Here is a 111,340-nt window from a genome sequence, read left to right as displayed (position 1 = left end):
TCGTCGTCACAGATCAGCAGCGCGTACCTCATCGTCAGAGTTTGACACGGCCGCGCGTCCGCGTCGAACGCCTGTGCCGGCCGGCGCGGGACCCTGGGCGTCGGCAAGGAGATCAAGAACTGAAGATTCTTTGACGGCGATGTCGAATATCGCGGTAACGCGTTCGTCGGTGGGCAAAACCCATTCCGGCTGAACGGAGTAAAGCTCATGTGGCCAGCGATTTCCAACCCCGTCGATCACCCGAACCGCGTCTACCTCGAGCGCGTGGCGCGCCTGGAGCTTCCAGGACGCCCGCCTCGTCCCGCTCGCCTGCTCGAACCCACTTCTGGGGTGCTGCGCACGGCGGCAACCAGCCTGCTGATCCTGGCCCGCCGGTCGTTCGCCTGACCAATCGCCTCGCCTAGCCCAGAATCGAAGGGGCTCCATCATGAGCACGCATGCTGATTTGACGACAGACAGACCTGATGGCTCACGCCCGAGTCGAGCTCCGCGCACGGCGGTGCTCTGGTTTGCCCGCCACTACGTGGAGATGGTGGCGGTCATGCTCGTGGGGATGGTCGCTCTGGGTCGGTTGGAGTCGCTGCTAGCTTCGGCCATAGGTCGCCCGCATGCCCTGGTCGGCACAACGGTTTCGGCGCTGTTGATGGCCGCCAACATGACGGTGGTGGTGGCCGCCTGGATGCGGCTGCGGGGGTACCGCCTCCGGCTGATCGGCGAAATGGTCGCCGGTATGAACGTGGGTTTCCTGGCAATGGTGCCCCTATGGATCGGTACGACCAGCCACCACACGGCAATGATGGCCGGGCACGAGCTGATGTTCCTCGGAATGCTCGTCGCCATGCTCGCCCGCCGGCAGCACTACTCAGATCACCGACAGTGACCTCCTCCATCGGAGGAAGGTCGTCACATGTGGACTCGCGGCCGTCGCGGGCATAGCCGCCAGAACATTAACCGGAACAGCAAGAGGAGACAGTCATGACCGATGAAACAAACTCGGGTGGGCCGATGCCCGGCCCCGGCAACGCACAGAGCCTGCCCACAGCCGTGGACCGGGCAACCTTCCAGGCCGAACTGGACAGGCAGCGGGTTCGGGAGAAGGCGCATACCCGCGAAGGTGACGCGATCGCCGCGGCACGGCGGCGGCTGCCCATGGTCGAGGTCGACGCCAAGCTCGAGTTGATCGGACCCGACGGGCCGCTGACCCTGCTCGACGCGTTCGACGGGCGTCGACAGCTCATCGCCTACTACTTCATGTGGTGGCCCGGACGGCCCGCGCCTGAGCAGTGCGAAGGCTGCACGTTGTTCCTCAGCCAGGTCGGCGAGTTGGCCTACCTGCACTCCCGTGACATCACCTACGCCGTCTTCAGTCAGGGACGCAACACCGCGTTCGGACCGGCCGATCCCCAGGTGTCGTACGACGAGAGCGTCCGCTATCGCGACTTCATGGGCTGGGATATGCCGTGGTACTCAGCACAGCCCTCACTCGACGCGCTCCTCGTCGGTCGCGAGCTCGGCCTGTTCCACCTCGTGTGCCACCTACGGGACGGCGACCGCGTGTTCGAGACCTACTGGACGAGCCGGCGCGGCGTCGAGGCAATGGACTACAGCTACGCGCTCTTGGACGCCACCGTCTACGGATGCCAGGAATCATGGGAGGACTCGCCTCCTGGCTGGCCACAGCAGTGCTCCATGCGGACCGACGGCGGCTCACCCGCGTGGCCACCAGTGTCGGAGTCGGGCGGACGCCCTATCGCGCAGTGGGACCGCCTGGAGGCCGGACGCTCCGACGACCTCAACACCTGAGAGTCGTGCCCTTACGGGACCGAGCGCTAGCCAGACCGGCCGAACACCCCATTGATCGACCCCACTCTCGCCTCCGCGATCGAGGCCGCCGCGACCGGTCTTTCCGGCGTCTCGGCAACGATCTTCCGCGACACACCTCCGCGAGCTGAGGTGTCGAGGTCGCGGCGGCGGCTGATGCCCAGCCGGACGAACCAGCGGCCCACCGTCGCGGCCGAGAGCCGGTGCCCGATCGCAGCCAGCTCGGTCGCGGCGGGCGGACCACTTGCGCTTGCGGTGCCAGGACTCGATCAGGTCCACCACCTCCGTCGGCGTCTGCGACGGCGAGGCCTGCGGCGCCGACGACCGGTCGAGCAGGCCGACCTGGCCACATCGCCGGTACCGGCTCACCCACTTCGACAGGCACTGCCGCGACACACCAGCCTCAGCCGCCACATGGGCGATCGGACGGGGCTCACAGCGCTGAACAAGACGCAGCCGGCCAGCAGGAGTCAACGGGGCATTACGGTGGGGATACGCGGGTCTCCTTCGGAACACAGGACGTGTGGTCAGCACTTCACATCCTGCCGACGGAGACCCCCGTCTCACGCCCTCACACCCCCCGCCTCACCAACCTCATGAACCGCAACGCCTAGGACCGAGGTGGAGGTCCAGTCCATTGGGCGTACGGTTCCGCGCCGTCTCAAAGAGGGATCCCCGGGTTCGAACACGAAAGTGGCCTCCGGTTAAGACCGGAGAGGTGGCAGGCTATGCCGTTTGACGTTGCTGTAGAACTCCGCGGCGGCGACCCATCACCGTCCGGCGCCACCCGATTACGAGTCGCTTGGCGCGGCGTCTACCGCCTACGGTGGCCGGCATGAGAGTCGCCACTGTTACGCCCGCTGCGATTACGACCGACGAGCGGCGCCAACTGGACGACGCCGGCTACCTGCGCGTACGTAACGTGCTCAGTGCTCAGCAGGTGCGGTCAGTTCTCGCGGCCGCCCCCGATGCCAAACCAACGGGTCTAGACGACGAACGTCTGGACTGCCTCTGGCATCACCCGAGGGTCCTCGCGTACGTCAGGCATGTTCTGGGTGGCGACTTCCATCTCCAGGGGTTCGACCGGCGAATCTCCAAAGTGGCGGGCCGCCCCGGCCGAACCAGCGCGGCGAAGCTCCACACCGACTGTCCACCCTCGCCGCGGAACGATCTGTTCTACGAGTGCGTCGCCATCTTCCCCCTGGACCCATTCAAGGCCAACAACGGCGCAACCCGCGTCATCCCTGGTTCGCACCGGTGGACTGACCTCGAGTCTTCACAGGTGCCTGAGGATGAGAAGCAGCCCGACGGACAGCGCCTGCTCGGCAAACCCGAGGATGCCTTCATCCTCAACGGCCACGCCCTTCACGCCGCCGGTGAAAACACCAGCGGCGGCCCACGAAGGGCGATTTTCGCCTTCTACGTTCGCGACGACGCACCACGCCACAACGTCCTCCCATGGCCAGTCTCCGCCGAACTCCTGGCCCGCCTCCCACAAGAAGCGCAAGACATCCTTCGACCTTCGGGCTCCTGACTGCATGCAGGCCAAGCGCTCGGATTGATCTCCGCTCCGGCGTCTCAGTTCACCAGCCTCCCGCGTACGGCTGGTGATCAGCAAACGGACACGCGTCCGAGGCTGATCGTTAGGTCAGCTGGTCAGAGTGGCCGGCTTCGATGCGTGACCACTGGGCGATGGGGCGTCCGTTCGTACGCCAGGTATCGGGATTCTCGGCGCTGTACCAGGGTTGGGGCCAGCCGCCGGGGGACTCTTCCCACGCCTCCTGGCGCCCGTAGACGGTCATGTCCTGCAGCCCGAGGGTGGGGGCCATGATCTCGACACCGCGACCACCGGTGTAGTACGTCTCGAACACCCGCTCCCCGTCGCGGACATAGCAGACGAGATGGTGTGTCTGCCAGTCGCGACCCTCCAGGAGTCGTGGCGCGGTCTTCTCGGCCGAGTACCACGGCATGTCCAAGCCCAGGAAGTCCCGGTACCGGACGCTTTCGGCGTACGGGCCCTTGCAGAGGACGGCGTAGGTGATGTCGCGGGAGTGGAGGTAGGACAGCTCGCGGACCTGGCAGTTGAAGAACGTGCACCCCTCGCACTGCTCCGTGGCGGGCTGGTCGGGCCACCAGGCGTGGAAGTAAGCGATCAGCTGCTTGCGACCCTCGAAGACGTCGAGGATCGGGATCGGTCCGTGAGCACCGATCACCTCGATGGTGGCGTCGATCTCCACCATTGGCAGCCGTCGCCGCGCCGCCGCGATCGCGTCCCCTTCGCGGGTGTGCGCCTTCTCCCGTGCGAACAGTGCCTCCCGCGCCTCCTGCCAGGTCTTCCTGTCCACCACAGGTGGGAGGCCCGTGCTGGTTGGTTGGTCGTTCATGATCGCCTCCATGCATCCGTTGCGGTTTATCCACCGACGAACGGGGCTATACGGGATTCGACATCTGGTGGCTCACATTTTCATGTGCGATGGTGGCCCAGACCGAGCGTGCTCCCATTACCCACGAGAACGTCAGGGGACCCTGCTCTTGGTGTCGGCCGGCCGTGGCCGCCCGTCAGCCGCCGCCTGGTGGGTCATTTGGCTGGCCGCCAGTGATGGCCCGCTGCTCCTGGTCGAGGATCTCCCGAACTCCTGGAGGTCGTCGTAGTTGCTGAGGACGACGCCGACCCAACTCCTCCAGCGGCCAACGGCGCGGCGTCGAGCGTGCCGAGGAGCGTGCGCCGACGCCACGGCGAGGCGGAACCGGTGTCATTCATGCGGGCTGGTTCATCATGGTGGCCATGCCTACCAGCGTCCGCATATCGCGGGCGTATCGAAAATCGCAGACGCCCACCGCGACAGTCTTCGGTCCGCAGTGGAGGCCCGAAGTTTTTGGGGAACGGCGCCCGAACACCGCGATGACGCATCAGAGGGGCAGCGTTTCGACCGGGGGCCGTGTCCGTATGGGGATCGACTCCGGCAGGCCGGTTTTCTTACTGGAGGCGCAGGCGGGTGGCCTTGGCGTTGAGGTAGTGCTGTTCGGGGATGCTGGTGGTGAAGCGGGCGGCGGTGCTGTAGGCGGTGCGGGCTTCGGCGGTGCGGCCGGCGAGGTCGAGAAGGTGGGCGCGGGCGGCGTGGAGGCGGTGGTTGGTGCGGAGCCTCTTGTCCGCCAGCAGCGGGTCGAGCATGCGGAGACCCGCGTCTGGGCCGTCGACCATGGCGACCGCGACGGTGTGGTTGAGGGTGACAGTCGGGCCGGGCGCGATGTTGGTGAGCATCCGGTACAGCGTCTCGATCTGGGACCAGTCGGTGTCCTCGGCACGCTCGGCGTCTGCGTGCACGGCGGCGATGGCGGCCTGCAGCTGGTACGGGCCGACCGGTCCGACCGGTAGGGCTGCCTCAATCAGGGCGATGCCCTCGCCGATGGCGGCCTCGTCCCAGCGGGTGCGGTCCTGCTCGGCCAGCGGCACCAGGCTGCCGTCGGCATCGATGCGGGCGGCGCGGCGGGCGTCGGTGAGCAGCATGAGGGCGAGCAGGCCGGTGATCTCGCTGTTGTTCGGCAGCAGTCGGTGCAGCCGGCGGCTGAGGCGGATCGCCTCGCCAGTCAGCGACACGTCGTACAGCCCGGTGCCGGTGCTGGTGGTGTGGCCTTCGGTGAAGATCAGATACAGCACATGCGCGACCGCCGCCACCCGCTCGGGCAGCTCGGGTGTCGGTGGTGTGGTGAACCGTGCGCCGGCCTGCCGGAGTTTGGCTTTGGCGCGACTGATCCGCTGGGCCATCGTGGCTTCGGGTACCAGGAACGCCCGCGCGATCTGGGCGGTGCTCAGGCCGGCGACGGCGCGCAGGGTCAGTGCTACCTGGGCCGGGCGCGGTAGCGCCGGGTGGCAGCAGAGCAGCAGCAGGGTGAGCGAGTCGTCGGCCGGGCCAGCGGTGTCTGCCGGCGGTGCGGTGAGCCGGTCGGTGGGCGTGCGTAGCGCGTCCCAGTGTTCGCGGCGGACCCGCGCGGTGTCGGCGCGGTGAGCGTCGATCAGCCGGCGGGAGGCGACGGTGATCAGCCACGCCTTCGGATCATCCGGCACGCCGGTGGCCGGCCACTGCACGGCCGCCGCCAGCAGCGCCTCCTGTACCGCGTCCTCGGCCTCGCCGAAGTCGCCGTGTCGGCGTACGAGCGCGGCAAGGACCTGTGGCGCGGCGGCGCGCCACAGGTCGGCCAGGTCCGGCTCGGTCACTGGTCCTCGGCGCCGGGCCACATCGCCGGCCGCAGTTCGATGGTCCCGCCGGGTTGGGCGAACTGGGCGGCGATCTCCTCGGCCCGCTGGCGGGTACGACAGTCGATGAGAAAGAACCCGGCCAACTGCTCCTTGACCTCCGCGTACGGCCCATCGGTAGCCAGGTGGCCCTCGGGCGTCCAGGCGTACACGGTGGACGAGGACGGGTCGGCCAACGCCTCGGCGCTCACCAACTCGCCAGAGGCTGACATCTCCGACAACAGCGCCTCAAACTCCCGGTCGGTCCGCTCGTGCCACTCGGTCGGCATCGCCTTCCCCTCCGGCGTGTAGTGCGAGGTCGGGTGACCCCACGGGTCCGGATTGCTGTGGATCAGGATCACGTACTTCACGGTCGTCCTCCTCGGTACTCGGCCCGGCGCGCTGCCGGTCCATCACCACAAAGGTCGGAGCCGCACGCCGGGCTTCGACAAGTCGAAGCCCGGGCCGTGGCTCCGACGTCTCCGATGTCAGCGCTCAACACCACCAAGGAGACACCATGCCAACCCCCAGCGAGACCCGGACCCTCATCTCATACCTGGACGCCCAGCGCGAGCACGTGCTCGGCATCCTGGAAGGCCTCGACGACCAGGCGCTGCGGCGGCCGGTGCTGCCGTCCGCCTGGACCTGCCTCGGCCTGGTACACCACCTCGCCCACGACGTCGAGCGCGGCTGGTTCCGCGCCGTCATCGCCGGCGAGACCGACGTGATCGAAACCCTCCACAGCGACATCGAGAACGCATGGCAGGTCACCGCCGACACGCCCGCCAAGGACGTACTGGACAACTACCGGGAAGAGGCCGAGCGTGCCAACACGATCCTCGCCGTCACCTCGCTGGACGCCGCGCCGGCCTGGTGGCCGCAGGGCCAGTTCGGTGACTGGCGCCTGGACACCGTACGTGAGGTCGTCCAGCACGTGATGGTCGAGACCGCCTGCCACGCCGGCCACCTGGACGCGGTGCGCGAACTGATCGACGGCCGCCGCTGGCTGGTGCTCACCTAAACTCAGCGGGTGAGCGCTGCCTCGCGCCCCCACCACTGCGGATCGGACGGGCCGGCTCGCAATCGCCAGACCCTGAAAGTCCCGAGATATGCCGGGCCGGTCCGCTTGACCACCACAGTCGCTGACCTGCTCGAACGGCGTTGCACTGCCTCGACTCGCCAAAGACCGTCGTTGGGGTATCCGCCGACGGTACCCATCCTGCTGACAGTCACCTGACTATCCAGTGCGGCGCCCGGAAGCATCGAAAGCACCTGCGCGGGCGGCGGCACCTGCCTAAGCGGGCCGAATCGAGGCAGCTGTTGGGGCTCACTGGCGACGTTCTTCACGTTCGACACTCTGCGCATGTCCCAAGTGATGAGCAAGGAACTCAGGACCGATCCTCAGTGGTCCTGCCTGTCCGGAAGGGGATCCACTACCGGACACCTCAGGTGACAGCGTTCCGGCCTTGGGGTCTCCCGATGCTGCGCACCGGCCGCTATGAGACCGAAACGGGCTATTTGGCGAAGCGGTCGGTGGCGGCGATGACGGCCTCGTCGTTCCCGGTGCCGTGGGTGCCGTTCTCGACGATCACGAGTTCGGAGCCGGGCCAGGCGTGGTGCAACACCCATGGAGCACCGGCGAGCGCGCCGAGGTCGAGTCGCCCGTGCACGATGACGCCGGGGATGTCCTTCAACACGTGCCCCTGGCGGGCCAGCTGGTCGTCGGGCAACCAACACCGGTTGCTGAAGTAGTGGGTGACCAGGCGGGCGAAGGCGAGCTGGAACCGCGGCTCCCACGGCTCGTGCTCGACGTCACGGTTGGGCGGGATGGTGGCGAAGGCGTCCTCCCAGGCGCACCAGTCTTCGGCTGCCTTGCGGTGAACGGCGGGGTCAGGGTTCATGAGCAGGCGGTGGTATGCGGCGGAGATGTCCTCGCCCGGATCGGGGACGCCGGCGAGGAAACGCTCATACGCCTCGGGAAACAGGGCGCCGAAGCCGCGGATCATCAACTCGATCTCGCAGTGTCTCCCGGTGGCGACAGCGGTCACGATCATCTCGGAGACGCGTTCGGGGTGGCGCATGGCGTAGGTCAGGGAAAGCACCGAGCCCCAGGAAACGCCGAACAGCAGCCACTTGTCGATGCCCAGGTGCTCGCGCAGCTGCTCCATATCGCGGATCAGGTGGTCGGTGGTGTTGGTGGACAGGTCGATCCCGGGCTCGCTGGCGTGCGGAGTACTCCGACCGCAGTTGCGTTGGTCGAACGAGACCACCCGGTAGGCGGCGGGGTCGAACTGGATCGGGCTTCCACCCCCCGAGCCGGGGCCGCCGTGCACGTACAGCGCGGGCTTGCCGTCCGGGTTGCCGCACACCTCCCAGTACACGCGGTGCCCGTCGCCGACGTCGAGCATGCCCTGGTCGTAGGGCTCGAGCTGGGGGTACATCCGTCCTCCTGTCAGAAATGACAGCACTTATATATGTGCTGTAGCGCGTGATTGCGCTTCGGCGAAGCTGTGGACGAGCCCGTCGGTGATCCGATCAAGGAAAGTGTTCGCGCCGGCGACCACAGCGAGGGCCGTGGGCCACCGCTGCATCCCGAAGGTCACGGTCTTCCGGGCTCCTGACGGCAGAGCGTCACGGGGTGGAGTGTCAGAGAGTGGAGCGTCAGAGGGTGGAGCGTCAGACTCCGGGGTCGTGGCCCTCGACTCAAGCCTCCTGCGGTGAGGTCGGCTTGGCGTACTACTTGGCGTAGGTCACGTCGAGCATGCCGGACGGGTAGCCCTTGGCGCCGCGCAGTGTCAACGACCGGCGCTCGGGGAGGTCGGCGAACATCGAACTGCCCTGGCCGACCGCTACAGGGCTGATCTTGAGCCAGTACTCGTCGACAAGGTCGGCGGCGATCATCGATCGGATGGTCTGCACGCCCCCGAACATGACCAGGCCCCCGCCCTCGGACGCCTTCAACCGCCTCACCCGCTCTGCGCCATCGCCAGCGGCCAAGGTCGTGTTATTCCAGATGCTCACGTCGGCGCCGCTGTCGGTGGACAGCACAACCTTTGGCGTCGCATTGATCCAGGCGGCCATGTCGCTGTCGACCTTGGTCCAGTAGGCCTCCATGTCCAGGAACGTCTGCCGGCCAAAGACGATGGTGTCGGCAACCTCCCGGAATCTCGCCGCCAGAGCGTTCTCCTGCTCCGAATCGGGGACGATGAAGTCGAGAGAGGCCAGGTCATTGCCCAGTCCGGCCATGAAACCGTCGACGGTGACGTTGCACGAGACGATCAGTGATCTCACGTTCTGCCCTCATAGCCTCAGGCACGGCTGGAAGTTTCCCTCCGCGCGATGTCGTACAACGTACGCTTCCGTACATCGTACGGAAGCGTACTGCGTACAGGACTAGGATGCAACTATGGCGATCGATCATGGAGCTGATCCGGCTCGGGTACTGCCATTGCTGTGGCGCACGTCGAACCGGACGAGTTACGGGCATCGATTGTCGGTCGAGCGAATAGTCGACCAAGCCGTCGAGATCGCCGACGCACACGGCCTCGAGCGTCTGACCATGCGGACGGTCGCCCAAGGCCTTTCGGTCGGCACCATGTCGCTCTACACTCACGTGCCCGGGAAGCCCGAGTTGTACGCGCTCATGGTGGACCACGTGATCGGCGAGGATCTGCACCCGGTAGCCGCCAACACCAACTGGCGGAACGCGTTGGCCGACATCGCCCGCAACGATCGAGATCGGTACCTACGGCATCCATGGCTCCTGGACTTGATCGCGTTCCGCCCCGCATGTGGGCCAAACGTGACTGCAAAGTACGAGCGCGATCTGAGCGCCTTGGTGGACACCGGTTTGACCGTAGCCGAGATCAACGCCACCGTGATGACTCTCAGTGTGTTCGTCCAAGGTGCGGCCAGAAGCCAGGTATCACTTCGCACTGCCCACGCAGCCGGCTTCAGCGACGCCGACTGGTGGCAGGCACACAAACCGTACTGGTCTCAATTGCTCGACCCGGAGCACTACCCGACAATCCGCCGCGTCTTCGATGACGCCGGGCGCTCGGATCCCGACGCTGAGCATGAGTTCTCATTCGAGTTCGGGCTAACCCGATTACTCGACGGCATCGAAATGCATCTCCAGCTGAGGTCTCAATAGACGACTCAGCTCCTCGAACCTGCTTTGGGCTGGAGCTCGACCGGGCCGCTTCAGCTCTTTGACGTCCGTCGATGCGACTGTTGTCATGTCCTCGGCTTTCGTTAAGGCGCGGAGCAAGGGGCGCTGCCCAATCCACTCGGCGAGCAAGCGCGACCATCGGCTGACCCCACCTTTTCCCCGTTCGATGTCGGTGGACTCGCCCGGCCCGCAACTCGGAGGCCAGGAGCTGTGCGCGCTGCGCCCGGATGATCGTCTCAGCACGCTGTTTGGCAATCTCGGACGCAGCAGAAGTACGGGTCGATCACGTTCTCCCTCTCACGATCCTCATCGCACCCTTCGCCATACCCACGAACAGGGTGAGGCGAGAACGACACATCGTGGCTGGGGAAGAAGCAGCCACGACTGGAAACCACGATGACGCCGGCGGATTAGGGTGTCTCGGCGGTCGAGAGTGAGCATCGACGGGGCGCTGCGCCACGACATCGAGGAAGGCCATGGAACCAACTGAGGTCCGGCGGGCCGTGGACGCGGCCAGGGCGACTGCCTCCGCGCTCGGGCTTCACGTCAACGATGTGGTCGTCCTTCACAATTCGGACCGCATCGCCGTACGCCTGACTCCCTGCGATGTCCTTGCTCGGGTCGCACGATCATCGTGGGAAGCGAGCCTGGAGTTCGAAGCAGAGGTTGCTCGCCGTCTGGCCGAAACTGGCAGCCCTGTCGGCGAACTCGACCCGCGCGTGGAGCCCGCCGTCTACCTTCGTGACGGCTTCGCTGTCACTCTGTGGACCTTTTACGAGCCTGTCACTGCTGACCGCCGAAGCGGTGCGGTGCAGGCGCAGCCCAGCGCAGGCGCCGCGGTCAAGTCACGGCGGACTGTCCCCGTCACGGCAGGAATGTGGCGAGCGTTTCGGGGTCTCGGACGACCGCGGTGGTGGAGTCGTCGGCGGTGAGGATGGGGCGTTGGATGAGGATGGGCTGGGAGACCATCGCTTCGATCCACGCCTCGCGGTGAGCGGCGTCGCGGGGAAGGTCACGGAGAGGTTGGGCAGCGGGCTCGTTGTGCCGAACGAGATCCCAGGGCTCGAGTTTCATCCGCGACAGGACATCGTTCAACTCGTCCGCCGTGGGCGGATCGTCGAGGTAGCGGCGAACCGTGTAGACGACCCCGGCCTCGTCGAGGGCCTTGGTGGCGGCACGGCACTTCGAACATGCCGGGTTGATCCAGATCTCCACAGCTGAGGTCCTCCGGGGTCAGCAAGGTGAGCAAGGTGTCGGGTCGGCTTCGAGAAGCATCAGTACCAGCAACCCGCCGTGAATCGCCAGCCCGGCGCCTCACGACACCAGATGGCGGCGCACGCCGGCCCCACGGCGTCGATGTGCGGGGCGTGACCCGCAGCAGGGCCTCCAGTGAGCCGATTCAGGACGTCTGACGGGCCTACTTCGACGTCGGCGTGGACATTCCTGGTCGACCTCCTGACACTGTGTCCTGGCGTGCATGCCGCGGCGCTCGCGTGCACAGGGACACCAAGCCTGGAGGTACCTATGCAGAAACGACTTCGGTTCAGGTGTGGGGTATCCCTCCTAGCCGCAGCGGCACTGACAGCGATTCTGGCTCCCACTGCCGCATCGGCGACCGGTCCAGATCCGCGGTCGACGGACCCCATGCCGGGGACGTGCATCGGGTCCCCGACGGGAAGGAACGTCGTGGTCGAGGACGCGACAGCCAACGTCGAGCTCACCGAGGCGTGGCGGGAGTTCGGCAACAGCGGTGGGGGCTGGGAGAACGAAGGCGGCTGGGCCGCGGCTGACGGCACCTATTCGACCCTCCTGCCCGGGAAGCAGGTCGTCTGGCTGTTCAACGACACCTGGCTGGGCCCGGTCAACGACGATGAGAGCCTCGGCGACTCGCCTGGACTCGTCAACAACTCCGCCGTCCTGGGCGGTCGTGACGGTCTGCCCGACCTCACCATCACCGGCGGAACCCGGGATGATCCGACCTCCCTTGCCGGCCCGCTGTGGCAGTGGAACGGTGATGGCATCGTCGACGACGGCAAACTGCAGGTCTTCGAGTACGAACAAGGCCCCACCGACGATCCGCCACCGTTCAACTTCGCATGGATCGGTACCACACTGGTCACGTTCGACAAGGACTTCGACATCGATGCCGTGACAACGGTGCCGATGGATGGTGACGTCGCCTGGGGCGTCGACGTGGTCCGCTGTGGACAGTTCCTCTACATCTACGGTGTCGAATCCGTCTGGCTCGACAAGCACATGCACGTCGCCCGCACCCGCGTCGGCCATCTTGCCGACATCGACTCGTGGACGTACTTCACCGGCGAGACGTGGACCAGCGATCCCGGTGCCTCGGCGCGCGTTGCCCGGGAGATGGGTGCGTCGTACAGCGTGACGCCGGTGGAAGGCAAGTGGGTGCTGACCACCTCCGACTCGCTGCTCGGGGACACCATCTACGTCTCAGTCGCAGACTCACCGACAGGACCGTTCGACGGTCGCCAGGCGGTCTATGTCGCGCCGGAGGCGCATTCGGGTGAAGGCTTGTACGCGCCGTACAACATCGCCGCGCACCCAGCCATCAGCAAGCCGGGCACGCTGACGATCTCGTACAACGTGAACGCGTCCGGTGGGCTCGACGTGATCAAGACGAATGCCAACTTCAACCGCCCACGGTTTGTCGACATCCACCTCACCACGCAGTAGGCGCACCGGGCCATCCGCCGCGGCTCACCATTCGACGGGTGTCGCGCGGAGTCCGTCGACAAATCGGAGTGCGGAGCAGCGGGTCCTGAACCACACTGCCAACGATGAGTACCTATGTGCGACTGCGGTCGTGGTTCACCCACGACCCAGCCCAGCCTGGTCGCCTCTCACAGGTTGCCGACGAACTCCGCGAACTCGTGGGCAGGTCCGCCGCTGCTGGTGACACACCGGTTCTCCACGGTCGCCGCCGCCGACCTCGTTGTTGTCATCGACCACGGCCGCGTCTCGGAGATCGGCACGCATGCAGAGCTCATGGCCGCCGGTGGCCACTACGCCGAGCTGTACCAACTCCCGGCACATGGCTACCAATAGGCCAGCCGAGGTCGCGCATCACCACCGGGAACCCGACGAGTCACGCTGCGTCGGCCAGTCACGGCGATTGAGGGAATGATCGGATGAAGATTCTCGGGGCGGGACTGAGCAAGACCGGTACGACCTCCCTCGCTCGCGCGTTGGGCATCCTCGGATACGAAACTCTTCACTGCGACCAGCAACGGCTGAACGACATCATCTACGGCGTGGACAACGATCCGAACTTCCGACTGTACGACGACGTGGACGCTGTCACCGACCTGCCAACCGCCTACTTCTATCGTGAGCTGGTAGATGCCTATCCGGACCTGCTCGTGATCCTCACGGTACGACCTGAAGATGCGTGGTGGCGAAGCGTAGGACACCATTTCAACCGCGCGCACCCGGTCACTGATCCGGTGAGAGACAAGTTTCGGTGGCGGCTGCGCAACCTCGCGTACGGATCGCCGGTGGCACACGAGTTCCTGTTCAGGAAGCGCTTCCGCGAGCACAATGAAGCGGTGATCGCCACGGTAGATCCCGAGCGGCTGTTGGTCATGGACATCACCACCGGCGACGGGTGGGAGAAGCTGTGCGGATTCCTGCGCGAGCCGATTCCGGGCATCGAGTTTCCGCACGAGAACAAGACGATGGGCACACCCAGCAGTTAGGGATATTGAGGCTCTTACGTCTCCAGCTGGGACGGAAATGGTAGTCGCGTTGTCCTGGAGGACGGGTTTTCCACTCATGCGCCGTCGTCCACTTCCAACTGCTGGGTATTTCGTGACCGAGGAGATCCTCGAAGCCGCGGATGTCGGGGAGCAGCCGCTCGGCAAGCCGGTCGCGGAGTTCGCGCGGGATCGCGGAGTCGTCGGCACGCGCACGTCGGGTGGTGAGGAACCGAGCCAGCCCGGTGCGTTGATCAGGTCGCCACCGCGGAACGAGCTTGACCTGACGTCGCGGCAGCCACTGGAGATCGTGCAGGCGCGGGACGGGCTTGTCTATCGAACGGTGGTCGTGATGCCGCTTGTCGAGGTCGACCGCGGCGGGATCGACGACGAGGTGGGCGAACACCGCGCTCAGCACCTCACGCGCGGTCTGTCGCGAAGCACCTCGCTCGCGACCACGAGGACCTGACTCCGATCGAAGTGATCGAGAAACGCCGCGAGTTGGAAGCCGTACAAACTTGGCCCGATATAACGCTCATCCAGCAGAGCTTCCTTCGTCAAGGTAGTGAGGAAGACTCGAGGTGCCCGCCTTCATCGCCCCGATCACCACAAAACCCGGCAGGCTCATCGCGCCTCACGATCAGGTGGCTGACGAGTGGTGGCCTGCATGGCGACCTGCTTACCAGTGGAGAATCGCTCTCGCCAACGATTTGACCTGGCGCTCACGGTCAACGCAACCAGTCAGGCATCCGACGGGCGGCTCGCTGCCGTCGACTTACGCCATTGCCTCCCGATGGTGCGCTCGCACGTGAGTTGACCTGGAGCGCGCTCGAAGTCATAGCGTTGGCTCGACTCAGGTTGACTCCAGAAACGAGGCGTTGTCCCTATGGAATATCGTCTGCTCGGCCGATCCGGACTGAAAGTGAGCGAGCTGTGCCTTGGCGCCATGTACTTCGGCGGCCCCAGTGATGAGGAGACCAGCTTCGAGATTTTGGACGAGTTCGCCGATCAGGGCGGAAATTTCATCGATACCGCCAAGGGCTACACCGAAGGTCGGTCGGAGGAGGTGCTCGGGCGCTGGCTCGCCCGGCGCGACCGGGACGACTTCGTCATCGCCACCAAACTGCTGGGGAGATGGACAGGCGGTCCGGCCAACACCGGCCTCAGCCGCAAGAACATCCTCTCCTCCGTGGACGCCAGTCTGTCGAGGCTGGGCACCGACTACATCGACCTCTACTACACCCACGCCTGGGACGAGACCACACCCATCGCTGAGACACTGTCGGCGCTGAGCGACCTGGTAACGGCAGGCAAGATTCGCTACATCGGAGCCAGCAATCTCGCCGGATGGCAGTTGCAGAAGGCGCTGGACCTCAGCGAACGCAACGGCTGGGCCCGCTACGTCGCACTGCAGCCGCTCTACAACCTGCTGGACCGAGAGATCGAGTGGGACTCCCTGCAGGTGTGCCTTGCCGAGGGCCTCGGCGTACTGCCCTGGAGTCCCTTGCGGGCCGGGTGGCTGTCGGGCAAGTTCAAGCGCGACGCGCCGCGTCCGCAGTCCAGCCGCGTGCAGGACAGCTCGGACATACCGTTCGACATGTCCTGGGAGCAGTACAACAACGAACGCACCTGGACCATTCTCGACGCGGTCGAGAAGGTCGCAGCCGAGACGGGACGATCGGTGCCACAGGTTGCCATTCGTTGGCTGATGCAGCAGCCGGGCGTCACCGCCCCCATCATCGGCCCACGAACGATCGAACAGGTCTGCTCCAGTCTGGGCGCCAGCGGATGGAGCCTGAGTGACGAGCACCAGGACCTGCTCGCGCAGGTCAGTACGCAACCCAAGCCGTACCCGTTCAACCTGTTGGACTACTTTGCGGCCGGGCGCGGCTGAGCGAAAGCACCGACTGTGCGCCTTGGGGCCTACGCTGGTCGCAGAAGTTCGAGGTCCTCACCCCAGCTGTCCAGGACGTCGCCGGGTGCCGACGGGGCCGAGCTCGAGCCGTTCCGTCAGCTGTGGTATCCCTCGATTTCGACGAGCCGGCTGTAAGTGTGGTCGTTGGTGTCGTGGATGACGATGCGCAACGTGTCAGTTTCGACCGTGGTGAATTGGCTTTCGTCCACGCCCGTCACGTTCCCGCGTACCTGGGCGATGGTCTGCCAGGTCTCATCGGCCTGGATTTCGATGTCGTAGTCGCGTACTCCCCAGGCCGAGGCGGGGTAGACGGCGGAGTTGAGGGTGTGGACGACGACGCGGTTCAGGGTGATCGGATGGGTCCAGGTCGCCGTTATCGTGTCGGGCCACTGGCCGGGTGTGTCGTCGTTCCATCCGTTCGCTCCGCCGCCGCCCCAGTCGTCGGGGTCGGTCCGGCCGTCGTTGAGGAACGCCGGGGAGGACGGACTGTGCGTACTCGACGCCGTCATCTCGGCGATGCGTACCCAGTTGTCACTTGGCTCGAGCCTCACCAGCGACATCAAGTCGCCGACGTCGAGGCGCAGCTCCACCTCGCGAAGGTCGGTCGTCGCACGGGTCACGGTCACCTGGAGTTCGGCATCTCCCTCCGCGGGCACCGTGACCGATGCAGCCGTGGCGGCGGTGTACCCGTCCGGCACTGACACTCCTGGTTCGAGCGTCAGGTCGGTGTCGGTGTAGTTGCGGATCCGGAACGTCACGGTTGTTGGCTCGCCGGGCAGCAGCACCGGGCGCTCGGGGAGGACCTCGACCACGGCGTAGGCGGGCAGGTCGGTCTCGTGTTTGCCCAATGTGAGGACGTAGGCATCCCGTGGGTCCGCCCAGTCGAAGGTGATGGTCACTTCGTCGCCCTCGGGGGTGAGGTCGATGTCCTTGACGGCTTCGGGTTCGCTGAGTACGGCCTTGTGGGGGATGCGTTCGAGCCGTATCGGGATGTTGCCGCCGCGAAGGAGGTAGGTATGAGCGTGTCGAAGGCCGTCGATTGTGACCGAGAGGGGCGAGGCGAGTTCGCCGCTGGCGGCGCCGATCCGGTTGCCCACAAGGACCCGCACCCGCCGGTTCTCCGGGTCCGCACCTGCTACGGCGTCGACATCGGCGGTGGGGCGTGTGGTCACGAGCGTTCCGGTGATGGAGGCGTACCGTTGGTACGCCCACCAGCGCGCGTCGGTCACCAGCTCGCCGTCGACGTCGACGAGCAGGCCGTCGAGGAGCGGGAACATGCAGCATGGCCCGTAGATCGCGAGCGCGGTGTAGTCGATCCCGGACCGCTGGAGCCGGGCGATGTACCACGCGTTGAAGCCGGGATTGAGCTGGCCGCCTGGGAGGTATTCGTTCAGCTCGAGGCGGACGCCTGCGAGGCCCCGCTCGGCGAGGAGCTGACGGGCGAGCCCTGCCTGGTCGACGGGGTCGCGGTTCGGGATCAGGTCGTGCCAGGCCAGGATGTCGGGTACGGTGTCGCTCGCGACGGCCATGTCGAGCCAGTCGTCCATGTGGCCGCCGTCGCCGGAGGTCGTCATCCGGGTGAAGGTCGGCCCGACGATGCGGGCTCGCGGATCCAACGCGCGGATCAGGCGCACGCCTCGTTGCCACGTCTGGACGTACTGCTCCCACGGGCGGGGCCAGTAGTGGTCGCCGAAGTCGGGCTCGTTCCAGATCTCGTACTGGATCCGGTCCGGGTCCAGCCGCGCGGCGTGTGCGTCGCTCACGACCTGGGTGAGGAATCGTTCCCAGCTCGTCCAGTCGCCGTCGTCGCCGGGGTACGGATCGGTCGGCTGGAGCGTGACGCCCTCGGCGCCCCACAGGTCGCTCAGCACGATGCAGTACTCGGCTTCGATCGGCGGTGGCGCCACCCGGCGGTAACGGTCGACGACGTTTTGCCACCGCACCGCGTATCCGTCGTATCCGCCCTTCGACCACGCCCCGCCCGGCAGGGTGGACCCGCCGCCACGGAAGAGTTTCGCCTTCAACGGAAGCAGCAACGGGTCCGGTGGTTGCGTACCGTCCTCGCCGAGACCGTGCAGGAAACCGGTTGCGGAGTAGGTCGGCTTCCCCGCTGGTTGGGACAGATCCACGCGCAGCTTCTCGCTTGCCGGTTCGGCCAGCACCTGGCTGGCGGCCGGCCACCAGGGAGCGAGCACGCCGCCGGCGGCCACCCCGCCGGCTACCTTCAGGAACGTCGCACGATCCAGCCGTGCCGGCCGCCGCTCGTTGTCCATGACACCGCTCTCCCTCGTCGTTCGGTCTCGGCCCCGTCGGTCCGTTCAGCTGCTGAACGCCTCGATCTCGACGAGGCGGCTGTACGCGTGGTCGTTGCTGTCGTGGACGACGATCCGCAGGGCGTCGGTGTCGGTCGGGTCGAAGCTGCTCTCCACGACACCCGTGATGTTGCCGCGTACCTCGGCCACGGTGTGCCATTCGCCACCAGCCGCGCGGATCTCGACGTCGTTGTCGCGGACGCCGTACGCAGCAGCCGGGAACGCCTCCGCGTCCAGCGTGTGCACGACGACCCGACCGAGCGGCACCGGGTGCGGCCAGGTGGCGGTGACCGAGTCGGGGAAGACACCGGCCGTACCGTCGTTCCATCCGCCAGCGCCACCGCCACCCCACTGCTCGGAGTCGGTGTTCCCGTCGTTGAGGTTGGCGACGGACGATGGCGCGTGGGTGCTGGACGCGGACAGCTGTGCGGCGACGAGCCAGTTGTCGACCGGTTGGAGGCCGATCGTGCGGGAGTCGCCGTCGATGGTGACCGTCAGTTCGCCGGCGCCGCCAGTCGCGGGATCCCGGGTGACCGTGAGCGTCACCTCGACATCCCCCCCGCCTGGTACATCGACGTGCGGGGTTTCCAGCTCGGCCGTATAACCGTCGGCGACGCTGAGGACCGGCTCGATCGATTGATCGGCGTCGGTGAAGTTGTAGAGCCAGAACCGCACCGGTGTCGGCTCACCGGGCAGCAGCCGCAGGCTGGGTTCGGACACCGCGCCCACGACGACCGGCGGCGGCGCGGCGGTGGCATCGACGATCGCGAACGCGTTCAGATGCCAGTGCTCCCCGGGCAGGCTGGCGAGCTCGAGGTCCACGTCGCGACCGGCGGCGTCACCGTCAAGGGGGAAGTGCACCCAGCCGAACACCCCGCCGGGCAGGGGATCGCTGCGGCCCAGCTCGACACCGCCCGAGGAGATGACGGTGGGCGCGGATCCCACGACGTCCCCGACGAGGAGGTACGCCTCATGCGTTCCGGCGGGCACCCGCACCCGCAGGGTGGCCGGGCGGGTGGCGTTGCAGAAGTCGCGTCGGAGCGGGTCGAGTCCGCTGCCCCGGTCGCGGAACTCCGGCGGCGGACTCACCCAGCCGTAGCCGCGGTCGGCGTCCCAGGCGTCGTTCGGGGTGAGGCGGGCGTACGACGTGAAAAGTGGACTGCTCGGCCCGCCGGCGTCGAGTGCGAGGTGGCAGAGCTGCGCGGCGGGCGCCACGGAGAAGGCGACGCCGGTCGCACCGATGACCGGCAGGTCGCCGGCGGCGACGTCGAGGTCAAGCGTCGCGTCGAGTCCCGCCGCGGGTGGGACCACGGTGGGGACGAGGGTCGCGAACTCTCGCGACGGGAGTGCGGCGGCCGCCGTCCGGGCGGTCCAGCGGTCAGGTCCACCGGGTGCGCCGGAGATGTCGACGCGGGCGGTGACGTCCAGACTGTCGGGTGTGGCGTTTCCCGCCCGCATCGGCACCCGGGTCGGCCAGCCGCCCAACAGGAGTTCGGATTCCGGCGGCACCGTGATCTGGACCCACGCCTGGTCCGTCGCGAGCCGCCGGCTCAGCTCGAAGAAGTAGCCGACGATGCTGTCCCGCCACGCGGTGGCGTGCTCGACATGCTGGTCGAACCGCGCGAGGACCTCGGCGTGCCGGCGTTCGTCGATGCGGTCCGCGAGTGCACTCCAGGCTTTGCGGTAGTCCTCGACGGTGGCGAGGCCGGCGAAGTGGGTCTGGTAGATGTGGTCGAGGACCGTACGCCCGGAGTGCAGCCGATGGTCGTACGCCACGTGGTGCATGAAGAGCAGCAGCTCGTCGGGGCAGTCCGCGAGCGACTCGTACGCCTGCCGCCACGGCTGGTGGTAGAGCGCGGTGAAGCCGGTGCCGGTCGCCGCCGTGCGGTCGAATCCGGTGCCGTCGGCGTCGGAGCGGTGCGCCGCCTGCGAAGCCACGGGGTCGGGGGCGTAGTGCCCGCCGGAGGCCGCGACCATGTTGCCGACGCCGAGCAGTGAGGTGTAGTTCTCGAACGTCTGCCACGAGCCGAGCAGCATCTGGCGTACCGGCTCGACCACCGCGGGGTCGGTGCCGAAGGTGAGCTCGGTCCACTCGCGGGCGATCTCGGCCGGTTGGGTCGATGGATCCCACATCAACCGGCCGTATCCGTGGGCGTTGGCGGCGGCGAGATGGTGACCGGACCAGGTTCGCTCGTCGCCCCAGTTGAGCACGCCGGCCGCACCACAGTGGGTGTAGCCGAACGCCGTGCCGTCCACCACGCGTGCCACGGTCGTGCCCTTCCCGAGGGCTCGGGTGTCGAAGTCGAGAACCTGGGACCACCAGGTGGGCAGGTAGCACAGGTCGGTCGCGTGGCCCGTGTGCTCCTGGGTGATCTGCAGCTCGAGCATCATGTTCGTCTGTGGCATCGCTCCGAAGAGTGGATGCACGGGCTCCCGGATATGGAAGTCCACCGGGCCGTACTTCGCCTGCAGGACGACGTTCTCGGCGCACTCACCGTCCAGTGGCGTGAACGTCTCGTACGCATCGGTGGAGACATCACCGTCGCTCGCGTCGTAGACGAACGCGCGCCACATGACGATTCCGCCGTACGGATGGACCGCCTGGGCGAGGGCGTTGGCGCCGTCGGCATGCGTACGTCCGTAGTCGGTCGGACCCGGCTGGCCCTCGGAGTTGGCCTTGACGAGGAAGCCACCAAAGTCCGGGATGGCGGCGTAGATCTCGTCGGCCTTGTCCCGCCACCAGGTCTGCACGGCCGGGTCGAGGGGATCGGCCGTGGGCAGCTCGCCGAGGGCCAACGGCGCTGCGAAGTTGGCCGACAGGTGGAAGCGGACACCCCACGGACGTAGGGCGTCCGCGAGGCCGGCCAGGCGGACGATCATGTCCGAGGTCAGGAACGCCGGATTGGCGTTGACGTTGTTGACCACGGTGCCGTTGATGCCGAGAGAGGCGAGCGCGCGGGCGTAGTCGGTGTAGCGGGGGTCGGGCGCCGGCAGCGCATTCCAGTCGAAGAGGGAACGCCCGGCATAGCCCCGCTCGACAGTACGGTTGAGGTTGTCCCAGTGGTTGACCAGCCGCAACGGCATGCGAGGGTGCTCGTCGACGTCGAGGCCCCGCAGGGACTGATGGCGTTGCAGCCTGCGCAACAAGGCGAAAGTGCCATGGAGTACTCCTGCGCCACCGGTGCCGGCCACGACCAGATGGCGACGACCGCCAGCCAGCCGCCACCGGATCAGAAATCCCTCCGGACCGACGCGTTCGATCTCGCCGCGACTCACCAGCGAACGAACGAGGGGCGAACCGTCCCAGGTACCAACGACCAGCGAGGACGGTCGCGTCGGCACCTCGACGAAGGGCACGTCGCGTCCGAGCAGGCCGGGTAACGCCTTGCCCAGTTCAGTGCGTACGGAGCCGATCCGAGCCGAGTCCTCCTCGACGACGACCTCCGGCAGCAGGTGACGGTACTCGGCGAGCCGTCCGGCATCGCCGACCAGTCGGTAAGGCAACCAGAGGTCATACCCGTCCTCCGGCTCTGGTCTCGCGACACCGCGGAAGGTGGTGGCCCCGGCGGCCGGTTGCTGCCCTCCCGACAGGCCAGCGGACACGCTCGCGGCGAGCGCACCGGCCTGGAGAAACCTACGTCGATTCAGCCTGGCGTCCACGTTCCCTCCCACGATCAACCATCGATCCCACCGAGACAGGAGCACGCGCACGTGGACAGGTCAAGCCTTGTTCACCGCTCTGGCGCTCGGCTCACCGCACCACCGCTGAGTCTGGCTAGCCGCAACGTTTGATGATGCGCTTCCCCTCCGATCGTGGGGGAGCAGGTTGTGTCCGTGAAGTGCGCGAGGAAACTGGCATCGTCGTCCAACCACAGCGGGCGGAGCTCACCTTCGCCGTCCGACTCGGCGCCCTTGACCAGGGAGGGGTCGGGGGATCGTGGAGCAGAAGCCGTCCCCGATACGACCGGCCCGCCGGGCTGCTTCGGGTCCGAACGCCGATAGGTAGATCGATGGCGGCTGGTCCGGGCAGGTGTAGAGGCGAGCGTTCTCGACCGCATAGTGGGGACCTCGGTGATCGATGACCTGGCCGGTGAAGAGCTTGCGCATGACCTCTACCGCCTCTTCGAGCATGTCGAGTCGGACGCTGGCCGCTGGCCAGTGGTCACCGAGTACGTGCTCGTTGAGGGCTTCGCCACTGCCGACGCCGAGAGTGAACCCGCCGTTGAGCATCACGTGGCAGGTTGCGGCGGCATGCGCGACGGGCGCTGGGTGGATCCGGACTGTCGGACAGGTGACGGCTGTTGTGATCGGCAGGCTGGACGTTTGCGACAGTGCGCCGATGACGGACCAGACGAACGGGCTCTCGCCCTGCTCGTCGTTCTAGGGATGGAAGTGGTCGGAGATCCACAAGGCGTCGAAGCCGGCCTCCTCGGCCATCCGTGCCTGTGCCAGAAGGTCTGCCGGTCCGAAGTCCTCACAGGAGAGGAAGTAGCCGATGCGCATGGGCCGTCTCCTTCGGTTGTCGTTCCTCTCGTTCGAGGTTCCAGACGTGCCGTTCGGAGAGATTCATCCCGCTCTGCGGATGGCTTTGATCAGGTCCCACTTTCCCATCTTCGACCGGCCGGGGATGTCCTTGGACTTGGCGACCTCGTAGAGGTCCTGGCGGGTGCGGTCCTCCAGTTTGTGTCCGGGTTCGCCGCCGCGCTGTCGTGACTTGGCCGCCTGCCGGCCGAGTTCGCGGCGGGTTTGCTGAGGAAGTCGGCTGATCGTCTTCTTCGAACGTGCCGCCTGTTGGGCTTTCTGCACGTTTCTCTTCGCTGCCTGGGTCTGTTTGCGTGTCATGTGGAGCCGATTCCCGTGCGGCACTGGGGAAAACGTTCGAGCAGCGGCACGTCTCAAAGGCGTGACCTGACTCGCGTTGCCACCTTCACGGCATCGCATTCCGAGCCTATGCGTGTCCGTCCTCGTCACGGGAATAGGAACGACGTCCCGGTTCATTGTCGGCCGGCTCGTACACCGTGAAGGTCAGCGAACCCAGGAGGCCTGATGGATCATGCGCGTGTCCCGGTGTTGGAGGCCCTCGAGGAGTTCCGGCGCCGCAAGGATGTCGTCTATGGCCCGCCGGGACACAAGCAGGGCAGGGGCGCGGACCCGCGCGTGGTGGAGGTCCTGGGCGAGGGAGTGTTCAGCTCCGACGTCTTGATGCTCAATGGTCTGGATGACCGGCGACAGTCTCAGGGCGTACTCAAGCAGGCGGAAGAACTCATGGCAGACGCCGTGGGTGCAGACCATGCGTTCTTCTCGACGTGTGGAAGTTCATTGTCGGTCAAGACGGCGATGCTGGCGGTAGCTGGACCCGGCGAGAAGCTGCTGATCTCTCGCAATGCCCACAAGTCCGTCATCGCGGGCGTGGTGGTCAACGGCACCGCCCCGGTCTGGGTCCATGCACGCTTCGACCAGCGGCGCCATCTGGCGCATCCGCCGGAGCCGGAAGACGTCCGGCAAGCGCTGGAAGACCATCCGGACGCGAAGGGAATGGTGCTGATCACCCCGACAGACTGGGGAACCTGCGCGGACATTCGTGGTGTCGCGGAGGTGTGCCACGCACGTGGGGTCGCCCTCATCGTGGACGAGGCGTGGGGCGCGCATCTGCCGTTCCATCCTGAGCTGCCGACCTGGGGGATGGACGCTGATGCGGACCTCGTGGTGACCAGCGTGCACAAGATGGGTGCGGCGATCGAACAGAGTTCAGTGTTCCATCTTCAGGGAGACAGGGTAGATCCAGCGGTTCTCAAACAACGTGAGGATCTCCTCGGCACCACCAGTCCATCCTCACTGGTGTACGCATCGCTGGATGGTTGGCGCCGACACATGGTGGAGGAGGGTAGAGGACTGCTGGACGCCGCGCTGCAACGCGCAGAACGGGTTCGGGCCGCTGTTGGCGACGTTGCGGGCCTGGAGCTGCTCGGTGCGCGGACGGTCACCGACGGCGACGCGTATGAGCTTGACCCGTTGTCGATCACCATCGATGTTCGTGGCCTGGGCATCAGCGGTTACCAGGCGGGCGACTTCATGCGCAGTGCGTACCACGTCGACGTGGGTTCGGCGGACACGTGTCGCATCAATGTACGACTGACTCACAGCGACGACGATCACACCGAACGGATGCTTGTCCGCGCACTTGAAGGGCTCCCCGCAGATCGGGACCGGATCGAGGACCAGCCACAGGTGAGTCTTCCCCCGGAGGGCGCCTTGGAGCTGGAAACCGTCATGCTGCCGAGGGATGCCTTCTTCGGACCGACGGAGCAGGTGCCTGCCGCCGCCGCGGTCGGACGGATTTCGGCGGAGATTGTGAGCCCCTACCCACCTGGAGTTCCTGTCCTCGCCCCGGGTGAACGGATCACCGCCGACGTCGTGGACTACCTCCGCAGCGGCCCTCCAGCCGGCATGTTCATCCCCGATGCGGCAGACCCTGAACTCACGACCCTCCGCGTCGTCGCGAGCTGAGCGTTCTGACAGCATCCGAGCTCCGGGCGTCAACGAGCGACGCCGGTCCACACGGCTTTCCTGCCAGTGTTCCAGCGCCGCTTGTGCAGGCGTACTGACGAACTCGGCGACGTGTCACTGTGCCCTCCGCCGGGCGGGTCCGGGCGAAGCGGCGGAGGGCACGAGGCGGTTGGGTGACCTGTTGTCCGGCCTTGCGCGCTCCTAGCGCAATGCAGGACAACAGGATTCGGAGGTGGCCTCGCGTCCGCGCATGTCAGATCCGTCGGGGTACGCCCGCGAGGTCACCTCAGGCATCCTCAACCTGACCGGCGTGTGCCCGCGAAGGAACCCCGCAAACGTTGTGCTCTGGTCTGATTGGCAGAGACCGACGCAGAACATAGGAAGGACGCCTTTTCGGACGCTGGCGCCTTGGCCGGAAGGCAACGGTGCTGAGAATCCGGCCCCTTGAAAGGTTGGTGGGCCCTGCGGAGACCACCGGGCGCCGTGTTCTGGGCTCTCGATACCTCGCGAGCCCGTCGCTAGATCTACGAGTGTGGTTGTCGGTGCGGGCACCCACGGGCGTGGACCGGGAGACTCGGCGCTTAAGAGGTCGGGGGCTGAGCATCCAGTCTGGCCTTCGTGGCCAGCCATTCTTGCCTGATGCGGACAGCACTGGCGGGACGGCGGAGTCTGGGCTGGCGTAGCTGGCGCCGCCCGGGTCATCCTGGCTGGCTGTGATGGGCTCGGAGGAAGGCTGTGGAGCGCGAGGTGACGGACGGCATACGGTCTGGGCAGATCGATCTGCCGCACACCGATCTCGCCCCAAGGCTTGCCCGGGAGCTGGTCAGCGAGCTTGCCTCGGAGCTTCCGCAACTCGCCGAGGACGCCCAGGTGGCGGCCTCGGAGCTGGTCACCAACGCCGTCGTCCACACTCCTCCCACCGCGGCGTTGCGGCTGTACATGCGCGTGGACCGGGCCGGCAGCATCCACCTGGCGGTCTCCGACGGATCGTCACAGGCCCCGAGGATCCAGGATCCGGATGGCGAGGCCGAAGGGGGCCGGGGACTGCAGATCATCCAGCAATTGAGTACCCAGTGGGGCTACGCTCGCGACCGCAGGGACGGGAAAACTGTCTGGCTAGAACTTCGCCTCTGATGGCTGGGGTCCACAATCGGACAACCGTCAACAGGCCGGTGATGCCGTAACGTGGCAGCAGGATGGCTTGGTCTGCCTAGACCCAGTGGACGGAGCAACGATGGCTTCATCGCCTGACCAGGCCGGTGGCGAGCATCCCTTTCAGCCCGTAGAGATGGCCACCGTGTACGAACAAGACGGCGTTACAGTCGTCACGGTGGCCGGAGAAATCGATCTCGCCACCTCTTCGCAGCTTCGGGCCCAGCTGCTGGACGTGCTCACCGAACAAGAGCCCCCGCGTGTATTGGTCGTGGCGTTGGACGGCGTGTCGTTCCTCGACTCCACCGGTCTGAGCGCACTGGTGGTGGCTCGCCGGCGCGCGAAGGAACTCGGGGTGGAACTCCGGCTCACCTCACCAGCGCGTGGCCCCAGTCGAGTCCTCAATATCACCGGCCTCGACGATGCCTTCCGCATCTATCCCACCCTGAATGAAGCAATCGCGGGCGAGACCGCGCCGCCAGCCTGATCCGCGGCCCCGCCGCCCTCGACGACCCGCAGCCATGCATCGGTTGCCCGCAGGGCGGCACTGGTGCGGAGAAGGTCCGCAGAACGTTCACGCAGCGCACGGGAGCGGCGTTGCAAGTCAGCGCATTGTATGGAGCCGAACGAACTGGTCCCTCAGGTCCTCGGAGGAGACGGTCAGCCTCATATGCCCAGCCAATCACGACGACGTGGAGTCCGGGACCGGACACCACGTAAGGATCATGGTTTGCCGTCCATGATCCAAGGCACTTCGGCACGGCTGCCCTGGTCCGGGCAGCCTCGAGGGGTCAGGTGGTCCCCTCCCCGCCTTCGGAGGGGGACCACCGGAAACGCTGACAAAAGCCAGCATCGCGTCCCGCGCCTTGGGCGAGTCAGGCGACTCAGACAGATCCAGCCATCGGTCACGGCGCCGTCCTCGACGTAGGCCACGTGCAGACTTCCCGAGCCGGCATTGACGGTCAGGACTCGCACGACATTCTCCCATCTGTATCAGAGATGGTCGCGTGGCACTGTGGTGGACCAGTTTCGGGCATAGATTCGCTCTTCCCCTTCGTACGCATCGAGTTGCGCGTGTAGATGGAAGTCTGTTTCCGTACACGAGAGCTCCGTGCGGGTCTCGGTGCGTACTGTCCAGTCCCCGCGTGCGAAGGCCATTACCCAGGACACGTCGCCCTGTGCTGAGTCGAACCTGTTGCCCTCCCAGCTGTACCGCTCCTCGGCGCGGCGGGTGACATCGAGCGCGATGTCGTCGAACCGGATGGTTCCGAGGTCCTTGACCACGTTCAGAGCCGAGCGATAGGTGACGAGGTCGCGCGAGACCTCCCACCGTTGCTCGCCGGGCCTCAGCTGCGTGGTCGCAAGAGGTGGGGTTCCTTCGGCGTCGCCGAAGATGATCGCATGCTCGTCTTCTTCCGCTGCAGGATCGCGTACGGGAATGTCGAGTGCGCTTTCGCCCAGAAAGATCGTCAGCCGTATCGGCTCGGGGGGTGGCCACGCCAGCGGCCAGTACGACGTGGAGAGCGACAGCCGGAGCTTGTGCCCGGCAGGGAACGAGTGTGCGACCCCGTTGAGGGCAACCCGGGCGCGATACTTGTGTCCAGGCACCAGCGGTTGGGGGGACTCGTGCGAGTCCAGGTGGGTGAGGTTGAGCAGGCCGTAGGTGACGCGAGTTGCCCCGCCGTCGGGTGCAACGTCGGAGAGCCGGGCGGCCACCATGGCGGTGGGGCTGCTCGCCGCCAACGACAGGTCGACGACCGGTGCACCGAGGATCTCCAACCGTTCGGGTAGGACGTCCCCATCGAAGACCAGCGATCCGCCATCCTCCTCGCGCTGGTCGTACGGCAGGTCAGGTGGGGCGTTGTACGAGCACCACTTCCCCGCGAACTGCCCAACAGACAAGGGCGACTCGATGGTCAGCGCCTCGCCCTCGATCTCGCTACCGGCGGGGGCGATCCGGTGACGGGCAAGCGGTCGCCGGCTCGACCGTTCGTCAAGGGGCGGCCAGGACTTCTCTCCGACCCATCTGCCGGGTCGTTCGGCGTAGGCGGTCGAGGGCGGCACACTGTCCTGCATCCAGGCTCGTAGCATCGGGCTGGCCATCACGTCGTTGTCGACGTCCTTGAGCCAGTGGTCCCACCACCGGACGAGTTCCTGCAGGAACCCGATCGCGGGTCCAGGCTGACCGAGGTGCGGATACTTGTGGGACCATGGCCCGATCATGCCCAGACGGGGGACCTCGAGCCGGGCAAGGAGCCGGAACACCGCGTTGGAATAGCCGTCGGCCCATCCGCTGACAGCGAGCACCGGACAGTTGATCGCGGCGAAGTCCTCGCATACCGAACCATGTTTCCAGTAGTCGTCGCGGCGTTGGTGCCGCAACCACTCCTCCAGCCACAAACCGCTGTGTGCAAGGCGTTCATGCCACATGTCCCGCCACCGCTCCCCCACCAGCATCGGATCGGGCGGGCAGGACGTGTAGGCGAACATCGTCGACGCCCAGGACAGGTTGTCGCTCAGGAGGCAGCCGCCCATATAGTGCACGTCGTCGCTGTAGCGGTCGTCGGTCGAAGCCACGGTAACGATCGCGCCCAGGCTCGCCGGCCGTCTCGCCGCCACCTGCAGGGCGTTGAAGCCGCCCCAGGAGATTCCCATCATGCCGGTTCGTCCGGAGCACCAGGGCTGCTCAGCCAGCCAGGCAAGGACCTCCTCGGCGTCACGCAACTCCCGCTCGAGGTACTCGTCGGTAAGGATTCCTTCCGAGTCGCCGCTTCCGCGCAGATCGACGCGGATACACGCGTAGCCGTGCCCGGCGAGGTAGGGATGGTGGATGGAGTCACGCTGGGCGGTGAGATCACGTCTACGGTACGGGATGAACTCGAGGATGGCCGGTGCCGGTACCGGCTCGTCATCGGTGGAGAGAGGTCGCCAGATCCGTGCCGCCAGACGTACGCCGTCAGACATCGGAATCCACACGTGCTCGTCCTCGTGGACCCGCTGCGGCAGGGCGCCGACTTCCCGCATCACCTAAACCCCCGGCACATCGTCGATCTCGAACGACAGCCCGTCAACACATCTATCGAATTTGCCGACCAGGTCGTCCTCGCTGTCCGCACCGACGTAGACATGTGCGAGCTGGTAGCTGTAACTGTCCTGGCCGTGCAGGTTGGAGAGCCGATCCCCTTCGCGCACCAAGAGTTGTACGGTGGCGCCAGGCACCTCCCGCTCCAGTTGCGCGACCTGTTCGGCTGTCGGGCACCGGCGTACCTCTCCATCGCTGAACCGGCGGAGGAACCACTTCGCGGCCACGTCGTAGGGCCCCTTGCCGTGCGGGAGGTCAGGGTCGCGACCGACAGCAAGCCGCAGCATGCACTCGTGGTTCGACACACCATCCACCTGCTCGAACAACTGCGCATGTGACTGGGAATGGCGCGGGTTCACCTCCAGAAGCCGAATGTCGTCTCGCTCGGCATCGTGGAAGAACTCCACGTTGAATGTCGAATCCGTCAATCCCACCTGAGCGATGACCCGACGGGTCAGATCCTCCGTCCGGCCCAGAACTTGCGCCGGCAACCGCGACGGATACTGGTAGCGCAGGAAGCTTGGGCTCTCGGCATAGGTCACCGAATCGACCACGCCGTAGATCGTCACGGCGCCCTCGCGGCAGAATCCTTCCAGCGTCACCTGGTCGCCGCGTAATGCCTCCTCCGCCAAGCACGCCTGTCCTCCCACCTCCGCGATATCTGAAGGAAGCTCTACCTGGTCCATCACGAACTCGAACGGCCCACCGATGCGCGCAATACCATCCCGGATCTCGATGACCGCCTTGCGGAACTCCTCGTCAGAGCCGACGTGGAATGCCAACTCCGATCCGTACGACTTCACCGGCTTCAACCACATCGGGTAGTCGAGACCTGATGGGGGCGATGATGGCGCCTCCAGATCGATCAGCGCGAACCGCGGTACCGCGTCGATGACCTTCTGCTGCTCGATCCTGCTCCAGTACTTGTGCTCACACTTCAGGACCGCTTCCAGACTCGCCGAGCGCAAGCCGCGTGCACGGCACAGCAGCGGCACCATCGAACTCACGGGAAAGTCCCAGTAACCGACAACCGCTTCAACTGACCCCTCGAATGCGTCCAGCACGACCTCGGCCTTCGCCAGCAGGTCTTCGAGCCTGATCTCCTGCCTCCGTTGGAGCTCCTCGACGCTCAACAGCCGATGAAAGGCGTACGCATCCGCATCCGGCAACTCGCGCAGCACCCGGTGGTTCAACTCGTCCAGTCCGAGGACGAACACGTTCGATGGCGTCATGCGGGCATCTACCCGCACATCCGCGTACGACACAATCACCCAACGAGTGGGGTGGGACACAGCCGGTCACCCTGGATAGGGATGCTCCGGCTGAACCCCGCCATGACCACCGGGGATGCAGTAGCTATTTCGATGCTCGGCCCATACATCGGCCCTGACCTGTCCCCGGCAGTACGACGGCGCCCGCTACACACGCGAGCGAAGCATCTCCTTGCCTTGCTCGGCACCCTTGCGGCTCTCACCCTGGGCGCGACGGAAGAACTCCGCGAGATCTCGATCTCCAGCACGCTCCGCATCCGCGGCGTAGGTTTCCAGCCGCAGGACGTTACTCAAGCACTGCTGGGTGAACCAAATGATGTTGTAGTCCTTGTCCTTTGTACCCGTGACTCGCCCGGTCTCTTCGGTCATCTCACACCCTCGACGTTGATTCTGGTTTCTTGTGAGACTGGCGTACCCGTTTTCCAGGCACCTCGACGTTGGACTCTGTCGTGCAGACCGTGAGACGGACCGCTTGCCGCGCATCCGAAAATAGAGGTACCTCACTCCTGGTGTGGTGGTCGCTCAGTGCGACGACCTGGGCGCGCCCAGCCCCGCCAGCTCGAGCATTCGTTGTGCCCCACTGTTCTCGCATGTAATGGACACCTCGACGCCGATGCTTCCAAGCGCTCGGCAAATCTCACGCAACTGAAGCAGTTCGCCGTAACCGGGAAGTACTCCTGGCCCGAGTTCCACACAGATCGTCTCGGTCTGCGGCGTCACCTGAGTGGGGATTGTCGTCCGCAGGCGAGCCACGCTGCCGGGTTCTTTGCACCTGCACTCGACATGCCTCGGCGCGTCGGCCCGACGGGTGGAGTCATCCATCGGGCCGGCGCGTGGGCCTTGCTCGATCATCGTCATGACCTCCTTGTTCCTCAGTACAAGGCTCGCCCCGTGATGGCTCCTGGCCGGCACGAGCCCATGAGGGACTACGCGTCTACCCGGTGGTGCACGAGGGAAACGCTCGGGCGTGGCGCGCCGTAGCCGTGGATGGACCTGGACGAAAACAGTGAGGATGTCCAGGAGTGCGGCAAGAGCGATCATCGGTGTGCCCTCAGAGATGGCGTACAACGGTGTCGCTGCGGATCCGGATGCGCCCCGGCGCCGATGTCGATGGTTTGCCGAAGGTGACTGGCGCGTACAAGAAGCCCAAGCCGGAAGGAGCACCTCGTGAAGCACTCGACCGAACAGGTCCTCACCACCCACACGGACAGCCTGCCGCGACCGACTGAGCTGACAGTCGCGCTGGAACACGTGACCGCGGCGAACCGGTCGGCGCTGACCAGCTGCCATACGCGTCCGCGACAGCGTCGCCGAGGTCGTGGCTCGACAGGCCGCGGCCGGGTTGCGGGTGGTGAATGACGGCGAGGCCAGCAAGATCGGCTATTCGACCTACGTCAAGGAACGCCTCGACGGGTTTGGTGGAAAGGGACCGATACCGGCGCCGCCTCCTGACGCCCACGACCTCCCTGAGTACTGGGCGGACAGCAACCCAGGCCTGCCTCGTCGTCTCGCCGACGTGATGAAGGAGGAGGGGAGACGCTGGTGAACACCGTGAGCTGTGGACCGACCCCGATGGGACCTGGCTGCGGGTACGACGGATGCAGACCAAGCTGCACCAATGGGCGGTCGATGATCCCGACCGCAGGGTTCGACGACCTCTACAACCTCGTCCATCATCCCGACTTCCTCAGTGCTTCTGTGCGTTTCCGGCACCCCCGCGGGTACATCACGTGACAAAGGGGAGGACCCGATGCCCACCAACCGGACCGTCATCGCGTGTTGCCCGACCAGGGCGAGTGGAAGCTCAGCAAGGACACTCATGACCTGCCTCGGTGTGAAAGCAAGATCGACGCGATCATGGAGGGTCGACAGCGGGCGCGCTCGGACCAACCTAGTCAACTTGTCATCCACGATGCCGAGGGCAAGATCGAGGATGAGTCCACCTACCAGTACGACGCCTTCCCCTGCGTGGTTAGCACGTCGCAATCCCCGTGCCACGGGACTCCACTTTGGTGTTGGTCGCCTTCGAGGCCGTTGGTGCCGGGGCCTAGCCTGAAGCGCAGCGGTGCGGACGTCTCCGGGCGAGCAGTTGGTCGAGATTGGGTAATCCTGGTGCGTGTGGTGGTGACGGGCGCAAGTGGCAGCGTGGGCACTGCGCTGCTCCGTTCAGTGCCCGCGCATGACTGGTCGATTCTGGCAGTTGCCCGCCGAATCCCCTCGTGGCGGCGACCGCCGTACGACCGCGCTCGCTGGCTGTCGTGCGACGTTGGCGACTCGGCGGCAATTTCCGTCTTGGCGAGGACGTTTACCGGTGCCGCGGCGGTCGTACACCTGGCATGGGCGATCTCCCCGCGTTCGGATGACCCGCCTCGGTCTCGGACGAATATCGGTGGTACACGGCACGTTCTCCAGGCCATCGAGCGCGCCGGCGTCCCACACCTGATCTTCGCTTCTTCAGTCGCTGCGTATGCCCCGCCGCCCCGGTGGGCGCTGGTTGACGAGGGCGCACCTCTCGGCGGGATCCCCAGCAGCGCCTACAGCCGCGACAAGGCCACGGTCGAAAGCATGCTCGACGACTTCGAACGGCGTTGTCCATCAACCCGAGTTGCCCGGATACGCCCCTGTGCCGTCGTCCAACACGACGCCGGGGCGCAGCTCGCATCGTGGACGATGAGCCCGCTCATCCCCTCGCAGGTGATCGGACAGCGTTGGCTGCCCGTTCCGCTCTGGCGCGGACTGCGGGCACAGATCATCCATGCCGAGGACGTCGCGTCCGCCCTGTGGTCGATCGTTCAGACCGGTGCGGAGGGCGCGTTCAACCTTGCCTCCTCGCCCGTTCTGTCGCGAAGCGATCTCGGGCGAATCCTCGGCGGGTTCGCCCTTCCGCTGCCACGAAGGTTATTGTCCGCTCTGGCATGGCCGACGTGGCGAATAGGCCTTCAACCCTCGCACCCCGGCTGGCTCGCCATGGCCGATCAAGCCGCCCTCGTGACCACCGAACGGGCACGCGCGGAACTCCGGTGGAGCCCCCAACACTCAGCCGATGCCGCTCTGGCCGACTGCGCCGCGGGGATCCGTGCCACCGCCCATCCACCGAGTCCCGCCCTACAGCCAGAACACCCCAGCGACATCTACGGTCGGCTACGCGCCCTCCACCTCGGCAGCCCGATGCGTCAACGTGCGTGATCCTCTATCAATACGATCATGGCGGCGGACGGCATGGCCGGAGGATACGTCGCGTGCAACACTCAAACGGAAGGGGCGGAAGAACTCGCGGAGCTCCGGGACAAGGTGCTGAGGTTTCTCGAGTGCGAGGAAGTGGCCACCGCGAGGGAGCTTCGTCCAGCGACGAAGGCCGGAGTAGCCGCATTCGGCGAACCCTCTGGGTAGCGCTCGACGGGTATCGCCACGCAGCGGGGATGCTGATCTGCCGGCCGAGATCGAGGGGGTCGCGGATCCAACTCCTGAAAGGTGAGTCGGGGTAGGCGTCGGCGACTTCAGTGGGGGAGAGCTCCCATGGTCCCGCCGAGCGGACCAAGGGTAGGCGGGAGGTGTCCGTGCGGGCATTCCGTTGGCATGGACTCCAATGAGGAAGCCTCCTTGCGGTGGTGACCGGCGCGTCCAGCGGGATCGGCCTGGAGCTCGCTCGATTGTTCGCGATCAATGGGTTCGATGTGATCATGTGCGCTGAGGATGCCGAGCTCGCGGCCGCGGCGCAGGAGGTGAGCGGCGCGGCCGGCGGATCGGGCCGTTTCGGCCTCAACGAAGACCAAGATCAAGGGTCGTGGAAGCCGCTTCCTCCCGGACAGCGCGAAGGCCGAAATGCACCGCAAGATGGCCGAGCCCGGCTCGGTCGAAGGCGAGGAGAAGTGAAGGCGCTGACCTGGCACGGCAAGCGGGATGTGCGCGTCGAGACCGTGCCCGACCGCACCATCGAGCACCCGACCGATGCGACCATCTGTACGAAGTCCTGGGCCCGTTCATCGGCGAGGGCGACGTCCTCGGGCACGAACCGATGGGCATCGTGGAAGAGGTTGGCGACGAGGTGTCGCAGATCCGCCCCGGAGATCGTGTCGTGATCCCATTCAACATCTCCTGCGGGCACTGGTTCATGTGCGATCACGGGCTCCAACCTCAGTGTGAGACCGCCTGCATGATCATGTGCCACGCGGCGTGTGGACACGCGCCCCAGGGTGCCGGCGGCCTTGCAAACGAACTCACCATCACCGATGGGATCCGCCACCTGATTCCCGCTCGGCGCATCGGTGTCTGTGTCCTGCGTAGGAGGGATGCATCGACGGGACCGTCCTGCAGGGCCCGGCGAACCATCCCCTGGAGCCGCGAACTATCGGGGAAAGCCCGAGTGAACTGTTCCGTCCTCGCGGCGGCTCCTTGACTCCTGGATCGCATGATCACTGGGTTCGTTCACTGCTCGGACCGACCGGGATCGAAGTGCTCGTGGTACCAGTTCTCCGCCTGTGACAACACGCGATCGGCCAGCCACGCTACAGGTTGGACGTCGGTGAGCAACGGCTCGTCGTCCGGGCCACGATCGACCAGCCGGCCGGTGAGTACCCATCCGCGATGGCTCTCCGACCGTTCCGCGAGGTGTGCGTACTGGCAGACCTGCCGGGCCAGCCAGTCGGTCAATGGTCGAGACCACCAGTCTGGAGGATTGAGCCGGTTGGCGGAGAGTCCGGGCAGGTGAAGGCCACTCTCGTAATCAACACTCGCCTCGTGCGCGTCGGCGTCCGGTCCGTCGGAGAACCGCACGTAGAGCTCTCGACGATGGTGGACGAGGTCGACGAGACCCTGCAGCTGATCGATCACGACCATCTTCGTTTCTCCCTCGCGAGGCTACTTCCCTCACACGGATGTGAAGCGCCGCGCCCTCTTGAAGGCTGTCGGTTAGGCATGTACCCCAACTCCAGCTTTCGCGACCCACAATGTGCATGGAGGTCGAGATGTAGATGAGGAAGAGAGCGGTGTCCTGCCTGGCCTTCGCCGACGACTAACCGAGGCGCGGCGCGCCGAACTCGCCGACGCCTTCGCGGCAACCAGAGAACAGCATCTCGGGGGATCGACCTGGTGGAGCCACCCGGGACGAGTTGATGGAACAGACCCGGAACGCCGGCATCTCCGGTGCCTCGACGATGACGAAGCAGGAACCGACCAAGGCCCTGGGGCGGTGATCCATCGGGGTTGCCCGTGCTGAGGCTCGGGTAGGCCGCTCGGAGAGGAGAGGATCCGGGAGGTCCCGATGTCGTTCAATCCACTCGAACAGCAGGGAATTCCGCTCGATCGGCAGCTGCGCAACTGGCGAGAACTCGACGTCGTACCCATCGATCCGGACCATTGCGACCCTTACACCAGGTGTCGGATCATCACCATGAACGGCATCGAGACGGAAGCGGCGTTCTTCAGTCACCACATGGCGCGTCATTGTCCCAATCAGGACGTCGTGCGCGAACTGGCGAGGGTCCGCTACATCGAAGCCCAGCAACAGAAGACCGTGAACTGGCTGCTGCCTGGCCTCGCCTCCGTACTGGAGACCACGATCGCCTACGAGCAGGTGGCCGTCGACCTGACCGCCTGGGTCGCGCGGATGGAGCCCGACAGCTATCTGCGCCAAGCGTACGAGTTCGGCGTCCTCGAGGACTTCGACCACCTGTACCGGTACGCCAATCTCTACGAGATGATCGAACACCGCAAGGCGGATTCGATCGTCGACAACCTCACCGAGGTCATGCCGGGTCGCCCGACGAAGTTCCACCACCGCAATCCGGTCGACAACGTCCGCGACCATTACGACCGTACGACGGTGAACCCGCTGTCAAAGCTGCACGCGCTAACCGTGATGTCGGCGGAACAGCAGACCATGAACTTCTACATGAACGTCGGCCCGCAGTACATGGAGCCAATCGCCCGTCAGCTCTACCAGGAGATCGGGCTCATCGAAGAAGAACACGTCACCCACTACGAGTCCCTCGTCGATCCAGGTGAGACCTGGTGGGAACAATTGGTCAACCACGAGTACAACGAGTGCTATCTCTACCACTCGTTCATGGAGCAGGAGCCCGATCCGAAGGTGAAGTCGATCTGGGAGCTTCATCTCAACATGGAGCTGGAGCACCTCCGGATCGCCGCCGACCTGATGCGTCGGCACGACGGCCGCGAGCCGTCCGAGGTAGTCGCTCCGGAGCTACCCAACGTGCTCACCTTCGAGCCGAACAAGAGCTACCTACGTGAGTTGCTAGCCACTCAGATCGACCTCACCACCCTAGGTACAGGTTACGTCCGCGAGGCGCACGAAAGGTTCGAGGAGATGCAGCGTGGCATCAACGACGGACAGGATCCCCCGAGCGAACGCGTCATCCAGCAGCATGACGCGATGTTCGGCCATGACTACTGCACCGGGAGCGCAGGGTGAGTGCGGTGAGCGATCCCACCGGACACGTAGATGACGAAGATGTTGTCGCCCTCTTGATGCGACAACACGGCCAGATCCGCAACCTCTTCGACGAGGCCGAGCGGGCGACTGGTGACGAACGACGCGAGGCGTTCCAGTGCCTGGTTCGGCTGCTCGCCATGCACGAGACCGCTGAGGAGGAGATCGTCCACCCCCTCGCCCGGACGACCCATGAGGGCGCCGGCGACGTCGTCGACCAACGGCTGAAGGAGGAGCGAGAGGCAAAGGAGCACCTCAGCCGGATGGAGGACATGGACATCGCCGACGCCTCCTTTCCGGCCGAGTTGGCCACACTCCGCCGGTTGGTGATGGCCCACGCACGAGCCGAGGAACGGTACGAGTTCATGCACCTCCGCCGATTCGTCGATCCGGAACGCCTCCGCAGCATGGCCAACGCGGTGAAATCCGCCGAGTCGCTGGCTCCGACCCATCCGCATCCAGGTATCGAGTCAGCAAAGGCCAACGTCCTGCTCGGACCCATGGCAGCAATCACCGACCGCACCCGCGACGCCATCCGGAAGGCGATGGGCAGGAACGGTTAACTTCTGCTCGACCAGTTGCCCGTGCAGGCTAACTGAAGACGGCGCACGAGGCTGCAGTACCCATGAGGCCGTGCCGTCACGCCGCCAACCTGGTGTCAGCAGCCTTTGGACCTACGGACAACGAGTTGGTTGCTCACGTCGACCACACCTGGAGTGTCCCAGGCGTCATCACCTGCAGCGCGTTTGACCAGCCAGGAAGACACCTCACCGCCGAGGATGACGACCTGCTGTTTGACGTCGACCCGAATATCGTCGTCCTTGGTTTGGGCGTTGTCCTTGAGCCGCTCGACGACCGTGGACTTGATCTCCCCATCGCTGGGCGGAAGGTCCGGCGGCGGGCTATCCCACCACTCGTAGTAGTACCTGGCCTCGGGATAGGACCAGGGTCCGATGGGCCACATTCCCGCTTGCATCGCACACCTCGCATTCCGAGCCGGACACAACACGTTCGCCGCCGTACCGGCTATTCCGGTGCACAGGACCGTGCCGCCGGCCGTCTCGTTGGTGGACCACGCCAATACCCAGGTCGGAGAGAACGCAACCCAAGGGTCGTTACTTCCCACTGGCGATGACCACGGGACCACTGGGACGGTGGCCGTCTACCAGCAGCCATCCGCCGGTCTTCGCGGCAAATGTTTGTCCGATGCGACTTGGGGTAACCCCGGGCAGGCGTGTTGTGGGGGCAACAGGCATCCAGCGGTTGTTGGGACGATATGGCAGAACGAGCGAAGGCGGCAGGCGTTTGTCAGCCGATCAGTCGTCGGTGCCTCCAGCGTGGGACCGCCGAACGTCGGCCCAGCGCGGGCCGTGCAGTTGTCGCCGACCAATGCCGGACGGAGACACCACAAGAACGTGGACGTCGAGAACGCCCTCGGCAGGTGCGGGCGTTTGGGGCCGCAGGTGGCTGGAGAGTCAGCCGCCTTCCCGTGAGGAGTTGATATGGGCAGTATCGCGCTTCTCATTCCCGGATCGATCTGCGCCGTGATCGCCAAGGCTGTCCTTCCGGAAGGGCCCCAAGGGCTTCCTTGTCACGCTGGCGATCGGAGTTGTCGGCGCGCTACTGGGCGGGCTCCTCGCCTCGGTACTGTTCGGCGCCGACCCGATGGACGAATTCTGGGGCGTCTCGTCGTGGCTCACAGCGATCGTTGAGTCTGCGACCCTGCTACTCCGTTGCGTGTTGTCTCGAAGGCACGCTGATATCCGCATGCCCACCAACGTGGAGGTGCTGTAATGGGAATCGGAGCATGTGTGCTGCTGATGGCGCTGGGTGCGATCCTCGCGTTCGCAACAGAGTTCGACGTCGCCGGACTCGACCTGCAGGTTGTCGGCTGGATCCTGCTCGTGGTCGGAGCCGTCGGCATGATCGTCGTCGCGGCGGTCTGGGCACCTCGGCGGCGTCGGGCGGCGGCTGGCGAGGTCGTGGAGCAGCGTCGTGTGTACGAAGACCCGCCACCATGAGGCAATCAGCGTGATCCGCTGGCATCGGTGGCGAACCGTGCCTCGTCCGCCCGGTGATTGCCCTTCGGTCTCAGGCGGTACGGCGAATTACGACGAGGGCCACATCATCGCGCGGTCGGGTGGCGCGAAGCGTTCCATGATCGCCGTGCAGAAGGGCTCGACCGGTCCTGCCGAGACAACGTGCGAAGTTGTTCAATCAATATGTCGATCGGTGGGATGACCGTCACGCTTCACGCCTACTCCCGTGACGCCAATTCATCGGCGATGATTCCGCGCCCGGTGCCCAGTGAAGGAACCACCCTGCCGAACGCCGGCCCGACCAAGCTGTCTCAGATGAGATATGTGACCTTGGTCGGCCGCCAAGCTGCTGCGGCGTTCCACTCGCGGTGGTAGAGGCGGCGCCTCGAGCTCGTGTACGCAAGAGGCTCCCTGACTGGGCCATGTACAGGCGGAATCGTTGTGCGAACTGGTTGTCCGCTTCCGTTCGTGTGTCCCTGAGGCCACGCTGCCTAGGAGGGTCTCCCGCGGCACCGGGGGCGAGGCCACTGGGGAGGAACTCAACCCGCGGGCCTGCTGCGGTCGGCGGTCTCGGCTGGCTCCAGGTAGAAGACGGCGTGCTGGCGGGCCATCAGGTCGATCTCTGCCGGGGTCACGTTTGAGGGGTCGGCGCCCAGGCCGGAACGGACGTTTGTGCGGTGGGCCGGCTGCTGGCAGTACCAGGTGAGAAACTCCGACTTCTCTTCGGCCTGGATCTCGTGGGCGACGACCGGTTCGACTGTGGCGCCCACCAGCAGGTGCGCGGTGCCGGCCGCGCGTAGGTTGCGGGCCCACTGCGCGTCACCGCCGCTCAGCAGTGAGACGACGTAGCGTTTGTCGTTCCAGGTCGACATGCGGACGGGGACGTCGTACAGGCGGCCGGTGCGGCGGCCGCGCACGCGAAGGACGCGCATGACGTTCTGGTCGCCGCGGCGTCCGAGCCCGGCACGGAGGACCAGGGTTCGCAGCAGCGGGTTGGCGAACCGCTTGTACACCCACGAGGGAGGGCCGCCGGTCATAATCCTGGCCTTTCGTTGGGAGCGGGCAGCCCGGCGGCGAGTTGCTGGAGTGCTTGGCTGACCATCAGGTCCAGCGGGGTGGCCGGGTCGGCGTCGAGCCAGTGGTCGATGGCTGCGCGGACTGTGCTGATGCATGCGGCGGCGGCGAGTCGGGGGTACAGGTCACGCTGGGGGTCGGTGCCGGTCCGTCGGGCGATCTCCTCGGTCAGCATCGCCGCGATGCCGACGTCGGATTTCTGTTGCTCTACCTGCAGCTCCGGTGTGGTCTTGACCAGGCGGGCCTTGGCGACCCAGGCTCGGTCGGGTTCGCCGTGGCCGAAGATCGGTCCGGTCAAAGCGTGCTGGAGTGCGTGGCGTAGCGCGGTCCACAGCGGTTCGTCGGGTTGCCGGGTGCGGATGGCGGCCTGGACGGCTGCCGCGCGGTCGGCGCCTTCGGCGATGATCGCGGCTTCCTTGCTGGGGAAGTAGTTGTTGACGGTGCGGGGTGCCACGCCCGCGGCGTCCGCGATGTCCTGGATCAGGACGTTTTCTGGACCGCGCTCGATGGCCAGCCGCAGCGCGGCTTCGCTGATGGCCGCGCGGGTGGCCAGCTTCTTACGTTCTCGGAGGTTGGCCGCCTGCAGGGGGTCGGTGCTCATCATTGCAGCCTGACAGAACTGTGCGCGGCACGCAAATTTGCGTACAGCGCAAGATCTGACCGAGCTCAAGTCCGCGTGTCATTTGGCTTCGGCACTCCGGCCGTAGTGCGCGGCCCTCACCAAGCGAGAGCATCCCGTGACCGGTTGGATCCGCAGACGGTCGCCCTGGTCGACGATCGGCGCGCATACGTCAAGCCCTCCGGTGGTGCGGTCAGGGGTACTGCGCGTGTACATCTCCGCCGAACAGCCGACAGTAGAGGCTGTTCATTCTCGCTGCGGTTGGTGCGTGGCGAGTGAGGACCGCGGCGACCGCCGGTGGCAGGCCGTCTGGGTGGTGACCGTCAGCGCACCGACGTACGAACTCGTTGCGGGCCACCGGGCCACCGGTGGTTGGCACCGGTACGCCGCATGTGGCGGCTACCAGCCAGTTGATCAGTCGCATGGCGGCGTAGTCGGCATCGTGTGCGGCGTTGCGTTCGGCGAAGTCGCGCTCGGCTGCGGACAGGTCGAACCGTGGCGAGGTGGCCAGCCCGAAGTCGGCGAGGTAGATCCGCTCACCGTCGGTGCGCATGTTGCCGAAGTGTCCGTCCATGTGCAGCAGCTCACGGCCGCGCAGGAACGCCACGATCTCTGATAGTTGCCGCTCGACCATCTCGGCCTTGCCGGCTGGGTCTTCCCCTAGCCAGCCGGCCAGTGGGTACGGGATGTATTCGCAGAACAGCACGAGGCTGTGTGAAGCGGCGGCCAGCGCTTCCAGGCGGGCGCGCACGGCTGGCGAGCTGTCCAGCGCGGCGACAGCTGCGTCGACGTCGGCGTGCTCGGCCGCGGCGGGCGGGCGGCCGGGCAGTACTCGCCAGTGGTAGAGCAACGGGAACGACTCCGTCTCACCGGCCAGAACTCCGTCCGTGACGATCATGTTCGCGGCCAACTCGCGCCACACGTTGAATCCTGGGCTGCCGATGCCGTACTGGCAGAGCAGTGGCAAGTCGAACAGGTTCGTGGTGGAGCGCGGATGAGCTAACTCCCGGTCGGTCAACGGGACACGCTTGGCGAACACCTGCACACCGTCGACATCGACAACGACCGAACCGCCGCCCACCCCCACGCTGCCCACTCGCCCAGCACTCACCTGCGCAGCAAGCTCAACGTCGCTACGCGAGGCAAGGAAGTCCGAGACCCGCGCGTAGCGGGCTCGCCGGGCAGCCAGCACCCACGCGATCATGCCAGCCCAAGAGAGTCCGTCCGTAATGCCGGTGGTGGCCAGTGCTGGAGCTCTCGGCATCATCCACGCGGCGCCTGGCCTCCTCCTCTCGCTCCTGTCATTCCTGTCCGAGAAGGGGGCCGTCGGCGTGCGGGACGCGGTCGGCGGGGACCACGCCCAGTCTGCCGGCCTGGTAGTCCTCCACGGCCTGGACGATCTCGGCGCGGCTGTTCATGACGAACGGGCCGTAGTGGACGACCGGCTCGCGGATGGGCTGCCCGCCGAGCAGCAGCACCTCCAGGTTGGGCTCGGCCTGCGGCTGGGCTGTCGCCGCGTCGAGGGTCAGTGCGCCGCCCGCGCCGAAGACGGCGAGCTGACCTTTGCGGATCGGCCGCTGCTCCGTGCCCGCTGACCCTTGGCCGGCCAGCACGTAGGCGAGGCCGTTGAAGCCGGGGTTCCACGGCAGCTCCAGCCGGGCGCCGGGGGTGACGGTCGTGTGCACCATCGTGATCGGGGTGAACGTGACGCCGGGGCCCTGATGCCCGTCCAGCTCGCCTGCGATCACCCGCAGCAGCGCGCCGCCGTCGGCCGAGGCCAGCAGCACGGCCTCACGGCCGCGGATGTCCTGGTAGCGGGGCAGGTGGAACTTGTGCGCGCGGGGCAGGTTGACCCACAGCTGGATGCCGTGAAACACCCCGCCCGAGACGACCAGGTGCTCCGGGGGCTTCTCGATGTGCAGCAGGCCCGCGCCCGCGGTCATCCACTGGGTGTCGCCGTCCGTGATCGTGCCGCCACCACCATTGGAGTCCTGGTGCTCGAAGACCCCGTCGATGATGTACGTGACGGTCTCGAAGCCGCGGTGCGGATGCCAGGGCGTCCCCTTGGGTTCGCCCGGGGCGTACTCGATCTCCCCCATCTGGTCCATGTGGATGAAGGGGTCGAGCACGGACTGCGCCACCCCGGCGAACGCACGTCGCACGGGGAAGCCCTCGCCCTCGAAACCGCTGGGTGCGGTCGTGACCGACCGCACCGGACGCGGGACGGCAGCGACCGGATCGGGTACGGCGACACGCGGCAGCTTCAGGGTGTCGGCAGTGACGGCGGGCATATCAACCTCTCTGGTTGAAGCTTCAAGTACACCCTCCGGAACGCGTCGCTACCGCCAGGCATTCCTTCGCGAGCCAAGGATCGGAACGAGCCTGTACAAAGCCCCTTCAAACGGGCGGCCCCAGGCGAAACTGCGTCCGGTGCTCGGGGGCGTCAGGGGGCGTCAGGAACGTCAGGACAGTACGTCCTTGCGAAGGAAGGTCCACCACGCACACGCGAGGAACATGGTGGCGTACGCAACCGTGGCGAGCGCACCCTTGGCCATCCCGTCCAGCTGTACCGGGTCATCGGATCGGGTCCCCGGAGAACCGCGTGTTGCGGCTGCCCGTCTAGGGACCCGGCCCGTTTCACGTCCGGCTCATAGCTGCGTTGGAAGAGGGGGGACGGCACGGGCCAGGTGCCGTTCCAGGTTTGCCACGTACGCGAGTCTGGCGTTGAGCGGTGTCCACCACCAGTCGCCGAGTCCCTGCAGCTGCGCCTTGGTCTTCCAGGCCATGGCCAGGACTTCATAGATCGTTGCGTGCGGCTCGGCGGGTCGCTCGCCGTACCCCTCGTAGAAGGCCGGAGGCACCAGTTCTGCCGGGCGAAGGTCCAAGGTAGCCAGGTCCCACCGCGGATCACCCGCGCGGGCGAACTCCCAGTCCAGCAGCCCCGTGCATCGCCAGCCGTCTGGTCCCGGGGCAACCATGATGTTCTGCGGAAGTAGGTCGTTGTGGATCAACCGGATCGGCGCATCGGCGAGTACCGACTGCATATCCCGCGAGAATCGCCCGGCCTCTTCGCGAAGCGCCGGCATTCCGATCCGCTCGCGCAGCCAGCCCAGCGTGTCGGCGACGTCTTCGCTTGCCCACGTCGCCCAACCTCCGGCGAACGGCTCGATCCGATCTCCGACGATCTCGCCTGCGACTGGCTGATCGATCTCGTGCGCCCGGCGCAGAGCCTCGCCTGTCGATCGCCACGCCGCGGCTAGGTCGTCGGGGGAGAGCACTTCGAGTGCCCGACCAAGCGTTAGGCCCTCCGCAAATGTCGTGAGCGTGCCGATGCGTTCTGCGGCAACTGTGGCGAGAATGCGTGGCGCCGGCACGTCGTGGTGGGCCAGCAGGTCGCTGAGGTACGCCTCCTTGACCAGCATCGTCGGCGAACCGTCAAGCCGCTCCCGCAACACGTACTCGCTGCCGCCGATGCTCAGCTTCCAGACCCGGTTGCTCGACTCTCCCAGCATGACGACGGACTCCGGACGACCGGGGAGGCCGGCAGCCGACAGGAGCGATTCGACCAGCGGGGGAGGCGGAGACTGCTCGGTCTGCACGGGCCGACACGGGCGGTCCGAGCGCGGCGATCGCAAGCCATTTCCGACCCCCGCCACTCCTCGGGAGGACCTGAGTCCCACGCCCGACCGTTCAGTGGCTACCCAGGGTCGCGGCCAATTGAGCGACCTGCTTCTCCACCGCGACCCGCTGGCGGCCTCGTTCGGCCGGCCTGTCCGGCGAGGGACCCTCTTGCGCACCGCCGCTCGCCGTTCTGACAGCTTCACTGGAGGTCCTTGACGAGGGTTGGGCCCCGTCGTCGGTCGAGAGTTCGGCTCGAGCGCGCTCGTAGGCGCAGGTCGGGATATCGGCCGGCGGTTCAAAAAGGTGGCCACCCGTCCGGTGCTGAGGAATGCTCGTTGACATGCCCGACCAGACCAGGTTCGCGCCGGCGAACCTGTCACCTGTGCCGATCGAGCCGCGGCCATGTGCGTTGCCGTACGGGCTGACCTGGCGTGAGCTGGGCGAGTTCCTGCCAGGCTTCGTGGACGCGGAGGGAGCACGGGCGTGGGTGTCGCACGAGATACGTGGCCTCCACAAGGGAACGAACTCCTGCATCGTCACCGTCGGCTACCTCGGCGAGGACGGATCGCCGCTCACCCAGACCGTCTTCTGCAAGCGGAGCGAGGAGCCCGCCAGGGCAGAGGGGGCAAGGTATGCCTCCTTGTCGTCGCGTGGATTCCCCACGCCGCGGCTGCTGCACTCGGTGGTGCGGGCTGCCGGTGAGGTGGTCGTTCTGGAATTCGTTCCCACGGTGGGAGTGGAGCCGAACGACATACCCGAGTTGGTCGGTCTGATCGCCCGACTCAACACGTTGGAGGCACCGCCTCCTGAGGTGTTCATCCTGCCGCCTAGGGTCCCGGGCGAGGAGTTCTCCGCACGTGTCAAGGCCGCCTTGACGTCGTTGGCCACCCACCCTGCTGTGTCTGTGGAGGTCGACCCAGAATGCTGGTTCGCAGCGTACCGACGGGCGACCAAGGCCGTGGCGGCGCTGCCGACGGCCTTGAACCATGGTGAGCTGTATCTCCAGCAGGTCGGCTGGTCGCACGGCAGGTTGGTGATGTTCGACCTCGAGACGATGGGCCTGCGGCCCCGGTTCCACGACATCGCCACGACAGTCGGCGGACTCGCCACCTACTCAGGTCGCGAGGAACGGGACCTCTTCTCCGGATACCTGGACGCGATGCGAGATCTGACCGGCGTTGCCCTTGAGGAGGCCGACGCGTGGAAGGAGGCACTACTCGTCCGCACTGTGGATGCTTTCCAAGCACTGCCCTGGCGCCTCGACAACCTCGGTCACCCGGACATCGCCAAGACGCCCAGGGACATAGCTTTCGACCTGCACCACGACCTGCAGACGCTCTGCCTGCTGACCTGAGATCGGCGACACCGCGCGGCCCCCGATTGTCAGAGGCATCTCGTCAGAGAAAAGCGAGTGTCCGCCGATCCCCTAAGGGACACGCAACCCTCGACCCGGGACGCGGCTCTTCCTGCTTGATGGCTCGGTTCGGTTGGCGATCGCGCACGTCTTTACCGCTGACGAGTGGGAGCAACCGTTACAGTTCCGCCGACGCAAACATCAGGCTGGAAAGTCGCCTGTTGTGTCGTCGGCCGGGCTGCACCTATTACCTATTCCTGGAGGTCACCTGTAGCGCGTTTGCCGCGGCACGGTCAGGGTCGTCCATCGCTGCCATCCCGTACGCCATTCCGCTCTCCTCGGGCGGGCGGGGAGGTCGTACGTAAGGTGAGCCCGCACACGTTAGCCTCTTGGGCGTGAAGGCGATCGCCGATCGGCGGCTGGGGAGCGCGCTGCTCGCCGACGGGCCGCGCCCTACCGCGCCGGCCGATGTCGTGCGGTGGTTCGGGGCGGTGCAGGCACAGGACTTCGGGCCGGCCAAGTGGTCGCTCGGGCAGCGGCCGCAGTGGGCCGGACTAGCGATCCGGCCGGTCGTACCGGACGGCAACGACAACACCACCATGCGGCTGGGCGACGACAAGTCCGTTCGGCTGCCGAGCGCGGAGAAGTACTCGGCGCAGGTGGACAAGGAGCACCGCTGGCTGCCGACCCTGGCCGCGCAGGTACCGCTGGCGATTCCTCAGCCGCTGGCAAAGGGGGTGCCGGGGTGTGGGTTCCCCCGCCCGTGGTCGGTGTACAGGTGGCTGCCCGGTGAGCACGTAACCGGTGACGGGATCACCGACCCGATCGAGTTGGCGAGGGACCTGAGCCGGTTCCTGACCGCGCTGTACCAGATCGATCCCACAGGTGGGCCGGAGCCGGGACCGCACAACTTCTCCCGCGGCGGGGACCTACAGGCGTTCGACCGCCGATGCCGCGGCGCGATCGCAGACCTTTCCGACATCATCGACGCGCCGTGTGCCACGGAGGCGTGGGAGGCGGCGCTGGCCAACACCCGCGCCGCCCCGTCGGTGTGGTTCCACGGCGATATGAATTCAACCAACCTGCTCGTACGTGATGGTCGGTTGAGCGCGGTGATCGACTTCGGCTGCATGGGTGTGGGCGACCCGGCTTGCGACCTGGTGATCGCATGGACGCTCTTCTCCCAGGAGAGCCGCGAGGTCCTTCGTCATGCCATGGCTCTCGATGAGGGGATGTGGGCCCGTGCCCGCGGGTGGATGCTGTGGCAGGCCCTCATCCAGATCGCTAGTGCGAGGAGAGCGGGCGCCTCGGATACCGAGCTCGTACGCCTACAGTTCGGATGGCGCGAGAATCCTGTCCGGGTGCTCGAAGACGTCCTCGACGATCACCTTCAGCACTCTTGACGAGTTCACCCCTCGGCCTGGCTGCTGTTGCCCGACGTTGAAGGTGAGGATGCCGGCGTCATCGAAGATGAGGATGTAGTTCCGCCCGGATCGGTGCCGGTCGGCTGTCTCCATGCTCGCGTTGTCGCCTTGGTGCTCGACCGGCGAAACCGCGATGCACTGGCTGAGGGTTTGGTCGTATTGTCTCGGCCATGGCGGAGCAAACTGCGTCGAGCATCGTCCTTGATAACCGGAGGTACTGGGAGGCCTTGGCGCCGGAGCGCAAGGGCGAGCCGGTCGAGTCCTTCAAGTCTGGTGGCAGCGTGCTCAACGAGCACGAGCGGGCCGCGGTCGGCGATGTTCGAGGGGGCCGGGTTCTGCAGCTTGCTTGCTCAGTGGGCGACGAGGCGCTGACGTTCGCTCAGATGGGTGCACATGTCACCGCCGTCGATCTTGCGCCGAGTCATCTGGCCACCGGAAGGGCGAAGGCGGAAGCCCTGGGCCTGGAGGTGAACTTTCAGGAGCAGGACATGATGAACCTGGACCAGGAGATCACTGGGTTCGACCTCGTTTTCATCTCCTGGGGTGGCGTGTGTTGGGCGCCAGACATCCACGCTTGGGCACAGCTGGTAGCTCAACGCCTCAATCCCGGCGGCTCGCTGGTCATCAGTGAACATCATCCCTTGTGGGAGGTGCTGTCGGTTGCGGACGAGGATCGCCTGAGCGTCAGCGGCGACTATTTCAACCCCGGTCGTGATGGCTACTACGATCCCCTCAAGGCACCGGAGGTCACCAGGAAGATCGGTACTCCAGATATTCCACACCGCAGCTTTGTCTGGAACATCGGCAGCGTCGTCGGCGCGGTCCTGGCGGCCGGCTTGACGGTTCGGTCCTTGCAGGAGTTTCCCGCCGCCGAAATGTATCCCGGTCTCGGCGAACGCGCGAGTTCCATCCCGGCGACCTATCTCCTGACCGCTGCACGCTGACCTCCTTCGGTGAACGATCCCTTTCCGTACGTGGGGAGTCCTCTGCGGACACAGCTGGTAGCTGCCCGCCGAGACCACGGCCTAGCTGTCTGGAAGGGATCGACCACCTGGTACGGGGACGCCGGGTCGTGGTCGGCGCGCATCACGGCGGGCCGGGATACTCGGACTTGCTTCTGACACGGTGTCAGGTCCGACCATCGGTGGTGCCATGTTGAACATCGGAGAGTTCGCCAGAGCGGGCGGCGTGTCGGTCCGGATGCTGCGTCACTACGACCAGCTCGGGCTGCTCACCCCGGCCCAGGTCAACGAGGTCCGGCATCGGCTCGCCCAGCTCGACGCGAGACTCCGACTGATCGAGAGTGAGGGTGAGATGACCGTCACCGACGAGATCGTGCTGAAGCGGGCCGAGCCGACGCGGATTGCCGCCGTGGAAGGTACCGACGCCGACGGGGTAGAGGACCTGTTCATCCGGGCCGGCGAGCTCATGGATGCAGCCGGGCTGTCCCGGCTGACGCCGGTGGGTTGGTTTCTGCCCGAGACCGAAGAGAGCCGGCGGTTCTATGCGGGATTTGCCGTCACCGAGCAGGCGCCGCCCGTCCTGGAGATCATCGAACTACCGGCGGCTGAAGTGGCGTCGGCGATCCACCGTGGCGCCATGCCGCCCAGCGCAGCGTACGAGACGTTGGTGCGGTGGGCCGAGAAGTCCGGGAGGGACGTAGGCGCCAAGCGCTGGATCTTTCTCGAGGCCGACGGCGAGGACCAGTCCGACTGGGTGGTGGAGGTCCAACTCGAACTCGTCTGACCAATCAACGCCGGTCGGGGGAACGGCCGGGTCCACGACCACGATCGACGCCAGCAAGCTGACCAGCGGTGCGGCATGTGGTCCGCAGACGCGGGCGCCCGCTGAAGGTTCAACGGGCACCCGCTGGTGCAGGATCTGTCCGGAAAGGATCCCTCAGCGGACGCCGTTGGGGCGAGCCAGGCGTATTGATATCTGGTAGCGAGCTCAGCTGCGGGGCCGTAGCTTCGGGGCATGCGCGTTCAGGTCGTGACTGTCAACCATGGAACCTCGGCGTATGCTGATCTGCTGTTGCGTTCGCTGATCGCGCACCATCGGCTGAGCCCGGACCTGTCCATCCTGCTGCTCGACAACGACTCCGGCGATGTGGAACGACTGGATTGGGCCAAGGGGTTCGGCGTCGAGATCCGGCCCTCCGGTTACTCGCTCGAGGCTGCGGTCACGACACACGGGGAGATCCTGCGCGACGCCGTTCTCGCCGAGCCGGACTGCGACGCCTACCTGTTCGTCGACTCCGACGTCTGCTTCACCACAGGCGACACGATCGGCACGATGGCCGCCGAACTCGCCGCCGACCCCACGCTGTTCGCGGTCGAGGCCGGCTGGGCCCACGAGGACGGCAAGCTCTTCCAGCACTCTGCGTTAACGGGCACCAGCCGGATCCGCGAATCGGTCCGGTTCGAGGGAGCCGACTGGTGCGACCCGTATGAGTTCGACATCGGCTACGGCGATCGCGTCCATCCGTTCTGCGCGCTCGTCCGCAACGACGCACCGTTCCGCACCACCGTCACCGAGCTGGGGCTCTCCCCGGCCCTGACCTACTGCGTCCGCGGCGCGCTGTTCTTCGACACACTCGGCCTGCTCACCCAGATTATGAAGACCCATGGCCGTACGTGGCGCCGCTCCAGCAAGAGTGTGATCCACTTCGGCAACGCCAGCTGGCAGTCCACACCCGAAGACGGCAAGGCCGCCCGCCGCGACGCCCTGCTCCATACCTACAGACAGTTCAGCGACCAGCATTAGCCGCTCGGTCAACGCCATGAGGCAGTGACATGCCTGCTGTGGACGTTGGAGAGCGGCGGTGGAGCTTCTCGGTCTGGGGTTCGGGTAGGGTCGCCCGTCGTGTTCGAGAAGGCAGAGGTGCGGGCGTTCGGGTTGCTGGCTGTCGGTGGTGGCCACGAGGTCTACTGGGAGGAGTCGGGGGATCCTGGTGGCATTCCTGCGGTGTATCTGCATGGCGGACCAGGCGGCACCCTCGGCCAGGGCGGCTACCGGAACAGGTTCGATCCGTCGAGGTTTCGTGTCATCGGCCTGGACCAGCGGGGGTGCGGTCGATCTACGCCGCATGTCACAGTGCCGGGCTACGACCTGACCCAGCACACGACGGCCCATCTGATCGACGACCTGGAACGGTTGCGTGAGCACCTCCAGATCGACCGGTGGCTGGTCAACGGTGTGTCATGGGGCTCTACTCTCGCCCTCGCGTACGCGCAGGCCTACCCGGAGCGAGTCCTTGGCATCGTGGCCATGGCGGTCACCACGACAGACCGGTTCCAGGTCAATTGGATCACCGAGGCTGTAGGTGCGATCTTCCCCGAGGCATGGGATCGCCTCGCCAGCCACGCCGAACGAGCCGGCATTGGCTACCGGCGCGATCACGGCCGACTCATCGAGGCGTACGCACAGCTGATGAGGCACCCGGTCTCGGCGACACGCGATGCCGCATCGCTCGCCTGGACGGACTGGGAAGATCATCACATCTCCATCGGTACCGACGGCGTGCACCGGAATCCTCGCTGGGATGACGACGAGTTCCGGCACGTCTTCGCCACACTCGTCACCCACTACTGGGCCAATGATGGCTTCCTTGCTCCGTCGATCTTGGAGCAGATGGACCGGCTGGCCGGTGTACCCGGCACGCTGATCCACGGACGCCGTGATGTCAGCGGACCAGCGGTGATCCCCTGGAGACTCCACCAAGCCTGGCCCGGCAGCGAGCTGATCATCGACGAGGGCGAAGGACACGGCGGCAACGCCATGGTCGAGGCCTGGTGCACCGCCAACACCCGCCACGCCGACAGGATCAGCTCGGACACAGCTTGACCTCGCAGAGAGGGATCCCTCAGCGGACACCGCAGCAGGCAGGCAGGCAGGCAGCCAGCGGGCGGGCGTCAGCGCTTCACTGGCCGGTGGCGCCGTCGATCGCCTCGCGGATGATGTCGGCGTGGCCGTTGTGTCGTGCGGTCTCCTGGATCATGTGGGCCAGGATCGCGCGGAGGTTGCCCGGCGCGCCCGAGGGCGTGGTGACGACGTCGTCCACCCTGCCTGTGGCCACCACCTCGCGCGCCCGCTGGCATGTGCGCAGGTACAGCCCGACCAGCCCGTCCACGGTCTCATCGGGGTTGACCCGGAAGTCGGCCTCCGGGTCGTACAGGTCCGGCTCGTCAATCCCTGCGTAGATCTTCAAGAACCAGCCCTGCTCGGTGCCGGCCAGATGCTTCACCAGCCCCAAAAGGCATAGGCCGGACCTGGTCATCTGCCGGCGTAGCTGCTCGTCGTCAAGGCCCTCCAGCTTGTGCAGCAGCGTCGCCCGGTGGTAGTCGAGCTGACCGGTCAACATCTCGCGCTCACCGGCCAGGCGGTTCGGACTCGCTCGTTCGATAGATGCGGTGAACAGCGGCGTGGGAACGGGGTTCATGACATCTCCGTCGGTCGTCGAGCGCAGGGTGCCCTCGCCGTGAGTTCTAGCACGCGTCCTGGATACGTACGGAAGCCGATCCTGCACCGGGCAGCTATGAGACATGCCGCCGGCTGGTTGGTTCTGGTTCGATCTTGACTCGCTGAGGCGGCGCGCCGTATGGCGACAGCTGGGTGACGGTTCTGCCTGGGCCGTAGCGGGCGTAGATCGCGGCGAGTTCGGTGTTGCTCGCCTCGTCTCCCGCGTCGGCGGCCAACAGCAGTCGAGCGACCCGGTCGACGAGGTCGGCGTTGAAGGAACCCAGGCCCGGCCAGGTGTCCCAGAGGAGCAATTCCTGCCGACACCTGTGTGCCAACTCCAACGCCACGTAGGCCCGGATGACTTGCCCTGCGTCGGTGAACCCCGATCCGGGTGGCACTTGGTAGCGATCGAACTTGTCAGGATCCTGCCTACACGATTGCCACGCCTCGGCCGCTGTCTGGAACGAGGCATGCGGTCCGGCCCCCATGTCGGCGGGATCGAATGAAACTGTCCCTGGAGCCATCTCGGGGTCAATCCTGATCCAACGTCCGGCCGACAGATATTCGACGATGACGTGATCGACGCGCCGGCCACTCACCAAGTAGTCGGCGAACCCGACGCGGGTGCGTGCTGGAGTTCCCTGCTCCCGCAGGACGCCGACGACGAACACCGAGTGATCGCGGCAGCATCCGGCCACGCGGGTCTGGGGATCGCGGGGTTGGTCGAGCGGCTGTGGGAGGCGGTCCTGGTCGACGTCGAGGATGCGGGCCAGGAAGCGGAGGTTGACCTCGTCACGCTGGGCTGCCTGGAGATCGACGAAATCGGTGCCGAAGTGGCCGATCACGTTGCGCGCGACAGCGCTCGTGGACTCCACATCCACCGGCAACGCGCGTACGAGGTCGACGTGCCGGCCAGGGTCGGAACAGACGGTGTGGGTGGCCCATGTCGTTGTCATCGCGGCGGTCTCCTTCGAAGGATTGAGCAAGCCAGCCAGCCCCGTCGGCCGGGCGTGGTCTCTGGCTATCGAAATGCGCCGCAGATTTTCAACCCTGATCGTGGCAGCGGCGACCGACCGACGTGTACCGATCACAACTCAGGTCTTCATCCACCCTGATCAACTCGTCGCACGAGCGGATCCCCAAACGGATGCGCCGAATGCCCGCTCAGTTCGGGGATAGGTGCAGCTTGCGTCGGAGTGTGTCAGCGGACGTGATCCAGCGCCAGGGCCGCTCTACCAGATGACTTCGTCGAGTGCCGGCCACGGCGGACCATCTCGCAGAACGTGAAGGAACGCGACTCCCGATTCTCTGCCGCTGGGGTGTTGGTCGCCTCGGCTCCAGCGGTGCGCTGCGACGATCGCGAGTACGATCCCCCTGCACTCGCCGACCAAGTCTTGGTCAGCGTCGGGGTAGTGCTGGCTGACCTCGCTGGGCACCCAAGCCAGGTCGTACTCGACAGGCCCATGGGCGGTGTTTTCGAAGTCGATGAAGAGCGGCCCGTTCTTTGTGGTGAGGATGTTCCCCGGGTGCGGCTCGCCGTGCAGCAGCTGTTCTGGGGCGCGCCGGTTGAGGATTGATCGCCCCAGATCGCGCAGTGTGTTGGTGAGCAGCGCCCGGTCCGTATCGGTGAGGTCGGGAGTGACGTCACCGCTGGCAACGTCTCGGCCAGTAGCAGCCACTCGATCCATGAAGTGTGGCGTCGTGACCTCGATCCGCCGCAGGCCGGTGTGAAGACGTGCGAGTGCTTGGGCGTACTCGGCCGGCGGAAGCGTTCGAGACTGCGCAGGTTCGAAGTAGGCCCACATGGCGATCTTGAAGCCGTCATGGGCGAAGACGCGTGGTTCGACCCGAGGCTCGAGCGGGGCGACCGGGCTGTCTGTCTGCGCGAGCCGTCTGGCGAGTTCAACTTCTCGCTCTGCGCTTGCGAAATGCGTCATGGGCGTGACTCGGGCGACGATGTCGCATGGCCTCAGGCGGATGACGAGTCGGTTGGAGTTGCTGAGAACGATCGCGTCGTCGACGGCCAGGCCGAGTGCTGAGGCGGTCAACATCACCGCAGCCACCCCACGCCGCGCCTCAGCTGTTTCCATCTTCACCTCCCCTCCCCGTGACGTCGACGGACCCGTCGAGGAATTCCTTGATCGCTCGTTTGGACTTGAGCACGTGCCGGGTCGCGTGTTGCCCGTGTCGGGCAATGATCCCTTGCTCGGCTTCGGGGTCCGTGCGCCGGTTCCGCCAGATGACCGGGATGAGGCGCCATTCATCGCGCAACCGTTGCCAGGCCGAGTACTGACATCCGTCTGGTAGCTGGTCCGGCATGCGGAGGCCGCGCAGCAACGCTCGTCCCGCGCACCGCCACCACGGCGTGGCGAGGACCACCACGGTGTCGGCGCGTTCGAGCCGGAGATCGAGCGTCTCGGTGTAGTTGCCATCGGCGATCCACGCGTCGCCGGCAAGGACGCGACGTTGTTTCTCGCGCCACTCGGCCTCCGACGGTTCGGTCCAGCCGGGCTTCCAGAACTGGAGGTCCAGATGAATGAGCGGCAGGCCGGACTTGACCGCAAGGGCCCGGGAGAACGTGGATTTCCCGGATCCAGCCATCCCCGTGACGACGATGCGGCGTTGAGGTTCGTGGGGGTACATGACACCTTCGCAGGGTCGCAGCGGTGCCAGGTTCGACCACATCTAGGGCTGTCTGCGCCGTGGTGTCGAAGCTGGCAAATGACCTTCTGCGACACGGCAGGATCAAGGAAGCCCGGCAGAGCTGGCAGCGTTCTCACGGCTGCCATGCCCGCCAATTGGCCACCGGGCAAGGCTCCCGCGATCAGGAAGCTCCCGGCAGCATCGCATTGCTGCATACCTGCGCAGCACGCGACGACACGTCCGTACCTACCGTGTCAGCGCGTGCCCCGCCGGCCGGGTAGGTCGCGATGCACCCGACCCCAGACGCCATCCGCCATGAGCAGCCTCTCCAACGAAATTCAAGGAACGGGCCCGCAAATGCCTGCCGCCCATTCAGAGCGATTCTAACCGGTCGCGCGGCATCTGCCAGTCGCGTTGGCCGCTGCACCGGGCGGTCCGGTCACGACGATCAACTCGGCCACACGCAAATCATGGCACGTCATCATGGCAGGTCGCCAAATCGGGCGGCAGATCTGGCACGAGCCACGACGGGCGGCGCCGAGAGCACCTCAACGTTCGGAAAACGATCCCTATCCCCACCGATCGTCTGCGGTGAAGAACAGGATCCGGCAGGGACGTCACGATCGCCTTGGAACACAGTGCTACGAGATCCTTGGGTGGCCCGAAGCCCTCGCCGATCCGAGGTCGGGTACTCAGGGTCTGGTTTCGTACCTGGTCAGGAGCACGCCGTCGGGAAACGTCCGGGTCTCCACCAGGCTCAGGTTCACCCAGTTGTCCAGGGCTGTGAAGAACGGCGTGCCGCCGCCCACCAGGACCGGGTGGGTGACGATCGCGTACTCGTCGATCAGCCCAGCCCGCATGGCAGCCGCGGCGAGTGTGGCGCCGCCGATGTCCATGGGGCGACCGTCGTCGGTCTTGAGCCTGGTGATCTCGGTGACCGCGTCGCCGGTGACCAGGCGGGTGTTCCAGTCGACCGTGCTGGTCGTCGAGGAGAACACCACCTTCGGCATGTCCCGCCAACGGCGGGCGAACTCGATCTGCGCCGGTGTGGCTCCAGGCTGCTGGTCGGCGGTCGGCCAGTGGGAACTCATCGTCTCCCACAGTCTGCGCCCGTACAGCGCCAGGCCTGTCGCCCCCACCCGGTCCGACCACCACTGGAACAGCTCGTCGCTCGGCACGCCCCAGCCGAGGTCGTCGCCGGGCGCGGCGATGTAGCCGTCCAGGCTCATGTTCATGCCGAAAGTCAGTTTCCGCATGGCGTCAGCCTCCCGTGAGTCGGGCGGACCTCGTCGACGAGCTCAGCGTGGCGCTGCTTGGCGAGTTCGTAGATCAGGTAGTCGTTCATGGTTGTCCCTCTCATAGGCTGCCGGCTTGTTTGGACTGCGGCCCTCGTGGGCAGCCTTCACCCCTGCTACGAATGCCCCTGCCCCGATCCGACGCCACTGTCCGGATTTCTTTCGAGGACTTTCTGGTACGCCGCTTGTGACCGATCCGACAGCGAGACGGTCTCGGGCCAGGGGCCGCGTTCCGGTCAGGGATTGGATTGCCCGAGGCCCGCGCCGACCCCGGCGACAGCCGCCCTGTGTGCGCGCTGGACACTGCGGGCGAGGTCGTCAACGACCAGCGCAGGTCAAGCGAGCGCTTCGACCAGTCGGATCGATCAGAGCCCATGAGGAGCGTACCCATAGGACAGGAGATGATCTTCAGATGCAGTACCTGGTTCCGTGATCCACGACAAGCCCGGTCTCGCCACTCCGGACGAGATGGCTGCCATCAACGTGTTCAACGACCGGCTCGAGGCGGAGGGTCACTGGGTCTTCGCGGGCGGCCTCGGGGCGTCCGGCACGGCGACCGTCATCGACAACCGGGGTGGGGAGGCGATGGTCACGGACGGGCCCTTCCTGGAGTCGAAGGAGTTCCTCGCCGGCTTCTGGGTCATGCGGGCCCCTGACCTCGACGTCGCGCTGAAGCTCGCGACCGAGGGGTCGAGGGACTGCAATTCGGAAGGTCGAGGTGCGGCCGTTCCTGTGAGCGTGGTCGACGTCCGGGAGGCGATCACCGACGCCCACCGCAAGGACTGGCGCCGGTGCTCGCTGCCCCGGCCAGGCGTTTCGGTGACCACGATATCGCTGAGGAGGCGGCGGCCGAGGCGTTCGCGACCGTCGTCGAGCGGTGGCATGACGCGCCCGACAGCCCTTCCCTTGTCGCCCACGCGCCGTCCGTTGAGGGAACGTCAACCGTCGACGCCTGGGGCGACCACGACGACGACCATGCGGGCGTCCGCAAGGGATCCCCTTGCGGACGCTGCCTGGGGCATCGGATCCGGCGATGTCGGTGGTCCCTGGTGGACTGGGTGGATGCGGCTGATCAGCGTTGATTTCCAGCACGACTTCGCCTCCCCTGGCGGGGTGCACTATGGCGGGCAACCTTGCGTCGAGTTCGTCACGGACACGGTGGTGCCATTCGCCCGTACGCACGGCGTCGCAGTAGCCGAGATCGTCTCCGACTATCGCAGTCCGGGCGGCGGCGACGCCGATGCCACCTGCGTGCCCGGTCAGTGGGGGTATGAGTCTGTGATCCCTGCGGACGTCAAGCCGGCCGCACCGTGGGTGAAGGGTTCAATCGCGCCAACCTGGGTGCGCGACGGCGGTGGACGAGCGGCCGCCGTGCCCGGGCCTGCGCGGCCCGATCCGGCCGGGTTCGCGGCGTGGCTGGACGCGGCGATCGGTCCGCCGGACCTGAGTGAACCGGTCGTGATCATGGGGTTGGTGTTGGAGGTGTGCGTCCTGGCGAGCCTGATCGAGATCAGGCTGCGCGGTTACCCGGCCGTGGTGTTGATCGAAGGTGTCGACACCTCCGACGGCGACCAGCCACGTAAGCACGAGTTCCTCGACACACTCGCAGGCTTCTGGGGGCACCCGATGACCTGGGCTCAGTGCGCGGCCGCGCTCGCGGGTTGAGCGTGCGGGACCGGGACCCGAGCGCGAAGGACGCACCTCGGAAGGCACTCGTACGCCGACGCGGCTGTGTCCGTAAGTGGATCGTTCACCGGGCAGGTTTGCGGGACGGAAGGTGCCCGACGATCGCGCAATCTGCGCAGTGTGATCAACGACCAGAGCGATCCATCTCCGATCGAAATGTCGATATTCTTGGCGGCGTTGTCGAATTCTTGGTGGCCGGTTCGTGGATAGGGCAACCGGACCGAACAAGGTCTCCAGAGCCAAGGAGAACCACAATGCAGGAGCAGGCCATGCGAGTAACCAGACCATTCCGATTCGGCGTCGTTGCCCCGCTCACTTCTGACCTGCCGACGTGGCGAGACCGCGTACGCCGCATCGCCGGCAGCGGCTACTCAACGTTGCTGATGCCCGACGTTCCTACGTGGCAACCAGCACTTGGCCCCACGCTGGCAACCGCGGCCGCGCTCGCTGACCTGCGGATCGGCTCGTGGGTCTATGCCGCCGCGCTGCGCCAACCATGGAGCACAGCATGGGAAGCCCACTCACTCTCAGTACTCACCGAAGGCCGCTTCGAAATGGGCATCGGCGCCGGCCGACCCGGGATCGAAGTCGAACTGGGGCTGCCGGCCGTCTCCCCAGCTGAGCGTCGCGCCAGAATGCGCGAGACCGTGACCACCCTGCGTACCTTTGACGGCCCGGATCTGCACACGCCGGTCGTCATGGCGGTGAGCGGACCGAAGTCGCAGGCGCTGGCGCTCGACGTCGCCGACGCAGTCACGTTCGTACTCCCACCGGAAGATGATCGGGTCGAAACCACGCGCCGGGTACGCGACTTCGCTGTCGGACGCGACATCGAACTCGTCCAGCACGTCGCCGCCGTCGGCGACGGTGTCGCTCCGTTCATGGCACCGCCCAACCTCGACACTGCGGCACTTCGCGCGGCAGACTCGCTCGTCATACTTCCGAGTGACCCCGCGGCAGTCGCCGAAGAAATCCAACGACGACGCGAGGAGATCGGCTTCTCCTATTTCGTCATCGGCGCCGACTTCGCCGACACGCTCGCACCGGTCGTGGCCAAGCTCGCCGGACAGTAGGCGCGCCGCGTCGCAGCCTCGAGGCAATCGCCGCACTCAGGGGCTACAGCGGGCGCCGCCCGCAAGGGGTTCGCTTTACGGACGAGCCGAGTACGAGGTTACGCACCCGTGGTGCCGTCGATGCCCTCACGGATGAGATCGGCGTGGCCGGTGTGCTGCGCGTACTCCTCCAGGACGTGGATGTAGACCCAGCGGAGGCTGACCTTGCCGGTCGGGGCCTTGGCGTCATCGGCGAACTCGTCCAATCCGCGGCCTGCCACCGCTGCGTCACATTTGGCAGTCTCGGCCAGGAAGGTCAGGTAGTTGATGTCGGCGTCGGCGGCCTGGCGGCGGCGGTCTTGAGCTGGACGGCGGTCAGGCCGGCGCACTTCCGCAGTAGGAACACCCGCCGCAGCTTCAACCAGTCCTGCAGCATTTCTCGCTCGCCACAGGCCATGTTTGTCCGGCGTCCCCGCTCTACCTTCGGTGCGACCCACGTCATCCTGCCATCAGGCCGCACAACCCTTTCCGGCCAGTCAGGCTTGGAAAACTATGTCGCACCCGTTGTGGTTTCCTCAGCCGGTTTGTACGCGTCCGGTGGTGGATGGCCAGGTGGACGCGCAGCCGAGTCATTCGCTACTCGCCAGCCCAGGGGACGCCTCGGGTCGCCAGGAACGTGCGGATCTGGGCCGCGTGCAGCTGGAGGTGGACCAGACCGATCACGAGCATCTCCCCGACGGGCGCTCCCCGGTGGCGAGCGCCGTGCGAGGCGGCGACGGGTTCTTCGGCTCGGTCGTCGGTGAGGTCGGCGAAGACGTCGTCGACCTTGCGCAGGCAGTGGTCGACGTACTCCAGTAGTTGTTGGTCGCGGGAGTACGTCGGCGGAACGACGTTAGAGTCCTCGTCGTGCGGTGTCTCCTGGCGGCTGTCGTGTTGTGGGGGCGCATTGGGCAACGGGAGAGCCCGCTATCAAACCGTGCGGATCCACCCAGAGTCAGTGCGCTGCAATAGATCGAGGCCGTTCGATGCGAGTTCTTGCATGTACCGCCTCTCACGCTCGACCCGTTCCTGGTAGGTGTCTTGCCAGTTGCTCCGGGTCGCAGCGACCCGCTTCTGGGCATTGAACGGCTCGTAGTCGGCCGCGTAAATCCGCTCAATCCATGGAGCATGCGCTGCGAGAGTCACCACGGCGCGCCGGTGACACCACTTCACCACGGCGATCACTGACCGAACATTGCTAACGGAATCAGCGATGAGGGGCAGTGCCATTGTCACGTTTTCCGGGGTGGTCGATGATCGACTCTCTACGATGATCGCCTCGGCAGGGACCCCTGCGCTGAGCAGGAGCTGTTGGTGTTGAACCGCCTCACTTGCGCCGCGGGGATGGCGCTTTGGACCCCCGGTGGTGACGATCATCGGCGCGTAGTCCGAGAAGTACAACTCGGCAGCGACTTCGGCCGCGTTCCAGTGGCGGGTTCCGAAAACGAGGATGACATCTGCTGGGTGAACCTCGCCGGCGTGGGAGTCGATCAGATTCAGGTCAGTCATGGGTTGGCTGTTGGCAGGGCGGCTTGCCATAGGGTCCTCCGCGCTCTGGACTGGCACACACCATATCGGCGGCAGCCCGAACGGCCCCGGCAGACGTCGACGAGACTCGGCGACCACCGCCATGTCGTCTCACGGGATCCTCTTACGGACACGAACATGTGGGGATCTGGTGCTAGTGGCCGGAGCCGTCGGAGGACGGATTGGTACCTGACCAGCCATTCGGCACCTTCCGGCGTACTCGGGTTGGTACACGAATCGGGGGCGCTGACGTTCGTACGCCGCCGCACTCCTCGCCGGTTCGAGCCCAACATCCAGCGGGCGCCCGCGATCGTCGACGGCACACCGAAGCGGCTCAACGTCTGCACCTCGAGCCTCAAGGCAGGACGGGTGCATAGTGGCACGCGGAGGCACGACCAACCAGAGTCCGCGCGGTCATGGTTTCGTCCCAGTCGGCGAACCGTCTTGCCGGCACGCGAAGTGGCCCGCACACTCTTGCCATGGGATGGTGGATCTTCATCGGTGCCGTCGTGCTGCTGGCCCTGCTCGGACTGACCTACCGGTTTCGTGGTGCGGGGGCACTAGACCGCGCGCGACATGAACGAGTCGCAGGAGGCGCAAAAGGAACCGAGAACACGCTCCCGCCGGACTTCACCAACATGTCAGGCTAGTCGTAGCCGGCCGGGATCAGGTGTGCAGCTGGCCCGTCAAGGACCCAAGGACGCACAGCTCGAGGCTGTCGTCACCGGCTTGGAGATCGCGATGACTCGCGGACCGGCGACGCGCCCGAGGGCCGACCAACCGGGTGACGCGGGAAGCCGCTCCTCGATGCCACGGCCGCGAATCGCCCCTCGTGCTCCACGCGCATTGGCGGGATCTCCACCTTTGAGCATGTCGAGGGCGGCCTGTAGTTCGGCCGGTCGCCACGGTTGGTCCCGGGATCGGTCGACGACGAACCGCACCGGACCCAGCACCTCGGCGGCGTAGCCGTCAACGCCGTTCGCGCCTCCTCGTGGGTCGCGGCTGTCGACACCGGGCGGACCTTCGTCGCTGCACGCGAGTGACGGGCAATCGAGATCATTCGACCACGGTCGAATGATCTTGACGACGCCATGCTCATCGTGTTGGTTGTGGTGATCGACAGCTGCGGGTCGACTGGTGCTCTGCGCCCGATACTTGGGAAGCACACGGGGGGACATGCACACGCTTTCATTGCGGATAGCACGCGCTCTGGCGGTCACGGCAGTGCTGGTGAGCCCTATCCTCTTCGCCCCAGGCCAGCCACATGCGACCGCGTCAGGCGGCGCAACGCCACATCCGACCACCGTCGCGACAGTCGCGCTGCAGGGTCAGGCCGCGACCGGGGCGACAGCGCGAGAGTTGCCGGCCGGGCCGAATGATCCGATACCGTCAGAATGGGATCACATCAGCCCGGGGGTTGGCTTCGACCATCCCGCTTTGGACGGCTTGCGGGACTTTCGAGCCCGCCAGACAAAGACGCCATTCGGGCACAACGTCGCGGAGCTGTATGTCGACGTGACCGACCTGCCGACCCAGCCGACGTCAGCATTCGGAAACAAGGCACGCTACGAGTACGTCGACGGCGCATCGATGAGCCCCGCCAAGCGCCAGGCCTTAGGGCTCGCCAGGAACAGCAGATATCTCGTCATCACCAACGCTAGCGACCTGAAGAGCAGTCTCCATTCAGAGCCCAAGGTGATCTTGGCCGCGATCGAAGCACTGCGCGCCCTCAGCATCTCCAGCCAGACCGTCCTCAGCGAGCTGGAGGCCCGGGCGCAGGCAATCATTACGGAGCGGTCCCCGTGCATGACAGCAACGCCAAAAACATGCCTTGAGTGGTTGAAAGACAGAATCAAGAACGCCCGGGTCCTCTATCTCGTCCCCCACCGTCCGCAGAAGAACGCCGAGGAGCTGAGGAACCTCTGGCAGGCGTCGCACCTGGCGAAGGCGGCCGAGAACGAGGTGAAGCGGCAGCGGCAGCTCGCGGAGGAGTTGTTCCTGGCGGAGCTAACCCAATCGGGGAAGTGCCCCGACGACGGCACCGTCACCGGTTCGCTGGGCGGTGAACCGGTCGACATCAGGCTGGCGGCCTGTGGCGAGACCGAGGAGAGTGGTCTCGCCCGGGCACTTGCCGCGGAGACCGGCGGCATCGACTTCACGTCCCTGGAGTTGCGGTATCTCAGGGACGCGCCAGGCTCGGACGAGACCAGGGATATTACCTACGCGTTCACGGCAGACTCCGGGGCTGGCAACGCGAACGTCGTCGCCGGGCTACGCAACGCCGATCAGGCATCGGACGCGTTCTTCGTGTGGTTGGCACTGCCCGCGGCGGACTTCTGGGTGAACCTCAACCCGAACGAGCCACACCGCATCATCGATAAGGACTTCGGCCGGACGGACGCGGGCCGGATCCTCCTCGAGGCCGATCTCCAGCTCAAGAAGACCGTCGCCGACCTGACCGACCCCAGGAACAGGACCGGCCACCAGTTCTGGGCACAGCTGCGGGGCCGCGAGAAGTGCGTCTCGATGCGGCAGTGGATCGTGCCCGCGCCCGCAGCGGTGTACGCAACCGACGAAGAGCTTCACATCCTCCACGCACCCCTGCAGGTGATGATGGAGACTGAGTACCTCGACGACAAGGGCACCGGCACGTATCGCTCCTGCGAGCGGCAGTCGGCTGCTGATGAGGAGCACAACGAGAAGGTCTACCGTGATCGCATTCTGCCGTTGGTCGAACGTCGAGTGAGCTCCGCACCGGAGTACGCCGAGTTGCGGCGCGTCTACCTGAGCAGGGTGGCCGCGGAGTGGGTCCGTGAGCGGCACGGCTACCAGCAGACCGCGTACGGCGAGATCATCGGGTCGGGCAAGATCGACCGCTGGGTGACCGAGGAGGACTGGAAACCGACCGACACCTTCCGTCGTTACGTCCGCTCCTACACCGAGCACGAGTTTGAGGTCACCGACAAGTTCCAGCAGGGCAACACGACCTACACGCGGACCTACGTCTTCGGAGGCGTCGACTTCTCCCACGTTCCCCGCCAACGGGTGAGTGCGAAGGAGTACGCACGCGACTTCCCGGGACTGTCCGACGCTGTCGAGCAGGCGGCAGACCAACCCACCCGGGACCCGAACACCAAAAAGATGTGGTTCGGGGCTACCGCCGTCTTCGCCGACCCATCGCCCGCCGACCAAGCCACCGACGGCGATGAGCCCGAGCCCCATGGAACCGGTGTGCGCTCCGCGTTGCTGTGGGGCGCCACCCTGGTGCCCATCGCCCTGATCATCCTCGCCCGCCGGATCCGCGACCGCCGGCTCGCCACACCGCGGAAGAGGTGAGGACATGGCCCGACTCACTGCCCTCGCCGTCGTCGCCATTCTTGCGGCCTTGGCCGCAGGCTGCGCCAAGCCGTCGCACTCGGAGAGGCGCCCCCGTCACGAACACCCATCCAGATGCCACCGACCGAGTCCGGGCCCGTGCATCCCGAGCAGTGGCCCGACGCCTGTACCTTCCTCACCGACCGCGAGATCAACGCTCTCCTGCCCGGCCATGAGAATGTCGAACGCACACCTGAACCGGTCACAGTCCTCGACCCAGACTTCATGAGCGACGACAACCTCACCGGAGATGCCAAGAGCGGCTCCTGCGACTACCAGATCCACTACAGTGCGGATCGCTCGATCGACATCACCATCACCATCACGACCGTGGCCGACCCAGAGACCGTCCGCCCACACTACGAACAGGAGCGCGCATCGGCCATCGAACGGAAGACGAAATGGGACTTCGTCAAGTCAGTCGACGTCGGCGGCGCGGACGCATGTTTCCGGTCCGGAAGCGACACCTACTCCACCCTCGAATGTCATCGAGGCCCGCTCGCGTTCGAGGTGTCGACGTCCGGGCACGTTGAGATCGAAGGCGTCTCCGAGGACCCGAACCAGGTCCTCCAGGACCGGCTCCAACCCGAGGTGGTCAAGACCCTCACCGGCAAGATCGGCTGATCAGCCGTCCACACTGCCGTCACGGAGTCCAGCCATAACGCTCCCGCGCGGTCACCAGAGCAAGGCCGACGCCCTCAGCCCGCGTAGTCGGCGCGGGTTCTGCAACGATAAGCATGCGAACGCCAGTCACCACGACCATCTACACCTGGGCGTTGACGTCCCGGTTCGCGGTTAGTCCAAGCTGCGACCAGTCGCCACCCGGACCGCCACTTGGGTGCGGGGTGTCCGTTCGGGGAAACCCGGCCGGACACGCTCGTGAGGTCAAGCCGATCGCCGGCGCCGTGACCAGCAGAGTCTCACATGCCCCGTCCGCAAGGACTCTCAATGAGGGTGGGGCGGGCTATCCGGACGGTGCCGGCAGTCACAGTTCGCGCCAATGCTCGTCCTCCTAGGCGCCACAGCCAAAGTGGGATCGTCGTCTTGGATGCCTGTAAAGGGCGTCGCCGCCGTAGAACGCCCGGAGACGCTCCCACTCCTCGTTCTGCGTAGCGCCGATGAAGATACCCAGCACCCCGGCTCAGGTGAATTTCGTTCAAGATCTCGACGGCACGTTGCCCCATCGTGGTCTGCATGAGCGACGGACTGCAGGTCATAGGGGTCGGGCTGCATCGGACCGGGTCGATGTCGGTGAAGGCGGCGCTGGAACGGTTGGGGTTCGGGCCGTGCTATCACGGCATGGAGGCGCTGCGTCGATCGACGGACGGCGACCATTGGCTGGCCGCGTACGAAGCCGGCGGTGAGTTCGACTGGTCGGTGATCTTCGAGGGTTATCGTGCCACTTTGGACTGGCCGACCATCTACTTCTGGGAGCAGTTGTCCGCTGCATATCCAGACGCGAAGATCCTGCTCACAGAACGCGATCCGGAACTCTGGTGGGACAGCCACGTCCGGATGTTCCAGGTCAGCGCCGAGCTCGACCAGGAGCGGACCGACGAGGAGCGGCAGGGGGCCAAGGAGTCTGGCTACGCGCAGGTGGAGGAGGCGCTGGTCACGGTGGTCATGGCGACCTTCGAGGGGCAGGTGTTCGACAAGGCGCACTGCCTGCGGGTATTCGAGGAGCACTACGAACGGGTGCGGTGTAGCCTGCCGGCCGAGCGGCTGCTGGTCTATCGCGTGCAGGAGGGCTGGGAGCCGCTGTGCTGGTTCCTCGGTGTCGACGTTCCGGACGAGCCGTTCCCACGTGTGAACGTCGGCGATGACCTTCGGCACAACATCCGGACGGCGATGCGGCTGGCCAGAGCGCAGACGGGGGAAGCAGTGTGGCGCTGACGCTCTGTGAACTGGATACCTCTTCAGAGCGATATCCAGTGCACAGAACGGGTGAGGCCAGCAGCTCGCGGGCGTGGGTTCCGCAGTCGTGTTGTGATCAGGCGGTGATGAGCGCGGCCGGGGTGGTGCCGGTGAAGTGGCGGAACTCGCGGATGAGGTGGGCCTGGTCGGCGTAGCCGGACTCGGCGGCGATGCGGGCCCAGCTCTGGCCGTGGTCGAGGTGCCGCCACACGGTCGAGAGCCGCAGGAGCCGGGCTGCCATGTGGGGTGCCACGCCGACCTGCTGCTTGAATTTGGTGATGAGGTGCTTGTGGCTCCAGCCCACCTGGCGTGCGATCTCCCTGATCAGGTCCCTCCCGTCGGAGTGCGCGAGCAGGCGCCAGGCGTGGGTCACCTCGGGCGACGGCTGCGGTCCTCTGGTGGCGCGGTCGAGCAGGAAGGCGTCGAGTAGCCGGCTGCGCTCCTCCCACGTGCGGGCAGACTGGACCTGCTCGCCGAGCCGGCGGGCCTCCGCGCCGACGACGTCCTCGAGAGCGACGTGCAACGATCCGCCGATCTCCGAGAGGGCAGGCCCGAGCAGTTTGTAGGCGCCGAGAGGGGCCAGGCGCGCCACGATGGCGGGTGCCCACGGTCCGTGGATGCGGGTGTGGGAGGTGCGCGGGGCGTTGACGAGCAGCGGGGGATGCCACGGCTGGTCCGTCACCTTCACGGCCAGCACTGTGACCAACGTAGCGGGGTCCACGAAGTCGCCGTGTGGAAATGCCGCCTCGTCGAACCCTTCGTGGTCACGGGCGACCCACGGCCGCAGGCGAGCATCCGCCGGCAACACGATGCTCGGCGAAAGCCCATGCTCGACGCTCGCCCGCTCCCTGCCGCGGGATACCGCCTCCTCCGACATGACCACGAGGCTACGGAACTCGACGAACCCACCGGCATCGCCCTCGTTCTGCGCCGTAAGGTGGTACGCCGGGGTGAGTGTTGGAGCCGGAGACCACCCTCCCGATCCGGCGTGTGTCATGAAACCAGCAGGCTCAGACAAAGACGATCACCAGACCAGGCCGCGCTGGGGCGCCAGTTGCCGGCCGTTCGCGGATCAGAGCAACAGCGACTCCCGCAGCACCCGGCCCTCGGACTGCGCGGGTGGGTCGATCCCGAGGATCGCCGACATCGTCGCGGCCAGGTCGACGTGGCGTGGGCTCCGCGGCGGCCTCCCGGGCCGGATCCGGTGGCCGGACAAGATGAGTGGCACCTTGGTCTCCGCGCGACTGCCGTGGCGTCCGTCGAAGCCCTCGGCTGGCGGGTTGAAGGACAGCGCGTACGGTGCTGCCAGTTCGAGCACCAGCTGGCCGTATTGGGGCGCCATCCGCAGCTCTGCCTGGTCGGTCTTGGTCAGCACGGTCGCGACACCTTCGACGTCGGCAAGCGCCGCGTGGGCACGGCCGATCGCGGCGTCGTCGGTGGCCAGCGGGCCGAGGAGATGCACGGACGCGATGCTGCCGCCGGAGACCAAGACGACATCGGTCTCCGGCGATGGCCGACCACCGGACCCGATCACCTCGGGCGTGAAGCCCGCGGTGGCGAGGGCGGCGACTGCCTGAGCGGCCATCGGCGTGTTCCAGCCGGTCATGCCGTGGTCGCCGGTGACCACCCAGGTCGTCCGACCGAAGAGGTCGAGATCCTTGACCGTTCGGATCAGCCGTCCGAGCTCGACGTCGGTCTCGCGCATGGTGTCGAGCATCCGCGGGTCGTCGGGCCCGAACGAGTGCCCGTCGCCGTCGAGGTCGCTGGAGTAGACCGCCAGGAAGTCCGGTCGCCGGGTGATGGTCACCATCGTGCCGCCGCTGTTGACGGGTTGCCCGGTGAGCATGGCGATCGCGTCGTCGACGCGCGCGCTGATCCGTCCGCCGGGCTGGGTGTAGAGGCCGTCAGGGTCGCCGTACGCGATGCCTTTGTCCTGCAGGATGAACCACTGCGCGGAACCGATCTGGATGCCCTGCGGTCGCCACGCCTGGGCGAGTCCCTCGACCGCACTGTCGCGGCTCTGGCCACGGGCGACGCCGGCCGCCTCGTCGTAGTAGTAGGCGGCGTTGCGGGTGCGGTCGGGGAAGGCGCCGCACGAGATCGCCGTCCATGACTGGTTGGTGATGCTGGCCATCACGCCGGTGTTGGTGGTCACCGAGCCGAGCCGCGCCAGCGACATCAGGTTCGGCATCGGCGCCCGACCGTCGAGGTAGTCGATGTCGAAGCCGTCGAGGGCGACGAAGATCAGCAGGCCGCGCTTGGCGGCGGCGTACGCAGGCACGGCGTCGAGGGGTGATGCGAGCGCCGCAGCCACGGCGCCCGCGCCGGCGAGGATGCCGCGCCGGGACAGAGAAGTAGTGGACATGGCGCGACCGTAGAAGCGGCACGCTCCCAGCCGGCGGCGATTGGATGAACGGTCCGCAAACGGTCAAGGCCGTCGAGAATCCCGCGGCCATAGATGGCTACAGCAGACGTTCGGCCAGGTCCTCGGCGCTGCGCGCGCACTGCCGACCTCGACCTGCCGGCCGCTCGGTTCACGATCCGCTCCGGCAAGGGCGGCCGAAGCCGGACCATCCCGGTCGGCCCCGCAACCGTCCAGGTAATTGGCGACTCACTCGATCTGTGACAGCAGCACCCCGCAGTGGTCCGAGCCAATGCGGGCGACTTCTGCGTCGTACTGCGGCGCCTTGGAGGTGACGCCGTGCCGCATGGGAACGTCGATCAGCCAGTCCCAGTGGACGACTTCGCCCTCGCGCACGATGTCCACGTCCGTCGACGCGCAGCCGTACTCGCCGCATTCGCAGCGGGCGATCGGAAGCCGGCGGGGGTCCGGAGTAGCCACCAGCCGGTTGTGGGGGATCAGGACGTCGAACGGGCCCATCCCCATGCCAGCGCCCTTGGACGTCATCTCCATGTCGTCGATGAAGACCAGCAACTGGTTCCCGCCGACCTCGGTGCCGGCTGAGGAACGTCGAACCGGATCGATTCCTTGGGCAATCGGGAGAAGACTCCTCCGCCGATCCTGATCCGCTTCCAGGGATCCATCTCGCCCGGCTTGGGGGTCTGGAGCTCGTCGAGTGCGGTGTCCAGCAGTGCTTGGATTTCGTCGGTGCGGTCCGAAGGTGATGCGCCCGCGAGCTCGCGGAGCGCGGGAGAGTCGAGGCCGTCAACCAGAGCCTGAACAGCCCCGTCGATCAGGTCCTTGGCGTCATACCCGGGAGCATCGGACCAACGTGAGGCAGGCGTCGTACAAGCACTGCTCAGGTGAGGTCCCGTTCTCACTCACCGACAAATGATCGCGCAGCACGGCCCGGGCGCGAACCGAGTTTGCGCAGACCCTCAGGTCTCACTGGCCGGCGAGGTCTCACGTCCACTGCCAGTGCCGCCGTTGCGTGTCGATGGCCCATGCGCTGATCCGGTCGAGGTCGGCCGTGTGCGGAAGGGGCGAACGGTCCTCGTCGAGCAGCGTCCGCACCGCGTCCTCCAGGCGGGAGATCTCGGCTGAGACCTCGTCACGGTCGACCTCACCTCGTTTCACCGCGAGTACGCGGGCGCGCTCGCGATCCGGCAGAGGCAGGCTGAGGCTTCCGGTGCTGGCGATCTCGAAGCCTTGGTAGGCGAGCCGTAGGGCGTGGCTGCCGTACTTCACGTCCCAGCCGTACTTCTCGATCAGCTCCGGCCGGTTGGGCACGTTCCGCTTGGACTGGCCGAGCATCCGTTCGTGCTGGGAGCGCATGTAGCCGAGGAAGCGTTCGACAGCGAGTCGCGACATGAAGGCCGTGCGCAGGTCGCGGAGTTCTTCGCCCAGAGGTGTGACGACGACCAGCGACTCCTCGGGGGCGAACAGCGGCAGCATCACGGTGGGGTTGCCCTTGATCGCCAGGCGCAAGTACTTCCGAAGCGAGTAGAGCACCAGGTCGGTGTCGCCGTGCCCGCTGCGCACACCTTCGGGCTGGGGTGCGCCAGATGTAGTCCTCGCGATGCCGCTCGACACCGAGGACCCATTCGGGCGGCTCGATGTAGACACCCATCTCGTCGTGGTCGTCGGTGCCCTCGATTGCGATGCCGTGCACGCCGCTACCGACGACGGAGCGCAGGATCTCATTGGGGAGCGCCACGCCGCGGTCGCCGTAATCGACGTTCGGCTGTTCGGACATGGTGGCCATGTTATCGACGCGCAGTTGTCTCGGTCGCAGCTCACGTGTGCCGACGCGGCCACGGTCTTCGGTGCGGCTCTGGCGCTTCGTTGCGTTGATGCTGACCTTGTGCAGTTCGACGACTCCAGTGCCCGGGTGCAGTTCCGGCGCCCGTGACTCGATCCTGCGGATCGTGGAGCGGTTCGGGGGTCCTCGGGGTGGTACGAACACCGCCGAGTTGGCTGGGTACAGGCACGGTCACGGTCCGTCCGGTGGGGGTAACCGGCACACGTTCGGTGGGTTGACCGACCAGGCGTTCCGGATGGTGCCGTTGCTCGAGGCGGGTAGGAACGCCGATTGGCCGTTCTGAAGGTCGTGTGGGCTCTGGCGCGTACCTGTGCTCAGGTAGGCGCCAGGCCCACGCCGTGTCAGATCTGTTGAGTACGGCGGGTTCGTACGGGCTATCCGGGCTGGGGCGGCTTTCGTCGTTGGGGGGCCATCCGAGTGACTTCCGCTGGGCAGGCAGGCGGCTACCGTCGAACGACTCGCCCAAGTGTCGCCCGTGATGCTGCATTGATGACGAGGTCAGTCCGGTTCTCCAAAGACTCGATGCCTATCACCTTCTATAATTCAGTTGTTGATGGCCGCATAGTGGCCCTACTGTAGTTGCCGAACCAATCATCAACCAGGCCAGGAGAAGCGACATGCTGTGGCACACCTCATGCGATACGCAGCGGCACATGCCGTGCGGCGAGGTGGTCGTCGCGACCTTCGGTCGACCCGTCCTCTCCTACGCCAGCGAGAAGCTGAACCTGGGCAGGCGGCGAACGTAAGCGCGTCTCCGAAGCGCGAACGCCGCCCACCCAGACAGGGATCGGGCGGCGTTTTCTGTTGTACGGCAAGGAACACATGCGGGTGTAGCTCAACCAGGCAGAGCAGCGGTCTCCAAAGCCGCCACATGTGGGTTCAACTCCTACCACCCGTGCTCCCGCTCCGGCTGCGCCGGCGGCGTCGATTGTTGAGAACTCCACAGTGGATGGCATGCATGAACGGCCCGGCCGGCAGAAGTCCGACGGCCGGCCGGGCAACGACGGGATGTGGCGCAGCAGGGAGCGCATCCGCTTTGGGAGCGGAGGGTCCTCGGTTCGAGTCCGAGCATCCCGACGGCATCTGCCCGGCGAGACGCGGGTCAAGCTGCATGTGAAGGTTCGTTGCCCGCCAAGCTCAGGTGGTAGAGCGCCGGCGTGAAGAGCCGGAGGATCCGGGTTCGACGCCCGGGACGGGCACGCCGCCGCGGAGAAGGCCACATCTACCGCGGCGATTCACCGCCGATTCGACCATGGGTTAGGTCGTCAGGTTCTCACCTGGAGCAGCGGGTTCGAGTCCCGCATCGGCGACGTCGTATCTCGCGGCTATAGCTCAATGGACAGAGCGTCTGGCTTCCACCCAGAGGATCGGAGTTCAATTCTCCGTGGCCGCTCAGGTGCCGGAACCCGTAACCAAGGATGCAACGCGGCGCAGTGCGGTAGCCGATTCGCTGCGCGGGACGCCCGCGTAGCCGGCGCTACCTTGGCTGTCGGTCCCGACACCGCCATGTAGGGGCTCAGCTAACGGCAGGCTGCCTGGCTTTGACCCAGGTCGTGGCGGGTTCGAATCCTCCGCCCCCACCAGCACTCGGCCCCCAACAGCACTCTGCCCCAACAGCACTCGGCCATCAGCCTTTCCTTCGCTTGCCGCGGTGGCCCAACTGGGAGAGGCGGCCGATTCAAGATCGGTTCAGTGCGGGTTCGACTCCCGCCCGCGGTACGCCGTTGTAGCTCATTGGGCAGAGCACTGTCTTGGTACGACAGGGGTAGCCAGTTCGAGTCTGGCCGACGGCTCAATGCGGATGTGGCGCAGCTGGTAGCGCATCACCTTGCCAAGGTGAGGGTCGCGGGTTCGAGTCCCGCCGTCCGCTCCAATCCACCATGGCGATGTCAGAACCGGAGAGGAGGGACCTGGTGGAGACCGTACTCGTCATCAACGCCGATCTCGGCCCGCTTCACCGGGTCAGCCTGCGCCATGCCGTGGGGATGCTGATCCGCCGGGTCGCTGAGGTGCATGAGGCGGTGCCCGACCGGCTGATCGGGACGTGGCCACGCCCGACGGTGGTGCGTCTCGTCCGGTACGTGTTCACCCGGTGGCGGTACACCACCGGGCCGGTCTGGTCCAGACGCGGCGTCCTGGCTCGCGACCGGCAGACATGTTGCTACTGCGGCGGTGTCGCGGACACGGTCGACCACGTCGTTCCCCGCTGCCGCGGCGGCCGCAACACGTGGACCAACACGGTGGCTGCCTGCAGCGGCTGCAACGGCGCCAAAGGAGACCGCACCCCCGCCGAGGCGGGCATGAGGCTGCGGTGCAAGCCGGTCGTCCCGTCGTGGGCGGCGACGGCCAGGCGCTGACCGGCTGGCCGGCGGGGAGCGCAGCCCCGCCGGCCACGCTGGTCGGTCCCGGATCGTCCAATCGGTAGCGACACCTGACTCTGGATCAGGCGATCGAGGTTCGAATCCTCGTCCGGGAGCCCACGCATCCGCCGATCCCGCCCTCGTAGCCCAACAGGGAGAGGCGCCGGCCCGAGGTGCTGGTCCGTGCGCGTTCGAATCGCGCCGAGGGCACGCAACGCCGGCGAGGCGCCACAGGCCGACGCACCGGGCCTGTACCCCGGAGGTGTGTGGGTTCGAGTCCCACCGCCGGCTCCACCGGCCAGCGCAGCACGATTGGTGGTGCACCGCATTCGTAACGCGGGGGAGCGAGTTCGATCCTCGCCGCTGGCTCTACGGGCGACGCACAGGTGTGCAGCGCCGCCTTGCAAGCGGCGCCTGCTCGGTTCGATACCGAGGTTGTCCACCATGCCCGGGTAGCCCAACTGGAAGAGGCCGCCGGCTTAGACCCGGTGGGTTGCAGGTTCGACTCCTGTCCCGGGTACGCATGGTGCCGTAGCTCAGAAGGCGAGAGCACTGCCCTGTCAAGGCAGAGGTCGCGGGTTCGAGCCCCGTCGGCGCCGCACGATCGATCACGGGCCGACCGCGGGCCGCAGTCGAGGGTAGCTCGGTCGCGGGCTCAGCGGTCGCCTCAAGTCTTGGAAGCGTGGCCGAGTCTGGTCTAAGGCACCTCACTGCTAATGAGGAGGGGTTCTCCCCGCGCAGGTTCGAATCCTGCCGCTTCCGCCCTGTGTCGCTGTGGCCAAGCTGGTGAAGGCACCTCGCTGATAACGAGGAGATGCGGTGGTTCGAGCCCACCCAGCGACACCGTGCCCCTGTAGCTCAACGGAGAGAGCACCGGACTACGAATCCGGGGGTTGGACGTTCGAATCGTTCCAGGGGTACGCAGTGAGCCAGTATCGATTGTGGAGAGGCCAGCCGAGAGATGGCGCCGGCCGCGGTTTCGAAAACCGTCGGGGGAGTGATCCCCGTAGGAGTTCGACCCTCCTCCTCTCCGCCATGCGCCGTTAGCTGAGATGGTCTAGCAGCCGACTCTTAATCGGTAGACGAAGGTTCGATTCCTTCACGGCGTACGAAACTCGCGGCATGTGCGCTGGATGCGCTGCTCGGCCTTCTAAGCCTTGTGCGCCAGGTTCGATCCCTGGATGCCGCGCCGCCCAAACTCCTGCTAGCTCTCAATGGAGAGAGCTCCGTCCTCCTAAGGCGGGTTGTCCGGGTTCGACTCCCGGGCGGGAGACACGAGCGCTGGTGATTCGGCGCCGGACGTTCTGTGTGATGATGCCGCTCGCGCCTGATGGTTGGGCACCGGACTTTTAATTCGGACTGACGGGGTTCGATTCCTCGGGGCGGCACGGCGGGTAGGAGTACCGGTTGTGCTCGACGGTCTCATAAGCCGTGACAGGTGGGTTCGACTCCCACACCCGCTTCGTCCCGGTAGCTCAGCGGGAGAGCACCGCCTCGACATGGCGGGGGCCGCTGGTTCGATCCCAGCTCGGGGCACACGTATGGCGCGGTGGACGAATGGGGAGAGTCGCCTGCCTTTCAAGCAGGACACGTGCGGGTTCGAGTCCCGTCCGCGCTACTCATTCCGGTGTCGGGTAATGGCAGCCCAGCGGCCTGTTAAGCCGCCTGTCCTGGTTCGAGTCCAGGCGCCGGAGCAGTAGGGGAGGAGCCGGGTGGTTACGGATGCGCCGTTGGAAGCGGTGTACGGGTTGAGTCCCGTCGTGGGTTCGAATCCCACCTCCTCCGCCCTGGCGCCGTAGTTCACCTGGTCGGTGGGGCTTGCCATATATATGCAGGCCGTGGTCGGTTCGATTCCGACACGGCGTATCTCGCCCGTGTAGCTCAGCGGTAGCAGCGCCTCGTTTACACCGAGGAGGGCCCAGGTTCGATCCCTGGTGCGGGCACGGTGGGTGTGGTGTACCGGTGGTGCACGTCAGGTTGTGGTCCTGAAGGTTCGGGTTCGAGTCCCGGCACCCACCCCATGCGCGTCGTGGACGGCGGCACGTCCAGCGGCCTGTAAAGCCGCCGCAACTCGTTGCAGACCTGGGTCGGCACCAGGGGCGCGCACGACGCACTGCCCATGCCCTCGTAGCTCAGCGGAGAGAGCACCGTCCTCCGACGGCGGGTGGCGCTGGTTCGATTCCAGCCGGGGGCGCTCATGAACATATGGCAGGGTTGATCGAAGGCGTTGTTGTACGCCGGCATGGCCGAATGCCCGAGTCTGGTGAGGGAGCGGTCTGCAACACCGTGTACCCGGGTTCGAATCCCGGTTCGGCCTCGGCACGCCATCCACTGTGGGGGTCTCGCCCGCAGACTTCAGCCGTCCACGGTGACGAGTCGCGATGAGATGCGATCAATGCGGCGCGACGAGCTGTTGCGGGCCGAGTGGCACCTGAGAGAGATCTACAGATTGGACGACGACCTATGCGCAGCGGTCGAGGTCCGATTCAGCGAGTTCTTGGGCTCCGCATGGGACTTGCCGCCGACTCTTGTCCACGCCTCGGGGCCGAACACGTGTTGGTAGACGAGACGCGCGGCATCTCGGGACTGGTCGACTTCGAGTCCGCGACGATTGGCGATCCCGCCGTCGACTTCGCCGCGCTGCTGCCCACGTTGGGAGATGAGCGGGTTCACACGCTGGTCGAGGTGTACGGTCGACCGGTCGACCTGCACCGGATGCGCTGCTACGACTGGCTCGGATCGCTATTCGCGGTGCGGTACGGCATGGACACCGAGGATGGCGAGACCATGCGGGACGGGGTTGAGTCGCGGGCATCCGGGAGGCGCTCGACGAGGGAGCGCTGCGACGCTCGCTGGCCGTTCAACACGGGACCCCCACAGCGAGCAGCATCTCGTCGACGAGCTGGCTGTCACCAACCCGACCGGGCTGGTGCTGGCCCCGACCATCGATCTGGACCGACCCGACCCGGACTACACCGACTGGCTGCTCGGGCTGCCGGTGCCGGTCGTCCTGGTGGAGCGAGAGGTCACCGGTTCCGACCGGTCACTGTCGTGTGAGCGTACCGACCATACGCTGTCGCCGCCCAAGGCGTGGATCGGCCGGACTGCTGTGCGTACCTTGCTGGAGCTCATCGTCGAAGGCGACGACTCCCCCGTCCGGCACGTCGTTGCCAAGCCCCGCCTTGTGCTGCGCAGCTCCACCGCCACCCCGCCCCCGGCAAGCTCAGGTGAGGAACTCCCCGCCCTCGTACTCGGCGACGATGACGGTGAGACGCCCGCGTTACGTGCACAGGCGGGCCGATCAACTGCAGACCCAGACGTGCAGTGGTACGTGGCGTATGCGGCGAGATCCGGGCTATCGTCGCAATTCGCTTGTGGGATGGCTGTTGGAGGCTGTCTGTCAATCGTTCGAACCCAGTACCTGCCACCCCTGGAACGGCCTCTGACCTGCACGTTCAGGTCCGGGGCCGTGCGTGATCTTGGCCGGGTCGGATCCGGCCGCGATCTGAAGGAGACGACAGATCGGTGAGGTGGCTGTCAGTTCCTCCTCCCACCGTGTCAGTGGCATGACAGGGCCGTGACTGGAGGCTGGGCGATCGTTCCCGCATGGAGAACACGCAGACCCCCATGGCCGCAACGAAAGTTGCCCGACCGATCCGCTTCGTCGAACTGCTGGTCGCTGACCGTCACGCCCTTCCGCTGTCGATCGCGCTGCACCTCGTGCCCGGCGCCCTGATCGTCGCCGTCTACATGCTCTTCGCCGAGCCGCTCGTCAAAGCGATCGGCTATCCGATCTTCTTGGCCTGGGCGATCGCCTTGGTCGTGGTGCTCGCGCCGGTCCAGTTCGGCCTATTGTGGCTGGGCCGCAGGCGCAACGGTCGGTTCTCGCTGCGCGGAGTGGTGGACTACCTGGACAAGCCGATCCCGCGCGGGAAAGTCGCCGCCATAATCGCCGGCCTCATCGTGTGGATGGCCGTGGTGTCGATCGCGCTCACCCCGTTGGACAATCTCGTCTTCGAGTGGTTCTTCACGTGGATCCCCTACGAGGGCGCGGGCGGCAGCGCCACCACCTACCTCGACGGGTACTCGCAATCGTCCCTCGTGGTCACGATGCTGGTATGCCTTCCGTTGACCGGATTCACTCTTCCGCTCATCGAGGAACTCTACTTCCGCGGATTCCTGCTGCCCCGCATCTCCCACCTGCGCTGGTGGGCGCCCGTGCTCAACACGGTCCTGTTCTCGGTGTACCACTTCTGGGCGCCGTGGACGGTCCTGTCGAAGGTGATCTTCATGTTCCCGGCGGTCTGGCTGGTCTGGCGGAAGCATGACATTCGACTGTCGATCGGTATGCACCCCGGTACGGCGCTCCTCATGGCGACGGTCGGCACCATCGCCCTGATTCTGGGCCTTGTGCCGTAACGCCTAGATGTAGCGAGCGACCTCATACCGCCGAGGGGTCGCGGCGTTGCCGCGAGCTGCCGCGTGAGTGTGACGAGGGGTGTCCATTGGGAGGCCCCTCGCCGGTGTGGTCATTACGCGGATCGCGCCGAGCCGGCTGCCACGTGCTATTTGCGGCCTCAGGGCTCGCCGGTGAATGGCTTCGGCAGCTGTGGATGGCGTACGTGGCAATCGGCGCATTTCAGGCAATCCGACGGGACGGTTGCCCGGAACGTGGTGCCACCGGGATGTCGACTCGGATCCATCAGTCGGTTTCAGGAATGTATGTCGGCATCGATGAGTTGTCGGCGGTGTGCCGGTCTGAACCAGCATGACCGCGACCTATGAGGCCCTCAGCCGGGATGCCGGCTGCGATATCGACACCGACCCCGTGCGAGGACCCATGCCTGCCGACCGACCCGCCCGCGTCCTGACGGACACCGCACACGCGCGTGGCCGCACTCCCGCGGTGATCCGGCTGCTGATGCTGTCGACGTTCGTGGTGATCCTCAACGAGACGATCATGCTCAACGCGATCCCGCGGCTGATGGCCGACCTGCGCGTCACCGAACAGGCCGCGCAGTGGGTCTCCACCGGGTTCATGCTGACCATGGCCGCGGTGATCCCGGTCACCGGCTGGTTCCTCCAGCGGGTCTCCACGCGCAGCGCCTACGCCACGGCGATGGGTGTCTTCCTCGCCGGGACTGCACTGGCCGCAGCCGCCCCCGTCTTCGAGGTGCTTCTTCTCGGCCGCATCACCCAGGCCGTCGGCACGGCGGTGATGATGCCGCTGCTGATGACAACCCTGATGACCGTGGTGCCCGAGAGCGACCGGGGTCGGGTGATGGGCAACGTGACCATGGCGATCTCGGTGGCCCCCGCTCTGGGGCCGACAGTCTCGGGTCTCGTCCTGCAGCACGGCTCTTGGCGCATGCTCTTTCTGCTGGTGTTGCCGATCGCGGGCACGATCACCTGGTTCGGCCTGCGTCGCCTCCAGAACGTCGGCGAGCCGCATTTCAGCACCATCGACTGGCTCAGCGTGATGATGGCTGCCGTCGGCTTCGGTGCGCTGGTCTATGGACTCACCCAGTTCGCCGAGGGCGGGGCCGGCAGGTCGGTCATGTTCGTCGTGGGCGGGCTGGCGGCGGTCGGGGTCTTCGTGGTGCGCCAGCTGCGTCTGCAGCGCGCTGGCTCGCCTCTGATGGACCTGCGTACGCTGCGGCACGCGACATTCGCCAAGGCGCTGGCCCTGATGTCGGTGGCGTTCATGGCGATGCTGGGTTCGATGATCCTGCTGCCCCTGTTCCTGCAGAACGTCCGCGGCCTGAGCCCGCTGCAGACGGGCCTGCTGGTGATGCCCGGCGGCATAGCCATGGGTCTGCTCGGCCCGATCGTCGGGCGGTTGTTCGACCGGTTCGGTGGGCGGGTGCTGGTGATCCCTGGCTCCTTCGGGATCGTGGCCGCGCTCGCCGGTTTCACCCAGGTGTCCATGACGATGCCGTACTGGCAGGTGCTCGGGCTGCACATCCTTCTGATGCTGTCCCTGGCCGCGGTCTTCACACCGGTGTTCACGATTGGGCTGGGCGCCCTGCCGCCACACCTCTACTCCCACGGCAGCTCGATAGTCGCCACCCTGCAACAGGTCGCCGCGGCGTTCGGCACCGCGCTGGCAGTCACGGTGATGACCATTCGTGCCGACCAACTGATCACCAACGGAGTCACCGACGGCGCCGCCCAACTCGACGGGATGCGGCTCGCCTTCCTGGTCGGCGCCGTCATCTCGATCGTCGTTGTCGTGACCGCACTACGCATGCCGCGCCGCGCCGACAAGGAGGCGTACGACTCGCAGGAGGGGCCGTACGACGAACTGGACGACGAGCTCCAGCCCACCCGCTGAACCGACGACCGTCATCTGGGGCGAGTCAGCGGGCGTCGAGTCCGGGGATGAGGCAGCGCGGCGCGACGTTCCGCTAGCTTTCGTCGATCCAGTCGCGTAGGAGCCGGGCGTTGGTCCAGGCGAGGGGAACGTCAAACTAACCCACTGCAAGCCCTCCTGCACCACTAACGTGCGGTACGGACCTAGATCGCACCAGCAGTCTCGCAATGCAACGCGTAGGCGCGTGCGGTGACCGACAGCACGACCGCCTGGACCTCGGGCGGCGGGCGGTGACCCGTGAGTCCTGACGGCAGCAACATGCCCAGCACCGACAAGTTATCTCCGGTGTGGGAGTTGACCTGGCGCACCAGCTCATCAGCATCGGCGTTTACAGGCATACGTCCACGTCCTACCGCACGCCACCGACACGAACCTGATCGCCGGACTCAGGTCTGCAACTAGCCCCGGTGGGAAGTCTCCGGGAGAGGAGGACGTCAGGACTCCGGCGTGCCGGGTCGTCAGCCGTGGTTCTCCCGATCGTTCAGAGCGGGCAAGCGCATGAGTCTGACGGCAGGACTGAGGAGGACCACGGCGGTGATGGCCGCGGACATGCAGGTGAGCACGACGAATGTCGCGCGCACACCGAAATCCTGGAGCAGCCATCCGCCGCCGAGGGGACCCAACGGCGCGGCAAGGCCGGCCACGAGCATGACCGCGCTCATCATCCGCCCTTGCATCTCTGGTGGAGTGATGCTGATCTGGATCGCGGCGAGCATCCCGTTGGCCGGGGCAGAGGTGAAGTACGTCAGTGCCAGAAGGGCACCAATAACGAACGGGTTGTACGCGAACATCAGGGCGCCCAGAGCGAGCGTGGCGGTCGCGCCGAAGAGACACACCAGTACGGGCGGTGGGAGTCGTCGCTGGATTTGCGGGGACAGCCAGGCCCCAGTATCCCGCCGATGCCGGCCAGGGAAAGGGCCGCGCCGATCTCGACGGCTGGCGCCCCCCGTGCACTGGTCGACGCGATCACCACAAGGATGACAGCGGGGAAGATGTGCTGGTATCCCGCCGCGCACAGCAGCGTGACTCGCAGATATGCGCTGGCCCACACCAGCTGGATGCCAGTGAGCAGGTCCTGGCGCAGCGGCCGGGGGTTCGTCTGTCGCCCTTCGTCGCCGTGCAGTCTCCGCTTGACCGAGCGGATGAGGAGACCGCTGGTCATGAAGCTTGCCGCTTGCGCTGCGATCGGCAGGGCGGCCGCGACACCGAAGAGGAGGCCGCCCAGGGGCGGGCCACCGAGGACGGCCAGGTGACCGCGCGCCTCGTTCTGCGCCATGGCGTTCGGCAGCTGTGTCGTGGGCACGACCTGCCGAACAGCGACCATCTGAGCAGGATCGAAGAACGCGTCACACGCCGCGGCTATGACGGCTACGACGACGAGGTGCGCGATGCTCAGACGGTCGGCCACGACGGCCAGGGCAACCGATGCTGTGGCCACCGCTCTGATCGCGTCGCACGTGACCAGGAGCGCCCTGCGTGGGAGCCGGTCCACGAACACTCCGGCAGGCAGCCGCAGAACCGCACCAGCGGCCATCCCCACGAAGGCGATCATGCCGGCCGTCAGCGCCGAACCGGTCGCCAGCAGCGCCAGCAGGGGATAGGCGATCATGGCGATGCTTGTTCCCAGGGATGAGATCGCGTGTCCGGTCCACAACACCATGAAGTCGCGGTTCTTGCGCAGGGGAGTCGACGCGGACCCAGCAGCGCTCGTCAACGACTTCGGCCTTCCGTGTGGCGAGAGAGCCCGAACAAGGCGGCGGACACGATCAGACGTCGGCGGAACCTGTACCTGTCCGTGCCCTCCTCGGGTATCCACACATCTGCTCCAGTGGTCGCCACTCCGGCGGGGTTCCTTCATACGGATCAACGCGCTGCAAGTCTCGGAGTTGGCACCGGCGATGTCCATCACATCCGCTGACAGCGGAACGCCCCGCCGGTCAACAGCGCAGCTGACGCAGGTCGCGATCTCCTCGCCGGTCTCTTGATCAGGGGATGCGGCGTAAGGATCTGCGTGCCACATGTGTGCCTGATAAGACGGCCGATCATGGTCCATCGCGGTCAACAGCGGTCATGCAATGGAGGCTCTGCATCCGGCGTGGTGCCAGCTGTACCTGACGCGTGGAAGGACGGGGTGTCGGCGGAACGGGCCGTGTCCCGTCTGGCAGGGCGATGCTGCTGCTCGGCTCGGAAAGATGATCGAGCCGGGTGCATTGGCCGTGGAAACTCGGTAGCGGTTCCACGTGCGGGCGGCTAACGTCGGAGCCGACAACCAAAAATCCCGCTCCGGGACACTGACTTCTTCCAGCACCCGGAGCCACGTGACTCACGTGTCGCGTGGCTCCGGGTGCTTTCGTTTTCTCGGGGTGCATCGCAGGAGGAGGTAGGGATGCTGACGCACGAGCAGCGGGAGGCGTTCGACGAGCAGGGCCTGCTCAGACTGGATGGCGCCGTTCCGCGGGCCGACGCCGAGCGGATGGCCGAACGGGTCCGCGAGTTCCTCACGTCGGAGGAAGCGATCCGCCACAACAGCGAGCACGAGTACCTCGCCGAGCATCCAGGTGGCTATCAGCCACTCAAGCGAGCTGGTGTGTTCGACGCCGTACTCGACAGCGCCGTACCGGTGGCGTTGGATGAACTGTTCGGACCGGACGGCTGGAAGCGCCCGCGGCATTGGGGCAATCCAGCAGTCACCTACCGGGTGTCTGACGCGCCATGGGCGTTGCCGACCGATGGCTGGCACGTCGACCGCGCTCCCGACGAGCAGGGCCGGTCGCGCTCGGTCACGGTGTTCGTCGTCCTGGCGGAGCTGCGACCGTGCGGCGGTGGAACGCTGATCCTCACCGGTTCGCACCAGCTGGTACGGCGCTACGGCCAGCACGACGTCAAGAATCGCGCCCAACGCAAGCTCCTTGGCGCCCGTCACCCGTGGCTCGCGGAGCTCTGGAGCCGCCAACCTGATCCTGGGATCGAGCGACGGAGCCGGTACCTCGAGGAAGGACCGGTCGTCGATGGCGTGCCGCTCCGCGTGGTCGAGATCACCGGGCAGGCAGGCGACGCGTTCCTTATGCGTGGCGACACGTTTCACGCCGTCGCACCGAACGCGCTCGACCGGCCGCGGATGATGCTGATCAAGGGCGCTCCGGTGTCTGCTTGAGGTCGAGCACGCCATGGCCGCAGCGTCAGCCGGGGCGTGTTCCGTCCCAGTTGCGCTGCCGCGGACGTCCAGTATTCGTAAGAGGCGATGTTCGGTGTTGGCGTCGAGGGCAGCTGTCGGCTCGTCAAGGAGGAGCAGGAGGGGTTGGCGGCAGTACTCCGGATCCACACGGGCACGCACGCGCGCGCCCAAGGGCCGAGCAGCGGGGCGCAGACGATGTGGAACGCCGACGTCAGTCGCTTCCTCTGATGGCCGCTGGCTTCGACGCCCTCTTGGTGGTCGAACAAACACAGGTCCGGCTGGTCGACGAAGCGACCGGCATGTACTTCCACGCCGGCATGGCCGATCTTTCCGCGTTCGCTGACGAGGGCCTTCCCACTTGTGCGCTTCCGCCAGGCACGGACCGGGGGGTCGCCACGGTCCGCACCGCGCATCACATGACCGACACGCTGATCACAGCCAGAAAGGTCGCGAGAAGGGAAGGCAACAGATGAAGACGCATGAGGATGAAGCGAACGACCTGAACGAAGTGCGGATCGAGGCGTGCATCGTCAACCACAACACGTCGGAGTTCGCCGAACTGGCAGTACGCACCCTGGCCGCCACCCACGCGGATTGGCTGAGCTCCGGCCGGTTGGGTGCCACCGTGGTGGACAATCACTCGACCGACCAGGGCCTGACAGACGTGAAGGCCGCATGTCGCGAACTCGACGTCCGCTTCCGCCAGTCGGCCTGGCCGGCGGCGCAGGCTCCGGTCAACACCCACGGCGACGTGCTCCGCGACTTCGTCGTCGGACACGAAGCGGCCACGCACTTCCTGTTCATCGACACCGATGTCTACTTCCTGGCCCAGGACACCGTGGGCGTCATGCTCGCCGAACTGGCCAGTCGGCCCGACGTGTGGGCCATGCAAGCGCGGTTCGCGTGGGCTGAGGAAAACCGTGGGCTCGGCTCGAGTCTCACCGTCGAGGCCGGACCAACTCAGCAGCTCTGGGCGAACATCGACGGTGCATCCGTTGGCCCGTTCGCTGGGCCGTACAAGCCTCGCTGCCATCCAGCATTGGCACTGGTGCCCAACACCGCCGCCTTCCGCAAGGTTGCCGACATCATCGGACTGTCGGCAGCATTGATCATCGCGGCCGACCCATCCACGGCTGGGTTTGCGGACACGTTCGGCTTGGCGTCGCTCGTCATGCAGACGCACGGCCTGCGGTATGCGCTGTCGGAGGTGACCGTCGGGCACTACTACGGCGTCAGCTACGAGGACTCCGATCAGCCGGTCGCCGGCAAGATCGTCGACTGTCGGCAACGGCTCGCCGAGCTTCGATCAGCGTGACAGGACGGTTGATCGCCGGGCCACGTCATGCACAGCAGGCGAACAAACGTCCAGAAAGTTCGGTTCGACAACGCACGTCAATTCAGGAGCACTACGCGGAACCGCTCGCGAGCGGTTCCGGGAGAGCCCGTCGCACGTGGCCACCGGCACGAACGGGTCGAGGGGTTGTGTGGCGTGTCCGTAGGGAACCCCGACGTACGGCTGGGGATCCTCTCACGTGCGGGCTCGTCGCCCGTCGTCGTGTTACACGCGACTTCACTGGTGGGTACAGGTCCAGGTTGGAGAGAGTCGCACTTTGTGTCGCACGGCCTCAACTTGGGGCGTGTGCTGGTCTTGAGGCAACCGTCAACACGAAATCCTGATGCTGGGCGGCGTGATGAGCTTTGAACACACGAGAGCCGAGAGTGCCGTAGCGTTGCGCGAGCTCGCGGGTTTCCCGTTGGTGGACGCGCTCTTCGGTCGTCGTTCGCGTCGGTTCGCTATGGGTGACGAAATCCCGGACGGTCCACTGGCGTTTCGGTCCAGGCGCGATCCTCTTCCGCTCACTGAACTGGAGCGGATGCTGGTGCTAGGTGCGATGGGCGGCACGACGGGCTGGCACTACTCGATCACCCATAATCCACGCTTAGCGCCTCATGTCCCGAACTACTCGGCCGCTGCGGCCGGGCGTACGTTTCCTTCCGCGGCCGGGGTGCACACCGCCGAACTGTTCTTCACCGATGACACCGGGCTGTACTTCTTTCCGACGCGCGACGCTGGTGCACTGGTGGACCCGGCGGCCGAGGAGATCACGGCGGAGTTGATGGTCGAACGTCACCGAGACCGGTCGCGCCGGCTGTCGGCCGAGCGACTGTACCTGCCGAGGGAAGAGCCGTACCTGGACCGACATAACCACTGGTGCGTGAACGTCCCCGGTTCCCTTCTGGTGATACCGGTGGCAGACATCGCCCAGCACTTCATCGCCGTCTTGTGTTTCCTCGCCCAGAACGGCTACGCGATCTATGACGACGTCCACAACCGCAAGATCCCAGGCCTGGACACATTCGGTGGCCTGGTCGACATCGAACAGCCGTTTCCACTGACCTTCGCCGAACAGTACGCCTTGACCGAAGCCACAGCCGAGCTCGCAACCGCCTGCTACGCGGGCACGCTCATGCTGCAGGCGATGGGTCTGGGAGGTTGGATGTTCGACGGGATCGACCGGTTCACCATGCTTGGCGCCTCGGGCACCCCGAAGGTGCCTGGGCTCGGTTTCCGTTATGACCGGGACGAGCGCTGGTCGACACCCAATCCCACCGGCCGCGAAGGAGTCTTCGAAGCCTACTGCCCTCCCCACTACTCCGACATGGCCGCTGCAGTCGAGGCGTTCGCCCGACGCAAGTTCGGGCCTGGTGGCCCCTTCCATCCCGACACCCCAGGCGCCTGGACCGACAGCCCAGGTGTACGAGGTAGCGCGCAGGTCCACGACGAGCGGTTCAAGGCGTGCATCACGCTGCAAGCGCAGTACATCTTCGACACGTTCGGCAAATTCCCCGGAACCGTACCGACGGTGTTCATCCTGAACTACGTCCAGGCCCACCACCTGGACCTCGAGTTCTACGACCACCACTTCAAACCCGGGGCCTACCTGCACACGCACGCCACCCACCTGCAGAAGTGGCACAACCGAGCTTGAATCGGCCGTACCCCTTCGCAGTAGGCTCGGTAGACCTCTGTCTGGTAACGAACAAGGTCGGACTTGACGAGGTGACGTGTCGTGGCAGCGCTCAGTCGAGCAGGCGTCTGCCGTCGTGATGCTCTCTGGGTTCGAGCACGCCACCCGGAATCTGCGAGGCGCCGCTGTCCGTTCCTTGGATGGCGACCAGGATCGCCCATCGGGACGGCGGCTGGGCTTGCGGATCGAGTTTCATCCATGCCTTGTCGAGGGCGGCCATCCGTTCACACGACATGACTGAACCCGGCGTTCACCACGGTGGCGACGTGTTCGGCGGGTGCCTCGAGCCAGGTCACCCGTGGGTCCTGGACCCGCTCGGCAGCGATCTGGAGCATCGCGGCTGAGGCGTCGACGGCGGTCACCCGCCCGGTGGTTCCCAGCTCAGCCAGGATCGCTTCGGTCGTCACACCGGTTCCGCAGGCGAGGTCCAGCACCTCGCTGTCTGGTTGCAGCCGCGCGCAGCGCACCAGGTCCGTGCTCGTCGACCGATACATCGGGAACCTACGCGCGAACCCGTCGTACATCCGCGCGTTCTGCTCCTCGCGCCAATGCTCGACCAACCGCATAACGTCTCCTCAACTGCCCGCTGAGCTACGAGGCTAGTTGAGAACATTCTGCAGTCCGCGCGTGGACGCGTGTATGGCGCGCCGTCGGCTGCTGCCCACATATCCGATGGCGGCGTTTTTTCGGGCGGTCTGGGCACCCACGGGTGAGTCTGTCGTGGTGAAGCTGAACGCCTGTGCGATCGAGCTTGACTGGATGTCTGTGGTCTCGCGTCGCGCGCCCGGACTGGTGCCTCATGTGTACGCCAGTGGCCGGCGTCTGGGCGATGTGGACGTGGGTTGGCTCGTCATGCGGAGAGCCCCCCACCACATCGATTCCGGGTCTCATGATGACTGCCGCAACCTGATGCTCGCGGCAGGAGGCCCACTCCTGCTCATCGACCCGCTTCCACGGATCGCCAACTGGGCCTGGGATGCCGCCTACGCAGATGCTCTCGGGTAAAGAGAGGACCCCTCGGCTGGTGCCGCTCCTTGCCGAGGCGCGACGGTCGCTCGGTCTTCCCACAGGGCGTCCGAGGCAAGGCGTCATAGGAGTCCGCGCGCGAACGCCTCCCACAGGCCCGCATATGTCAGCGGCGTGAAGGTCTCGGCGTCGTACTCCAGCCGCTGCCGGAGCTTGTCCGTCGGCATCCACTGGGCGTCGCGGGTGTCGTCACCACGGGACTGAGGCTGGCCGGTCCCGATGGCCAGGAAGACCATCAGCATCGAGGGATACCCACCGTCGATCATCTGGACGCACAGGTCCGGCCGCGACACCTGCACAAGCTGGTCATGCACCTCGTGCTCGGCCACCGTCTGGCCGACGGTGATGTCGCCGACCCCGGTCTCCTCCTCGACCTCGCGGCGTAGGCAGTCCATGACCGGCTCCCACGCGCGCCACTTGCCCCCGGGCAACTCCCAACGTCCGAGGTTGTCGGGGTCGCTGCGTGGCTTCCATCGCTTCTGGATGAGTACGGCGGGGGCCGCGTCACGCTGGCGCACCAAGCCGTACACGTTGGGCAGGACCAGCGACTCACGAGTTTCGGTCATGCTTTGATTATCGCGATCATCAACAGGCCGGTTCGTGGTCGACACCAAGGCCCGCACGGGGAGGAGGATGCCGGGACGATGACCGAGCATCGACGGAGGATCGCCGCCTACGCGATCTGCCTGCGGGACGACCAGGTTCTGTTGACTCGGTTCGTCGCTCCTGACGGCATCGACCGGCACTGGACGCTGCCGGGCGGCGGGGTCGAGCACGCCGAGGATCCTTACTACGCGGTCGTCCGCGAGGTGGAGGAGGAGACCGGCTACCAGGTTGAAGTCGAGCGGCTTCTGGGCGTCGACTCCCGATCTTGGCCGGAGGCGTCGCGGGTCTCGGGCGATGCGGAACTGCACACCGTGGGCGTCTACTACCGCGCCCGGATCGTGGGAGGCGAACTGCGCCACGAGATAGACGGATCGACCGACCTGGCCGCATGGATGTCGGTGACGGACGTGCCTGGCTTGGTGCGCGCTGGTCTTGTCGACGTCGGGCTGGAGCTGGACCGCGCGCGACCACGGACGGGCCATGTCGACCCGGTGTCGGTCGGCGGCCGCATACGGTAGCCGACGCCTTGTCACCCCTGAACGTTGAAGTCGCGGGGCCGTTGTGCCGCGCTGATGGACCTCGTCGTACGCGGAGGGTGGCGACCATCACTGAACGCGGGGTCCAAGCGTGGCTAGCCGTCGCTCGTCACGTGCTCGACGTGGTCCTGCTCCGTCTCGCGGAAGCGGCGGAAGGCATGCATGTCGTAGTCGAGGCCGTATACGCGTTTGAGGTCGGCGACGGCGGCAAGAGAGCGCTTACCGAGCGCGCTCCACGCCTGCTCGCCCTCCTCGCCGGGCACCGGCTCGAACGAGTGCAGAACGATTTTCTCGAGCAACTGCCCGAGCGTCATGTTCTCGAACTCGGCCAGGCCCTTCAGGACCTTGACCAGGTTCCGCTCCATGCGGACTCCAAGTTGGACCCGCTCAACCGTGGGTACATCTTCATCCGTCGTCATGGTCCCATGGTACCGTGGGACCACGACGACGAACTAGGCGTCTCTGCTACGCCGGACACGCCGATATCGTGGCGAGCTCATCGACGGGTCGATCGGAGTAAGAGGAGAGCCCCGGGTGTACGGGTTCAAGGCCGTCAGGCGGACACTTCGCCTTGAGCTGCTCGAATGCCTCGCCGGACGGTCGAACGCATCACGGTTGAGTGCCATCCGTCGGTAGGCCCGGTCGCTATCCGGGCGACGACGGCGTCGGCCTCGCCGATCACGGGGACGTCTGGTCCCAGCCATGGCAGGTGACGGCCGAGCCGCTTGCGTTGACGGCGACGGTGGAGGGGGCAGTCCTCGCGAGAGCCTGCTGGTGGACGGCGTGCCCCGGCGGAGCCTGATCGGCGGTGCTCCGCTCATCCGCGGGAAGGGCAGGCGGTGGGGACAAGTCGCCCTCTTCGATGTCGACATCACGATGGACGGCGTGTCGATTCGTCCGTTCAGCGGCGGGCAGGTTTCTCCGCCGGCAGGATGACGTCGCTTGTTGCCGGCTCGGCCGGGTCGATGACTCTTCTCGGCGACGGTGGATCTAGTGGCGCCGGAACTGGGGTCCGGAGCCCAAAGCGGATCGGTCCGATGGCTGCTCGTACTCTTGTTCCGTTGTGTCCGGCGGTATCCGGCAGCGGGCCTCTGTTCATACGAGGAGCGCGGACGTTCTACCCGTTCGGCCGTAGACGATCTCAGAGAGCTTACGGTTGCAGTACCGGCTTCGGGAAGCCGATCCGTCGGGAGCGGTGTCAGAACGTTCGAGATGCCGCCGGTCAACTGCACGAGAAGTGGGTGGCGGCGGCACAGCGCGGTCTTCACCGTCGTGGACTACCTTGAGCATGTGCGTACCTTCCCGAACCAGCGCGCCAACGCCGGTCCTGATCAGAACAACACCGACTTCAGATCATCCTCGGGAAGGTGCGCCCCTTCACGTCACCTCACCGAGCATCATCCACAGGTTCTGATCATTGCTCAAGAGTCATTGTGGAACGAGCGCAGTGGACTTGTGCTTTGCGGCCTACCTGCCTGATGCGGTATCTGATGAACGTGACGGGACCGTGTGACGTGGGTCCTCCGGACTGCACTCAGCTTGACATCGTCGGCGCGGCGCCATAAAGAGGGGAGGTCGCTATCGTTCAGCCTGTTGTCGGCGAGAACGCCGTAAACGCAGAGTCCGACCGGATAGCCAGCTTCGCCAACCAGGGTTCCCATCCTGGCCGCCACTTACGGCGTGCAACTCTCTGTTTGCACGCTGTATCTAGCTCTCGGCTTGGGGCTTAAGCGAGGCTTGACAGCTTATCTAAGGTTGCGAGCAGAGACTGAGGGGGACGTGCCGGTCTTTCCGAGTTGTCCCTCTTTGCCCTTTTCCTCGCGCGTCCGATCCCGGTCCGACCCGTGTCGGCCTTGCCCACCTGGGGAATGTTGTGAAGCAGATTCTCATCCGTTCGGGTAAGAGCCCGTTTCGTGTTGCTAGCCCGGCTGAGTTCGTGCATCAGGACCTGATCGGGACGAACACGGGCAATCTGCTGTTCAGTGATGCTGCCCATAGACTGCTGATGACCCCGGACACCGAGGTGACGTCTAACGGCATCCGTACCAACTGCTCGGTCGAGCGTGCCGCGGAGATCAACGAGCGGTACCACGTGTTTGTGGTCCCGCTCGCTAACGCATTCCGCCCTCGGTTCCAGGCTTCGCTCGACCGGCTGAGTAGGTTGATTGAGCAACTCACTATTCCGGTCGTCGTGTTCGGCGTTGGAGCGCAGGTAGGGGAGGACTACTCCACCGAGTGTCTGCAGCCGATGGAGGAGTCGGTCAAGCGCTTCGCCTCCGCGGTACTCAGTCGGTCAGCGTCTATCGGAGTCCGCGGTGAGCTGACCGCAAGCTACCTGAACAGCCTCGGTTTCGACGACGTCGACATCATCGGCTGCCCGTCGATGTTCTGGCACGGGGACAGGTTCCCCGATATCCGGGCAGCCGAGCTTAGTGTGGACTCGCGCATCGCCATCAACCTCTCCCCAGACGCGATTCCCGTCGGGGACCTCGCCGGCATCGCTCGGCGTACTTGGGAGCGCTACCCGCACCTGACCTACTACGCGCAGAACACCATCGACGCGGAATTGATGCTGTGGGGTGACACGACACCCGAGTCGGGGAAAGCCGACCCCTTCCCGATGTATCACAGTCATCCTCTTCTGCGCGAGAACAAGGTGCGTGTGCCACTAGACCCGACGAGCTGGGTCAGGGAGCTAGCCGACTACGACTTCGCCTTCGGAACCCGAATCCATGGCAACGTCGCTGCGCTGCTGGCCGGCACGCCAAGCGTCGTCCTCACCCACGACTCGCGAACCCTGGAGTTGTGCCGGTACTTCGACATCCCGTACCGACGACTCGCCGAGGTGCCTGGCGACACCGACCCGCGTGAGCTGTACGAGCACGCTGACTTCTCCGCTATGCTCAACGGCCACGGTGAGCGGTTCGAACGTGTCGTCGCCTTCCTCGACCGCAACAACCTGCAGAACACTTACACCCACGGCGACAAGGGCGCGGCCTTCGACGCCAAGATGGCCTCCCTCGAACTGCCCGCGTCCATGCCGGCCTGGGACGGCAGCAACGACGCCAACATGCGCTACCGCATCAGCAGGCTGCGCGAGCTGATCATCGCATCCGACATCAAGGCCGCGACAGCCAACAAAAGGCTCCGCGTACACCTTGCAGCCGCCAAAATGCGCCAGGTAGATGCCACCAACCGGCTCGCAGCCGTACGCGAGGAGCTCGACACCACCCGCGCGCAGATTGCCGCCATGGAGCGACGGATCACACGCGTCGAAAAGCAGATCCTGGTTCGCATCGGCCCCGCCCTACGCCGCCGCATACGCCGGCTCCGTGGCCCCATCGGCTGAGCCGACAAGACCAGTCGGCCTGAGTCAGGGCGGTCGGCGCGGCGGCGCCGACGAGCGCGAGCAGGTCGCGACCGTCATGCTTCCCGGCGACCGGACGGTCACCCAGAGCATCGGCAGGGTGTCAGTCCAGACCGGCTTCTACATGATGATCGACCGGGACAGCCAGGAGTCTGATGCGGCGGAGCGGGCGCCCTCGTCAGTGGAGACGGTCGCGGCTGACACCTGGGGTGAACCCGCCGCCGGGATGTGGCCGCTGCCGGATGAGGACCAACCTGGCGGGAAGCCTCCTGACCGTCACGTTCTCGCCAGCCGCCCCTTCGGCCACTTTGAGAGGACGGACGCGGACGGTTTAACCTGCGGCTCGTGCGCTTCCGCAGGAAGTCCGTCAGCCTCACGGTCGGTGACCGTGCGCTGGAAGATCTCCACGTCCGGGCAGCGACCCAGCGCGGCCGCGCCATCGCGGCGGAGTCCCGCGACTGGCTGCTGGTGAAGTCGGTGATGCAGCCGGGGGAGCGGGCACGTGCGCGAGTTGCGGTGCGCTTCCCGCACGAGGGGAACGCCGCGGGCTTCGCCTTCGTCACCGACCAACGGGTCATCTTCGAGGTCCGCGAGCGGGTGACTGCGGTGGCGCTCGCGTACGTTGTCTTCGTGGGGCGGCCGATCGAGCCCAGCCTCGGAGACTTCGTCGTCACGGCGAGGACGGCTGGCGGGCCCTCGGGCGGTGAGTTCACCACGGCGATGCGGATCCGTGATGCCGAGGCGTTCCACGACTTCTTCCCCACGCTGCTGGACGCGGCCCGGGCCGCGGGCGCTCTGCCCGAGGTCGACACGAGCTGGGGAGGCGAAGCTCCGCGACCATCCGTGCCACGCGGCGGCGAGACCGCCGAGCCGCTGCCGACCGAGGTGCTCGACCGTGCGCTCGCCACCTTCATGGGGGATGACGAGCGGATCGCGTTCGCCGCCGAGATGGTGTGTGATGCCGGTGGCCGGGTCACCGTGCTGGTTACTCAGCGGCGTCTCGTGGTCATCGAGAGCCGGCTGATCTGGGCGGCCCCGCTCGAGCGCACGAGAGTGGCCGAAGCCGGCGGGAGCGCCGGCCAGGTGTGCCTGCTGGCCGAGACGGTCACCGATTCTCTGGTGCTCGGTGGGGGTCTCGCGTCCGTTGATCCCGGCCAGCGGCGGTTGACGCTGCGGTCGGACGACGACCCGGCCGTCGGCGTACGCCTCCACGCGCATCTGCGTGCGGGTGGCGCCGGCCCGCTCATGGCCTGGCCGGCGGCCGAGTGATCGTCGTCGGTGTGGAGTTCAGTCCTGCGGGTTGAAGAAGAAGCCGAGTGCGAGCGACCAGGCGAGGTGCCACACGTAGACGCCGAGGACGAGTTCCCAGCCGAGGTTGAGTGACAGGAAGCCCGCGTTCAGATCCGGGAACTGCGTCGGGATCCACCAGAGGCAGCTCAGCGTTGCCAGGACCATACCCATGGCGACTCCACGGGCGACGTTGCGCGCGGTCGTCAGCGTCTTGCCTAGCAGGGGGAAGATCAGCAGCGCGTAGCCGAGCGCGAACACGATGCCGTTGAAGGTGTGGAAGATGTGCCCCTCGAACCACTGCGTCGTAGCGGCGGCCTTGGGCATGAGAATGGATCCGTTGAAGTAGGCGAAGTCCAACTTCGGCAGGCCGATACCGGGCATCCAGTAGCCGATCATGTCGGCGATGTGGAGGGCCGCGAAGCCCGCCACGAGCCCGCCGATGAGTCGGTGCGTGTTGACGTACTGAGGCCAGTGAAGTCCGGCGGTCTGGCGTTGGACCACCGGCAGCGCCTGGTCGTCCGCTGGTACCTGCCGGGCGACCAGGTCCTCACGGGTTGCCAAGTGGCCTGGCTGGTACGGCTGGTGCGTCGAAATGATGATCTCCTTCGTCGCCCCAGGGTCGGACGTCCCTCTCGGTCGCCCGCCCCGTCCCCGGGTGGTGAGGGCATGATGTCCCGGTATTGGGTACTCCATCCCGCTCTGTCACGCAACTCCAGCGTCGCTTGTCGCCGGCATCGTCCTTGAGCAGCTTCCGCACTCCACCGAGCCCACCGGCCTGGTGCATAACGACATCGCGATCGGCAACGTGATCTGGTCAACTGGCCGGCGCCCGGTCGTGATGGGATGCGCCGCCTTCATCACGCATGTCCTGAGGCGGGTCGGCCGCAACAGGAGCAGCGTCATGAGTCCGTGAGGTTGACGGCCTCTTCGGGTCGGCGTGCCGACGGGTCGTTCACGAACTGGTGATGGTGGCAGGTTCACGGCAGGGTTTCGCGGTGTTGTCTAGTTCCGTTGCTCGATGAACCATGCCGCGACCTGCGTGCGCGAGGTGAAGCCGAGCTTGCGGAGGATGTGGTCGACGTGGCACTCAGCTGTTCGCTGCGATATCACGAGGGTGGCCGCCACGTCCTTGTTCGACAGGCCGTTGGCGACGAGCTCGGCGACCTCCCGCTCCCGCCTGGTCAGCTGTTCGTACGCCTGCCTCGTGGACGCCCTGCCTTCGAACGACTCCTCGGCGCAAGCCACCGTCGGAGACTCGCCCAAGGCGTACGCAAATGCGACGTCGATGGCGAGGCCGCGCCCGCGGTCGAACGCCGCCTGGAACGCCTGCGCGCCAAGAGATTTCCGGGCTTGCTCACGACGTTCGTCGCTCCAGTCGATCAGGCCTTGCCAGCCCGACAACCGCCCACCGCCAATCGGTTCCCACAGGGTCTCAGCGATGCCGAACAACACGGCGGCGTGTTCAGCCTGGCCGCTCGCCGCGGCGCTCCAGGCGAGCAGTTCGACACACCAGGCGACACCCACGTGGTCGAGGTGGCGCTTGAGCTGGAGGGCGCTTCTGGCGTAGGTGTTCACCTGTGCGAGGTCGCCCAGGAGCCAACGTGCGAACGCGATGTGCCATAGCCCCCAGGACTGCGCCCATCGCTCCCCACGCTCCTGGCACATGGCGATGGCTTGTTCGCACAGTGCCACGTCCCGTTGGGGGTCGCCCAACATGGCGACGGTCATCCCGAGGTCGATCATGGCCAGGGCGGTGAGTGAATTGACGGCTCCGGCAGCGCGGTAGTGAACCAACGCCTCCTCGTGCGCGGTCACCGCTTCGGGTAGTCGCCCCTCGAACCATTTGGCGAGTCCAATGAACTGCATCGCGTGGCCGAGTGTGAGCTCGTCGCCCAGGTCTCGGGCCAGGTCGCGGCACTCGTGGAGCACCGGCAAGGCATGCTTGTAGTTGCCCTGGGAGGACGAGAACCAGCCGTCGACCCACAGCGCCTGGGCCCGTTCGTTGCTTGGCTGCTGGTCCAGTGCCAGTGCTCGACCCAGCCAGTAGCGGCCGTCACGAATGGACACGCCGAACCAGTACCACCACAGCAGGTACGCCAGCCGCATCCCGGCACGTGCCTCGCCCGCCTCGGTGAGACAGAACTCCAATGCCGCAAAGATGTTGGGCTGTTCGACCGCGAAGCGGCGCAACAGGTCCATCTGGTGTGGTCCGAACCAGTCGGCCTCGGCCTCCTCGACAAGGCGGAGGTAGTAGTCGCGGTGGCCGCGGCGGATGGCGCGCTCGTCGATCGGGTTCAGCTGCTCGCGACCGAACTGTCGGATCGTCTCCAACATCTGATAGCGGGCGTGGCCTGAGTGGTCCTTGCGGCTCATGACGGACTTTTCCACCAGACCGACCATGCCGTTGAAAACGTCGTCCGGGGCGAGACCCGCAACGGCACAGACCACCTGGGCGGCCTCCATGTCGAAGTCGCCGGCGAACACCGACAGCGTGGCCCACAATTTCCGCTCGAGTTCCGAGCAGAGATCAAAGCTCCATTCGATGGCGGCACGCAAGCTCTGATGGCGCGGTGGCGCCTCCCTACCACCGCCCGTCAAGAGACGATAGCGATCCTCCAGCCGCTCGAGGATCTCCTCGACGGACAGTGCTCGCAGTCGTACGGCGGCCAGTTCGATCGCCAACGGCAGTCCCTCGAGCTGCTGACACAGCCGGGCCACCGTCTCCTCGTTGGCGGGGGAGATAGTGAAGCCAGGAACGGCGGCTGACGCACGCTGTTCGAACAACTGCAGCGCTTCGTAGCGGTGTGCCGACTCCTCCGTAAGCGAGGCACCCGCCATGGGAACCGAGAGCGGCGGCACCGGCCATATGTGCTCTCCGGAGATGTTCAGGGGTTCTCTGCTCGTTGCCAACACCCGCACGTTTGGTGCCGACACGAGCATGCTGTGCGTCAGTCGGGCACACGAGTCCAGCAGATGTTCGCAGTTGTCGAGTACCAGCAGCAGTCGCTTGTTCGCCAGGTAATTGGTCAGCACCGCCTCGGGGTCGTCGGTGATGGAGTCCGTCAGCCGCAACGCCGTCACCACAGCGTTGCCGACCAGCGAAGGGTCGTCCAACTTGGCTAGCTCCACCATCCACGCCCCATTCGGGAACGCGCGACTCACGCTCTGCGCGACGTGCAGGGCCAGCCGGGTCTTGCCCACACCGCCCACGCCGGTGAGGGTGACCAACCGCGACTCGGACAGAACTCGTTTGACATCAGCGCTTGCCTGCCGACGCCCTACGAAACTGGTCACTTCGGCCGGGATGCCACCGGTCTCCCGGCGAGGTGCCTGCGTTGTCACAGTCGCCATGAAGCCCTTCAGCGAAACAGCACGACCATCGTATGTCCCGACGACCTGCGGACTAAATGCCCGCATGTTCTACGGCATTCGCCCTGCATTGGCCCCAATCCACGTGATGATGCCGGATCTTTCGAGGTTGTGGCGGTCGCGCGCGGAGGTTTGGTTCTGGGCTGGCCGGTGAGTTATGGCGCCATGCCGGGTCTACACCACGTCAAGTCAATTCGGATCGAGACCGCCGGAGGCCGGAATGTCTGCATCAGTGCTCTACATGTCGATGTCACTCGATGGGTACATCGCGGGACCGAACGACCAACCGGGCAACCCCGGCGGCGACCGTTTCATGCGGCTGCACGAGTGGTTCGCCACGCCGGAAGGGGAGTTCTTCCGGCCGTCCGGGCCTGCCGGAGAGCTGATAGACGAATGGAACGCCACCGGTGCGGTACTGGCCGGTCGGCGCCTCATGGAGCAAGTCGACCACTGGAAAGGCGATCATCATGGCGTGCCGATCTTCGTGCCCAGCCACCGGCCGCCGCCTCCCTCTGTCGCCAACTATCCGTTGGTGACGTACGTGACCGACGGGATTGAGAGCGCCATGGCGCAGGCCAAGGCTGCGGCGGGCGACCGGGACGTGCTGGTACACGGCGCATACACGGCGCAGCGCGCACTCGAGGCCGGGGTGTTGGACGAGATCCAGATCCATCAGATCCCGGTGCTGTTCGGCGGTGGTCGCCGCCAGTTCGACGTCTTGCCGTCGCGTATCGAATTGGAGATCGTCCGAGTGATCGACACGCCCGAGGCGACCCACATCCGTTACCGCGTCCGTCGCTGAAGCCGAACGCGCCTCGAAGCTGGCGGCGGACGGGTCGGGTGCCTGCCGGCGCAGGCCGAGGTCCGGCCGTTCGTCGGGCGCATGACGGCGGTCGCTGCCGGCGGAGGTCCCGTGAGGCCGGCGTGTTCGTCTTCACCGGCGGGCTTCCCCTCGACGCGGAGTACGCCGTGGTGGCGTGTTCGCGCCAACAGGCCGGATAAAGGCCCGGGCTCAATGCGAATGTGACGATGTTGAGACGCGGTCGAATAGGCTACACGCAGTGCCAGTTGCGCGTGGGCTGACGGAGCCGGTGCGTCAGCCGCTGGCGCTCGTCCTGGCTGAGATGTGCACCATAGTGTGGCCAGACGAACAGGAGGCCGTTGATCTCGGCTGCGATTAAAGCGGGGCGCACGTTGGGTAGGTAATCGGGTTGGCGGATCTTGGAACGGCGCGCGAAATTCCGATTGGGCGAGCCGTACACAAACTCCGGATCGGCGGGCGGCTGCTGGGTTCGTTGGCATTGTCTGCTGCGGGGGCGATTGCTGTTGTGTGGCTCTCCCCGGGTGGGCTGGGCGAGGCCGGACCGGTGAGGGTCACCAGTGGCGCATCGGCGTCGGTGTACCGGTCGGTGTCCGGGGTGATGGACGACGCGCCGTCCTGGGTGGGATCGGCCCTGCCGGTGGCGACCGAAGGTGGGTTGGTGGCGCTCGGACTTCTCCTGCTGTGGGTGTGGAGGGCGGCTGTCCGTGGCAGGGACGCGCGCGGTGTCGCCGGGGCTATTTCGGTGGGCGCCGGGACTGTTGCCGCTTACGTGGTGAGTGAGGCGTTGAAGCTGGTGGTGGACGAGGAACGGCCATGCTTCGCGCTGTCTGGCGTCAGTGCGGTCACGGAGTGCCCGGGTGCGGGTGACTGGTCGTTCCCGAGCAACCATGCCGTGCTCGCGGCAGGGATCGCTGCTGGGCTGGTGGTGCTCCGGCCACGCCTGTCCGTGGTGGCATTGCCGCTCGCCGTGGTTGTGGCGCTGCTGCGCGTGGTGGCCGGCGTCCATTATCCCCACGACGTTGTCGCGGGCGCTCTCATCGGCGCCACCGTTGCGGTGACAGCGCTGCTCCTGGTCGGTCCGCCGGTCTCTTGGGCGGTGTCATCGTTGTTCCGACGTGAGGGCGGGAATGGCCCCGGCTTCGTGGGACCCCGCGGCCGCCGCTCTGCTATCGACCCCGACGCTGGCGGCGGTTTTGCCGAACGCGGCTCAAGATCAGCGGGCCGCTGACGCGACGCATCGCCCGGCTACCGCCCTTGCGGGCGGCCCGGCGGCAACGGACCAAATTCGTCAGCTTCCGGGCGGTAGGTTGACCGATGGCTGCATTGCCGAGGAGGTCGCATTGATCATTGATGAGAATCTCGTCTTCAGCGCCGAACTGCGGGGACTTCACCGGCTCGGGAGCCTCCCGAGGCCGAAGGTAACGACTCGTTCCGAGGTCCTTCCGGGCGCGGCCTGTCTCTGGGAGAGCAACACCACCGGTGGTCATCGAGATCCCGTCCGGCTCATTCCCGGCAGCGGAGTTCCACTGAACGACGTCCTACGCGCAGTTCAGCGGAGCCATCAACGGGCTCCAGGCGGGCACCTTGAGATCCGGGGTGTCGCCACAAGCTTCGACCCGGCGGCCGTGTCCCTGCTGCGTTCCGTCGGTGCTCACCAGGACAGTGAAGGGCCGCATACGATGATGGCGCTCGACCTCAGGTCACTCGACGACACAGCCGACCACGCGCCGGAGTTCTCCGCGACCGTCGCCACTGATCCCGAGAGCCTCGCCAAACTCCGCTCGGTTGTCGGCCAGGTCTACGCAGGCGTGGACGAAGAAGAGGCCGTGAAGGCCGACAACGAGGCCGACTTTTATCACGCCCCCGGCACCATGACCTATCTGGCTGTCCGTGAGAACGGACAGACGGTCTCTACGGGGAGCCTTCTCATCGACGGAGACGTCGCCAACATCTGGAGTATCGCCACGCTTCCGGCGGCCCGCGGGCGAGGCGCTGCATCGGCGGTCATACGGGCCGCCTGTGCCGAGGCCCGCCGCCAGGGGGCCAGCATTGCGGGCCTGCGAACCACCGAGGAACTTGCCAGAGACGACGGCCTTTACCACAGCGTCGGATTCTCTGTCGTCGGCCACGAACACGCGTGGAACCTCGACGACATCGACACTCACGCCATCTGACAGCCAGCGCGGTACCGGCACCGAACACTGGTCGGGCCACGTCATTGATTACCTCAATGCCCACCGCGGCGCCATAGCTCGACCGAGGGCGTGCAACCTGCGCTGGCCTGGGCGTCATTCTTTGGGCTGCCTGGCCGCTAGAAGCCTGGCTCGTCGAGGTCGGCGATCAGGGTGCGAATCAGGTGGCCTGAGCGCTCGACGCAGGCCTGGTCGTCCTCAGCCACGCCGAACTCGAACGAATCCAACGCGATGATCAGCGTGTGCAAGTCCAACTGCCGCCGGTACGTCTTCTCAGCCGGCGCGCCGTAGCCGGCGAGAAGCGGCAGCAGGTCCAACTGCGGGGCGCGAACCCGGAGCACCGCCAGGTCGTGGACCGGTGCACCGGGCTGCCAGTCGCCGAAGTCGATGATCCCGCTCACCCGTACGGCCGCGCCGTCCCTGCCGTCACCGGTCACGAAGATGTGCTTGGGGCCGAGGTCACCATGGCACAGCACCCATTGCGCACAGGGAAAGTCGCGGACGTATCCCTCCAGCAGGTCGAGCATCCGGTCGAACTGAAGCGCCGAAAACCCGCCGGCAAGGATCCTGTCCCGTGCTACATGTCGGGCAGCCAACTCGGCCGCCATCGCGGTCGGCCAGTCGCGTTCGTCATCGACATGGATCCGTTGATTCGGGCAATCAGTCCGCCGATCTCGGCGAGCACGTCGTGGCGTTGGTGCTGCGAGAGGCGACTGATGACCTCGCCGAGTGGACGGCCGGGCACGGTGCGCTGCACCATGACGGGGAACTCGGAGTAATCGATCCGTACGGTGTCCTGGAGCAGGATCTCCGGGGCGGGCACGCTGGCGGCACGGGCACTCTCGATCGCCCCGGCCTCGCCCGCCGAGCTGGTGGCGAGGTCTCCGTCATCGAACCGGAGGATCCGGACCACCACATCCTGCTCGTCGGCACACCGGACCCGGTAGACCTCGTTCGAGTACCCCTCCACGATCCGGTCCACGCGGTCGATCCCGGCACCCACAGCACGGCGTACGAGCTCGGTCAGCACCGAGCGTGGCGTACTCGTCTGAGCGTGTTGCCACTCCGTATACGAGCCCAAGGGCATGCCGGCCATTCCAACAGCCCGGCGCCGATGGATCAAAGGGGTTTGGCCGGCCATCTACACAGCTATGACCATGTAGACGCCTGCATGGCCTTCACCCGGTCGCCCGACGCAAACTTCCTCGGTGGATCATTCCGGTGGAATCTTGGAAGCGATCGCGTAGGCGAGTGCGGCCTGATCCTCCTTCGGTACGTCGAGATACCCTTTGGACTCCATCATCAGCGCCTGGAACTGCTGCTCTTCATACGCCACACCGGGAGGCAGGGGCGCAAGGTGCCAGTGCACGTGCGAGTTGCCTTGCTTGCTTCCCAGACTGAGAACGTACAGCCGCTCGGTGGGCAGAACCTCTGAGATGGCTACACCGATTCGGTGCACGACCGCCTGCAGCCGGAGATACTCCTCGATCGTGAAGTCGGCAACGACGTTTTCCCGATGTTGGATCGGGGCGACCAGGACGTACCCGAGAAGCGTGGGGAAGCGGTTGAGGAAGGCAATCGCCGTGTCGTCCCGGTAAATCGGCGGGTGCTCGTGTGGGTTCGATCCGTCGACCACTCTGCATATGAAGCACGGTGCGGCTTGTGCCCGGGCGGTATACGTCTTGAGGTCGAGTTGCCGTCGAGGGTAGGTCGTACGCATGCTGAGCGATCATGCCAGCCCTGGGCAAGCGCCGCTCGCAGAGGAGATCTCGGTCTCGGCGCAGGTATATCCGTCGGAACGAATTGCCTGCCTGTACGGATGGTCGCTCGGACGTCACGCGGTCAGGACACCAGCACAGGCAGAAGGGCCGTCACGTGTGCGATGTCGGTTGGGGCCCACGCCATTGGTCGATGCTTAGGCGGTACAGCACATGCGGGCGCAGTGGGTGGCCAGGCGGAACACGCGGGTGGTCGAAGTCATCCGCCGGATCGTGCGACATGCCAAGGCGACCCATGACGGCCTGCGACCGCGTGTTCAGCACTGCCGTCATCGACACGATCTCGGTGAGGCCGACCTGCTCGAATGCGTATGCCACTGCCGCCTTCGCCGCCTCGGTCGCGTAGCCGTGACCCCACGCGCTGCGGGCGAACCGGTACGCGATCTCGAACGCGGGCGTGAAGTGGGCGTCGAACGTCTGGTAGAGCAGCCCGGCGCAGCCGATGAACTCACCTGTTTCGGCCAGCTCCACAGCCCACATACCGTGCCCACGCTCGGTGATGCCGGCCTCGATGACTTCGACGAACGCATCGCTTTGCTCGCGGGTCATCGTAGCTACGAAGAACTCCATCACCTCAGGGTCGCCGTTCAGCGCCGCGAATGGCTCACGGTCGCCGTCCCGCCACCGACGAAGTACGAGACGATCGGTGGTCAACACTGGACGGTCCCTCCCGGCGTACGTCGGCAATGAGACCAAGCTTGCCCGATCTCCTCTGACGCATGCCAATCCCAAACCGCATAGGTCGCCGTGCCATCTTCTGCCTGGTCGACATCACCACTGCTGTTGGCTGGCGACCCAACCGGCGATCTGCGCCCGTGAGGTGAAACCGAACTTTGTGAGGATGTTCTCGACGTGGGCTTCGGCCGTACGCCGCGAGATCACCAGCTCCGCCGCGATCTCCCGGTTCGTCCGACCCTGATGGACCAAAGTGGCGACCTCCCGTTCGCGTTTGGTCAGTAGCGTCGCCGCCGCGGTCACGGGCGCCGCGGCGGGAGGCTTGGTCGAGGTGACCTTCCCGCCCAGCGCCATGGCGACCGCTTCCCCTTGGGTGAGGCTTGCACCCTCGTGGCGGGCAGCGTCATAGGCCGCTTCTCCGAGCGCCTCCCGGCTACGGGCCCTGGATTGTTGGCTCCAGTCGAGCAGGATCTCGTACCCGAACAGCTGGGCGCCGATCGGCTTCCACATCATCTCCGCCGCCCCGAACAGCACGGCCGTCCGATGCGCATCCTCGTCGGAGGCCGCGACCCAGGCCAGCACTTCGAGGCAGAACGGGATGCCCAGGAAGTCGTTGAGGTCGTCCTTGCTGCGCAGGCACCCTCGGAGATGCATGGCCCCCTTGACCCGGTCACCCACGACCCACCAGCGCAGGCCCACGATCCACTCGGCCCACGACGCCGCCCATCGCTCGCCGCGACCAGCGCAGATGCGCTGGCACTCCTGGGCGAGCGCCAGGGAGCGGTCGAGGTCACCCCGCATGCACGCGGCATCGGCACGCGCGACGTAAGCGATCAACGCGGGCGCGTCCCATCGTCCTGACTTGCGGTAGCCGGCCAGTGCCTCGTCGAGCAGGCGCGAGGCGCTGACCAGGTTGTTGTCGAACAGGTCCGCCATCCCGAGGAACTGGATTGCATGGGTGGCCGCGGATGTGTCACCGAGGTCCCGGGCGAGGTCGCGGCATTCGACCAGCAGCGCCCTCGCCGAGTCGGTGTCGGCCTGCAGGGATGCCGCCCAGCCGTTGATCCACAGGGCTCGGGCCCGTTCGGGGCTGGGCTCGGTGTTCAGCGTGAGTGCCCGGTCCAGCCAGTAGCGCCCGTCCCGGATGAACCCGCCCGCGATCCAGTAGAACCACAGGTCGCTGGCCAGCCGCAGCCCTGCGCCAGCCTCGCCCGGTTCGGTGAGGCTGAAGTCCAGCGCGGCCCAGAGGTTGGCCCGTTCGGCACGCAGGCGCGCACCCCACTGGGCCTGGTGCGGACCGAACGAACCCGCATCGGCCTGCTCGCCATGCGCAGGTAGTAGTCACGGTGCCGCTGACGAAACTCATCCTCCTGCCCGGCCTCGAGCAGCCGTTCCCGGCCGTACTCCCGGATCGTCTCCAGCAACCGGAACCGTGCGGAATTGCCGGCCATGTCCCGAACCAGCACCGACTTCTCGACCAGACCCGTCACCAGTGCGAGCACATCGGTGACGGCCACCTCAGGAGAATCATCGCCGACGCATATGCTCTCGACCGCCTCCAGGTCGAAATCGCCGGCAAAGACCGAACATCGTGCCCACAACGCCTGCTCGGTGGCAGAGCAGAGGGCGTAACTCCAGTCGATCGCCGCCTGCAACGTCTGGTGTCGTGGCGGGCCAACACGACTGCCCCGGATCAGCAGGCGGTAGCGGTCCTGGAGCCGGTCCAGGATCTGTTCCACCGACAACACCCGCACCTGCACCGCCGCGAGCTCGATCGCCAGCGGCAGACCGTCCAACCGCCTGCACAACAGGGCCACAGCATCCTGGTTGTCACGACCCACGACGAACCCTGGCAGCACCGCCGCCGCCCGGTCCTCGAACAACCTCAACGCCTCGTACCGGCTGGCGGACCGATCGACCGGCGACTTGTCCGCATCCGCCCCACGGGTCCCAGGTACCGACAGGGCAGGCACCGCCCACACGTGCGTTGGTGGGTCAGAAGGTGGCGGCGGCGCTGGAGCTGCGTGATCATGTCGCCTGCCACCCGCAACGCCAACCGCGACTTGCCCACACCACCGACACCGGTCAACGTCACCAACCGCGACCTCGACATGAGACGTTTGACATCACTCGTCGCGTGCCGACGTCCGACGAAACTCGTCACATCGGCAGGGATCCCTCCCCCACGGTGCAGGGTCTGGACCACGTGGCGTCACTCCCTGTTGCGACCGACTCACCTCGGATGCTACTCGCGCCGCGGAGGCAGTCCGGAGCCCATCCAGCACAGAATCGAGCAGGCAGGTGCGCCCGATATCTCTACCTGGAAGGCATATCTAGTGGCCTGGCCCATCGTGCCCGGCCGGGAGTTGTGGAGGTTCCGCACGAACAGCAGCCCGGAGGGTTCCCCAACGGAAGCCGTCAGCGCGGGGTCCAGAACGGATCGCGGCCGATGAAGCCGAGCATCCGGGTTTGAGTGTCGGCGTCGTCGGGGGTCGGTACGCGTGGACCGTACTGGCCCGAGGAGCGCATCACTTCTTCGATCGGCTCCATGCCGGCCAGCAGTACCGCGCAGAACTCGGGGTCGAGCTGGTCGTCCTGGCCGGTGGCGCGGGCAAGATCCCAGGTGTGCATGAACACGTCGGAGGTGTAGAACCGGTCGATCGCCTGGTCCAGAGGTAGCTCCCCAATGTGCCGGTTGGCGAACGACCGTTGCGCGGTCTCCGGGTCGTCCAGCAGCGTCTGCACCGCGCGGCTTTGTCCCTGCCAGGCTGTGACCGGGTCGTCGTCCACGCTTGGTCCGTTCGGCAGCTCGACGCCGGCACCGGCGGCAAGGAACGAGGGGAACCATTCGACGAGGTGGCGCACCACGTCGCGGGCGGTCCAGCCGGCGACCGGCGCGGGGGCGTCCCAGTTTTTGGCCCCGCGGACGTGATCGGTGAACCCGCCGGCGATCTGGCGATGCCGCTCCGCGGGGGGCAGGTCAGACAGTGCCATCGGCCAGCATCCTGTCGAGCTTGGCGTAGCCGTCTTCCACGCCGATCTCCATGCCGCTCTTCAGCCAGGCGTCGCGGCTTTCGAAGCTGTCCACCAATGACTGCGTGCGCAGCCGGCTCCGGCCGTTGCCGAGATCGTCGACCCACAGCGTCTCCAGGGCCACCCCATCGGGCTCGCCCTCGAAGGTGAACGTCTGCACGATACGGTCCGGGCGCACGTCGTGGAAGCAGCCGCGGAACCCGTACTCCGTGCCGTCGCCGGCGATGGACACGAACCGGAAGCTGCCGCCGGTCCGCGCGTCCCAGTGGTCGATGCGCGTGCGCATGGTGTCCGGGCCGACCCATTGCTTGAACAGCTCCGCGTCGGTGTGAGCCCGGAACACCTGCTCCGGTGTGGCCCGGAACTCGCGCGCGATGCGGATGATGGGGAGGGCTCGGTCCGCCTCGATCGTGGCGCTGTGTCTCTTCATGCCCTCACTTCGTTCGGTCACTGGTGCTCCTCGTGTTCGTCGGCCTCGTTCATGGCGGCCAGTACGCGGTCGAGGCGCTGGTAGCGCTGCTCGGCCTGGCGGCGGTACCGCTCGATCCATTCGTCCATCAGGTCAAACGCCCCAGTCTCCAGGTGAACCGGCCGCGGCTGTGGGCCACGCAACCGGCTCACCAGGCCCGCCTGCTCCAGCACCCGCAGGTGCTTGTACACGGCCTGCACGCTCATCTGGTACGGCTCGGCGAGCTGGTTCACCGTGCGGTCGCCGACCGCGAGTCGGGCCACCATGTCGCGGCGGGTCGGGTCGGCGACCGCGGTGAAGACCTTGGACAGGACGTCGGTCGGCATCAGCGCCCTCGTTTCAACCAATGGGTTTAAAGGCCAAGGTAGCCCGCTCGCGGCCTGCGGTCAAGGGAGGCCGCCCTCGAACGAGCTCCGCCGTCGGTGCACAAGAGCGTCACCGCGGACGGGCCGCATTCGAGCCCCACAGAACGAGTGCGTGGCCGCCCTGAGGGAGATGGGGCCCGCCCGACCGTCAGGCTTGCTCGGCGATTCCCTTGCGGGCGAAGTCGACGGCCTCGGCGAGGAGTGCCTCCCACAGGGCGCGGTCGACTCGCGGCACCGCCACCCACTCCCGGAAGACCCTGCCTGCTGGTGCGAACGGCTCGCCGTCACCGCTGGCGATCAGCGAGAGGACCCGCTCGCGCGGCAGTTTCACCACCAGCGAGCCGAGCTTGTCGTCGTAGGACGCAAGGAACCTGCCTGCCAGCCGTACGCAGGGATAGCCCATCATCGTGGCGCGCCCGATCGCGGGGTCGTAGAGCAGGTCGTCGGTGAGCTCGTCGTAGACGTCGCGGGCGTCGTCCCCGCCGGAGGCATCCGACGGGGACGTGCCCTTCGAGCCTCGCGCCATCAGGCCGCCGCCGGCGGGGTGAAGATGCCGAACTGGTTGCCCGACGGGTCGCGCAGGTAGGCGAACTTCGGGGCGCCAGGACCGGGGTCGAGGTGCTTGCCGATCACCGAACCGCCGAGCTGCTCGGCGTCGGCGCAGGTTGCCTCGACGTCGGCGACGAGGATGTAGAAGACCGCGTGGTCGGGCACTTTGCCGCCCGTGCCGAAGAGACCGCCCATCGGGGCGTCGGCGCCGGAGGCGGTGATGTTGCGGTAGTCCATGCCGCCGGAGGCCGCGGGGCCGTCGGCGGCGAAGGTCCAGTCGAAGAGGCTGCCGTAGAACTTCTGGGCGCCGTCGGGGTCGCTGGTGGCGACCTCGAACCAGGCCAGGGTGGCGGGAGCGGGGTTCGTCATCGGTGTCTCCTTCTGCGTCGGATCACCTGCCGGGGCGGCGGGCTGAATCCACCGTCTCGCGGCCTCGCGACAGCCCTATGTCGGTGTTTGGCAGGGATCGCTCGGGCCGCAGTGCGGACGCCGGCGCCTTCGTGACGTGGCCGTCGACCAGCGGTTCCGGGGCCGCACGCTGCGGTCGAGGTGAGGAGATGCGCTCGGCCTGGGTGATGCGATCCATCCGGAAGACGCGATCTTCCTGTCTCAGGTGACACCACGCCATCAGGTAGGACCCGTTGGGCCCGACAACCACGTGCTGCGGCTCGACCTCGCGGGTGGTCTCGACCCCACCGACGTCGATATAGACGACCCGCAGCACGTGGTTGTCGCGTACGGCTCGCCACACGACCTCGGCGATCTCGGCGTCGGGCTCCGGTGCCGACTGCACGAGCAGCCGTACCTTCTCCGCGGCCTGCCACGCTTCCTCGACCGCACGGTCGGGCATGGCGGCCACGATCTTCTGCAGCGCGCTGCGGGCATCCTTGGCGAACAAGACGTGCTCGGACTGGCTCAGCGCGACCGCAACGGCCGCGGCCTCGCGCGGCGTGAAGTTCAGCGGCGGCAGGCTCATCGAGCGGTCGAGCGTGTAGCCGCCGGCGCGCCCGCTCCTGGTCGCGAGCGGGACGCCCGCCTGGCCGAGCGCACTGAGGTCGCGCTCGATCGTACGGACACTCACCTCGAAATGGGACGCCAGCTGTCGGGCCGTGCGGCCCCGCGGCCCGGCAGCCCGGAGCTCCTCGACCAGTGCGTAGAGGCGGTCGATCCGGTTCATGGGCGGAACGTAGCCCAGCGCGCCGACAATCGGCCATGATCGGGCCGCTGACGGTGCCGCGGAGCCCGCACCCGTCCAGGTGTCAGCCGTCGTGTCAGGAGCGTGTCAGGTCGGTGGCAGGCCGGGCACCGATGGTGGTCGCATGACTAGATCAGCGATTGCGGCTTCAGGGCTGCGGAAGGCGTACAAAGACAAGATCGTTCTTGACGGCATCGATCTCGATGTTGCCGCGGGCACGATCTTCTCCCTGCTCGGCCCGAACGGGGCGGGCAAGACGACGACGGTCAACGTGCTGAGCACGCTGATGAAGGCCGATGGCGGCACGGTACGCGTCGCCGGCCACGATGTGGCGACCGAGACCAAGGCCGTCCGCGCGGCCATCGGGGTCACCGGCCAGTTTGCCGCGGTGGACGACCTGCTGACCGGCCAGGAGAACCTCCAGTTGATGGCGGATCTCAAGCGTTTGGGCTCGGGCGAGAGCAAGCGGGTTGTCACCGACCTGCTGGAGCGCTTCGACCTGACGGAGTCGGCGCAGAAGATGGCGGCGACCTACTCCGGCGGTATGCGCCGGAAACTGGATCTGGCGATGACCCTGGTCGGCAAGCCCAAGATCATCTTCCTCGACGAGCCGACGACAGGACTGGATCCGCGCAGCCGTCGCACCATGTGGGACACCATCCGCCTCCTGGTGGCCGAGGGCGTCACCATCTTCCTGACCACCCAGTACCTGGAGGAAGCCGATCGGCTCGCGGACCGGATCGCGGTGCTCGACCAGGGCAAGCTGGTGGCCCAGGGCACTCCCGCTGACCTCAAGCGTCAGATCCCTGGGAGCCATGTCCGGCTTCAGTTCGCCAGCGACTTCGAGCTCGACGGGGCGCTGCGGGTCCTGACCAGCGCCACGCGCGGCGAGGAGGACCTGACCTTGCGGGTTCCCAGCGACGGCCGGGCGAAATCGGTACGAGCCCTGCTCGACCGACTCGACGCGCACTCCATCGAGGTCGAGGAATTCTCGGTGCACACCCCGGACCTCGACGACGTCTTCCTGTCCCTGACCGGCCGTACCAGCACAGAGGTGACTGCACAATGAGCAACGCGACGACCATGTTGGGTCGCAACTTCAAGCACACCATCCGAAACCCGGTCACCGTCTTCAACTCGGTCCTGCTACCGGTCGTGATGTTGTTGATGTTCACCTTCGTCATCGGTGGCGCTTTCGACATCAGTGGCAACTACATCGACTACATCACGCCGGGCATGATCATCCTGACCATCAGCTACGGGCTGAGTGCGACCGCGTTGGCCGTGAACACCGACATGACGAAGGGGATCATCAACCGGTGCAAGGTGATGGACATCTCCCGCAGTGCCGTACTCAGCGCTCATGTCGCCTCGAGCATGTTCCGCAGCCTGATCGGCGTCGCGGCCCTCATCGGCGTGGCGTTCGCCGTGGGATTCCGGCCGGCCGCGAGTTTCGCAGAATGGCTCGGCGCCATCGGTCTGCTCGTGCTCGTCACGTTCGCGACCAGCTGGCTCACCGTCGCCCTGGGGTTGTTCGCCAAAACTCCGGAATCGGCGGGGATGGCCTCCGTGCCCCTGATCATGCTGCCGTTCCTGAGCAGTGCGATCGTGCCGGCCGGCACCATGGGTCCCGGTGTGCGGCAGTTCGCCGAGTACCAGCCCTTCACGCCGATCAACGAGGCATTGCGCGGGCTGCTGACCGGTGAGCCTCAGGTGAGCAGCGCGATCGTCGCCGTCGCCTGGTGCGTCGGGGTCGCCCTGGTCGGGTACGTATGGGCGCTCTCCACCTTCAAGAAGCGAGCCTGACCAGCCGAGGCGCTCGAGCCGCCCACCCACAAGATCACGTACGAAGCAAGGGGAGAACCTGTCATGCCTACGTTCGCCACGCCAGGGCCTGTCGCCGCGACCGTGGAGGTCGCCGGCGCTCAGGTGCGGGTCACCTCGAGCGACCGGACCGACACCGTGGTCCTCGTCGAACCCTCAACGCCGCGAGCCGGTCGGTCAAGGTGGCCGATAAGACCAAGGTCGACTTCGCCGGCGGTCAACTGTCGGTCAAGACGACCACCCCCGGGGAAAGGGGTGGCTCGGTCGCCATCACGATCGACCTGCCCGCCTGCTCCAGCCTGGCCGCGTACCTTGCACACTCCAGCGTTCAGGTTGACGGCCCGATCGGCCAGTGTGAGGTGCACATGGCATCGGGCCAGGTGCAGCTGGATCGCATCGACGCGCTGAGGGCGAGCATCGCGTCCGGTGAGGTCGAGATCGGCCACATCGCCGGGCGTGCCAGCATCGACGGCGGGGCGTTCGCGATGCGGATCGGCGAGGTCGACGGCACGGTCGGACTCTCGAACTCGGGTGGGCAGGCCTGGATCGGCCACGCCGCGGCCGACGTCGATCTCAGCAGCGGCAGCTGCGACTTCGACATCGACCGCGCCGACGGCAACGTCACCGCCGAGACGGCCAGCGGCGCCATCCGGATCGGCCGGATGGCCAACGGTCAAGCCAGGCTGAGGAACGGCTCGGGCAACATCGAGGTCGGCATCAGCGAGGGCATCGCTGCCTCCATCGACGTCAACAGCGAGCGAGGGGCGGTGCACAACTACATCTCCTCGCCGGGAGAGCTGGGCGCAGCCGAGGCCAAGGTCTCGGTTTTCGCCCGCACGCGGCACGGCGACATCACCCTTCAGCGCGCGGCACTCGACCCTCAGGAGGCGAGCGTGACCTCGACCAGCTGAGACCAACTCGTCTGCGCACCCTCCTGCGTCACCTCGGCGAACCGTGCTTCGCCGAGGTGACGTCGCACGTCCTGCTCGATCCGGGCCGCATCCGGTTGGGAGCGGTCGGGCAGCCCGCGTACGCCGACGCTGGCCGCGAGCAGCCGCGCCGCCTGTTCGTACTGGCCGAGGCGAACAGCCAGGTCCGCGACTCCGACCAGCATCTTGGCGATCACGGGTGGCGCTCCCGCCTCGGATGCCGCCTGCCAGGCAGCCACGCGGTGGGTACGGGACTCTCGCAGATCGTCGGCCAGGTAGCCGAGCACGTCATGGATCTGTGCGCGGTTGTTCGCCTGCTCCGCGGCATCGCCCAGGAGGGTGGTCGCGTGGCCGAGTTGCTGGCGGGCGCCGTCGGCGTCGCCACGCAGGCGAGCAAGCTCCGCCTTGGCGAGCGCCAAGGTGACCAGCGCGTACGGCCAGGTAACACCCTCGGCGCTCCGCTCAGCGTCGGCGATGGCGGCCGCGCAGGCGTCGCGATCGCCGTCAAGCCAGTACAGCAGCGCCTGTTGGGTCCGCACCTCGATGACGTCCTCGACGGCGCCGATCTCGGTGAGGACCACGATCGCCTGTTCGTAGTACTCGCAGGCATCGGCGAACTCGCCCCGGATGCCGAGCTGGTTCGCAAGCTCGGACAGGGCCAGCGACATCCCGAACCGTTCGCCGAGCGCCCTGAACTCCGCGAGCGCCTGCTCCAGCTGCGCCTCCACCTCCCGGCCGCCCTGCCCGACCATGGTCCGCATCTTGCCGGCCTGCCACCGAGCCATGGCGCGTACCCAGGGGTCAACGCTGTCCAGCAACGACTCGAACGCGGTCACCGCTTCCTCCGGTGCCCGCAGGAGCCGTTCCAGCGGGATCGCGAACTCCAGCAGCGGGTTTCCCTGCTGGCATTGCTGGCTGAACCGGTACGCCTTGTGGATCCATTCCGCGCCGAGATGTTCGTCGCCCCGCCCGGAGGTCACGTAGAGCACGACCAGCCCGTACGTCATGGCTCGGGTGTCATCGGTCACCTCGCCCGGGAGGTTGGCGGCAGCGATCAGCAGCTCGAGGCCTTCCGTCCGACGCCCGCCGAGCCACCAGTACCAACCGGTGGCGGCCGCGAGCCGCATCGCCGCCTGGGCGTCACCAGCCGCGATCGCCGCCCGCAGCGCGGCGCTGAGGTTGTCATGGTCGGCCTCGAGCCTGGCGAGCCATTCCAGTTGCTCGGCGCGGCGCAGGTGCGGCTCCGCGGTCTCGGCGAGCTCGGTGAAGTAGCCGAGATGTGCCTGCCGAGCCTGGTCGGTTTCGCCCGCTTCGGCGAGCCGATCCGCGGCGTACTCCCTGATCGTGGTGAGCATCCGGTAGCGCGGGGCGCCGTCGCCAGCGGTGACCAGCAGCGACTTCTCGGCCAGCGAGGTCAGCAACTCCAGCACCTGATCCTGCTCCACTGCCTCGCCCATGCAGATCCGCTCGGCCGCCTCCAGGCCTGCCCCGCCGGAGAACACAGACAGCCGGCACAGCACCATTCGCTCGGCATCGGTGAGCAACTCCCAGCTCCAGTCGACCACCGCCCGCAGCGTCCTGTGTCGCGGCAATGCGGTACGACTCCCGCTGGTCAGTAGGCGGAACCGGTCGTCGAGCCGGTTGGCGAGCTGCTCGACGGTCATGGTGCGCAACCGGGCGGCGGCCAGCTCGATCGCCAGCGGCATGCCGTCCAGCGCCCGGCAGATCCGTACCATCAACGCCTTGGTGTGGTCGTCGACCCCGAGATCCTGGCGCACCGCGCCGGCCCGGTCCCGCAGCAACTGGACGGCAGGCGAAGATGCCGCCTCGGCACGGCCGGCCTCGGTTGGCACCGCCAGTGGCTCGACCTGCCACAGCGCCTCCCCGGTGATACCGAGCGGCTCCCGGCTCGTCGCCACGATCCGCAGCCGCCGGCACTCCCCGAGCACCCGATCGGCGAACGCTGCCGCCGCCTCGATCACATGCTCGCAGTTGTCCAGGATCAGCAGCATCTCTCGCTCGCGGATCGCGGCGATGAACCCCTCGACCGGGTCCGCGCTCGGTGCCGCGCCGAGCAGGGCATCCCGGAGCCCGAGTCCGGTGAGCGCCGCCTGGGCCACGTCACCGTCGGCGCCACTGGCGGCGAGCTCCACCAGCCAGACCCCGTCCGGCAGGTCGCCGACCAGCGGGCGTGCGGCTTCCGTGGCCAGCCGGGTCTTCCCCGAGCCGCCCGGCCCGATCAGGGTGGTCAGCCGATGCTGCGCGACGAGTTCGCGAACCGTGGCGACATCGGCGTCCCGGCCGACGAAGCTCGTGAGCTCGGCCCGTACGTTGGTCCTCCGGTTCTCCTCCCGCTGCCCGAGCTCGCCCCGCAGCAACGCGACGTGCAAGGCCGACAAGTCCGGCGAGGGGTCGGCGCCCAGCGCGTCGGCCAGGGCCTGCCTCGTGCGCTCGTACACGAGCAGCGCCTCGGTTTTGCGACCGGCCGCAACGAGGGAACGCATCAGCGCGGCAACCAGCCGTTCTCGCACCGGATGCGCGGCCACCACGTCGGTCAGCTCCGGGACCAGCGCCGCACCGTGGCCGAGGTTGACCTCCGCATCGAACCGATCCTCCATCGCGGTCAGGCGTAGCCGCTCAAGCCGAGTCACCACCGCGTCGAACTCTGCGCTGTCCTCCAAACCGACATCCTGCAGGGCCGCACCACGCCACAAGGCGAGGGCCTCGCGCAGCAGCCGCGTCCGCCGTGAATCCTCCTCATTGCGAGCCACAGCGACGAGGCGTTCGAACCGCAGCGCGTCGACGGCATCGGGGTCCACCGCCAACCGGTAGCCGCCCGCCTGCCCCTCGATCACACCTCCTGGCAGCGCCTTCCGCAGCCGGGAGGCCAAGCGTTGCAGGGCATTCGCCGCATCGGCGGGCGGGCTCTCACCCCAGATCCAGTCGATGAGTACCGACTTCGGGATGACGCGACCTCGGCCGAGGGCGAGGGCGATCAACAGTGCACGCAACCGGGCGCCTGGCACGTCGGCCAAGGCGCCGTCGTCCGTGCGAACCTCGAATGGTCCGAGCATCCCGATCTGCACGAGCGGATTCTCCCACGCCGGCTCGCCCCTGCCAGACGCGCGGCCAGTTTCCAGTGCCGCCCTCAACGGCTGCTTTGCGGCACCGGCGAGCCGACGTCAGGGAGGGCAGTGGCAGCGGCTGGCCCTTGCACGAGCCTTCATGCGAAGGCAGCCTTTGCTGCTCATGCTTGACGAGCCAACTGCTGCACTAGTGCTGCGTCAAGCAACGTTGGGTAGGTAATCGGGGCGGCGGATCTTGGAGTCGATCGCGAATCGTCGTTTCGGTCGTGCTCGCTTGTTGTGCCAGCGGAGGTACCCGGCGATTGCGGCTTGT

Annotated in this window: 109 protein-coding genes, 31 tRNA genes and 3 pseudogenes (1 of these 143 cut by a window edge); 85 read left to right on the top strand and 58 right to left on the bottom strand. The window is 66.4% G+C overall.

Going from position 1 to position 111,340, the window contains the following annotated elements:
- A protein-coding gene (locus ABN034_RS24765; RefSeq protein ID WP_349693372.1) for a YciI family protein crosses the window boundary here: on the bottom strand, nt 1-32 show its 5' end (the start). The gene continues 304 nt to the left of window position 1, outside the view; only the first 32 of its 336 coding nucleotides appear in the window; the start codon lies at nt 30-32; its stop codon lies off the left edge, out of view.
- Nucleotides 33-207: 175 nt separating this feature from the next.
- Between ABN034_RS24765 and ABN034_RS24760 the strand changes: the two genes are divergently transcribed.
- From ABN034_RS24760 to ABN034_RS24750, 3 genes are all read left to right on the top strand, one after another.
- Nucleotides 208-387 carry a hypothetical protein gene (locus ABN034_RS24760; RefSeq protein ID WP_349693371.1) on the top strand — a complete coding sequence of 60 codons (180 nt, stop codon included), beginning with the start codon at nt 208-210 and terminating at the stop codon, nt 385-387.
- 112 nt (nt 388-499) lie between these two features.
- Nucleotides 500-880, top strand: coding sequence for a hypothetical protein (locus tag ABN034_RS24755; protein ID WP_349693370.1), 381 nt, complete (start codon nt 500-502; stop codon nt 878-880).
- A 95-nt stretch (nt 881-975) separates the two neighbouring features.
- Nucleotides 976-1,803 carry a DUF899 family protein gene (locus ABN034_RS24750; protein WP_349693369.1) on the top strand — a complete coding sequence of 276 codons (828 nt, stop codon included), beginning with the start codon at nt 976-978 and terminating at the stop codon, nt 1,801-1,803.
- On the opposite strand, the gene ABN034_RS34570 is transcribed toward ABN034_RS24750, so the two are convergent.
- Nucleotides 1,708-2,337, bottom strand: coding sequence for a leucine zipper domain-containing protein (locus ABN034_RS34570; protein ID WP_502879095.1), 630 nt, complete (start codon nt 2,335-2,337; stop codon nt 1,708-1,710). The genes ABN034_RS24750 and ABN034_RS34570 overlap by 96 nt on opposite strands.
- A gap of 319 nt (nt 2,338-2,656) precedes the next feature.
- Here ABN034_RS34570 and ABN034_RS34565 point away from each other — a divergent pair, with 319 nt between their 5' ends.
- Nucleotides 2,657-3,355, top strand: a complete 699-nt coding sequence (locus tag ABN034_RS34565) for a phytanoyl-CoA dioxygenase family protein (RefSeq protein WP_502879091.1) — start codon at nt 2,657-2,659, stop codon at nt 3,353-3,355.
- Between the two features lie 109 nt (nt 3,356-3,464).
- Here ABN034_RS34565 and ABN034_RS24735 read toward each other — a convergent pair whose 3' ends face one another.
- From ABN034_RS24735 to ABN034_RS24725, 3 genes are all read right to left on the bottom strand, one after another.
- The gene (locus tag ABN034_RS24735; protein ID WP_349693367.1) at nt 3,465-4,205 is read right to left on the bottom strand and encodes a DUF899 family protein; all 741 of its coding nucleotides are present in this window, start codon (nt 4,203-4,205) and stop codon (nt 3,465-3,467) included.
- A gap of 593 nt (nt 4,206-4,798) precedes the next feature.
- Nucleotides 4,799-6,037: an RNA polymerase sigma factor gene (locus ABN034_RS24730; protein ID WP_349693366.1), complete on the bottom strand. Its 1,239-nt coding sequence runs from the start codon at nt 6,035-6,037 to the stop codon at nt 4,799-4,801.
- Nucleotides 6,034-6,426 (bottom strand): YciI family protein, encoded by a 393-nt coding sequence (locus tag ABN034_RS24725; protein WP_349693365.1) that lies wholly within the window; start codon nt 6,424-6,426, stop codon nt 6,034-6,036. Before ABN034_RS24725 ends, ABN034_RS24730 begins: the two co-directional genes overlap by 4 nt.
- 146 nt (nt 6,427-6,572) lie before the next feature.
- Between ABN034_RS24725 and ABN034_RS24720 the strand changes: the two genes are divergently transcribed.
- A complete protein-coding gene (locus ABN034_RS24720) occupies nt 6,573-7,076 on the top strand; it encodes a DinB family protein (RefSeq protein WP_349693364.1) in 504 nt (167 codons plus the stop codon).
- Nucleotides 7,077-7,569: 493 nt separating this feature from the next.
- Here the strand turns inward: ABN034_RS24720 and pip are convergent, their stop codons facing one another.
- The gene (gene pip / locus ABN034_RS24715) at nt 7,570-8,496 is read right to left on the bottom strand and encodes a prolyl aminopeptidase (RefSeq protein WP_349693363.1); all 927 of its coding nucleotides are present in this window, start codon (nt 8,494-8,496) and stop codon (nt 7,570-7,572) included.
- A 295-nt stretch (nt 8,497-8,791) separates the two neighbouring features.
- Nucleotides 8,792-9,346, bottom strand: a complete 555-nt coding sequence (locus ABN034_RS24710) for a dihydrofolate reductase family protein (RefSeq protein WP_349693362.1) — start codon at nt 9,344-9,346, stop codon at nt 8,792-8,794.
- Nucleotides 9,347-9,461: 115 nt separating this feature from the next.
- Between ABN034_RS24710 and ABN034_RS24705 the strand changes: the two genes are divergently transcribed.
- Nucleotides 9,462-10,208, top strand: coding sequence for a TetR/AcrR family transcriptional regulator (locus tag ABN034_RS24705; RefSeq protein WP_349693361.1), 747 nt, complete (start codon nt 9,462-9,464; stop codon nt 10,206-10,208).
- Between the two features lie 882 nt (nt 10,209-11,090).
- Here ABN034_RS24705 and ABN034_RS24700 read toward each other — a convergent pair.
- Complete coding sequence (locus tag ABN034_RS24700) at nt 11,091-11,441, bottom strand: ArsC/Spx/MgsR family protein (protein WP_349331498.1); 351 nt, start codon at nt 11,439-11,441, stop codon at nt 11,091-11,093.
- A gap of 471 nt (nt 11,442-11,912) precedes the next feature.
- Between ABN034_RS24700 and ABN034_RS24695 the strand changes: the two genes are divergently transcribed.
- From ABN034_RS24695 to ABN034_RS24675, 5 genes are all read left to right on the top strand, one after another.
- Complete coding sequence (locus tag ABN034_RS24695; RefSeq protein WP_349693360.1) at nt 11,913-12,926, top strand: DUF5005 domain-containing protein; 1,014 nt, start codon at nt 11,913-11,915, stop codon at nt 12,924-12,926.
- Between the two features lie 174 nt (nt 12,927-13,100).
- A complete protein-coding gene (locus tag ABN034_RS24690) occupies nt 13,101-13,298 on the top strand; it encodes a hypothetical protein (protein ID WP_349693359.1) in 198 nt (65 codons plus the stop codon).
- 83 nt (nt 13,299-13,381) lie between these two features.
- Entirely contained in the window at nt 13,382-13,948 is a 567-nt protein-coding gene (locus ABN034_RS24685; RefSeq protein ID WP_349693358.1) for a sulfotransferase family protein, read from the top strand.
- 112 nt (nt 13,949-14,060) lie between these two features.
- Complete coding sequence (locus ABN034_RS24680) at nt 14,061-14,414, top strand: hypothetical protein (protein WP_349693357.1); 354 nt, start codon at nt 14,061-14,063, stop codon at nt 14,412-14,414.
- A gap of 417 nt (nt 14,415-14,831) precedes the next feature.
- Nucleotides 14,832-15,839 carry an aldo/keto reductase gene (locus ABN034_RS24675; protein WP_349693356.1) on the top strand — a complete coding sequence of 336 codons (1,008 nt, stop codon included), beginning with the start codon at nt 14,832-14,834 and terminating at the stop codon, nt 15,837-15,839.
- Nucleotides 15,840-15,955: 116 nt separating this feature from the next.
- On the opposite strand, the gene ABN034_RS24670 is transcribed toward ABN034_RS24675, so the two are convergent.
- From ABN034_RS24670 to ABN034_RS24650, 5 genes are all read right to left on the bottom strand, one after another.
- Complete coding sequence (locus tag ABN034_RS24670) at nt 15,956-18,133, bottom strand: hypothetical protein (RefSeq protein WP_349693355.1); 2,178 nt, start codon at nt 18,131-18,133, stop codon at nt 15,956-15,958.
- 45 nt (nt 18,134-18,178) lie between these two features.
- On the bottom strand, nt 18,179-21,832 hold the full coding sequence (locus tag ABN034_RS24665; protein ID WP_349693354.1) for an alpha-glucuronidase family glycosyl hydrolase: 3,654 nt from the start codon (nt 21,830-21,832) through the stop codon (nt 18,179-18,181).
- A 225-nt stretch (nt 21,833-22,057) separates the two neighbouring features.
- Nucleotides 22,058-22,504 (bottom strand): LLM class flavin-dependent oxidoreductase, encoded by a 447-nt coding sequence (locus tag ABN034_RS24660; protein ID WP_502879094.1) that lies wholly within the window; start codon nt 22,502-22,504, stop codon nt 22,058-22,060.
- Nucleotides 22,505-22,552: 48 nt separating this feature from the next.
- Nucleotides 22,553-22,675 carry an LLM class flavin-dependent oxidoreductase gene (locus tag ABN034_RS24655; protein ID WP_349693353.1) on the bottom strand — a complete coding sequence of 41 codons (123 nt, stop codon included), beginning with the start codon at nt 22,673-22,675 and terminating at the stop codon, nt 22,553-22,555.
- 63 nt (nt 22,676-22,738) lie between these two features.
- Entirely contained in the window at nt 22,739-23,014 is a 276-nt protein-coding gene (locus tag ABN034_RS24650) for a hypothetical protein (RefSeq protein ID WP_349693352.1), read from the bottom strand.
- A 204-nt stretch (nt 23,015-23,218) separates the two neighbouring features.
- Between ABN034_RS24650 and ABN034_RS24645 the strand changes: the two genes are divergently transcribed.
- From ABN034_RS24645 to ABN034_RS24635, 3 genes are all read left to right on the top strand, one after another.
- A complete protein-coding gene (locus ABN034_RS24645) occupies nt 23,219-24,679 on the top strand; it encodes an aminotransferase class I/II-fold pyridoxal phosphate-dependent enzyme (protein ID WP_349693351.1) in 1,461 nt (486 codons plus the stop codon).
- Between the two features lie 747 nt (nt 24,680-25,426).
- On the top strand, nt 25,427-25,813 hold the full coding sequence (locus ABN034_RS24640; RefSeq protein WP_349693350.1) for an ATP-binding protein: 387 nt from the start codon (nt 25,427-25,429) through the stop codon (nt 25,811-25,813).
- Between the two features lie 100 nt (nt 25,814-25,913).
- Nucleotides 25,914-26,318 carry an STAS domain-containing protein gene (locus ABN034_RS24635; protein ID WP_349693349.1) on the top strand — a complete coding sequence of 135 codons (405 nt, stop codon included), beginning with the start codon at nt 25,914-25,916 and terminating at the stop codon, nt 26,316-26,318.
- A gap of 506 nt (nt 26,319-26,824) precedes the next feature.
- Here the strand turns inward: ABN034_RS24635 and ABN034_RS24630 are convergent.
- The 3 genes from ABN034_RS24630 to ABN034_RS24620 form a co-directional block, all read right to left on the bottom strand.
- On the bottom strand, nt 26,825-28,855 hold the full coding sequence (locus ABN034_RS24630) for a CocE/NonD family hydrolase (protein ID WP_349693348.1): 2,031 nt from the start codon (nt 28,853-28,855) through the stop codon (nt 26,825-26,827).
- Between the two features lie 3 nt (nt 28,856-28,858).
- On the bottom strand, nt 28,859-29,977 hold the full coding sequence (locus tag ABN034_RS24625; protein WP_349693347.1) for an ATP-grasp domain-containing protein: 1,119 nt from the start codon (nt 29,975-29,977) through the stop codon (nt 28,859-28,861).
- Nucleotides 29,978-30,331: 354 nt separating this feature from the next.
- The gene (locus ABN034_RS24620; RefSeq protein ID WP_349693346.1) at nt 30,332-30,553 is read right to left on the bottom strand and encodes a hypothetical protein; all 222 of its coding nucleotides are present in this window, start codon (nt 30,551-30,553) and stop codon (nt 30,332-30,334) included.
- A gap of 949 nt (nt 30,554-31,502) precedes the next feature.
- On the opposite strand from ABN034_RS24620, the gene ABN034_RS24615 reads away from it, so the two are divergent.
- The 4 genes from ABN034_RS24615 to ABN034_RS24605 all read left to right on the top strand — a co-directional run bounded on the left by ABN034_RS24615 (nt 31,503) and on the right by ABN034_RS24605 (nt 34,580).
- Nucleotides 31,503-31,730 carry a hypothetical protein gene (locus tag ABN034_RS24615; protein ID WP_349693345.1) on the top strand — a complete coding sequence of 76 codons (228 nt, stop codon included), beginning with the start codon at nt 31,503-31,505 and terminating at the stop codon, nt 31,728-31,730.
- A gap of 230 nt (nt 31,731-31,960) precedes the next feature.
- Entirely contained in the window at nt 31,961-33,370 is a 1,410-nt protein-coding gene (locus ABN034_RS24610; protein WP_502879090.1) for an NAD-dependent epimerase/dehydratase family protein, read from the top strand.
- 419 nt (nt 33,371-33,789) lie between these two features.
- The gene (locus ABN034_RS34560; RefSeq protein ID WP_502879089.1) at nt 33,790-34,263 is read left to right on the top strand and encodes an SDR family NAD(P)-dependent oxidoreductase; all 474 of its coding nucleotides are present in this window, start codon (nt 33,790-33,792) and stop codon (nt 34,261-34,263) included.
- Nucleotides 34,200-34,580, top strand: coding sequence for an alcohol dehydrogenase catalytic domain-containing protein (locus ABN034_RS24605; RefSeq protein WP_349693344.1), 381 nt, complete (start codon nt 34,200-34,202; stop codon nt 34,578-34,580). Before ABN034_RS34560 ends, ABN034_RS24605 begins: the two co-directional genes overlap by 64 nt.
- A gap of 29 nt (nt 34,581-34,609) precedes the next feature.
- On the opposite strand, the gene ABN034_RS24600 is transcribed toward ABN034_RS24605, so the two are convergent.
- Nucleotides 34,610-35,020 (bottom strand): DUF6098 family protein, encoded by a 411-nt coding sequence (locus ABN034_RS24600; protein ID WP_349693343.1) that lies wholly within the window; start codon nt 35,018-35,020, stop codon nt 34,610-34,612.
- Between the two features lie 424 nt (nt 35,021-35,444).
- Between ABN034_RS24600 and ABN034_RS24595 the strand changes: the two genes are divergently transcribed.
- Nucleotides 35,445-36,614, top strand: coding sequence for a ferritin-like domain-containing protein (locus ABN034_RS24595; protein WP_349693342.1), 1,170 nt, complete (start codon nt 35,445-35,447; stop codon nt 36,612-36,614).
- 5 nt (nt 36,615-36,619) lie between these two features.
- A complete protein-coding gene (locus tag ABN034_RS24590; RefSeq protein ID WP_349693341.1) occupies nt 36,620-37,195 on the top strand; it encodes a hemerythrin domain-containing protein in 576 nt (191 codons plus the stop codon).
- Between the two features lie 95 nt (nt 37,196-37,290).
- Here ABN034_RS24590 and ABN034_RS24585 read toward each other — a convergent pair whose 3' ends face one another.
- A complete protein-coding gene (locus ABN034_RS24585; RefSeq protein WP_349693340.1) occupies nt 37,291-37,608 on the bottom strand; it encodes a BON domain-containing protein in 318 nt (105 codons plus the stop codon).
- Nucleotides 37,609-38,425: 817 nt separating this feature from the next.
- Here ABN034_RS24585 and ABN034_RS24580 point away from each other — a divergent pair.
- Nucleotides 38,426-38,653 (top strand): DUF6458 family protein, encoded by a 228-nt coding sequence (locus ABN034_RS24580; RefSeq protein ID WP_349693339.1) that lies wholly within the window; start codon nt 38,426-38,428, stop codon nt 38,651-38,653.
- Between the two features lie 557 nt (nt 38,654-39,210).
- Here the strand turns inward: ABN034_RS24580 and ABN034_RS24575 are convergent.
- From ABN034_RS24575 to ABN034_RS24555, 5 genes are all read right to left on the bottom strand, one after another.
- On the bottom strand, nt 39,211-39,708 hold the full coding sequence (locus ABN034_RS24575) for a nitroreductase/quinone reductase family protein (protein WP_349693338.1): 498 nt from the start codon (nt 39,706-39,708) through the stop codon (nt 39,211-39,213).
- Complete coding sequence (locus ABN034_RS24570; protein WP_349693337.1) at nt 39,705-40,346, bottom strand: acyl-CoA-like ligand-binding transcription factor; 642 nt, start codon at nt 40,344-40,346, stop codon at nt 39,705-39,707. Before ABN034_RS24570 ends, ABN034_RS24575 begins: the two co-directional genes overlap by 4 nt.
- Before the next feature lie 211 nt (nt 40,347-40,557).
- Nucleotides 40,558-41,556, bottom strand: a complete 999-nt coding sequence (locus ABN034_RS24565; protein WP_349693336.1) for a hypothetical protein — start codon at nt 41,554-41,556, stop codon at nt 40,558-40,560.
- 109 nt (nt 41,557-41,665) lie between these two features.
- The gene (locus tag ABN034_RS24560) at nt 41,666-42,655 is read right to left on the bottom strand and encodes a pirin family protein (RefSeq protein ID WP_349693335.1); all 990 of its coding nucleotides are present in this window, start codon (nt 42,653-42,655) and stop codon (nt 41,666-41,668) included.
- 357 nt (nt 42,656-43,012) lie between these two features.
- Nucleotides 43,013-43,963, bottom strand: a complete 951-nt coding sequence (locus ABN034_RS24555; RefSeq protein ID WP_349693334.1) for a phosphotransferase family protein — start codon at nt 43,961-43,963, stop codon at nt 43,013-43,015.
- A gap of 362 nt (nt 43,964-44,325) precedes the next feature.
- On the opposite strand from ABN034_RS24555, the gene ABN034_RS24550 reads away from it, so the two are divergent.
- The 6 genes from ABN034_RS24550 to ABN034_RS24525 all read left to right on the top strand — a co-directional run bounded on the left by ABN034_RS24550 (nt 44,326) and on the right by ABN034_RS24525 (nt 50,609).
- Nucleotides 44,326-45,339 (top strand): aminoglycoside phosphotransferase/kinase family protein, encoded by a 1,014-nt coding sequence (locus tag ABN034_RS24550; protein WP_349693333.1) that lies wholly within the window; start codon nt 44,326-44,328, stop codon nt 45,337-45,339.
- Nucleotides 45,340-45,734: 395 nt separating this feature from the next.
- On the top strand, nt 45,735-46,742 hold the full coding sequence (locus ABN034_RS24545) for an aminoglycoside phosphotransferase family protein (protein WP_349693332.1): 1,008 nt from the start codon (nt 45,735-45,737) through the stop codon (nt 46,740-46,742).
- Between the two features lie 191 nt (nt 46,743-46,933).
- Nucleotides 46,934-47,707 (top strand): class I SAM-dependent methyltransferase, encoded by a 774-nt coding sequence (locus ABN034_RS24540; protein WP_349693331.1) that lies wholly within the window; start codon nt 46,934-46,936, stop codon nt 47,705-47,707.
- Between the two features lie 208 nt (nt 47,708-47,915).
- On the top strand, nt 47,916-48,509 hold the full coding sequence (locus tag ABN034_RS24535; protein ID WP_349693330.1) for a MerR family transcriptional regulator: 594 nt from the start codon (nt 47,916-47,918) through the stop codon (nt 48,507-48,509).
- 231 nt (nt 48,510-48,740) lie between these two features.
- Nucleotides 48,741-49,529 (top strand): glycosyltransferase family 2 protein, encoded by a 789-nt coding sequence (locus ABN034_RS24530; RefSeq protein WP_349693329.1) that lies wholly within the window; start codon nt 48,741-48,743, stop codon nt 49,527-49,529.
- Between the two features lie 99 nt (nt 49,530-49,628).
- Nucleotides 49,629-50,609: an alpha/beta fold hydrolase gene (locus ABN034_RS24525; RefSeq protein WP_349693328.1), complete on the top strand. Its 981-nt coding sequence runs from the start codon at nt 49,629-49,631 to the stop codon at nt 50,607-50,609.
- A 76-nt stretch (nt 50,610-50,685) separates the two neighbouring features.
- On the opposite strand, the gene ABN034_RS24520 is transcribed toward ABN034_RS24525, so the two are convergent.
- The 5 genes from ABN034_RS24520 to ABN034_RS24500 form a co-directional block, all read right to left on the bottom strand.
- Nucleotides 50,686-51,204: a DinB family protein gene (locus tag ABN034_RS24520; protein WP_349693327.1), complete on the bottom strand. Its 519-nt coding sequence runs from the start codon at nt 51,202-51,204 to the stop codon at nt 50,686-50,688.
- A 94-nt stretch (nt 51,205-51,298) separates the two neighbouring features.
- A complete protein-coding gene (locus tag ABN034_RS24515) occupies nt 51,299-52,180 on the bottom strand; it encodes a transglutaminase-like domain-containing protein (RefSeq protein WP_349693326.1) in 882 nt (293 codons plus the stop codon).
- 276 nt (nt 52,181-52,456) lie between these two features.
- Nucleotides 52,457-53,314, bottom strand: coding sequence for an aminoglycoside phosphotransferase family protein (locus ABN034_RS24510; protein ID WP_349693325.1), 858 nt, complete (start codon nt 53,312-53,314; stop codon nt 52,457-52,459).
- Nucleotides 53,301-53,867 (bottom strand): P-loop NTPase family protein, encoded by a 567-nt coding sequence (locus ABN034_RS24505; RefSeq protein WP_349693324.1) that lies wholly within the window; start codon nt 53,865-53,867, stop codon nt 53,301-53,303. Before ABN034_RS24505 ends, ABN034_RS24510 begins: the two co-directional genes overlap by 14 nt.
- A 692-nt stretch (nt 53,868-54,559) precedes the next feature.
- Nucleotides 54,560-55,123 carry a dihydrofolate reductase family protein gene (locus ABN034_RS24500; RefSeq protein ID WP_349693323.1) on the bottom strand — a complete coding sequence of 188 codons (564 nt, stop codon included), beginning with the start codon at nt 55,121-55,123 and terminating at the stop codon, nt 54,560-54,562.
- Between the two features lie 468 nt (nt 55,124-55,591).
- On the opposite strand from ABN034_RS24500, the gene ABN034_RS34555 reads away from it, so the two are divergent.
- Together ABN034_RS34555 and ABN034_RS24480 are read left to right on the top strand one after the other, a co-directional pair.
- On the top strand, nt 55,592-56,827 hold the full coding sequence (locus ABN034_RS34555; RefSeq protein WP_502879088.1) for a YciI family protein: 1,236 nt from the start codon (nt 55,592-55,594) through the stop codon (nt 56,825-56,827).
- Between the two features lie 290 nt (nt 56,828-57,117).
- Entirely contained in the window at nt 57,118-57,921 is an 804-nt protein-coding gene (locus ABN034_RS24480) for an LLM class flavin-dependent oxidoreductase (RefSeq protein WP_349693320.1), read from the top strand.
- Between the two features lie 98 nt (nt 57,922-58,019).
- On the opposite strand, the gene ABN034_RS24475 is transcribed toward ABN034_RS24480, so the two are convergent.
- The 3 genes from ABN034_RS24475 to ABN034_RS24465 all read right to left on the bottom strand — a co-directional run bounded on the left by ABN034_RS24475 (nt 58,020) and on the right by ABN034_RS24465 (nt 59,448).
- Nucleotides 58,020-58,289 carry a mycothiol transferase gene (locus ABN034_RS24475; RefSeq protein WP_349693319.1) on the bottom strand — a complete coding sequence of 90 codons (270 nt, stop codon included), beginning with the start codon at nt 58,287-58,289 and terminating at the stop codon, nt 58,020-58,022.
- 247 nt (nt 58,290-58,536) lie between these two features.
- Nucleotides 58,537-58,854, bottom strand: a complete 318-nt coding sequence (locus ABN034_RS24470; RefSeq protein WP_349693318.1) for a DinB family protein — start codon at nt 58,852-58,854, stop codon at nt 58,537-58,539.
- Between the two features lie 15 nt (nt 58,855-58,869).
- Entirely contained in the window at nt 58,870-59,448 is a 579-nt protein-coding gene (locus ABN034_RS24465; protein WP_349693317.1) for a YdcF family protein, read from the bottom strand.
- 276 nt (nt 59,449-59,724) lie between these two features.
- Between ABN034_RS24465 and ABN034_RS24460 the strand changes: the two are divergent.
- The 5 genes and pseudogenes from ABN034_RS24460 to ABN034_RS24440 form a co-directional block, all read left to right on the top strand.
- Nucleotides 59,725-59,838, top strand: a pseudogene (locus tag ABN034_RS24460) (large ribosomal subunit protein bL28); the annotation flags it as partial.
- 107 nt (nt 59,839-59,945) lie between these two features.
- Entirely contained in the window at nt 59,946-60,116 is a 171-nt protein-coding gene (locus tag ABN034_RS24455) for a hypothetical protein (RefSeq protein ID WP_349693444.1), read from the top strand.
- Nucleotides 60,117-60,903: 787 nt separating this feature from the next.
- The gene (locus ABN034_RS24450; protein ID WP_349693316.1) at nt 60,904-62,802 is read left to right on the top strand and encodes a hypothetical protein; all 1,899 of its coding nucleotides are present in this window, start codon (nt 60,904-60,906) and stop codon (nt 62,800-62,802) included.
- 114 nt (nt 62,803-62,916) lie between these two features.
- Nucleotides 62,917-63,465: a hypothetical protein gene (locus tag ABN034_RS24445; RefSeq protein WP_349693315.1), complete on the top strand. Its 549-nt coding sequence runs from the start codon at nt 62,917-62,919 to the stop codon at nt 63,463-63,465.
- A gap of 570 nt (nt 63,466-64,035) precedes the next feature.
- A complete protein-coding gene (locus ABN034_RS24440; RefSeq protein WP_349693314.1) occupies nt 64,036-64,734 on the top strand; it encodes a sulfotransferase family protein in 699 nt (232 codons plus the stop codon).
- Nucleotides 64,735-64,831: 97 nt separating this feature from the next.
- On the opposite strand, the gene ABN034_RS24435 is transcribed toward ABN034_RS24440, so the two are convergent.
- The 5 genes and pseudogenes from ABN034_RS24435 to ABN034_RS34550 form a co-directional block, all read right to left on the bottom strand.
- Entirely contained in the window at nt 64,832-65,632 is an 801-nt protein-coding gene (locus ABN034_RS24435; RefSeq protein WP_349693313.1) for a helix-turn-helix domain-containing protein, read from the bottom strand.
- Between the two features lie 195 nt (nt 65,633-65,827).
- Nucleotides 65,828-67,120, bottom strand: a complete 1,293-nt coding sequence (locus tag ABN034_RS24430) for an alkaline phosphatase family protein (protein WP_349693312.1) — start codon at nt 67,118-67,120, stop codon at nt 65,828-65,830.
- A gap of 246 nt (nt 67,121-67,366) precedes the next feature.
- Nucleotides 67,367-67,669 (bottom strand): hypothetical protein, encoded by a 303-nt coding sequence (locus ABN034_RS24425; RefSeq protein WP_349693311.1) that lies wholly within the window; start codon nt 67,667-67,669, stop codon nt 67,367-67,369.
- 450 nt (nt 67,670-68,119) lie between these two features.
- Nucleotides 68,120-68,698 (bottom strand): DNA polymerase beta superfamily protein, encoded by a 579-nt coding sequence (locus tag ABN034_RS24420; RefSeq protein ID WP_349693310.1) that lies wholly within the window; start codon nt 68,696-68,698, stop codon nt 68,120-68,122.
- Between the two features lie 91 nt (nt 68,699-68,789).
- Nucleotides 68,790-68,912, bottom strand: a pseudogene (locus tag ABN034_RS34550) (nucleotidyltransferase domain-containing protein); the annotation flags it as partial.
- Between the two features lie 890 nt (nt 68,913-69,802).
- Here ABN034_RS34550 and ABN034_RS24410 point away from each other — a divergent pair.
- The 35 genes from ABN034_RS24410 to ABN034_RS24245 all read left to right on the top strand — a co-directional run bounded on the left by ABN034_RS24410 (nt 69,803) and on the right by ABN034_RS24245 (nt 77,672).
- Nucleotides 69,803-69,876, top strand: a tRNA-Trp gene (locus ABN034_RS24410).
- A 106-nt stretch (nt 69,877-69,982) separates the two neighbouring features.
- Nucleotides 69,983-70,055: transfer RNA gene (locus ABN034_RS24405), tRNA-Pro, on the top strand.
- Between the two features lie 49 nt (nt 70,056-70,104).
- Nucleotides 70,105-70,177: transfer RNA gene (locus tag ABN034_RS24400), tRNA-Phe, on the top strand.
- A 40-nt stretch (nt 70,178-70,217) separates the two neighbouring features.
- Nucleotides 70,218-70,288 (top strand) — tRNA-Glu (locus ABN034_RS24395).
- Between the two features lie 11 nt (nt 70,289-70,299).
- A tRNA-Gly gene (locus ABN034_RS24390) sits at nt 70,300-70,371 on the top strand.
- A gap of 118 nt (nt 70,372-70,489) precedes the next feature.
- Nucleotides 70,490-70,557: transfer RNA gene (locus ABN034_RS24385), tRNA-Gln, on the top strand.
- Nucleotides 70,558-70,623: 66 nt separating this feature from the next.
- Nucleotides 70,624-70,697, top strand: a tRNA-Leu gene (locus ABN034_RS24380).
- Nucleotide 70,698: 1 nt separating this feature from the next.
- Nucleotides 70,699-70,771: transfer RNA gene (locus tag ABN034_RS24375), tRNA-Thr, on the top strand.
- A 4-nt stretch (nt 70,772-70,775) separates the two neighbouring features.
- A tRNA-Gly gene (locus ABN034_RS24370) sits at nt 70,776-70,851 on the top strand.
- A gap of 40 nt (nt 70,852-70,891) precedes the next feature.
- Nucleotides 70,892-71,335, top strand: a complete 444-nt coding sequence (locus ABN034_RS24365) for an HNH endonuclease (RefSeq protein ID WP_349693308.1) — start codon at nt 70,892-70,894, stop codon at nt 71,333-71,335.
- A 46-nt stretch (nt 71,336-71,381) separates the two neighbouring features.
- Nucleotides 71,382-71,454 (top strand) — tRNA-Gln (locus tag ABN034_RS24360).
- 20 nt (nt 71,455-71,474) lie between these two features.
- A tRNA-Leu gene (locus ABN034_RS24355) sits at nt 71,475-71,548 on the top strand.
- 6 nt (nt 71,549-71,554) lie between these two features.
- Nucleotides 71,555-71,632, top strand: a tRNA-Thr gene (locus tag ABN034_RS24350).
- 3 nt (nt 71,633-71,635) lie between these two features.
- Nucleotides 71,636-71,707, top strand: a tRNA-Thr gene (locus ABN034_RS24345).
- Between the two features lie 77 nt (nt 71,708-71,784).
- Nucleotides 71,785-71,858, top strand: a tRNA-Leu gene (locus ABN034_RS24340).
- A 5-nt stretch (nt 71,859-71,863) separates the two neighbouring features.
- Nucleotides 71,864-71,937: transfer RNA gene (locus ABN034_RS24335), tRNA-Asp, on the top strand.
- A 77-nt stretch (nt 71,938-72,014) separates the two neighbouring features.
- Nucleotides 72,015-72,100 (top strand) — tRNA-Ser (locus ABN034_RS24330).
- A 6-nt stretch (nt 72,101-72,106) separates the two neighbouring features.
- Nucleotides 72,107-72,181, top strand: a tRNA-Ile gene (locus ABN034_RS24325).
- A gap of 4 nt (nt 72,182-72,185) precedes the next feature.
- Nucleotides 72,186-72,258 (top strand) — tRNA-Arg (locus ABN034_RS24320).
- A gap of 23 nt (nt 72,259-72,281) precedes the next feature.
- Nucleotides 72,282-72,374 (top strand) — tRNA-Ser (locus tag ABN034_RS24315).
- 1 nt (nt 72,375) lies between these two features.
- A tRNA-Lys gene (locus ABN034_RS24310) sits at nt 72,376-72,447 on the top strand.
- An 8-nt stretch (nt 72,448-72,455) separates the two neighbouring features.
- Nucleotides 72,456-72,527: transfer RNA gene (locus tag ABN034_RS24305), tRNA-Arg, on the top strand.
- A gap of 127 nt (nt 72,528-72,654) precedes the next feature.
- A tRNA-Lys gene (locus ABN034_RS24300) sits at nt 72,655-72,726 on the top strand.
- Nucleotide 72,727: 1 nt separating this feature from the next.
- Nucleotides 72,728-72,801: transfer RNA gene (locus ABN034_RS24295), tRNA-Met, on the top strand.
- Nucleotide 72,802: 1 nt separating this feature from the next.
- Nucleotides 72,803-72,874, top strand: a tRNA-Val gene (locus tag ABN034_RS24290).
- Nucleotides 72,875-72,881: 7 nt separating this feature from the next.
- Nucleotides 72,882-72,956 (top strand) — tRNA-Glu (locus ABN034_RS24285).
- Nucleotides 72,957-72,961: 5 nt separating this feature from the next.
- Nucleotides 72,962-73,032, top strand: a tRNA-Asn gene (locus tag ABN034_RS24280).
- 7 nt (nt 73,033-73,039) lie between these two features.
- Nucleotides 73,040-73,123: transfer RNA gene (locus ABN034_RS24275), tRNA-Ser, on the top strand.
- Nucleotides 73,124-73,208: 85 nt separating this feature from the next.
- Nucleotides 73,209-73,281: transfer RNA gene (locus ABN034_RS24270), tRNA-Val, on the top strand.
- A 2-nt stretch (nt 73,282-73,283) separates the two neighbouring features.
- Nucleotides 73,284-73,359, top strand: a tRNA-His gene (locus tag ABN034_RS24265).
- Between the two features lie 100 nt (nt 73,360-73,459).
- Nucleotides 73,460-73,532: transfer RNA gene (locus tag ABN034_RS24260), tRNA-Arg, on the top strand.
- Nucleotides 73,533-73,582: 50 nt separating this feature from the next.
- A tRNA-Cys gene (locus ABN034_RS24255) sits at nt 73,583-73,655 on the top strand.
- 146 nt (nt 73,656-73,801) lie between these two features.
- A complete protein-coding gene (locus ABN034_RS34545; RefSeq protein WP_502879087.1) occupies nt 73,802-74,395 on the top strand; it encodes a phosphotransferase in 594 nt (197 codons plus the stop codon).
- A 549-nt stretch (nt 74,396-74,944) separates the two neighbouring features.
- Nucleotides 74,945-75,757 carry a CPBP family intramembrane glutamic endopeptidase gene (locus tag ABN034_RS24250; RefSeq protein ID WP_349693307.1) on the top strand — a complete coding sequence of 271 codons (813 nt, stop codon included), beginning with the start codon at nt 74,945-74,947 and terminating at the stop codon, nt 75,755-75,757.
- Between the two features lie 349 nt (nt 75,758-76,106).
- Complete coding sequence (locus tag ABN034_RS24245) at nt 76,107-77,672, top strand: MDR family MFS transporter (RefSeq protein ID WP_349693306.1); 1,566 nt, start codon at nt 76,107-76,109, stop codon at nt 77,670-77,672.
- A gap of 182 nt (nt 77,673-77,854) precedes the next feature.
- Here the strand turns inward: ABN034_RS24245 and ABN034_RS24240 are convergent, their stop codons facing one another.
- The 3 genes from ABN034_RS24240 to ABN034_RS24230 form a co-directional block, all read right to left on the bottom strand.
- On the bottom strand, nt 77,855-78,049 hold the full coding sequence (locus tag ABN034_RS24240; RefSeq protein ID WP_349693305.1) for a hypothetical protein: 195 nt from the start codon (nt 78,047-78,049) through the stop codon (nt 77,855-77,857).
- Nucleotides 78,050-78,169: 120 nt separating this feature from the next.
- Nucleotides 78,170-78,502: an MFS transporter gene (locus ABN034_RS24235; RefSeq protein ID WP_349693304.1), complete on the bottom strand. Its 333-nt coding sequence runs from the start codon at nt 78,500-78,502 to the stop codon at nt 78,170-78,172.
- Nucleotides 78,502-79,425: an MFS transporter gene (locus ABN034_RS24230; RefSeq protein WP_349693303.1), complete on the bottom strand. Its 924-nt coding sequence runs from the start codon at nt 79,423-79,425 to the stop codon at nt 78,502-78,504. Before ABN034_RS24230 ends, ABN034_RS24235 begins: the two co-directional genes overlap by 1 nt.
- A 672-nt stretch (nt 79,426-80,097) precedes the next feature.
- Between ABN034_RS24230 and ABN034_RS24225 the strand changes: the two genes are divergently transcribed.
- The 5 genes from ABN034_RS24225 (at nt 80,098) to ABN034_RS24205 (ending at nt 83,876) form a co-directional block, all read left to right on the top strand.
- On the top strand, nt 80,098-80,865 hold the full coding sequence (locus ABN034_RS24225) for a phytanoyl-CoA dioxygenase family protein (protein WP_349693302.1): 768 nt from the start codon (nt 80,098-80,100) through the stop codon (nt 80,863-80,865).
- Nucleotides 80,866-80,952: 87 nt separating this feature from the next.
- Nucleotides 80,953-81,114: a hypothetical protein gene (locus ABN034_RS24220; RefSeq protein ID WP_349693301.1), complete on the top strand. Its 162-nt coding sequence runs from the start codon at nt 80,953-80,955 to the stop codon at nt 81,112-81,114.
- Entirely contained in the window at nt 81,114-81,359 is a 246-nt protein-coding gene (locus ABN034_RS24215) for a hypothetical protein (RefSeq protein ID WP_349693300.1), read from the top strand. The genes ABN034_RS24220 and ABN034_RS24215 overlap by 1 nt, the downstream gene beginning before the upstream one ends.
- Nucleotides 81,356-82,201, top strand: coding sequence for a hypothetical protein (locus tag ABN034_RS24210; RefSeq protein WP_349693299.1), 846 nt, complete (start codon nt 81,356-81,358; stop codon nt 82,199-82,201). Before ABN034_RS24215 ends, ABN034_RS24210 begins: the two co-directional genes overlap by 4 nt.
- 559 nt (nt 82,202-82,760) lie before the next feature.
- Nucleotides 82,761-83,876: a hypothetical protein gene (locus ABN034_RS24205; protein ID WP_349693298.1), complete on the top strand. Its 1,116-nt coding sequence runs from the start codon at nt 82,761-82,763 to the stop codon at nt 83,874-83,876.
- 91 nt (nt 83,877-83,967) lie between these two features.
- On the opposite strand, the gene ABN034_RS24200 is transcribed toward ABN034_RS24205, so the two are convergent.
- Nucleotides 83,968-84,135 carry a hypothetical protein gene (locus ABN034_RS24200; protein ID WP_349693297.1) on the bottom strand — a complete coding sequence of 56 codons (168 nt, stop codon included), beginning with the start codon at nt 84,133-84,135 and terminating at the stop codon, nt 83,968-83,970.
- Nucleotides 84,136-84,139: 4 nt separating this feature from the next.
- Entirely contained in the window at nt 84,140-84,481 is a 342-nt protein-coding gene (locus ABN034_RS24195) for a methyltransferase domain-containing protein (protein WP_349693296.1), read from the bottom strand.
- 73 nt (nt 84,482-84,554) lie between these two features.
- On the opposite strand from ABN034_RS24195, the gene ABN034_RS24190 reads away from it, so the two are divergent.
- On the top strand, nt 84,555-84,920 hold the full coding sequence (locus ABN034_RS24190; protein ID WP_349693295.1) for a hypothetical protein: 366 nt from the start codon (nt 84,555-84,557) through the stop codon (nt 84,918-84,920).
- Nucleotides 84,921-85,003: 83 nt separating this feature from the next.
- On the opposite strand, the gene ABN034_RS24185 is transcribed toward ABN034_RS24190, so the two are convergent.
- The gene (locus tag ABN034_RS24185) at nt 85,004-85,507 is read right to left on the bottom strand and encodes an NUDIX hydrolase (RefSeq protein ID WP_349693294.1); all 504 of its coding nucleotides are present in this window, start codon (nt 85,505-85,507) and stop codon (nt 85,004-85,006) included.
- A 78-nt stretch (nt 85,508-85,585) separates the two neighbouring features.
- Between ABN034_RS24185 and ABN034_RS24180 the strand changes: the two genes are divergently transcribed.
- Complete coding sequence (locus tag ABN034_RS24180; RefSeq protein WP_349693293.1) at nt 85,586-86,065, top strand: NUDIX domain-containing protein; 480 nt, start codon at nt 85,586-85,588, stop codon at nt 86,063-86,065.
- Between the two features lie 113 nt (nt 86,066-86,178).
- Here the strand turns inward: ABN034_RS24180 and ABN034_RS24175 are convergent, their stop codons facing one another.
- Nucleotides 86,179-86,448, bottom strand: a complete 270-nt coding sequence (locus tag ABN034_RS24175) for a hypothetical protein (protein ID WP_349693292.1) — start codon at nt 86,446-86,448, stop codon at nt 86,179-86,181.
- Between the two features lie 1,508 nt (nt 86,449-87,956).
- Here ABN034_RS24175 and ABN034_RS24170 point away from each other — a divergent pair.
- Complete coding sequence (locus ABN034_RS24170) at nt 87,957-89,432, top strand: polysaccharide pyruvyl transferase family protein (protein WP_349693291.1); 1,476 nt, start codon at nt 87,957-87,959, stop codon at nt 89,430-89,432.
- 363 nt (nt 89,433-89,795) lie between these two features.
- A complete protein-coding gene (locus ABN034_RS24165; RefSeq protein ID WP_349693290.1) occupies nt 89,796-90,719 on the top strand; it encodes a hypothetical protein in 924 nt (307 codons plus the stop codon).
- A gap of 18 nt (nt 90,720-90,737) precedes the next feature.
- Here ABN034_RS24165 and ABN034_RS24160 read toward each other — a convergent pair whose 3' ends face one another.
- Nucleotides 90,738-91,301 carry a hypothetical protein gene (locus tag ABN034_RS24160; protein ID WP_349693289.1) on the bottom strand — a complete coding sequence of 188 codons (564 nt, stop codon included), beginning with the start codon at nt 91,299-91,301 and terminating at the stop codon, nt 90,738-90,740.
- Between the two features lie 441 nt (nt 91,302-91,742).
- Nucleotides 91,743-94,091: a LuxR C-terminal-related transcriptional regulator gene (locus ABN034_RS24155; RefSeq protein ID WP_349693288.1), complete on the bottom strand. Its 2,349-nt coding sequence runs from the start codon at nt 94,089-94,091 to the stop codon at nt 91,743-91,745.
- Between the two features lie 259 nt (nt 94,092-94,350).
- Between ABN034_RS24155 and ABN034_RS24150 the strand changes: the two genes are divergently transcribed.
- The 3 genes from ABN034_RS24150 to ABN034_RS24140 all read left to right on the top strand — a co-directional run bounded on the left by ABN034_RS24150 (nt 94,351) and on the right by ABN034_RS24140 (nt 97,106).
- Nucleotides 94,351-94,911, top strand: coding sequence for a dihydrofolate reductase family protein (locus tag ABN034_RS24150; protein WP_349693439.1), 561 nt, complete (start codon nt 94,351-94,353; stop codon nt 94,909-94,911).
- A 565-nt stretch (nt 94,912-95,476) separates the two neighbouring features.
- Nucleotides 95,477-96,160, top strand: coding sequence for a phosphatase PAP2 family protein (locus ABN034_RS24145; RefSeq protein ID WP_349693287.1), 684 nt, complete (start codon nt 95,477-95,479; stop codon nt 96,158-96,160).
- Nucleotides 96,161-96,614: 454 nt separating this feature from the next.
- On the top strand, nt 96,615-97,106 hold the full coding sequence (locus ABN034_RS24140; RefSeq protein WP_349693286.1) for a GNAT family N-acetyltransferase: 492 nt from the start codon (nt 96,615-96,617) through the stop codon (nt 97,104-97,106).
- A 137-nt stretch (nt 97,107-97,243) separates the two neighbouring features.
- Here ABN034_RS24140 and ABN034_RS24135 read toward each other — a convergent pair whose 3' ends face one another.
- The 12 genes from ABN034_RS24135 to ABN034_RS24080 form a co-directional block, all read right to left on the bottom strand.
- Complete coding sequence (locus tag ABN034_RS24135; RefSeq protein ID WP_349693285.1) at nt 97,244-97,732, bottom strand: phosphotransferase; 489 nt, start codon at nt 97,730-97,732, stop codon at nt 97,244-97,246.
- Complete coding sequence (locus ABN034_RS24130) at nt 97,702-98,154, bottom strand: phosphotransferase family protein (protein WP_349693284.1); 453 nt, start codon at nt 98,152-98,154, stop codon at nt 97,702-97,704. Before ABN034_RS24130 ends, ABN034_RS24135 begins: the two co-directional genes overlap by 31 nt.
- 183 nt (nt 98,155-98,337) lie before the next feature.
- On the bottom strand, nt 98,338-98,760 hold the full coding sequence (locus ABN034_RS24125) for an HIT family protein (protein WP_349693283.1): 423 nt from the start codon (nt 98,758-98,760) through the stop codon (nt 98,338-98,340).
- Between the two features lie 235 nt (nt 98,761-98,995).
- On the bottom strand, nt 98,996-99,559 hold the full coding sequence (locus ABN034_RS24120; protein ID WP_349693282.1) for a GNAT family N-acetyltransferase: 564 nt from the start codon (nt 99,557-99,559) through the stop codon (nt 98,996-98,998).
- A 114-nt stretch (nt 99,560-99,673) separates the two neighbouring features.
- On the bottom strand, nt 99,674-100,513 hold the full coding sequence (locus ABN034_RS24115) for a helix-turn-helix transcriptional regulator (RefSeq protein WP_349693281.1): 840 nt from the start codon (nt 100,511-100,513) through the stop codon (nt 99,674-99,676).
- A 167-nt stretch (nt 100,514-100,680) separates the two neighbouring features.
- Complete coding sequence (locus ABN034_RS24110; protein WP_349693280.1) at nt 100,681-101,550, bottom strand: ATP-binding protein; 870 nt, start codon at nt 101,548-101,550, stop codon at nt 100,681-100,683.
- A gap of 445 nt (nt 101,551-101,995) precedes the next feature.
- Nucleotides 101,996-102,571 carry a TIGR03086 family metal-binding protein gene (locus ABN034_RS24105; protein ID WP_349693279.1) on the bottom strand — a complete coding sequence of 192 codons (576 nt, stop codon included), beginning with the start codon at nt 102,569-102,571 and terminating at the stop codon, nt 101,996-101,998.
- Nucleotides 102,558-103,061 carry an SRPBCC family protein gene (locus tag ABN034_RS24100; RefSeq protein WP_349693278.1) on the bottom strand — a complete coding sequence of 168 codons (504 nt, stop codon included), beginning with the start codon at nt 103,059-103,061 and terminating at the stop codon, nt 102,558-102,560. The genes ABN034_RS24105 and ABN034_RS24100 overlap by 14 nt, the downstream gene beginning before the upstream one ends.
- A complete protein-coding gene (locus ABN034_RS24095) occupies nt 103,058-103,405 on the bottom strand; it encodes an ArsR/SmtB family transcription factor (RefSeq protein ID WP_349693277.1) in 348 nt (115 codons plus the stop codon). Before ABN034_RS24095 ends, ABN034_RS24100 begins: the two co-directional genes overlap by 4 nt.
- Before the next feature lie 187 nt (nt 103,406-103,592).
- On the bottom strand, nt 103,593-103,970 hold the full coding sequence (locus ABN034_RS24090; RefSeq protein ID WP_349693276.1) for a hypothetical protein: 378 nt from the start codon (nt 103,968-103,970) through the stop codon (nt 103,593-103,595).
- A complete protein-coding gene (locus ABN034_RS24085) occupies nt 103,970-104,362 on the bottom strand; it encodes a VOC family protein (protein WP_349693275.1) in 393 nt (130 codons plus the stop codon). The genes ABN034_RS24090 and ABN034_RS24085 overlap by 1 nt, the downstream gene beginning before the upstream one ends.
- A 22-nt stretch (nt 104,363-104,384) precedes the next feature.
- Complete coding sequence (locus ABN034_RS24080) at nt 104,385-105,170, bottom strand: helix-turn-helix transcriptional regulator (protein WP_349693274.1); 786 nt, start codon at nt 105,168-105,170, stop codon at nt 104,385-104,387.
- A 142-nt stretch (nt 105,171-105,312) separates the two neighbouring features.
- Here ABN034_RS24080 and ABN034_RS24075 point away from each other — a divergent pair, with 142 nt between their 5' ends.
- The 3 genes from ABN034_RS24075 (at nt 105,313) to ABN034_RS24065 (ending at nt 107,923) form a co-directional block, all read left to right on the top strand.
- The gene (locus ABN034_RS24075) at nt 105,313-106,257 is read left to right on the top strand and encodes an ATP-binding cassette domain-containing protein (RefSeq protein WP_349693273.1); all 945 of its coding nucleotides are present in this window, start codon (nt 105,313-105,315) and stop codon (nt 106,255-106,257) included.
- Nucleotides 106,254-106,994 carry an ABC transporter permease gene (locus tag ABN034_RS24070; protein ID WP_349693272.1) on the top strand — a complete coding sequence of 247 codons (741 nt, stop codon included), beginning with the start codon at nt 106,254-106,256 and terminating at the stop codon, nt 106,992-106,994. The genes ABN034_RS24075 and ABN034_RS24070 overlap by 4 nt, the downstream gene beginning before the upstream one ends.
- A 200-nt stretch (nt 106,995-107,194) precedes the next feature.
- Nucleotides 107,195-107,923, top strand: coding sequence for a DUF4097 family beta strand repeat-containing protein (locus tag ABN034_RS24065; protein ID WP_349693271.1), 729 nt, complete (start codon nt 107,195-107,197; stop codon nt 107,921-107,923).
- Here ABN034_RS24065 and ABN034_RS24060 read toward each other — a convergent pair.
- A complete protein-coding gene (locus tag ABN034_RS24060) occupies nt 107,893-111,027 on the bottom strand; it encodes an ATP-binding protein (RefSeq protein WP_502879086.1) in 3,135 nt (1,044 codons plus the stop codon). The genes ABN034_RS24065 and ABN034_RS24060 overlap by 31 nt on opposite strands.
- A gap of 100 nt (nt 111,028-111,127) precedes the next feature.
- Between ABN034_RS24060 and ABN034_RS34540 the strand changes: the two are divergent.
- Nucleotides 111,128-111,217 (top strand): annotated as a pseudogene (locus ABN034_RS34540) (ATP-binding cassette domain-containing protein); the annotation flags it as partial.
- Between the last annotated feature and the right edge of the window lie 123 nt (nt 111,218-111,340).

Source organism: Actinopolymorpha sp. B11F2 (assembly GCF_040195635.1).
GTDB lineage: Bacteria > Actinomycetota > Actinomycetes > Propionibacteriales > Actinopolymorphaceae > Thermasporomyces.
The sequence above is the reverse complement of the archived record's forward strand: the minus strand, read 5'-3'. Positions and strand labels throughout refer to the sequence as shown.

What these genes read in the sequence shown, in the direction of transcription:
- ABN034_RS24225 (WP_349693302.1), top strand. Translation starts at nt 80,098, where the DNA reads ATGCTGACGCACGAGCAGCGGGAGGCGTTCGACGAGCAGGGCCTGCTC.
- ABN034_RS24430 (WP_349693312.1), bottom strand. Translation starts at nt 67,120, where the DNA reads ATGTCCACTACTTCTCTGTCCCGGCGCGGCATCCTCGCCGGCGCGGGC.
- ABN034_RS24150 (WP_349693439.1), top strand. Translation starts at nt 94,351, where the DNA reads ATGTCGATGTCACTCGATGGGTACATCGCGGGACCGAACGACCAACCG.
- ABN034_RS24720 (WP_349693364.1), top strand. Translation starts at nt 6,573, where the DNA reads ATGCCAACCCCCAGCGAGACCCGGACCCTCATCTCATACCTGGACGCC.
- ABN034_RS24505 (WP_349693324.1), bottom strand. Translation starts at nt 53,867, where the DNA reads ATGTACCCCCACGAACCTCAACGCCGCATCGTCGTCACGGGGATGGCT.
- ABN034_RS24085 (WP_349693275.1), bottom strand. Translation starts at nt 104,362, where the DNA reads ATGACGAACCCCGCTCCCGCCACCCTGGCCTGGTTCGAGGTCGCCACC.
- ABN034_RS24760 (WP_349693371.1), top strand. Translation starts at nt 208, where the DNA reads ATGTGGCCAGCGATTTCCAACCCCGTCGATCACCCGAACCGCGTCTAC.
- ABN034_RS24570 (WP_349693337.1), bottom strand. Translation starts at nt 40,346, where the DNA reads ATGAGCACCGACCCCCTGCAGGCGGCCAACCTCCGAGAACGTAAGAAG.
- ABN034_RS24220 (WP_349693301.1), top strand. Translation starts at nt 80,953, where the DNA reads ATGTTCGGTGTTGGCGTCGAGGGCAGCTGTCGGCTCGTCAAGGAGGAG.
- ABN034_RS24510 (WP_349693325.1), bottom strand. Translation starts at nt 53,314, where the DNA reads ATGGAAACAGCTGAGGCGCGGCGTGGGGTGGCTGCGGTGATGTTGACC.
- ABN034_RS24095 (WP_349693277.1), bottom strand. Translation starts at nt 103,405, where the DNA reads ATGCCGACCGACGTCCTGTCCAAGGTCTTCACCGCGGTCGCCGACCCG.
- ABN034_RS24210 (WP_349693299.1), top strand. Translation starts at nt 81,356, where the DNA reads ATGAAGACGCATGAGGATGAAGCGAACGACCTGAACGAAGTGCGGATC.
- ABN034_RS24195 (WP_349693296.1), bottom strand. Translation starts at nt 84,481, where the DNA reads ATGCGGTTGGTCGAGCATTGGCGCGAGGAGCAGAACGCGCGGATGTAC.
- ABN034_RS24155 (WP_349693288.1), bottom strand. Translation starts at nt 94,091, where the DNA reads ATGGCGACTGTGACAACGCAGGCACCTCGCCGGGAGACCGGTGGCATC.
- ABN034_RS24600 (WP_349693343.1), bottom strand. Translation starts at nt 35,020, where the DNA reads ATGGTCGTGATCGATCAGCTGCAGGGTCTCGTCGACCTCGTCCACCAT.
- ABN034_RS24620 (WP_349693346.1), bottom strand. Translation starts at nt 30,553, where the DNA reads ATGACCGAAGAGACCGGGCGAGTCACGGGTACAAAGGACAAGGACTAC.
- ABN034_RS24190 (WP_349693295.1), top strand. Translation starts at nt 84,555, where the DNA reads ATGGCGCGCCGTCGGCTGCTGCCCACATATCCGATGGCGGCGTTTTTT.
- ABN034_RS24070 (WP_349693272.1), top strand. Translation starts at nt 106,254, where the DNA reads ATGAGCAACGCGACGACCATGTTGGGTCGCAACTTCAAGCACACCATC.
- ABN034_RS24235 (WP_349693304.1), bottom strand. Translation starts at nt 78,502, where the DNA reads ATGTTCGCGTACAACCCGTTCGTTATTGGTGCCCTTCTGGCACTGACG.
- ABN034_RS24735 (WP_349693367.1), bottom strand. Translation starts at nt 4,205, where the DNA reads ATGAACGACCAACCAACCAGCACGGGCCTCCCACCTGTGGTGGACAGG.
- ABN034_RS24650 (WP_349693352.1), bottom strand. Translation starts at nt 23,014, where the DNA reads ATGACACGCAAACAGACCCAGGCAGCGAAGAGAAACGTGCAGAAAGCC.
- ABN034_RS24175 (WP_349693292.1), bottom strand. Translation starts at nt 86,448, where the DNA reads ATGGAGCGGAACCTGGTCAAGGTCCTGAAGGGCCTGGCCGAGTTCGAG.
- ABN034_RS24080 (WP_349693274.1), bottom strand. Translation starts at nt 105,170, where the DNA reads ATGAACCGGATCGACCGCCTCTACGCACTGGTCGAGGAGCTCCGGGCT.
- ABN034_RS24685 (WP_349693358.1), top strand. Translation starts at nt 13,382, where the DNA reads ATGAAGATTCTCGGGGCGGGACTGAGCAAGACCGGTACGACCTCCCTC.
- ABN034_RS24550 (WP_349693333.1), top strand. Translation starts at nt 44,326, where the DNA reads ATGCCCGACCAGACCAGGTTCGCGCCGGCGAACCTGTCACCTGTGCCG.
- ABN034_RS24580 (WP_349693339.1), top strand. Translation starts at nt 38,426, where the DNA reads ATGGGAATCGGAGCATGTGTGCTGCTGATGGCGCTGGGTGCGATCCTC.
- ABN034_RS24200 (WP_349693297.1), bottom strand. Translation starts at nt 84,135, where the DNA reads ATGGCCGCCCTCGACAAGGCATGGATGAAACTCGATCCGCAAGCCCAG.
- ABN034_RS24465 (WP_349693317.1), bottom strand. Translation starts at nt 59,448, where the DNA reads ATGACTGACCTGAATCTGATCGACTCCCACGCCGGCGAGGTTCACCCA.
- ABN034_RS24115 (WP_349693281.1), bottom strand. Translation starts at nt 100,513, where the DNA reads ATGGCGGACCTGTTCGACAACAACCTGGTCAGCGCCTCGCGCCTGCTC.
- ABN034_RS24750 (WP_349693369.1), top strand. Translation starts at nt 976, where the DNA reads ATGACCGATGAAACAAACTCGGGTGGGCCGATGCCCGGCCCCGGCAAC.
- ABN034_RS24560 (WP_349693335.1), bottom strand. Translation starts at nt 42,655, where the DNA reads ATGCCCGCCGTCACTGCCGACACCCTGAAGCTGCCGCGTGTCGCCGTA.
- ABN034_RS24635 (WP_349693349.1), top strand. Translation starts at nt 25,914, where the DNA reads ATGGCTTCATCGCCTGACCAGGCCGGTGGCGAGCATCCCTTTCAGCCC.
- ABN034_RS24205 (WP_349693298.1), top strand. Translation starts at nt 82,761, where the DNA reads ATGCTGGTGCTAGGTGCGATGGGCGGCACGACGGGCTGGCACTACTCG.
- ABN034_RS24440 (WP_349693314.1), top strand. Translation starts at nt 64,036, where the DNA reads ATGAGCGACGGACTGCAGGTCATAGGGGTCGGGCTGCATCGGACCGGG.
- ABN034_RS24075 (WP_349693273.1), top strand. Translation starts at nt 105,313, where the DNA reads ATGACTAGATCAGCGATTGCGGCTTCAGGGCTGCGGAAGGCGTACAAA.
- ABN034_RS24135 (WP_349693285.1), bottom strand. Translation starts at nt 97,732, where the DNA reads ATGGCGGCCGAGTTGGCTGCCCGACATGTAGCACGGGACAGGATCCTT.
- ABN034_RS24140 (WP_349693286.1), top strand. Translation starts at nt 96,615, where the DNA reads ATGGCGCTCGACCTCAGGTCACTCGACGACACAGCCGACCACGCGCCG.
- pip (WP_349693363.1), bottom strand. Translation starts at nt 8,496, where the DNA reads ATGTACCCCCAGCTCGAGCCCTACGACCAGGGCATGCTCGACGTCGGC.
- ABN034_RS24575 (WP_349693338.1), bottom strand. Translation starts at nt 39,708, where the DNA reads ATGACCGGCGGCCCTCCCTCGTGGGTGTACAAGCGGTTCGCCAACCCG.
- ABN034_RS24520 (WP_349693327.1), bottom strand. Translation starts at nt 51,204, where the DNA reads ATGAACCCCGTTCCCACGCCGCTGTTCACCGCATCTATCGAACGAGCG.
- ABN034_RS24530 (WP_349693329.1), top strand. Translation starts at nt 48,741, where the DNA reads ATGCGCGTTCAGGTCGTGACTGTCAACCATGGAACCTCGGCGTATGCT.
- ABN034_RS24705 (WP_349693361.1), top strand. Translation starts at nt 9,462, where the DNA reads ATGGCGATCGATCATGGAGCTGATCCGGCTCGGGTACTGCCATTGCTG.
- ABN034_RS24630 (WP_349693348.1), bottom strand. Translation starts at nt 28,855, where the DNA reads ATGCGGGAAGTCGGCGCCCTGCCGCAGCGGGTCCACGAGGACGAGCAC.
- ABN034_RS24595 (WP_349693342.1), top strand. Translation starts at nt 35,445, where the DNA reads ATGTCGTTCAATCCACTCGAACAGCAGGGAATTCCGCTCGATCGGCAG.
- ABN034_RS24655 (WP_349693353.1), bottom strand. Translation starts at nt 22,675, where the DNA reads ATGCGCATCGGCTACTTCCTCTCCTGTGAGGACTTCGGACCGGCAGAC.
- ABN034_RS24500 (WP_349693323.1), bottom strand. Translation starts at nt 55,123, where the DNA reads ATGCGGAAACTGACTTTCGGCATGAACATGAGCCTGGACGGCTACATC.
- ABN034_RS24445 (WP_349693315.1), top strand. Translation starts at nt 62,917, where the DNA reads ATGCCACCGACCGAGTCCGGGCCCGTGCATCCCGAGCAGTGGCCCGAC.
- ABN034_RS24535 (WP_349693330.1), top strand. Translation starts at nt 47,916, where the DNA reads ATGTTGAACATCGGAGAGTTCGCCAGAGCGGGCGGCGTGTCGGTCCGG.
- ABN034_RS24455 (WP_349693444.1), top strand. Translation starts at nt 59,946, where the DNA reads ATGGGATGGTGGATCTTCATCGGTGCCGTCGTGCTGCTGGCCCTGCTC.
- ABN034_RS24240 (WP_349693305.1), bottom strand. Translation starts at nt 78,049, where the DNA reads ATGCCTGTAAACGCCGATGCTGATGAGCTGGTGCGCCAGGTCAACTCC.
- ABN034_RS24540 (WP_349693331.1), top strand. Translation starts at nt 46,934, where the DNA reads ATGGCGGAGCAAACTGCGTCGAGCATCGTCCTTGATAACCGGAGGTAC.
- ABN034_RS24250 (WP_349693307.1), top strand. Translation starts at nt 74,945, where the DNA reads ATGGAGAACACGCAGACCCCCATGGCCGCAACGAAAGTTGCCCGACCG.
- ABN034_RS24480 (WP_349693320.1), top strand. Translation starts at nt 57,118, where the DNA reads ATGCGAGTAACCAGACCATTCCGATTCGGCGTCGTTGCCCCGCTCACT.
- ABN034_RS24245 (WP_349693306.1), top strand. Translation starts at nt 76,107, where the DNA reads ATGACCGCGACCTATGAGGCCCTCAGCCGGGATGCCGGCTGCGATATC.
- ABN034_RS24435 (WP_349693313.1), bottom strand. Translation starts at nt 65,632, where the DNA reads ATGTCGGAGGAGGCGGTATCCCGCGGCAGGGAGCGGGCGAGCGTCGAG.
- ABN034_RS24180 (WP_349693293.1), top strand. Translation starts at nt 85,586, where the DNA reads ATGACCGAGCATCGACGGAGGATCGCCGCCTACGCGATCTGCCTGCGG.
- ABN034_RS24185 (WP_349693294.1), bottom strand. Translation starts at nt 85,507, where the DNA reads ATGACCGAAACTCGTGAGTCGCTGGTCCTGCCCAACGTGTACGGCTTG.
- ABN034_RS24105 (WP_349693279.1), bottom strand. Translation starts at nt 102,571, where the DNA reads ATGGCACTGTCTGACCTGCCCCCCGCGGAGCGGCATCGCCAGATCGCC.
- ABN034_RS24215 (WP_349693300.1), top strand. Translation starts at nt 81,114, where the DNA reads ATGGCCGCTGGCTTCGACGCCCTCTTGGTGGTCGAACAAACACAGGTC.
- ABN034_RS34565 (WP_502879091.1), top strand. Translation starts at nt 2,657, where the DNA reads ATGAGAGTCGCCACTGTTACGCCCGCTGCGATTACGACCGACGAGCGG.
- ABN034_RS24675 (WP_349693356.1), top strand. Translation starts at nt 14,832, where the DNA reads ATGGAATATCGTCTGCTCGGCCGATCCGGACTGAAAGTGAGCGAGCTG.
- ABN034_RS34545 (WP_502879087.1), top strand. Translation starts at nt 73,802, where the DNA reads ATGCGCAGCGGTCGAGGTCCGATTCAGCGAGTTCTTGGGCTCCGCATG.
- ABN034_RS24645 (WP_349693351.1), top strand. Translation starts at nt 23,219, where the DNA reads ATGGATCATGCGCGTGTCCCGGTGTTGGAGGCCCTCGAGGAGTTCCGG.
- ABN034_RS24605 (WP_349693344.1), top strand. Translation starts at nt 34,200, where the DNA reads ATGGGCATCGTGGAAGAGGTTGGCGACGAGGTGTCGCAGATCCGCCCC.
- ABN034_RS24090 (WP_349693276.1), bottom strand. Translation starts at nt 103,970, where the DNA reads ATGGCGCGAGGCTCGAAGGGCACGTCCCCGTCGGATGCCTCCGGCGGG.
- ABN034_RS24585 (WP_349693340.1), bottom strand. Translation starts at nt 37,608, where the DNA reads ATGCAAGCGGGAATGTGGCCCATCGGACCCTGGTCCTATCCCGAGGCC.
- ABN034_RS24670 (WP_349693355.1), bottom strand. Translation starts at nt 18,133, where the DNA reads ATGGACAACGAGCGGCGGCCGGCACGGCTGGATCGTGCGACGTTCCTG.
- ABN034_RS24425 (WP_349693311.1), bottom strand. Translation starts at nt 67,669, where the DNA reads ATGGAGATGACGTCCAAGGGCGCTGGCATGGGGATGGGCCCGTTCGAC.
- ABN034_RS24515 (WP_349693326.1), bottom strand. Translation starts at nt 52,180, where the DNA reads ATGACAACGACATGGGCCACCCACACCGTCTGTTCCGACCCTGGCCGG.